This is a genomic window from Shewanella livingstonensis, from assembly GCF_003855395.1.
GTDB lineage: Bacteria > Pseudomonadota > Gammaproteobacteria > Enterobacterales > Shewanellaceae > Shewanella > Shewanella livingstonensis.
In genome coordinates this window covers 346028-461370 of the sequence record NZ_CP034015.1, presented here as the reverse complement: position 1 = coordinate 461370, position 115343 = coordinate 346028, and the positions used below count along the sequence as shown (strand labels likewise).

At 42.7% G+C, this 115343-nt stretch carries 110 protein-coding genes, 7 tRNA genes, 6 rRNA genes, 1 pseudogene and 1 riboswitch (2 of these 125 running past the window's edge); of the genes and pseudogenes, 29 read left to right on the top strand and 95 right to left on the bottom strand.

Annotated features, from left to right (window positions below; translation table 11 throughout):
• The 4 genes from argE to EGC82_RS02150 all read left to right on the top strand — a co-directional run.
• On the top strand, window positions 1-643 hold the 3' portion of the coding sequence (gene argE, locus EGC82_RS02165; protein WP_124729296.1) for an acetylornithine deacetylase. Its footprint begins 509 nt before the window's first position; the window shows 643 of its 1152 coding nt (coding positions 510-1152); the start codon falls outside the window, past its left edge; the stop codon is at window positions 641-643.
• Between the two features lie 153 nt (window positions 644-796).
• The gene (ppc, locus tag EGC82_RS02160; protein WP_124729295.1) at window positions 797-3445 is read left to right on the top strand and encodes a phosphoenolpyruvate carboxylase; all 2649 of its coding nucleotides are present in this window, start codon (window positions 797-799) and stop codon (window positions 3443-3445) included.
• A complete protein-coding gene (locus EGC82_RS02155) occupies window positions 3442-3981 on the top strand; it encodes a YceB family lipoprotein (RefSeq protein WP_124729294.1) in 540 nt (179 codons plus the stop codon). Before ppc ends, EGC82_RS02155 begins: the two co-directional genes overlap by 4 nt.
• Before the next feature lie 188 nt (window positions 3982-4169).
• Entirely contained in the window at window positions 4170-7181 is a 3012-nt protein-coding gene (locus tag EGC82_RS02150; RefSeq protein ID WP_124732536.1) for a DUF2339 domain-containing protein, read from the top strand.
• A 49-nt stretch (window positions 7182-7230) separates the two neighbouring features.
• Here EGC82_RS02150 and EGC82_RS02145 read toward each other — a convergent pair whose 3' ends face one another.
• The 10 genes from EGC82_RS02145 to EGC82_RS02100 all read right to left on the bottom strand — a co-directional run bounded on the left by EGC82_RS02145 (window position 7231) and on the right by EGC82_RS02100 (window position 18713).
• Window positions 7231-8505 carry a CinA family nicotinamide mononucleotide deamidase-related protein gene (locus EGC82_RS02145; RefSeq protein WP_124729293.1) on the bottom strand — a complete coding sequence of 425 codons (1275 nt, stop codon included), beginning with the start codon at window positions 8503-8505 and terminating at the stop codon, window positions 7231-7233.
• A gap of 363 nt (window positions 8506-8868) precedes the next feature.
• The gene (locus EGC82_RS02140; protein ID WP_124729292.1) at window positions 8869-9093 is read right to left on the bottom strand and encodes a helix-turn-helix domain-containing protein; all 225 of its coding nucleotides are present in this window, start codon (window positions 9091-9093) and stop codon (window positions 8869-8871) included.
• Window positions 9094-9283: 190 nt separating this feature from the next.
• Window positions 9284-9360 (bottom strand) — tRNA-Asp (locus EGC82_RS02135).
• Between the two features lie 94 nt (window positions 9361-9454).
• Window positions 9455-9570, bottom strand: a 5S ribosomal RNA gene (gene rrf, locus EGC82_RS02130).
• A 147-nt stretch (window positions 9571-9717) separates the two neighbouring features.
• Window positions 9718-12622 (bottom strand): 23S ribosomal RNA (locus EGC82_RS02125).
• Between the two features lie 390 nt (window positions 12623-13012).
• A 16S ribosomal RNA gene (locus tag EGC82_RS02120) occupies window positions 13013-14555 on the bottom strand.
• Together the 16S, 23S and 5S rRNA genes with 1 tRNA gene alongside form the textbook arrangement of a ribosomal RNA operon.
• Before the next feature lie 534 nt (window positions 14556-15089).
• Entirely contained in the window at window positions 15090-15629 is a 540-nt protein-coding gene (locus EGC82_RS02115; RefSeq protein WP_124732535.1) for a TlpA family protein disulfide reductase, read from the bottom strand.
• A 60-nt stretch (window positions 15630-15689) separates the two neighbouring features.
• Complete coding sequence (gene nrfF / locus EGC82_RS02110) at window positions 15690-16172, bottom strand: heme lyase NrfEFG subunit NrfF (RefSeq protein ID WP_124729291.1); 483 nt, start codon at window positions 16170-16172, stop codon at window positions 15690-15692.
• Window positions 16172-16726, bottom strand: coding sequence for a DsbE family thiol:disulfide interchange protein (locus tag EGC82_RS02105; RefSeq protein WP_011635673.1), 555 nt, complete (start codon window positions 16724-16726; stop codon window positions 16172-16174). Before EGC82_RS02105 ends, nrfF begins: the two co-directional genes overlap by 1 nt.
• 16 nt (window positions 16727-16742) lie before the next feature.
• A complete protein-coding gene (locus EGC82_RS02100; RefSeq protein ID WP_124729290.1) occupies window positions 16743-18713 on the bottom strand; it encodes a heme lyase CcmF/NrfE family subunit in 1971 nt (656 codons plus the stop codon).
• A 415-nt stretch (window positions 18714-19128) separates the two neighbouring features.
• On the opposite strand from EGC82_RS02100, the gene ccmI reads away from it, so the two are divergent.
• On the top strand, window positions 19129-20382 hold the full coding sequence (ccmI, locus tag EGC82_RS02095) for a c-type cytochrome biogenesis protein CcmI (protein WP_124732534.1): 1254 nt from the start codon (window positions 19129-19131) through the stop codon (window positions 20380-20382).
• Between the two features lie 95 nt (window positions 20383-20477).
• On the opposite strand, the gene EGC82_RS02090 is transcribed toward ccmI, so the two are convergent.
• The gene (locus tag EGC82_RS02090) at window positions 20478-20771 is read right to left on the bottom strand and encodes a c-type cytochrome (protein WP_124729289.1); all 294 of its coding nucleotides are present in this window, start codon (window positions 20769-20771) and stop codon (window positions 20478-20480) included.
• A 324-nt stretch (window positions 20772-21095) separates the two neighbouring features.
• On the opposite strand from EGC82_RS02090, the gene ccmA reads away from it, so the two are divergent.
• From ccmA to ccmE, 5 genes are read left to right on the top strand one after another with little or no spacing between them, the layout of a single operon-like run.
• Window positions 21096-21746, top strand: coding sequence for a cytochrome c biogenesis heme-transporting ATPase CcmA (gene ccmA / locus EGC82_RS02085; protein ID WP_415837604.1), 651 nt, complete (start codon window positions 21096-21098; stop codon window positions 21744-21746).
• A gap of 9 nt (window positions 21747-21755) precedes the next feature.
• Window positions 21756-22442, top strand: coding sequence for a heme exporter protein CcmB (gene ccmB / locus EGC82_RS02080; RefSeq protein WP_011635668.1), 687 nt, complete (start codon window positions 21756-21758; stop codon window positions 22440-22442).
• Entirely contained in the window at window positions 22443-23189 is a 747-nt protein-coding gene (locus tag EGC82_RS02075; protein ID WP_124729288.1) for a heme ABC transporter permease, read from the top strand.
• Entirely contained in the window at window positions 23189-23401 is a 213-nt protein-coding gene (ccmD, locus tag EGC82_RS02070; protein ID WP_124729287.1) for a heme exporter protein CcmD, read from the top strand. Before EGC82_RS02075 ends, ccmD begins: the two co-directional genes overlap by 1 nt.
• Entirely contained in the window at window positions 23385-23870 is a 486-nt protein-coding gene (ccmE, locus tag EGC82_RS02065) for a cytochrome c maturation protein CcmE (protein WP_124729286.1), read from the top strand. Before ccmD ends, ccmE begins: the two co-directional genes overlap by 17 nt.
• A gap of 1122 nt (window positions 23871-24992) precedes the next feature.
• Here ccmE and rplQ read toward each other — a convergent pair.
• The 45 genes from rplQ to EGC82_RS01840 form a co-directional block, all read right to left on the bottom strand.
• Window positions 24993-25388, bottom strand: a complete 396-nt coding sequence (gene rplQ, locus EGC82_RS02060; protein ID WP_011635664.1) for a 50S ribosomal protein L17 — start codon at window positions 25386-25388, stop codon at window positions 24993-24995.
• Between the two features lie 40 nt (window positions 25389-25428).
• The gene (locus EGC82_RS02055) at window positions 25429-26418 is read right to left on the bottom strand and encodes a DNA-directed RNA polymerase subunit alpha (RefSeq protein WP_124729285.1); all 990 of its coding nucleotides are present in this window, start codon (window positions 26416-26418) and stop codon (window positions 25429-25431) included.
• Window positions 26419-26442: 24 nt separating this feature from the next.
• Window positions 26443-27063 carry a 30S ribosomal protein S4 gene (rpsD, locus tag EGC82_RS02050; RefSeq protein WP_124729284.1) on the bottom strand — a complete coding sequence of 207 codons (621 nt, stop codon included), beginning with the start codon at window positions 27061-27063 and terminating at the stop codon, window positions 26443-26445.
• Window positions 27064-27095: 32 nt separating this feature from the next.
• Window positions 27096-27488: a 30S ribosomal protein S11 gene (gene rpsK, locus EGC82_RS02045; RefSeq protein ID WP_011635661.1), complete on the bottom strand. Its 393-nt coding sequence runs from the start codon at window positions 27486-27488 to the stop codon at window positions 27096-27098.
• A gap of 17 nt (window positions 27489-27505) precedes the next feature.
• Window positions 27506-27862, bottom strand: coding sequence for a 30S ribosomal protein S13 (rpsM, locus tag EGC82_RS02040; protein ID WP_124729283.1), 357 nt, complete (start codon window positions 27860-27862; stop codon window positions 27506-27508).
• Window positions 27863-27978: 116 nt separating this feature from the next.
• Window positions 27979-28092: a 50S ribosomal protein L36 gene (rpmJ, locus tag EGC82_RS02035; protein WP_011635659.1), complete on the bottom strand. Its 114-nt coding sequence runs from the start codon at window positions 28090-28092 to the stop codon at window positions 27979-27981.
• Window positions 28093-28115: 23 nt separating this feature from the next.
• Window positions 28116-29456 carry a preprotein translocase subunit SecY gene (secY, locus tag EGC82_RS02030; protein ID WP_124729282.1) on the bottom strand — a complete coding sequence of 447 codons (1341 nt, stop codon included), beginning with the start codon at window positions 29454-29456 and terminating at the stop codon, window positions 28116-28118.
• A 7-nt stretch (window positions 29457-29463) separates the two neighbouring features.
• A complete protein-coding gene (gene rplO / locus EGC82_RS02025) occupies window positions 29464-29898 on the bottom strand; it encodes a 50S ribosomal protein L15 (protein WP_011635657.1) in 435 nt (144 codons plus the stop codon).
• A complete protein-coding gene (rpmD, locus tag EGC82_RS02020; RefSeq protein WP_011635656.1) occupies window positions 29898-30086 on the bottom strand; it encodes a 50S ribosomal protein L30 in 189 nt (62 codons plus the stop codon). The genes rplO and rpmD overlap by 1 nt, the downstream gene beginning before the upstream one ends.
• A 6-nt stretch (window positions 30087-30092) precedes the next feature.
• Window positions 30093-30596: a 30S ribosomal protein S5 gene (gene rpsE / locus EGC82_RS02015; protein ID WP_011494651.1), complete on the bottom strand. Its 504-nt coding sequence runs from the start codon at window positions 30594-30596 to the stop codon at window positions 30093-30095.
• A 12-nt stretch (window positions 30597-30608) separates the two neighbouring features.
• Entirely contained in the window at window positions 30609-30959 is a 351-nt protein-coding gene (gene rplR / locus EGC82_RS02010; RefSeq protein WP_011635655.1) for a 50S ribosomal protein L18, read from the bottom strand.
• Between the two features lie 10 nt (window positions 30960-30969).
• Window positions 30970-31503 carry a 50S ribosomal protein L6 gene (gene rplF, locus EGC82_RS02005; protein ID WP_124729281.1) on the bottom strand — a complete coding sequence of 178 codons (534 nt, stop codon included), beginning with the start codon at window positions 31501-31503 and terminating at the stop codon, window positions 30970-30972.
• Between the two features lie 10 nt (window positions 31504-31513).
• A complete protein-coding gene (gene rpsH / locus EGC82_RS02000) occupies window positions 31514-31906 on the bottom strand; it encodes a 30S ribosomal protein S8 (RefSeq protein ID WP_124017686.1) in 393 nt (130 codons plus the stop codon).
• A gap of 24 nt (window positions 31907-31930) precedes the next feature.
• Window positions 31931-32236 (bottom strand): 30S ribosomal protein S14, encoded by a 306-nt coding sequence (gene rpsN, locus EGC82_RS01995; RefSeq protein ID WP_124729280.1) that lies wholly within the window; start codon window positions 32234-32236, stop codon window positions 31931-31933.
• Window positions 32237-32246: 10 nt separating this feature from the next.
• On the bottom strand, window positions 32247-32786 hold the full coding sequence (gene rplE / locus EGC82_RS01990) for a 50S ribosomal protein L5 (protein ID WP_011635651.1): 540 nt from the start codon (window positions 32784-32786) through the stop codon (window positions 32247-32249).
• 13 nt (window positions 32787-32799) lie between these two features.
• Window positions 32800-33114 carry a 50S ribosomal protein L24 gene (rplX, locus tag EGC82_RS01985; protein WP_124729279.1) on the bottom strand — a complete coding sequence of 105 codons (315 nt, stop codon included), beginning with the start codon at window positions 33112-33114 and terminating at the stop codon, window positions 32800-32802.
• Window positions 33115-33124: 10 nt separating this feature from the next.
• Window positions 33125-33493 carry a 50S ribosomal protein L14 gene (rplN, locus tag EGC82_RS01980; RefSeq protein WP_011635649.1) on the bottom strand — a complete coding sequence of 123 codons (369 nt, stop codon included), beginning with the start codon at window positions 33491-33493 and terminating at the stop codon, window positions 33125-33127.
• 178 nt (window positions 33494-33671) lie between these two features.
• Window positions 33672-33920, bottom strand: coding sequence for a 30S ribosomal protein S17 (gene rpsQ / locus EGC82_RS01975; RefSeq protein ID WP_124017688.1), 249 nt, complete (start codon window positions 33918-33920; stop codon window positions 33672-33674).
• The gene (gene rpmC, locus EGC82_RS01970) at window positions 33920-34111 is read right to left on the bottom strand and encodes a 50S ribosomal protein L29 (protein WP_006083592.1); all 192 of its coding nucleotides are present in this window, start codon (window positions 34109-34111) and stop codon (window positions 33920-33922) included. Before rpmC ends, rpsQ begins: the two co-directional genes overlap by 1 nt.
• On the bottom strand, window positions 34111-34521 hold the full coding sequence (gene rplP, locus EGC82_RS01965) for a 50S ribosomal protein L16 (RefSeq protein ID WP_011635646.1): 411 nt from the start codon (window positions 34519-34521) through the stop codon (window positions 34111-34113). The genes rpmC and rplP overlap by 1 nt, the downstream gene beginning before the upstream one ends.
• A gap of 11 nt (window positions 34522-34532) precedes the next feature.
• Entirely contained in the window at window positions 34533-35222 is a 690-nt protein-coding gene (gene rpsC, locus EGC82_RS01960; RefSeq protein ID WP_124013991.1) for a 30S ribosomal protein S3, read from the bottom strand.
• Window positions 35223-35234: 12 nt separating this feature from the next.
• Window positions 35235-35567, bottom strand: coding sequence for a 50S ribosomal protein L22 (rplV, locus tag EGC82_RS01955; protein ID WP_124729278.1), 333 nt, complete (start codon window positions 35565-35567; stop codon window positions 35235-35237).
• 15 nt (window positions 35568-35582) lie between these two features.
• Window positions 35583-35861: a 30S ribosomal protein S19 gene (gene rpsS, locus EGC82_RS01950; protein ID WP_006083596.1), complete on the bottom strand. Its 279-nt coding sequence runs from the start codon at window positions 35859-35861 to the stop codon at window positions 35583-35585.
• A 14-nt stretch (window positions 35862-35875) separates the two neighbouring features.
• A complete protein-coding gene (gene rplB / locus EGC82_RS01945; RefSeq protein WP_124729277.1) occupies window positions 35876-36700 on the bottom strand; it encodes a 50S ribosomal protein L2 in 825 nt (274 codons plus the stop codon).
• Between the two features lie 16 nt (window positions 36701-36716).
• Window positions 36717-37019, bottom strand: a complete 303-nt coding sequence (gene rplW, locus EGC82_RS01940) for a 50S ribosomal protein L23 (RefSeq protein WP_124729276.1) — start codon at window positions 37017-37019, stop codon at window positions 36717-36719.
• On the bottom strand, window positions 37016-37621 hold the full coding sequence (gene rplD, locus EGC82_RS01935; RefSeq protein ID WP_124729275.1) for a 50S ribosomal protein L4: 606 nt from the start codon (window positions 37619-37621) through the stop codon (window positions 37016-37018). Before rplD ends, rplW begins: the two co-directional genes overlap by 4 nt.
• Before the next feature lie 17 nt (window positions 37622-37638).
• Complete coding sequence (gene rplC / locus EGC82_RS01930; RefSeq protein ID WP_124729274.1) at window positions 37639-38277, bottom strand: 50S ribosomal protein L3; 639 nt, start codon at window positions 38275-38277, stop codon at window positions 37639-37641.
• A 27-nt stretch (window positions 38278-38304) separates the two neighbouring features.
• The gene (gene rpsJ / locus EGC82_RS01925; RefSeq protein WP_124729273.1) at window positions 38305-38616 is read right to left on the bottom strand and encodes a 30S ribosomal protein S10; all 312 of its coding nucleotides are present in this window, start codon (window positions 38614-38616) and stop codon (window positions 38305-38307) included.
• 352 nt (window positions 38617-38968) lie between these two features.
• A complete protein-coding gene (gene tuf, locus EGC82_RS01920; RefSeq protein ID WP_124729272.1) occupies window positions 38969-40153 on the bottom strand; it encodes an elongation factor Tu in 1185 nt (394 codons plus the stop codon).
• Window positions 40154-40222: 69 nt separating this feature from the next.
• Window positions 40223-42319 carry an elongation factor G gene (fusA, locus tag EGC82_RS01915; RefSeq protein WP_124729271.1) on the bottom strand — a complete coding sequence of 699 codons (2097 nt, stop codon included), beginning with the start codon at window positions 42317-42319 and terminating at the stop codon, window positions 40223-40225.
• A 79-nt stretch (window positions 42320-42398) separates the two neighbouring features.
• Window positions 42399-42869 carry a 30S ribosomal protein S7 gene (gene rpsG / locus EGC82_RS01910; RefSeq protein WP_124729270.1) on the bottom strand — a complete coding sequence of 157 codons (471 nt, stop codon included), beginning with the start codon at window positions 42867-42869 and terminating at the stop codon, window positions 42399-42401.
• 82 nt (window positions 42870-42951) lie between these two features.
• Window positions 42952-43326 (bottom strand): 30S ribosomal protein S12, encoded by a 375-nt coding sequence (gene rpsL, locus EGC82_RS01905; RefSeq protein ID WP_011635635.1) that lies wholly within the window; start codon window positions 43324-43326, stop codon window positions 42952-42954.
• A gap of 182 nt (window positions 43327-43508) precedes the next feature.
• Window positions 43509-47729, bottom strand: coding sequence for a DNA-directed RNA polymerase subunit beta' (rpoC, locus tag EGC82_RS01900; protein WP_124729269.1), 4221 nt, complete (start codon window positions 47727-47729; stop codon window positions 43509-43511).
• Between the two features lie 82 nt (window positions 47730-47811).
• A complete protein-coding gene (gene rpoB / locus EGC82_RS01895) occupies window positions 47812-51843 on the bottom strand; it encodes a DNA-directed RNA polymerase subunit beta (protein WP_124729268.1) in 4032 nt (1343 codons plus the stop codon).
• 234 nt (window positions 51844-52077) lie between these two features.
• Window positions 52078-52443, bottom strand: coding sequence for a 50S ribosomal protein L7/L12 (rplL, locus tag EGC82_RS01890; protein WP_124729267.1), 366 nt, complete (start codon window positions 52441-52443; stop codon window positions 52078-52080).
• A gap of 54 nt (window positions 52444-52497) precedes the next feature.
• Window positions 52498-52998 (bottom strand): 50S ribosomal protein L10, encoded by a 501-nt coding sequence (gene rplJ / locus EGC82_RS01885; protein ID WP_124729266.1) that lies wholly within the window; start codon window positions 52996-52998, stop codon window positions 52498-52500.
• Between the two features lie 274 nt (window positions 52999-53272).
• Window positions 53273-53974, bottom strand: a complete 702-nt coding sequence (rplA, locus tag EGC82_RS01880; RefSeq protein WP_124729265.1) for a 50S ribosomal protein L1 — start codon at window positions 53972-53974, stop codon at window positions 53273-53275.
• Between the two features lie 4 nt (window positions 53975-53978).
• Window positions 53979-54407, bottom strand: a complete 429-nt coding sequence (gene rplK / locus EGC82_RS01875) for a 50S ribosomal protein L11 (protein WP_124729264.1) — start codon at window positions 54405-54407, stop codon at window positions 53979-53981.
• A 127-nt stretch (window positions 54408-54534) separates the two neighbouring features.
• Window positions 54535-55086, bottom strand: a complete 552-nt coding sequence (gene nusG / locus EGC82_RS01870; protein ID WP_124729263.1) for a transcription termination/antitermination protein NusG — start codon at window positions 55084-55086, stop codon at window positions 54535-54537.
• Window positions 55087-55096: 10 nt separating this feature from the next.
• Complete coding sequence (secE, locus tag EGC82_RS01865) at window positions 55097-55468, bottom strand: preprotein translocase subunit SecE (RefSeq protein ID WP_124729262.1); 372 nt, start codon at window positions 55466-55468, stop codon at window positions 55097-55099.
• Between the two features lie 268 nt (window positions 55469-55736).
• Window positions 55737-56921, bottom strand: coding sequence for an elongation factor Tu (gene tuf, locus EGC82_RS01860; RefSeq protein ID WP_124729261.1), 1185 nt, complete (start codon window positions 56919-56921; stop codon window positions 55737-55739).
• Window positions 56922-57036: 115 nt separating this feature from the next.
• A tRNA-Ile gene (locus tag EGC82_RS01855) sits at window positions 57037-57112 on the bottom strand.
• Window positions 57113-57121: 9 nt separating this feature from the next.
• Window positions 57122-57195: transfer RNA gene (locus tag EGC82_RS01850), tRNA-Gly, on the bottom strand.
• 34 nt (window positions 57196-57229) lie between these two features.
• Window positions 57230-57314 (bottom strand) — tRNA-Tyr (locus EGC82_RS01845).
• Window positions 57315-57321: 7 nt separating this feature from the next.
• A tRNA-Thr gene (locus tag EGC82_RS01840) sits at window positions 57322-57397 on the bottom strand.
• A gap of 223 nt (window positions 57398-57620) precedes the next feature.
• Between EGC82_RS01840 and coaA the strand changes: the two genes are divergently transcribed.
• Window positions 57621-58571 carry a type I pantothenate kinase gene (coaA, locus tag EGC82_RS01835; protein WP_124729260.1) on the top strand — a complete coding sequence of 317 codons (951 nt, stop codon included), beginning with the start codon at window positions 57621-57623 and terminating at the stop codon, window positions 58569-58571.
• 36 nt (window positions 58572-58607) lie between these two features.
• Here coaA and birA read toward each other — a convergent pair whose 3' ends face one another.
• The gene (birA, locus tag EGC82_RS01830; RefSeq protein ID WP_124729259.1) at window positions 58608-59570 is read right to left on the bottom strand and encodes a bifunctional biotin--[acetyl-CoA-carboxylase] ligase/biotin operon repressor BirA; all 963 of its coding nucleotides are present in this window, start codon (window positions 59568-59570) and stop codon (window positions 58608-58610) included.
• Window positions 59567-60583 (bottom strand): UDP-N-acetylmuramate dehydrogenase, encoded by a 1017-nt coding sequence (murB, locus tag EGC82_RS01825; RefSeq protein WP_124729258.1) that lies wholly within the window; start codon window positions 60581-60583, stop codon window positions 59567-59569. Before murB ends, birA begins: the two co-directional genes overlap by 4 nt.
• A gap of 328 nt (window positions 60584-60911) precedes the next feature.
• Between murB and EGC82_RS01820 the strand changes: the two are divergent.
• Window positions 60912-61893: pseudogene (locus tag EGC82_RS01820) on the top strand (IS630 family transposase).
• 15 nt (window positions 61894-61908) lie between these two features.
• Window positions 61909-62880 (top strand): IS1595 family transposase, encoded by a 972-nt coding sequence (locus EGC82_RS01815; RefSeq protein WP_124729257.1) that lies wholly within the window; start codon window positions 61909-61911, stop codon window positions 62878-62880.
• A gap of 253 nt (window positions 62881-63133) precedes the next feature.
• Here the strand turns inward: EGC82_RS01815 and rrf (EGC82_RS01810) are convergent.
• The 5 genes from rrf (EGC82_RS01810) to EGC82_RS01790 all read right to left on the bottom strand — a co-directional run bounded on the left by rrf (EGC82_RS01810) (window position 63134) and on the right by EGC82_RS01790 (window position 68724).
• A 5S ribosomal RNA gene (gene rrf / locus EGC82_RS01810) occupies window positions 63134-63249 on the bottom strand.
• 147 nt (window positions 63250-63396) lie between these two features.
• Window positions 63397-66301 (bottom strand): 23S ribosomal RNA (locus EGC82_RS01805).
• A 363-nt stretch (window positions 66302-66664) separates the two neighbouring features.
• Window positions 66665-66740: transfer RNA gene (locus tag EGC82_RS01800), tRNA-Ala, on the bottom strand.
• Between the two features lie 150 nt (window positions 66741-66890).
• A tRNA-Ile gene (locus tag EGC82_RS01795) sits at window positions 66891-66967 on the bottom strand.
• Window positions 66968-67181: 214 nt separating this feature from the next.
• Window positions 67182-68724 (bottom strand): 16S ribosomal RNA (locus EGC82_RS01790).
• 683 nt (window positions 68725-69407) lie between these two features.
• On the opposite strand from EGC82_RS01790, the gene EGC82_RS01785 reads away from it, so the two are divergent.
• On the top strand, window positions 69408-69851 hold the full coding sequence (locus tag EGC82_RS01785; protein ID WP_124729256.1) for an RNA recognition motif domain-containing protein: 444 nt from the start codon (window positions 69408-69410) through the stop codon (window positions 69849-69851).
• 42 nt (window positions 69852-69893) lie between these two features.
• On the opposite strand, the gene murI is transcribed toward EGC82_RS01785, so the two are convergent.
• On the bottom strand, window positions 69894-70673 hold the full coding sequence (murI, locus tag EGC82_RS01780; RefSeq protein WP_124729255.1) for a glutamate racemase: 780 nt from the start codon (window positions 70671-70673) through the stop codon (window positions 69894-69896).
• Window positions 70674-70802: 129 nt separating this feature from the next.
• Here murI and trmA point away from each other — a divergent pair, with 129 nt between their 5' ends.
• Entirely contained in the window at window positions 70803-71900 is a 1098-nt protein-coding gene (gene trmA / locus EGC82_RS01775; protein WP_124729254.1) for a tRNA (uridine(54)-C5)-methyltransferase TrmA, read from the top strand.
• 90 nt (window positions 71901-71990) lie between these two features.
• Here trmA and fabR read toward each other — a convergent pair whose 3' ends face one another.
• On the bottom strand, window positions 71991-72608 hold the full coding sequence (gene fabR, locus EGC82_RS01770; protein ID WP_124729253.1) for an HTH-type transcriptional repressor FabR: 618 nt from the start codon (window positions 72606-72608) through the stop codon (window positions 71991-71993).
• Window positions 72609-72764: 156 nt separating this feature from the next.
• Here fabR and EGC82_RS01765 point away from each other — a divergent pair, with 156 nt between their 5' ends.
• Complete coding sequence (locus tag EGC82_RS01765) at window positions 72765-73874, top strand: acyl-CoA desaturase (protein ID WP_124729252.1); 1110 nt, start codon at window positions 72765-72767, stop codon at window positions 73872-73874.
• A gap of 293 nt (window positions 73875-74167) precedes the next feature.
• Here the strand turns inward: EGC82_RS01765 and EGC82_RS01760 are convergent, their stop codons facing one another.
• Window positions 74168-76024: an MFS transporter gene (locus EGC82_RS01760; RefSeq protein WP_124729251.1), complete on the bottom strand. Its 1857-nt coding sequence runs from the start codon at window positions 76022-76024 to the stop codon at window positions 74168-74170.
• On the bottom strand, window positions 76015-76626 hold the full coding sequence (locus EGC82_RS01755) for a TetR/AcrR family transcriptional regulator (protein ID WP_124729250.1): 612 nt from the start codon (window positions 76624-76626) through the stop codon (window positions 76015-76017). Before EGC82_RS01755 ends, EGC82_RS01760 begins: the two co-directional genes overlap by 10 nt.
• A gap of 192 nt (window positions 76627-76818) precedes the next feature.
• On the opposite strand from EGC82_RS01755, the gene selD reads away from it, so the two are divergent.
• Both selD and mnmH read left to right on the top strand, forming a co-directional pair.
• Window positions 76819-77874: a selenide, water dikinase SelD gene (gene selD, locus EGC82_RS01750; protein WP_124729249.1), complete on the top strand. Its 1056-nt coding sequence runs from the start codon at window positions 76819-76821 to the stop codon at window positions 77872-77874.
• Window positions 77874-78971, top strand: coding sequence for a tRNA 2-selenouridine(34) synthase MnmH (gene mnmH, locus EGC82_RS01745; RefSeq protein WP_124729248.1), 1098 nt, complete (start codon window positions 77874-77876; stop codon window positions 78969-78971). Before selD ends, mnmH begins: the two co-directional genes overlap by 1 nt.
• A 177-nt stretch (window positions 78972-79148) precedes the next feature.
• Here the strand turns inward: mnmH and cysQ are convergent, their stop codons facing one another.
• Window positions 79149-79958, bottom strand: coding sequence for a 3'(2'),5'-bisphosphate nucleotidase CysQ (gene cysQ, locus EGC82_RS01740; RefSeq protein ID WP_124729247.1), 810 nt, complete (start codon window positions 79956-79958; stop codon window positions 79149-79151).
• A 119-nt stretch (window positions 79959-80077) separates the two neighbouring features.
• Complete coding sequence (gene nudE, locus EGC82_RS01735; RefSeq protein ID WP_124729246.1) at window positions 80078-80665, bottom strand: ADP compounds hydrolase NudE; 588 nt, start codon at window positions 80663-80665, stop codon at window positions 80078-80080.
• 77 nt (window positions 80666-80742) lie between these two features.
• Between nudE and yrfG the strand changes: the two genes are divergently transcribed.
• Complete coding sequence (gene yrfG, locus EGC82_RS01730; RefSeq protein WP_124729245.1) at window positions 80743-81390, top strand: GMP/IMP nucleotidase; 648 nt, start codon at window positions 80743-80745, stop codon at window positions 81388-81390.
• 137 nt (window positions 81391-81527) lie between these two features.
• Here yrfG and EGC82_RS01725 read toward each other — a convergent pair whose 3' ends face one another.
• The 12 genes from EGC82_RS01725 to gspC all read right to left on the bottom strand — a co-directional run bounded on the left by EGC82_RS01725 (window position 81528) and on the right by gspC (window position 93114).
• Window positions 81528-82289, bottom strand: coding sequence for a type II secretion system protein N (locus EGC82_RS01725; protein ID WP_124729244.1), 762 nt, complete (start codon window positions 82287-82289; stop codon window positions 81528-81530).
• A 9-nt stretch (window positions 82290-82298) separates the two neighbouring features.
• On the bottom strand, window positions 82299-82775 hold the full coding sequence (locus EGC82_RS01720) for a type II secretion system protein M (protein WP_124729243.1): 477 nt from the start codon (window positions 82773-82775) through the stop codon (window positions 82299-82301).
• A 1-nt stretch (window position 82776) separates the two neighbouring features.
• Window positions 82777-83988 (bottom strand): type II secretion system protein GspL, encoded by a 1212-nt coding sequence (gene gspL / locus EGC82_RS01715; RefSeq protein WP_124729242.1) that lies wholly within the window; start codon window positions 83986-83988, stop codon window positions 82777-82779.
• Between the two features lie 50 nt (window positions 83989-84038).
• Window positions 84039-85025, bottom strand: a complete 987-nt coding sequence (gene gspK, locus EGC82_RS01710; protein WP_124729241.1) for a type II secretion system minor pseudopilin GspK — start codon at window positions 85023-85025, stop codon at window positions 84039-84041.
• Complete coding sequence (gene gspJ / locus EGC82_RS01705) at window positions 85025-85726, bottom strand: type II secretion system minor pseudopilin GspJ (protein WP_124729240.1); 702 nt, start codon at window positions 85724-85726, stop codon at window positions 85025-85027. The genes gspK and gspJ overlap by 1 nt, the downstream gene beginning before the upstream one ends.
• Window positions 85707-86057 carry a type II secretion system minor pseudopilin GspI gene (gene gspI, locus EGC82_RS01700; protein WP_124732532.1) on the bottom strand — a complete coding sequence of 117 codons (351 nt, stop codon included), beginning with the start codon at window positions 86055-86057 and terminating at the stop codon, window positions 85707-85709. The genes gspJ and gspI overlap by 20 nt, the downstream gene beginning before the upstream one ends.
• A 94-nt stretch (window positions 86058-86151) precedes the next feature.
• Window positions 86152-86724 (bottom strand): type II secretion system minor pseudopilin GspH, encoded by a 573-nt coding sequence (gspH, locus tag EGC82_RS01695; protein WP_124729239.1) that lies wholly within the window; start codon window positions 86722-86724, stop codon window positions 86152-86154.
• Window position 86725: 1 nt separating this feature from the next.
• Window positions 86726-87157 carry a type II secretion system major pseudopilin GspG gene (gspG, locus tag EGC82_RS01690; RefSeq protein ID WP_124729238.1) on the bottom strand — a complete coding sequence of 144 codons (432 nt, stop codon included), beginning with the start codon at window positions 87155-87157 and terminating at the stop codon, window positions 86726-86728.
• Between the two features lie 97 nt (window positions 87158-87254).
• Window positions 87255-88487 carry a type II secretion system inner membrane protein GspF gene (gene gspF / locus EGC82_RS01685; RefSeq protein ID WP_124729237.1) on the bottom strand — a complete coding sequence of 411 codons (1233 nt, stop codon included), beginning with the start codon at window positions 88485-88487 and terminating at the stop codon, window positions 87255-87257.
• A 3-nt stretch (window positions 88488-88490) separates the two neighbouring features.
• Complete coding sequence (gene gspE / locus EGC82_RS01680; RefSeq protein ID WP_124729236.1) at window positions 88491-90050, bottom strand: type II secretion system ATPase GspE; 1560 nt, start codon at window positions 90048-90050, stop codon at window positions 88491-88493.
• Window positions 90043-92175, bottom strand: a complete 2133-nt coding sequence (gene gspD, locus EGC82_RS01675; protein WP_124729235.1) for a type II secretion system secretin GspD — start codon at window positions 92173-92175, stop codon at window positions 90043-90045. Before gspD ends, gspE begins: the two co-directional genes overlap by 8 nt.
• Window positions 92176-92199: 24 nt before the next feature.
• Window positions 92200-93114, bottom strand: coding sequence for a type II secretion system protein GspC (gene gspC, locus EGC82_RS01670; RefSeq protein ID WP_124729234.1), 915 nt, complete (start codon window positions 93112-93114; stop codon window positions 92200-92202).
• 265 nt (window positions 93115-93379) lie between these two features.
• On the opposite strand from gspC, the gene hslR reads away from it, so the two are divergent.
• From hslR to EGC82_RS01650, 4 genes are all read left to right on the top strand, one after another.
• On the top strand, window positions 93380-93778 hold the full coding sequence (gene hslR / locus EGC82_RS01665) for a ribosome-associated heat shock protein Hsp15 (RefSeq protein WP_124729233.1): 399 nt from the start codon (window positions 93380-93382) through the stop codon (window positions 93776-93778).
• Between the two features lie 25 nt (window positions 93779-93803).
• Window positions 93804-94664, top strand: coding sequence for an Hsp33 family molecular chaperone HslO (gene hslO, locus EGC82_RS01660; RefSeq protein ID WP_124729232.1), 861 nt, complete (start codon window positions 93804-93806; stop codon window positions 94662-94664).
• 267 nt (window positions 94665-94931) lie between these two features.
• On the top strand, window positions 94932-96473 hold the full coding sequence (locus EGC82_RS01655; RefSeq protein ID WP_244212521.1) for a phosphoenolpyruvate carboxykinase: 1542 nt from the start codon (window positions 94932-94934) through the stop codon (window positions 96471-96473).
• A gap of 186 nt (window positions 96474-96659) precedes the next feature.
• On the top strand, window positions 96660-98519 hold the full coding sequence (locus EGC82_RS01650; RefSeq protein WP_124729230.1) for a M14 family metallopeptidase: 1860 nt from the start codon (window positions 96660-96662) through the stop codon (window positions 98517-98519).
• A gap of 8 nt (window positions 98520-98527) precedes the next feature.
• Here EGC82_RS01650 and EGC82_RS01645 read toward each other — a convergent pair whose 3' ends face one another.
• Window positions 98528-98842, bottom strand: coding sequence for a GIY-YIG nuclease family protein (locus EGC82_RS01645; protein WP_244212520.1), 315 nt, complete (start codon window positions 98840-98842; stop codon window positions 98528-98530).
• 134 nt (window positions 98843-98976) lie between these two features.
• Between EGC82_RS01645 and moeA the strand changes: the two genes are divergently transcribed.
• Both moeA and moeB read left to right on the top strand, forming a co-directional pair.
• Window positions 98977-100230: a molybdopterin molybdotransferase MoeA gene (gene moeA / locus EGC82_RS01640; RefSeq protein ID WP_124729228.1), complete on the top strand. Its 1254-nt coding sequence runs from the start codon at window positions 98977-98979 to the stop codon at window positions 100228-100230.
• A 7-nt stretch (window positions 100231-100237) separates the two neighbouring features.
• Window positions 100238-101008, top strand: a complete 771-nt coding sequence (gene moeB / locus EGC82_RS01635) for a molybdopterin-synthase adenylyltransferase MoeB (RefSeq protein WP_124729227.1) — start codon at window positions 100238-100240, stop codon at window positions 101006-101008.
• Between the two features lie 37 nt (window positions 101009-101045).
• Here the strand turns inward: moeB and EGC82_RS01630 are convergent, their stop codons facing one another.
• Together EGC82_RS01630 and EGC82_RS01625 are read right to left on the bottom strand one after the other, a co-directional pair.
• Window positions 101046-101240 carry a DUF2986 domain-containing protein gene (locus EGC82_RS01630; RefSeq protein ID WP_124729226.1) on the bottom strand — a complete coding sequence of 65 codons (195 nt, stop codon included), beginning with the start codon at window positions 101238-101240 and terminating at the stop codon, window positions 101046-101048.
• A 113-nt stretch (window positions 101241-101353) separates the two neighbouring features.
• Window positions 101354-101521, bottom strand: coding sequence for a YqaE/Pmp3 family membrane protein (locus EGC82_RS01625; RefSeq protein ID WP_011635586.1), 168 nt, complete (start codon window positions 101519-101521; stop codon window positions 101354-101356).
• A gap of 154 nt (window positions 101522-101675) precedes the next feature.
• Between EGC82_RS01625 and EGC82_RS01620 the strand changes: the two genes are divergently transcribed.
• Both EGC82_RS01620 and EGC82_RS01615 read left to right on the top strand, forming a co-directional pair.
• Window positions 101676-102884, top strand: coding sequence for a GGDEF domain-containing protein (locus EGC82_RS01620; protein WP_164839076.1), 1209 nt, complete (start codon window positions 101676-101678; stop codon window positions 102882-102884).
• 279 nt (window positions 102885-103163) lie between these two features.
• Complete coding sequence (locus EGC82_RS01615; protein ID WP_124729224.1) at window positions 103164-104333, top strand: GGDEF domain-containing protein; 1170 nt, start codon at window positions 103164-103166, stop codon at window positions 104331-104333.
• Window positions 104334-104394: 61 nt separating this feature from the next.
• Here the strand turns inward: EGC82_RS01615 and EGC82_RS01610 are convergent, their stop codons facing one another.
• The 11 genes from EGC82_RS01610 to moaA all read right to left on the bottom strand — a co-directional run bounded on the left by EGC82_RS01610 (window position 104395) and on the right by moaA (window position 112932).
• A complete protein-coding gene (locus tag EGC82_RS01610) occupies window positions 104395-105066 on the bottom strand; it encodes a TIGR01621 family pseudouridine synthase (protein WP_124729223.1) in 672 nt (223 codons plus the stop codon).
• Window positions 105067-105104: 38 nt separating this feature from the next.
• On the bottom strand, window positions 105105-106346 hold the full coding sequence (locus EGC82_RS01605; protein WP_124732531.1) for a sensor histidine kinase: 1242 nt from the start codon (window positions 106344-106346) through the stop codon (window positions 105105-105107).
• A 67-nt stretch (window positions 106347-106413) separates the two neighbouring features.
• Entirely contained in the window at window positions 106414-107091 is a 678-nt protein-coding gene (locus tag EGC82_RS01600; protein ID WP_041413271.1) for a response regulator transcription factor, read from the bottom strand.
• 13 nt (window positions 107092-107104) lie between these two features.
• The gene (locus EGC82_RS01595) at window positions 107105-107581 is read right to left on the bottom strand and encodes a hypothetical protein (protein WP_244212519.1); all 477 of its coding nucleotides are present in this window, start codon (window positions 107579-107581) and stop codon (window positions 107105-107107) included.
• 362 nt (window positions 107582-107943) lie between these two features.
• Window positions 107944-109056 carry an ABC transporter ATP-binding protein gene (locus EGC82_RS01590; protein WP_124729221.1) on the bottom strand — a complete coding sequence of 371 codons (1113 nt, stop codon included), beginning with the start codon at window positions 109054-109056 and terminating at the stop codon, window positions 107944-107946.
• Entirely contained in the window at window positions 109037-109717 is a 681-nt protein-coding gene (gene modB, locus EGC82_RS01585; protein WP_124729220.1) for a molybdate ABC transporter permease subunit, read from the bottom strand. The genes EGC82_RS01590 and modB overlap by 20 nt, the downstream gene beginning before the upstream one ends.
• Entirely contained in the window at window positions 109717-110568 is an 852-nt protein-coding gene (gene modA, locus EGC82_RS01580) for a molybdate ABC transporter substrate-binding protein (RefSeq protein WP_124729219.1), read from the bottom strand. The genes modB and modA overlap by 1 nt, the downstream gene beginning before the upstream one ends.
• Window positions 110569-110607: 39 nt before the next feature.
• Window positions 110608-111078, bottom strand: a complete 471-nt coding sequence (gene moaE, locus EGC82_RS01575; protein WP_124729218.1) for a molybdopterin synthase catalytic subunit MoaE — start codon at window positions 111076-111078, stop codon at window positions 110608-110610.
• Between the two features lies 1 nt (window position 111079).
• Window positions 111080-111328: a molybdopterin synthase sulfur carrier subunit gene (gene moaD, locus EGC82_RS01570; protein ID WP_124729217.1), complete on the bottom strand. Its 249-nt coding sequence runs from the start codon at window positions 111326-111328 to the stop codon at window positions 111080-111082.
• A gap of 63 nt (window positions 111329-111391) precedes the next feature.
• Window positions 111392-111868, bottom strand: a complete 477-nt coding sequence (gene moaC, locus EGC82_RS01565) for a cyclic pyranopterin monophosphate synthase MoaC (RefSeq protein ID WP_124729216.1) — start codon at window positions 111866-111868, stop codon at window positions 111392-111394.
• Window positions 111869-111951: 83 nt separating this feature from the next.
• The gene (gene moaA / locus EGC82_RS01560) at window positions 111952-112932 is read right to left on the bottom strand and encodes a GTP 3',8-cyclase MoaA (protein WP_124729215.1); all 981 of its coding nucleotides are present in this window, start codon (window positions 112930-112932) and stop codon (window positions 111952-111954) included.
• Window positions 112920-113052, bottom strand: a riboswitch (molybdenum cofactor riboswitch). (Overlaps the previous gene by 13 nt.)
• Window positions 113053-113284: 232 nt before the next feature.
• Here moaA and EGC82_RS01555 point away from each other — a divergent pair.
• A complete protein-coding gene (locus EGC82_RS01555) occupies window positions 113285-114934 on the top strand; it encodes an electron transfer flavoprotein-ubiquinone oxidoreductase (RefSeq protein ID WP_124729214.1) in 1650 nt (549 codons plus the stop codon).
• 217 nt (window positions 114935-115151) lie between these two features.
• Window positions 115152-115343 carry the start of a methyl-accepting chemotaxis protein gene (locus EGC82_RS01550; RefSeq protein ID WP_124729213.1) on the top strand. 1728 nt of this gene lie beyond the right edge of the window, so 192 of the gene's 1920 nt are visible here — the first part of the coding sequence; its start codon is at window positions 115152-115154; its stop codon lies beyond the right edge, outside the window.

Genomic DNA, 115343 nt, shown 5'->3' with positions numbered 1-115343 from the left:
CAGCTTAAAGCCTGTCTATATGCACAAGGGTCATTTAGCTCAAGGTATTCGCGTAATCGGTCGTAGTGGTCACTCTTCTGACCCAGCACGTGGATTAAATGCCATTGAAGTGATGCATAAAGTCATTAGTAAACTAATGCTACTAAAACAGCATTTAAGTGAAAACTATCGCGAAGACGCATTTACAGTCCCCTACCCAACCATGAACTTTGGCCATATTCATGGCGGTGATGCCGCAAACCGTATTTGTGGTTGCTGTGATTTGCATTTAGATATTCGTCCTTTACCAGGAATGGAGCTAGCTGATCTTGAATTAATGGTACTGAACTACTTATCTGATATTAGTAAAGAATATCCTGGCAGTATTAGTGTCAGCACTTTGTACCCTGGGGCGGAATCGTTTGCTGGAAAAGCAGATAATCCATGGACCAAATTAGTGGCTGAGTTGTCAGGCAGTCAAGCCGAAGTGGTCAACTACTCGACAGAAGCACCTTATATTAACAAGCTAGGCTGTCAAACACTGGTACTGGGCCCGGGAAGCATTAATCAAGCCCACCAGCCAGATGAATTTATTGGCTTAGAATACTTAACGCCGACGGTAGAATTAATCAAAAAGATGATTTACCACGCCTGCATCAAGTAGACACCTATAATGAATTAGATTTGACAGCAAAATGTAACATTTTTACGAAATAAAATTACAAAATACAGTGCCAGTGTATTGACCGATTTTGATACGCTGGGTATTGTGATGTAAGAGATATTGGCAAGATCGTTCTTTTTTTCGGGAGTAAGTATGACAGAGCAAACGGCAGATATGTATGCGTCACTTCGATCAAATGTGGGGCATTTAGGCCAAATATTAGGCGAAACAATGCAAAACCATTTAGGTGATGCATTTTTAGAAAAAGTAGAACAAATTCGGATTTTAGCAAAAAAATCTCGCCAGGGTGACGAAGCCTCTCGCGAGCAAATGCTGGTATTATTAACCGCTTTACCAGACGAAGAACTGGTACCTTTCGCTAAAGCCTTCAACCAATTTTTAAACTTAGCCAATATCGCAGAACAATTTCACACCATTAGTCGTAATTGCGATGAGCTAGTGTGCGTACCCGATCCTGTAGAGCAGCTACTCGGACGTATGCTTGATACTGATTTAGATAAAAAAGATGTTATTAAGTGCTTAAAAAACTTAGACATTGATTTAGTATTAACCGCGCATCCAACTGAGATTTCACGTCGCACGCTAATTCAAAAATATGCGGCTGTGGTCGATTGCCTAACTGAGCAAGAAAACAGCCAACTGACTGATCGCGAGCGAGAACAAAGCACGCTGCGTCTACGTCAGCTTATTGCGCAAATTTGGCACACCAATGAAATTCGCAACGAACGCCCAACTCCAGTTGATGAAGCGCGTTGGGGCTTGAGTACTATCGAAACTTCATTGTGGCAGGCAATTCCAGATTTTTTACGTCAACTCAATGATCAAGTTGAGCAAAAGACTGGTCAACAATTACCAATTGATGTCTCACCAGTGAGATTTTCAAGCTGGATGGGTGGAGACCGTGACGGTAATCCGTTTGTGACCTCTCTCGTAACCCAAGAAGTACTCGACCGTAATCGTCATGCTGCAGCAAGATTGTACTTAAAAGATATTATGACCTTGCTTGGCGAATTATCGATGGAGCAAGCTAATGCTGAATTGTTGACATTAACCGATAACAACAAAGAACCCTACCGCGAGGTACTACGTAAATTACGTTGCCAATTACGTAACACTATTGATTATCTTAATGCTCGCCTTGAAGGAAAAAAACCAGACATCGATACTAGCGAGCTAATTTGGCACAAATCGGATTTACTTGAACCGCTTCAACTACTCTATAAAAGCTTGACTGATTGCGGCATGAAGCTGATTGCTAATGGCCTGTTACTCGATATTTTACGTCGTTTAGCTTGTTTTGGTATTCACATGCTACGCCTAGATATTCGTCAAGATGCATCACGTCACAGCGACGTCATCGCCGAACTAACCCGTTATTTGGGAATGGGCGATTACAATCACTGGGACGAAAATGAAAAACAAGCGTTTTTACTGCGCGAGTTAACCAGTAAACGTCCACTTATCCCTGCTAACTGGAAACCAAGTGATGATGTTGCTGAAGTCGTAAGAACCTGTAATTTAGTCGCCCAGCAGCCAGTTAATGCACTGGGATCTTACGTGATCTCAATGGCCAGTAAGCCATCAGATGTTTTAACCGTATTGTTACTGCTAAAAGAAGCCGGTTGCACCAATCCAATGCGCGTAGTGCCATTATTTGAAACCCTCGCTGACTTAGAGGGTGCCGCTAACTGTATGACTTCGCTACTGAATATTGACTGGTATCGTGGTTACACTAAAGGCATGCAAGAAGTGATGATTGGTTATTCTGACTCAGCTAAAGATGCCGGTGTAATGGCAGCAGCCTGGGCACAATATCGTGCCCAAGAGCAATTAGTGGCCGTGTGTAAAAAAGCTGACGTGAAATTGATGTTGTTCCATGGTCGCGGCGGTTCTATCGGTCGTGGGGGTGGACCCGCTCATAAAGCCATTTTATCGCAACCACCAGGTTCGGTAGATGGTCGCATCCGTGTGACAGAACAAGGCGAAATGATCCGCTTTAAGTTTGGCTTACCAAAATTAGCGGTACAAAGTTTAGCGCTATATACCTCAGCGGTATTAGAAGCGACATTGTTACCACCACCGGAGCCTAAAAAATCATGGCGTGATTGCATGCAGCGTATTGCTGAAGAGTCAGTACTGCATTATCGCGGCATCGTACGTGAAGAACCTGACTTTGTTGAGTATTTTAGATCCGCTACTCCTGAAGTCGAGCTCGGTAAATTGCCATTAGGCAGTCGCCCTGCTAAACGTAAAGTTGATGGTGGTATTGAAAGCTTACGCGCTATTCCGTGGATTTTTGCTTGGTCACAAAACCGCTTAATGTTACCTGCTTGGCTTGGTGCGGGTGAAGCACTACAAGATGCGGCAGATCGCGGCGAGTTGGAATTATTGCGTGAAATGGAGGAGCAATGGCCTTTCTTTGAAACCCGTATTTCAATGCTCGAAATGGTTTACACCAAAGCAGAACCTAACTTAGCTAAATATTATGAGCAGTGTTTAGTAAAGCCAGAACTGCATCATTTGGGTGAAAAACTACGTCAACGTCTGCAACTGGGTATTGATGCCGTATTGTCACTCACTCAAACAACTGAGTTAATGGCCCATACTCCATGGAGTCGTGAGTCTGTTAAACTGCGTAACCCTTATATAGACCCACTTAACTTCTTACAAACCGAGCTATTAGCCCGTACACGTAGAGAAGTTGAACCGTCTGCCGATGTTCAGCTAGCACTTATGCTGACCATTGCCGGCGTGGCAGCAGGAATGAGAAACACTGGATGATAACCTTGGTTAAAACCCTTGGGCTTGGATTGTTATTGTTACTGACTGGCTGTGCCAGTCAGTACAGCATCACTGAGTCTGAAATAGAGCAATACCTTAATAAAGATATGCATTTTGAGGTAAAACAAGGTAACAAGTTAATTGGTGTGTCACTTAAGTTAAATGATATGCAGGTAGTATTAGGTGCCAAGCCAAATACTATGGCGGTGACAGCTGCCACGGTAATCACGGTTAACAACCCATTATTACCCATTCATGCTAAGTTAAAAACCACATTTGAAGCAGTGCCTTGGTATGACACTAATACCAAAAGCGTTTATCTACGCCAGTTAAATTTAGTCAAAGTTGAGTCTGAACCTGCTGATATTGAGCGTTACATCACCCAGGCCACACCACAACTAATGGGGTTTTTGCGTAATTATCTCGAAAATCAGCCAGTGTATACTTTAGACACTCGCGACAGTAATCAAGCATTAATGGCTAAAATGACCAAAGAAATTTTAGTGCAACAAGGCAAGCTTGTAGTGAAGTTTTAACGGTTATCATAACACTTAAAAAAAGCATCTTCGGGTGCTTTTTTATTCTCTCAAATCTCATCAATATATTCGCTTTTACCAGTTATAGAATATGTCCAAGTATCAGAAAGCAGAGCATTTCCTAATCTATCGTAACAACGTACAATAACTGGGCAATATTGGAATGCATAATAATCATGGGATAAATGATGCCGTTAATGGATGACGTAGCAAAATTAAAAGCACAACTGGCCGAACTTGCCTCACAACAAGGTGCTCAACAAGCAGATCTAAATCGACAACTCGCTCAATTTAGCCAACAGCTTGATGCATTATCGCTGCAAGTGCAGATGCAAAATAACGATCAACAATCCACTTCGTTATCTGATGATATTTCGCTTAGTAATACACATGACAGCCTAGATAATGACAACAGTGACGTAGCAAGTACCCCCCATCACTCGCCATCAGCTTGGAATGATCAGCCGAGCAACTCGCGCCATTTGCCTTCCGCACCCGCCAGACAAAGTGCACTAAGTCTGATGGTAACTCAATTAGCTGACGCTATCGGTGAGTTCAGTGCTTCTGCATTTGCTCCGTTTTCTGGATTAACCGAACAAGCAAAAGAGTTCTATAAACATTATCAAAGTAAGGGCTTAGGTCCTGTCTTTTTAATGACAGTTGCAGGCATTATTACACTGACTTTAGGCTTTGGTTATTTACTGCAGTTTTCAATTAACAACTGGTTTTCAGAGCTGGGCAAAGCATTACTCGGTTTAGGGGTAGCAAATAGTATTATTGTTGGTGGAGTGTTTATTCGGCAGAAACGCCAAGGAATGCAAGACTTTGGCTCTGGCCTCGTTGGCCTTGGGCTTATTCTCAATTATTTGTGCCTGTATTTCCTCGGACCGTACTTTAATATTATTGCTGATATTGCCTGCTTTGGTTTGTTATTAGTTAATACGATATTGGGTTATAGCTTATCGTTTAAACTCGACACCAAAGTGGTTGCGATTGTCGCCTTACTTGGCGGATCACTCGCACCGCTGATGCTACTTGATGGTGGCCAAACGCCGTTATTATATTTACCTTACTTAATGCTTATCGGTATCTGCTCTATGGTGCAAAGCCATAAGTTAGCTTGGCCGATATTAATCGAAGTCACGGCATTGCTTCATATTGCCTGTATCCAAATACTCAGCTTATTCATTCCATTACCATTTTCAATCATCGATTGGCAAACCGGCTTAGCATTGCTAACAATTAATGGTTTGTTTTATCTCTACAGCATTGCCAGTTTATTGTTTGTTATAAAATCTACATTGACGCCTAGGCTCCTAGCCGTACCTATAGCATTAATGGTATTTACCCTTTACACCTTAGCTGAGTGGAGTGTTTTTGCCGGTGAGCTATTTGCGCTTAATGCACTACTGTGCACGCTATTGTATTGGATGATTAAACGCGACAAGGATATTGGCGCACTATCTTTAGCCTTTGCGGGGAGTTTTGCAGGCTTTGCTGCACTGTTTTTACTCAGCACTGAGCTCATGGGCTTAGTATTGTTACTAGAAGGCTTGTTACTATTATGGATTGGCTGCAAACATCTGTTTAGTCCCATTCGTGCAGAAGCATACTTACTATTGATTTTAGGTGTTATCAGTAGCTTTGTTAATGTATTCGATGCCCTGACTCAATCGCATTACAATGATGAAGGTATATTGGGTTATCAAGTATTATTGAGTCTAGTCATGCTGATAACCTGTGCGATGACATATGCTGCACAGAAAGTACTTAGCAAGCATCAGGCTAACTTAATCAAATTCGATCATCTTGCAGTGCGATTTTTTCACGAATTACTCGGGGTTCTTTACTCAATAACGTTAGTGTTGATTAGTTATTTCATCTCGGATGTATATTGGCTTAATACTTTGCCGTTGGTTAGTTTATTACTCTTGTACATGAGTGCTAAGCACGGCTTACGCTTTAGTGAAATATTAGCCTGGTTATGGCAACTGCCTTTATTAGGTTTAGTCATTTTTGGCATGTTAGATGCCAATAGCCTTAGTTTTGCAGACCAAGCGATGAACGCTAAGTTAGCCCGTATTGAACTCTTTATAGGATTATTACTGGCTTATTATTGGTACAAAAAATATTATGCTGATGCCAAGCTAGTTCGCTTTGCTTACTATATTCAATTAGCGTGCTACCTCATACTACCGTTAGTATTATTGCCAAAAGTAGTCCGTAGCTATCCTGATTACATCGGGATTTACTTGTGGTTAAGTAGCATTGCGAGTGTAGGTTTAGCCTATTTTGTTAACCACAAAAGTCTTCGCTATGAAGCACAAATACTCACGGTATTAGCAACCATGATCACTGCTGCAATGTGTCTAGCAGAACTATGGCAAGGGCTTGTAGCACTCACTTTAGGTTTATTATTTATTGGATTTATTACCTTACGCTATCTACAATTACCAAAAAAATGGCAACAAGTAACGACTTTACAGTGGCATATTGGCCCATACTATATGGCCTTAGTTATTGCAGTCCTAAGCCAAACATTAACTAACTTATTCCATCCTTCGTGGGCTATTACCGCACTAATAGTCTGCGGTTATTTCTGTATTATTACTGAGCGTAGCAATCGTATAGGTCAACGTTTAAAGCATGCCTTAGCTCCGAGTTATCGCTTAGCTTATTTTGCTATTTTTACTTGCGCCATTTTACCCATCTTGTTCCACAGCGAAATACAGTTGAGTTTGAGTCTAGATAATTTTCTGATCAACATAGCAGAGCTTGGAACACTCGTTTTGTTAGGACGATATTTAATGGCTCCACGTTTGGGTATTCGAACGCATAGAAAAATGACGACTCCAATGATACTCAAATGGGCATGGCATACTTTGCTGGTGATAAGTTACTTATTATGGAGTTATCAGTTCGATGTGAGCTTTGCTGCACCTATGAGTGCGGTCTTACTCGTTGTCCACGCCAGTGTGGTGATGTTTATTAGCTTACGGCCTAAACAAGCAAGTTTAGTCAGGCTTGCTGCTCTGCTATTTGCATTAGCGTGTTTCAAGGTGATATTTATCGATATGGCGTCATTTGAATTAATTCAGAAAATCGTCGCCTTTATGTTGATTGGGATCATCTTGCTGACAGTGGCTTACTTTTATCAAAAAGCGAAAAATAATCAATTGTCTGAAGATCTTACTGACTAGCCAATAACGCTAGCTTGCTTATCACAGTGATAAGCAAGCTAGCATAAACTTACTTGGCGAACCGAGTTATTGATGGGTAATCAACTATGACAGCTTCATCAAGTAATGCACGTCGAAGCATATCGTAAGCAATAGCTGTACTCATACTGCGAACAAGCTGGCGCGAGCGTTTTGGTAATTTAACCATTTGGCTGTATACCCCCTGTTTTGTTGCCAACGCAATGGCAACGGTTCCTACCGGCTTATCATCGGTTCCACCGTCAGGGCCAGCAATACCGCTCGTCGCTAATGCAAAGTCACTGTCTAAAATAGCCCTTACGCCTTGCGCCATAGCTTCAACCGTAGGAATAGAAACCGCGCCATGATCGTCCAATATCTGTGGGTTAACTCCTAAGACTTTCACTTTAGACTCATTACTGTAAGTCACTAAACCGTGATGTAAATATGAAGAACTCCCCGCAAAGTCAATCAACTGACTGGTGATCATCCCACCAGTGCAAGACTCAGCCACACTTAAACTCAAACCAGATTGATATAAACGATGATGGATCTCAGCGGCCAATGTCGGACGATTGTCAGCAACTACCGCAGTACCAAGTAACGCTTTTACTTGACGGGTAACGTCAGGCAAATGGCGAATAGCTTTGTCACCACGAGCAAAAACCTTAATTTCTATGTGGGGCATTGATGAGCGATAACCTAACTCAATACCTTCCGGCAAAATCACCTCGGACAAGGTATCAGCCAAAGATGATTCACCATGGCCAATCGTCAACAGTTTTTCTAAGGCTGACTTTTGTTGAACACCATACTCCTGAGTAATAAAAGGAATAAACTGTTCGGTGATCATATGCTTCAATTCAAATGGCACGCCTGGAGTAAAAAATAGCCACGCGTTATTTAACTTTACTCTAAAGCCACAAGCTGTACCGACAGGGTTATCAACCATAATTGCCGAAGCCGGTAACCAGGCTTGCTTTAAATTACTCTTAGCCATAACGCGATTATTACGAGTAAACCAGTCTTCTAAATGTTCACGCCATTGAACATTCTCAACAAGCTCTTCACCCTTAGCCTTAGCCATTGCTAATGCGGACATATCGTCACTGGTCGGCCCCAAACCACCATTAACAATAATCACATCAGCATGCTTGCTACGCTCTTGGAATACAGCAATGAGATCATCCATTCTATCGCCAACGGTTACTCGATGTTGCATCTCGATACCCAACTCCATCAAGGTATTAGCAACCCAAGCAGCATTGGTATCAACTATCTGACCTGATAAAACTTCTTCACCTGTACAAATCATTTCTAACTTCATCGTAATTCCTCATCCCATCCAATTGGCACTAACTTAGGCGACCAATATGTGAATGGCAAGAAAATAGATCGATATGATAGGAAATTAGATCATAAGTAGATGAATGGATTACAACAATTCAACAGATGTAACTCAAAAATTTAAATGAAATAGATAGATAAACAGTTATTGTTTAGCAATCTCTAAGCTGTAGTAGACAAGTGTTGATAATATTGAGGGATATAATGAGCTTTTATAAATAACATCAATACCAAAAGACTAATTTTTAAAGCAACATCAAGATAAGAAATCGTGCTATTACTATTGATTTATTCCAATCCGAGACTGTAACTAGTTTTGTGTAACTGCTTATCAAAACGTACTCTATTGAGAGTTAAAGATAGGCAGATACTCATGAATAAAAAAGATATTGAAGCTTTTATGAGCATTTGTCGAGATCATGTTGGCTTTCAAACCATCAATGCCAGAATTTAAGTAGTTTTTAACCCATTCATTGACACTGCGACGACTTACCGTTAGTTGGCGAGCAACTTGAGCACGATTGTGACATTCTAAGAAGCAAGAGATAGCCAAAATGCGAATACGCATACGGGCGTCTTTTTCTGATATTGATAATTTAACGAGTTCAATAGATGTGTAATTTTTCACTGAATAGAATAATTTGAAAATGATGAGTGTATTAGATCATAATTTAATACGGATCGGTACATGGTCTTGACGCATTTGACCAAATTGCAGACACAAAAAAGCCTCGTCTAAGACGAGGCTTCTATGTAATTGGCGGAGCGGACGGGACTCGAACCCGCGACCCCCGGCGTGACAGGCCGGTATTCTAACCAACTGAACTACCGCTCCTTTAGCAAATTGCTTACGCACGATGCTAAATCTTTTTAAGTCGCTGATATGTCACTATCAGTAGACTTTCTCTTTCGTAAAAGAGAAATTAGGCGCCTGGAAATGACCTACTCTCGCATGGGGAGACCCCACACTACCATCGGCGATACTGTGTTTCACTTCTGAGTTCGGAATGGGATCAGGTGGTGCCACAGCTCTATGGTTTCCAGACAAATTTGCATATCTAACACACTAACTCTTCATTAGGCATTAAATAATAATTCGGAAAGCTGATTGCTTCTATCTTACTTTGAGTCTCTTCACACCGTTTAAGCGCTTCATTCTAACACTAAGGTCAGTAAAACCCATCTGGGTTGTATGGTTAAGCCTCACGGGTCATTAGTACAAGTTAGCTCAACGCCTCACAACGCTTACACACCTTGCCTATCAACGTAGTAGTCTCCTACGGCCCTTTAGAGAGCTTAAAGCTCTAGGGATGACTCATCTTGGGGCTCGCTTCCCGCTTAGATGCTTTCAGCGGTTATCGATTCCGAACGTAGCTACCGGGCAATGCCATTGGCATGACAACCCGAACACCAGCGGTTCGTCCACTCCGGTCCTCTCGTACTAGGAGCAGCTCCCCTCAATCATCCAACGCCCACGGCAGATAGGGACCGAACTGTCTCACGACGTTCTGAACCCAGCTCGCGTACCACTTTAAATGGCGAACAGCCATACCCTTGGGACCGACTTCAGCCCCAGGATGTGATGAGCCGACATCGAGGTGCCAAACACCGCCGTCGATATGAACTCTTGGGCGGTATCAGCCTGTTATCCCCGGAGTACCTTTTATCCGTTGAGCGATGGCCCTTCCATTCAGAACCACCGGATCACTATGACCTACTTTCGTACCTGCTCGACGTGTATGTCTCGCAGTTAAGCTGGCTTATGCCATTGCACTAACCGTACGATGTCCGACCGTACTTAGCCAACCTTCGTGCTCCTCCGTTACTCTTTGGGAGGAGACCGCCCCAGTCAAACTACCCACCAGGCACTGTCCTCAACCCCGATAAGGGGCCAGAGTTAGAACATCAAAACTACAAGGGTGGTATTTCAAGATTGACTCCACTCAGACTAGCGTCCAAGCTTCAAAGTCTCCCACCTATCCTACACATGTAGGTTCAATGTTCAGTGCCAAGCTATAGTAAAGGTTCACGGGGTCTTTCCGTCTAGCCGCGGGTATACGGCATCTTCACCGCAATTTCAACTTCACTGAGTCTCGGCTGGAGACAGCGTGGCCATCATTACGCCATTCGTGCAGGTCGGAACTTACCCGACAAGGAATTTCGCTACCTTAGGACCGTTATAGTTACGGCCGCCGTTTACCGGGGCTTCGATCATGAGCTTCTCCGAAGATAACCCAATCAATTAACCTTCCGGCACCGGGCAGGCGTCACACCGTATACGTCATCTTGCGATTTTGCACAGTGCTGTGTTTTTGATAAACAGTTGCAGCCACCTGGTATCTGCGACTGCCGTCAGCTTAGGGAGCAAGTCCCATCACCAACAGCAGCGTACCTTCTCCCGAAGTTACGGTACCATTTTGCCTAGTTCCTTCAGCCGAGTTCTCTCAAGCGCCTTGGTATTCTCTACCCGACCACCTGTGTCGGTTTGGGGTACGATTCCTACTAACCTGAAGCTTAGAAGATTTTCCTGGAAGCATGGCATCAACTACTTCATCACCTTAGTGACTCGTCATCAGCTCTCAGCCTGTACATTAAAGTACGATTTCCCGGATTTGCCTAAGAAATCAACCTACCACCTTAAACGCGGACTACCAACGCCGCGCTAGCCTAGCCTTCTCCGTCTCTCCATCGCAGTTAGCAGAAGTACAGAAATATTAATCTGTTTCCCATCGACTACGCCTTTCGGCCTCGCCTTAGGAGTCGACTCACCCTGCCCCGATTAACGTTGGACAGGAACCCTTGGTCTTTCGGCGAGGGAGTTTTTCACTCCCTTTATCGTTACTCATGTCAGCATTCGCACTTCTGATACCTCCAGCGTGGGTTACCCCTTCACCTTCAACGGCTTACAGAACGCTCCTCTACCGCGCACTTCTAATGAAATGCACCCGTAGCTTCGGTGACTAGCTTAGCCCCGTTAAATCTTCCGCGCAGGCCGACTCGACTAGTGAGCTATTACGCTTTCTTTAAATGATGGCTGCTTCTAAGCCAACATCCTAGCTGTCTAAGCCTTCCCACATCGTTTCCCACTTAGCTAGTACTTTGGGACCTTAGCTGACGGTCTGGGTTGTTTCCCTTTTGACAACGGACGTTAGCACCCGCTGTCTGTCTCCCGAGTAGTACTCATTGGTATTCGGAGTTTGCAAAGGGTTGGTAAGTCGGGATGACCCCCTAGCCTTAACAGTGCTCTACCCCCAATGGTATTCGCTCGAGGCGCTACCTAAATAGCTTTCGAGGAGAACCAGATATCTCCGAGTTTGATTGGCCTTTCACCCCCAGCCACAAGTCATCCGCTCATTTTTCAACATAAGTCGGTTCGGTCCTCCAGTTGATGTTACTCAACCTTCAACCTGCCCATGGCTAGATCACTCGGTTTCGGGTCTACACCTTGCAACTAAACGCGCAGTTAACACTCGGTTTCCCTACGGCTCCGCTATTCGCTTAACCTCGCTACAAAATGTAAGTCGCTGACCCATTATACAAAAGGTACGCAGTCACGGTCTCAAGAACCGCTCCCACTGCTTGTACGTATACGGTTTCAGGTTCTATTTCACTCCCCTCACAGGGGTTCTTTTCGCCTTTCCCTCACGGTACTGGTTCACTATCGGTCAGTCAGGAGTATTTAGCCTTGGAGGATGGTCCCCCCATATTCAAACAGGATGTCACGTGTCCCGCCTTACTCGTTTTCATCTATGGTTAGTTTTCATGTACGGGGCTATCACCCTGTGCCGCTGTGCTTTCCAACACATTCCACTAACACCCCATAGACTTAAGGGCTAATCCCCGTTCGCTCGCCGCTACTAGGGGAATCTCGGTTGATTTCTTTTCCTCCGGGTACTTAGATGTTTCAGTTCCCCGGGTTTGCCTCATAACGCTATGTATTCACGTTATGATGACCACTTATGTGGCCGGGTTTCCCCATTCGGATATCGTTAGCTCAAATGCTTATTACTAGCTCGCCAACGCTTTTCGCAAGTTATTACGTCCTTCATCGCCTCTGACTGCCAAGGCATCCACCGTATACGCTTGGTCACTTAACCATACAACCCAAATGAGTTTCACACTCTTGAATTAACAAGAGAAGAACTCTGGGTCATATCATGACCAGCTGGTTTTTACTTGTCTCACTCCCGACCAGGAAGTGGACTCGCCTTAGTCTTTTAGAATATTCAAGACACTTAAACAGTGTATTGAGAACTCAAGTGTTAATGCTTTCGCATTAACGTTTTTCGCACTAACATAATCACACAAACGACAACGAATCATCATCCATGCGCCTTTAGTTAGTACTATCAGCTTTCCAAATTGTTAAAGAACAATGCTAACCGGCTCGCGGCGCATTTCACTCTACTTCCGAAGAAGTTAACAAGTAATCTGTGTGAACACTCACATGCATCGCTGCACTTTAGGTATTGAGTTAGTCGTATAGGTAAGGAGGTGATCCAGCCCCAGGTTCCCCTAGGGCTACCTTGTTACGACTTCACCCCAGTCATGAACCACAAAGTGGTGAGCGTTCTCCCGAAGGTTAAACTACCCACTTCTTTTGCAGCCCACTCCCATGGTGTGACGGGCGGTGTGTACAAGGCCCGGGAACGTATTCACCGTGGCATTCTGATCCACGATTACTAGCGATTCCGACTTCACGGAGTCGAGTTGCAGACTCCGATCCGGACTACGACGTACTTTGTGAGATTAGCTCCACCTCGCGGCTTTGCAACCCTCTGTATACGCCATTGTAGCACGTGTGTAGCCCTACTCGTAAGGGCCATGATGACTTGACGTCGTCCCCACCTTCCTCCGGTTTATCACCGGCAGTCTCCCTAGAGTTCCCACCATTACGTGCTGGCAAATAAGGATAGGGGTTGCGCTCGTTGCGGGACTTAACCCAACATTTCACAACACGAGCTGACGACAGCCATGCAGCACCTGTCTCACAGTTCCCGAAGGCACAAGTCCATCTCTGGTCTCTTCTGTGGATGTCAAGAGTAGGTAAGGTTCTTCGCGTTGCATCGAATTAAACCACATGCTCCACCGCTTGTGCGGGCCCCCGTCAATTCATTTGAGTTTTAACCTTGCGGCCGTACTCCCCAGGCGGTCTACTTAATGCGTTAGCTTGGGAGCCCAGTGACTAAGTCACCAAACTCCGAGTAGACATCGTTTACGGCGTGGACTACCAGGGTATCTAATCCTGTTTGCTCCCCACGCTTTCGTGCATGAGCGTCAGTCTTTGTCCAGGGGGCCGCCTTCGCCACCGGTATTCCTCCAGATATCTACGCATTTCACCGCTACACCTGGAATTCTACCCCCCTCTACAAGACTCTAGTTCGCCAGTTCCAAATGCAATTCCCAGGTTGAGCCCGGGGATTTCACATCTGGCTTAACAAACCGCCTGCGCACGCTTTACGCCCAGTAATTCCGATTAACGCTCGGACCCTCCGTATTACCGCGGCTGCTGGCACGGAGTTAGCCGGTCCTTCTTCTGTAGGTAACGTCACAGCAATGTGCTATTAACACATCACCTTTCCTCCCTACTGAAAGTGCTTTACAACCCGAAGGCCTTCTTCACACACGCGGCATGGCTGCATCAGGGTTTCCCCCATTGTGCAATATTCCCCACTGCTGCCTCCCGTAGGAGTCTGGGCCGTGTCTCAGTCCCAGTGTGGCTGATCATCCTCTCAGAACAGCTAGGGATCGTCGCCTTGGTGAGCCATTACCTCACCAACTAGCTAATCCCACCTAGGTTCATCCAATCGCGGAAGGCCCGAAGGTCCCCTCCTTTCCCCCGTAGGGCGTATGCGGTATTAGCAGTCGTTTCCAACTGTTATCCCCCTCGACTGGGCAGATCCCTAGGCATTACTCACCCGTCCGCCGCTCGTCACCTCAGAAGCAAGCTCCCTTGTGTTACCGCTCGACTTGCATGTGTTAGGCCTGCCGCCAGCGTTCAATCTGAGCCATGATCAAACTCTTCAATTAAAGTTCTTTTGACACATCCCCTTAAGAATGTATCGGCTCAATGAATTCTGATTTTGTTTTCTAAATCCCGAAGAACCTAGATAACGTTTGTACATATTACTATGAACACTCATCGTTGCATTGAGTTTAAATTTTTTGATTGCCAACATTCCGAAGAACAGAAGACAATTTCGAATAACTCAATACCTGTGAATGTCCACACAGATTTCTTGTTTAGATTGTTAAAGAACGTGATGTCGATTTTTCAGACATCGCCATAAGACGCTAGGTCGTTGGCTTGGGGTGCGTATTCTACGCTTTCCCGTGTCGGCGTCAAGTGTTTTTTCAAACTTTCTTTTCGCCTTGAATTCAGTGTTATTAACCACTTAACTCAACCCAACTCGGTGACCGCTTTCGCTGTCTGCCGTGTCAGTGGATGCGCATTATAGGCAACACAAGATTTTGTGCAACCCCTTTTTAAAGATAAAAGGATCGCTTGGCGATCTTTTCACCAAAAGCGATCCATTTTCGTATTTTAAGTTATATTCTGACTGTTTATTGTGCTTTTTTAGTGTTCTGACGAAACTGTTCAAGAAAAGTAATCACATTTTTATCATCCCAATCAACATATGAACGTACATAGGCCACCAGCTCACCTTGTTCATTTAAGATAAAAGTAGCGGGAATCGTATCAAGTGGGAAAACATCACGGAGTTGTTGTTGTGGATCAAAATACGAATTAAATGTAGCTAACCCAAGAGATTCTAAAAATGGCTGCACAATTGTCACTGCTTCGGCATCAATAGAAATCGGTAATAGTGCAAAATGTTCTGCATCTAAAGTTTGATGTAATCGATTGAGTGCTGGAAGTTCTCTAACACACGGAGGACACCAAGTTGCCCAAAGGTTAATGACAACCACTTTTCCTTTATATTGTTCAAAGTTAACCGGCTCACCAATAAGATCAGTAAAATCAACTAAGGCTATAGGGAATGGTTGCGGCAGTATGTTTATTCGCTCAAGTGTTGAATCAGCGGTTTGCTCAGCCGCAGCTTGCATGCCTGGGTATGCATTTACCACACTTGCAATACCCATAAGAAAGAAGCTCGTGAAGATAAATGCAAACCACTGTTTCAAAGTTAATACTCCAGTCTGTTATTTAGATGTCTTATTACGATTTAATAACACATCTAATTCAGCTTGCTGCTCTGCCGACAAGGTAGTGGACTCAGATGCTTGGATCCGTTGCTTTCGTACAAAGATAAAACCAATAAGAAGACCCAAAATAAGTAGCCCAAATGGACCAAGCCATAAGAGATATGTTTTCGAGTCTAACTTAGGATTGTACAAAACAAAGTCGCCATAACGGCTGGTCATAAATTCAATAATATCTGAGTCTGACTTACCGCTATCGACCATCGTATACACTTCAAGACGTAAATCTTGCGCAACAGGAGAATTTGAATCAACTAAATTTTGATTCTGACATTGCGGACAACGCAATTGATGCGCTAGTGCCAATGCTCTTTGCTGATTCTCTACCGATTGAAACTCATAAGTATCGACAGGTGTCGCCATTACAGTCAAAGTAAACAGCAAGCTCGTGCAAGCCAACATTATTTTAAATATGAATTTCATTATGATGCTCCATCAACTTTAGCTTCAGCTTGCAATTGCTGGATCATCGGATACAAGGTTTGTGTCCATACCGTTTGGTCTATAGGACCAGCATAGCGATAACGGATAATACCGTTATGATCAACGATGAAGGTTTCTGGTGCACCGTAAACCCCAAGATCAAGGCCCAAACGACCATCTTTATCAAAGATGTTAACTGTGTATGGATCGCCTTGAGTGGTTAGCTCTTTTACAGCTAATGCTCTCTCATCACGATAATTGATACCATATATGGGTAACAAGTTTCGCTTAGATAGCATCATCAAATAAGGATGTTCATATTTACATGCTGGACACCAAGTTGCCCAAAAGTTCAACATTGACACTTTTGCAGGGAGATCTTTTTCAGTCAAGACCTCACTAGGCACTTCTAAGCGCTCAAGTTGGAAAGCCGGAACTGGCTTTCCTTCTAATGCTGAATCGAGCACTTTAGGATTCAAAAATAATCCTTTATATAAAAACACGCCCATACCTAAAAATATGACCAGAGGTATAAACAGCACAAACTTCTTCATAATGTCTCCGAGTTAATTAAGCTGTCGCTAATTTTTCTTTTACTGCATCTTCTGTAACAACCTGCTTTACACGATAGCGCTTATCAGATGCTGCAAGGAAGCCACCAATCATCATAAAGATTGATCCAAACCATAACCAACGAACAAAAGGTTTATAATTAAGACGCACAGCAAACTCAGTTAAACTTATCGGGTCACCCATAGTCACATATAAGTCGCGGAATAATCCCCAGTCAATACCTGCTTCGGTCATATCCATCGTACGCACATTGTACTGACGGCGGTCAGGTTTCAATAAAGTGATAAATTCATCATCTTTATAAATCTCGATCTGGCCTTGTTGCGCAGTATAGTTAGGGCCAACAACATTTTTAGTTTCTAAATACTTAAATGTATAACCCGCCAACTCTTGGCTTATACCAGGTCCCATGCGAACGCTTTTTTCAATCGAGTAATTTGAGACAATGGTTGCCCCCATTACCGACACAGCAATACCGAAGTGAGCAAATAACATTCCGAGCTGACTACGCCCCATTCTATTAAGACTGATGCCACCTTCTTTACTGCTAACCATATTATAAGCAGCGCGTAGGGTTGATAGCATAATCCACGTTGTCGCAGCGACACCGCACATTACCCAAGCATTAAACTGGCCACCAGCAACAAATGGAGCCGCAACGCCAACAACTAAGGCAATAATAGCTGGGATGAGTAATTGCCTTTTAATTTCACCGGCTTTAGATTTCTTCCAGCGAATAATAGGGCCAATTCCCATAAAGCCAAATAGCACTAACACGATGGGCACGAATACGGCGTTAAAATATGGAGGACCAACAGAAATCTTGCCCATACCTAATGCATCAATTAATAAAGGATAAAGTGTACCCAGTAAAACAGTTCCTGCAGCTACTGTGAGTAACACATTACAAATAAGTAGCATAGTTTCTTTCGATTTAAGCTCAAATCGAGCTGGACTGCTCATTTCGCTGGCGCGGAATGCAAATAAGGTTAATGAGCCACCGATAGCAATACCTAATAGCAACAAGATAAACAAACCACGGCTTGGATCGGCTGCAAATGAATGCACTGACGTTAACACGCCAGAACGCACAATAAAGGTACCGAGTAAACTTAACGAGAAAGCAAAAATAGACAGTAATACGGTCCAATTGCGAAATGCACCACGTTTTTCAGTCACGATTAATGAGTGTACTAATGCAGTACCCACTAACCATGGCATGAATGACGCATTTTCAACTGGATCCCAGAACCACCAGCCGCCCCAGCCTAATTCGTAATATGCCCACCAAGAACCTAATGAAATACCACCGGTTAAAAATATCCAAGCAGCTAATGTCCATGGTCGACTCCAGCGAGCCCATGCGGAGTCGAGTCTGCCACTCATAAGGGCGGCAATAGCAAAAGCAAAACAGACCGAGAAACCAACATAACCCAAATACAGCATTGGCGGGTGGAAGATTAAACCAACATCCTGCAGCATTGGGTTTAAATCTCGCCCTTCTAGAGGAATAGGGAATATCCGTTCAAATGGGCTAGAGGTTAGGATCATAAATAAACTGAAACCAACAACAATCATCGCTAAAACAGATAACACCCTTGCAGTAAAGACTTCTTCTAAGCCTTTGCTAAATAGTGCCACTGAGGCTGTCCATACAGACAACGCGAATACCCAGAATAGTAATGAACCTTCATGGCCACCCCATACTGCCGCAATTTTAAAAAATATTGGTAGTTGAGAATTGGAATGATGGGCGACATAAGCCACAGAAAAATCATCAACAGCAAAGCTGTACCCTAGCGCAATAACTGACAGACTGATGAAAAAAAACATTCCGTATGTCAGTGGCCAAGCGTAGCGAACGAGATACTGATCTTTACATGCGGAACCATATAACGGCACGCTAGCTAGCAGCAGGGCAAAAGCCAAACCGAGAATTAGCGAGAAATGTCCAAGTTCTGGAATCATGGGTATTCCTTAGTCTAAAAAATGAGCGGATCTGAAACAAACAAATCACGGCAGTACTAATTAATGCGGTGAAACTAATATACGCACATTAGCTTAAACGAATTTTAACGCATTTTAGAACTTGCGATGGCTTCTGTCTGCCATTTTCGTACAAATTTGGGTCACTAGTCTCATTATGAGCATCTATTCAATCAAAACGAAAACTAGAACAACCAGTCTGACATGATTACCTTAACAAAGTTTCGCTATGAGTTAGATGAACAATTCAATCTGTGAACCAGTACGCAACTCTCAGGATTTGGATTCATATCTTCCTTATATTACTATTCAATTAATAATCTTTACGTATAATCAAGATCCCAAGCACTGCGGTAAAGCCGCTTTCTCTGTTAACCTAAAAGTGAATATTGAAACAATGACCACATTTTGGATATTTATTGCGCTTGTCGTACTCATCGGCCTAATCATGATTTGGGTTCCACATTTTCGCCAACAAAAACTGCTGCAAGCAGAAGAGTCTGGTGTTCGTAGACAAACTAACCTTGAACTTTTTGCTGAACGTTTATCTATTCTTGAAAAAGAATTACATGATGAACTGTTAGATAAAGTCGAATTTGAAGCATTAAAGAAAGAACTAGAGATCAATCTACTTCAAGACATGAGCCAAAAAGGTGACGATTCTCTTGATGTAGAAATCAAATCAAAAACTGTGTTGTGGCCTACGTTTATGACCATTTGCTTATTAGGTGTTTCAGGTTACTTATACCAACACCTCGGTGCTTACAAAGAATTAGCTAATCCTCCACAAGCGAGTAATCCACATCAAGGTATGGATCCGGCGCAAATTATGTCGCAACGGGTACAGATGATGGAAGCTAAAGTGCAAGCACAACCAGACGATAGCCAAGGTTGGTTTAGCCTTGGACATGCTTATATATCTGCCAACCAATACGATAAAGCCATAGGCGCATTTGATAAGGTCATGGAGCTTGTCGGTACGCAAGCTGAACTCCTTGGACCTAAGGCGACAGCGCTATACTATAAAGCTAATCAACAGATGTCGCCGGCTATTCAAGCTGTTATTGATCAATCTTTAGCCTTAGACCCACAAGACCCCTCAACTCTACTTCTTGTTGGTATGGATGCATTCTTTACCGCTGACTACAAAAAAGCAATCAATGCTTGGCAGATGATCTTAGACAGCGATCGTGATGATGTTGACAGAACAGCACTAATGAACGCAATTGAGTCTGCAAATATGCGCCTTAATGAAGGATCTGATTCAATACAAAATGGATCAACTGAAAAATCAGCCGTTACTAACAGTGCTAAAACAGTCGCTATTGAAGTTTCTATTGCCCCAGAACTGGCTGACAAAGTAGCAGATACCGATACAGTATTTATTTTCGCACGTTCAACCCAAGGATCTAAAGTACCGCTAGCAGCGACTAAAATCAGTGCCAGTAGTTTACCTGTCACCATCACACTTGATGACAGTACTTCTATGGGGGGTGATGTAAAACTAAGTTCTGTCGGAGAAGTAGAAATCATTGCGGTACTGTCAAAAAATGGCAGTGTTAAACCACAAACAGGTGACTTAAAGGGTACCATTAAAGCCATCAAAGTGGGTGAGAATGCCGCATTAACCCTAGATACTTTAGTGCAATAACAAGCGGTGACATGAGTAGTGTTATAACTTAACATCACTCATATTAACCCATAAAAAAACCGGCTATTAAGCCGGTTTTTTGGTCTAGTTGAAAACTACTTAGACATAAACTGAATTGCGTTTTTGTAATCTTCATCAGTACAGTCAGTACACATACCACCTGGTGGCATTGCGTTTAAACCTGACTTAACCGAACCCACTAAGGTATCTAAACCTTTCGCTAGGCGTGGTTCCCAAGCAGCTGCATCATGGACTTTAGGCGCTCCGGCCACGCCCATGCTGTGACATACTTGACACGCTTTATTGTAAATAGCTTCACCTTCTTGAGCAAATACATTTGCAGACAAAGTTAAGGCAGCTACTGCAGTCATTGCTAACAATTTTTTCATATTCATCGTTCCTAATTGCAAATATACAAAGCTTAACGCTGCCCTTTGATTTAGAAGGCAGACTCATTTTTAGCAGTACTAGATTACTACAAATAGCAAAAAAACTCATCTTTTTGTGATAACAATCTCAGCTTAGGCCCTAAATCAAGACAAACTGTGTAGTTCAGGTAATATATTAGCAATCATTAAAAAAGTTCAAACTATATGTCCTTTTTTGGAACCATATCAAATTGCTAGCACTTAATCAGTGACAAAGCTAAACCGGTAAAAGTGTTTGTGTTAATATCTTTTTGAATTCATCCTCACGCAAAATAAGAGGGATAAGTGACCATAACAAACCAATCACAAGTACTATTAAGTGCCAACGAATTAACCTGTATTCGCGAAGAGCGCATTTTATTTGATGAGCTGAGTTTTAATATTAATGCAGGTGACATTGTCCAAATTGAAGGCCCTAATGGTGCAGGCAAAACCAGTTTATTACGAATCATCGCCGGTTTGTCACGTCCTTATGCGGGTGAAGTTGAATATAGTGGTGAAAACATCAATCGCTGTAGAGACGAGTTTAACCACGATCTCTTGTACCTTGGGCACCTAGCCGGTGTAAAGAGTGAGCTCACCGCAGAGGAGAATCTTAACTTCAATTTAAGAATTAGTGGCTATGATGATTTCGATACGACAGCCATTTTATCGAAAGTCAATTTAACTGGTTTTGAAGAAGCGCTTGCTGGTCATTTATCTGCAGGGCAACATCGACGAACGGCATTAGCAAGGTTACAACACAGCAATTGTAAGATATGGATCCTTGATGAGCCTTTTACCGCAATTGATAAAAAAGGTGTAGAAGAGCTAGAGCAGCTTTTTATTCAACATGCAGGATCGGGTGGGTGTGTAATATTAACCACACATCAGGATATGAGCATTATTAATGATGCCATGTTGCGAAAAATTACTCTCGACTATCGCTTTGTATAAGGTATTTGAATGAAACGAGGAATCAGTTACACCACCGCATTCATGACGCTTTTGCAACGCGATTTAAGAATTGCTATTCGCCATCGCGGTGATATTTTTAACCCGCTGTTATTCTTTATTTTAGTAGTCACTCTTTTTCCGCTAGGAATCGGACCGGAGCCTCAAGTTCTTACTAGAGTAGCACCAGGTATCATATGGGTAGCAGCCTTACTTGCTTCGATGTTGTCATTAGAGCGATTATTTAAAGCTGATTACAACGATGGTAGCTTAGAACAAATGTTACTGAGCCCGCAACCATTAGCATTAATGGTGTTAGCAAAAGTACTTGCGCATTGGATATTAACCGGTGTGCCATTAATTTTAGTTGCACCATTACTCGCAGTACTGTTGCATTTAGAAGACAATAGTTATGGAGCACTAATGTCGACATTAGCATTAGGTACACCAATATTGTCATTACTGGGTGCCATAGGTGTTGCGTTGACCGTTGGACTTCGAAAAGGAGGAGTGCTACTAAGCTTACTCATTCTTCCTTTATATATACCTGTGCTTATTTTTGCCACGAGTGCGATAGATGCTGCAGGACTTAATATGGCTTATGATGGTCAACTTGCAATACTTGCCGCAATGTTGGTCGGTTCTTTAATCTTGGCACCTTTCGCTATTGGCGCCTCTTTACGTGTGAGTACAAACTAAATGTGGAAATGGCTACATTCTTATGCTGACCCTGAACGGGCATATAAATTGTCTGGTACCTTGTTGCCATGGTTTAGTGTTCTGGCAATATTACTCGTCGGTACTGGCAGTATTTGGGGGTTATTATTTGCCCCGACAGATTACCAACAAGGTGATAGCTACCGTATCATCTTTATCCATGTACCTGCGGCATCAATGTCTATGGCTGCTTATATGGGCATGGCAATTGCCTCGTTCATAGGATTAGTATGGCAAATAAAATCTGCAGATTGGGCTGCGGCTGCCATAGCGCCAATCGGAGCTGTGATTACCTTTATTGCTTTATTAACTGGTGCGGCATGGGGTAAACCGATGTGGGGTACTTGGTGGGTATGGGATGCACGTTTAACCTCTGAACTAGTATTACTATTTCTATATCTTGGTGTCATCTCTCTTTATGCATCATTTGAAGATAAAGTCCTCGCAGCTAGGGCATCAGGTATTCTTGCTATTGTAGGCGTTATTAATATTCCAATTATTAAGTACTCAGTAGATTGGTGGAGCAGCCTACATCAACCATCAACTATTAGAATCACTGAAAAATCGACAATGTCGACGGATATGTTATACCCGCTATTAATCAATATTTTTGGATTTGGTATGATGATCGGTGCGATTACGTTAATCCGATACAGAACCGAAATTCTTGCTCGAAATGGCATGCGTCCTTGGGTAAGAGACTTAGCAACCACAGAGGAGGCAAAGTAATGCAATTTGATTCATTCAAAGATTTTTTAGATATGGGCGGGTATGCATTTTATGTTTGGCTGTCTTATGGTGTGACGTTCGGCTGTCTGGCTACACTGATCACTCTTAGTATCAAACAAAAACGTAAGGTTCTAATTGAAATTGCTAAAAAGATAACGCGTGAACAACGCCTTAAAGAAACAAGAGGTAATAACCGTGAATCCAAGACGTAAAAAGAGATTAACACTCGCCGTGGCATTAATTGCGGGCGTTGCAGCTGTTGCTTCGCTTCTACTGTACGCACTAAATTCAAATTTGAATTTATTCTATACACCATATGAAATTACTCATGGTAAAAACGATACAGGTGTTATGCCGGAAGTAGGACAAAGGATCAGGGTTGGTGGTATGGTCACTATAGGATCCATGAAACGCGATCCAGAGAGCTTACACGTAGAATTTGCAGTGCACGATTCAGCCGGAGGAACTGTGTTTGTAACATATGACGACTTATTACCGGACTTATTTAGAGAAGGCCAAGGGATCGTAGCCCAAGGTGTATTAGTCGAGTCTGGGAAGCTAGAAGCAACTGAAGTTCTCGCTAAACATGATGAAAATTACATGCCACCGGAAGTTGCTGAGGCTATGGGACAAAAGCATGAGAAGCCAACTTATAGCGAGCAGGCTCTTGAAGGAAAATAGATACTTAATATCTTTTATCTAATAATAAAGCCTCTTCGGAGGCTTTATTATATTCAACAATAAAAATTAAAACGACCAAACATTTCAGCACACTAATAACAGAGTCATAAACATACCCAAACACGATAGTGTGACTCTACAATACCATCCCTGCCTTAACGCAATCCAGCCTTAAAGATTACCAAGCCTACTAAATTTAATTCAGTTTTGAAGGATTGACAGCTAGTTGAGCGAGGTAATGACAAGAATATTTTACTCTATTTTCAGTATCAAAACTGTACCATCAATATATAGCTCTATATGAGGGACCTCTATTGCCACTCGGTAATAAACCAAGTTCCGCACTAGTAAGTGACTTGATGATGATTACTATACCAATGTAGATCGAAGCAATATCTATCCCTATGACTTAGTCATTGTATTTTGATGTTAAAGAGATCCTCGCATTGAAGCTAATATCAACAGGATTAAAGGAGTACAAATAAGGATCGTTTTAGAAAAGAATGTTTTAGACTCTACTTGAGTTAGTAAGAATTTTTATTTCTCATAACGGCAGCTAAACAGCTTGAGTTGATATTTTTTATTATGTGATATAAATGTAAACGACAGCCTAAACATAGCTGAATGTCTGGCCAGTGAATCATCCAACCAAATGGAGACGATTAAATTATTCTATGTTAATAGGGAGTATAGTTATATGTTCAACAGATTATTGGATCGTTTAGCAATCATAATAATTTTCACGCCATTTAAGTCTAAGTGAGCATTGAGCAATCTTTAACAATTAATTGATAGTACGCTAATGAATAGTTAAAGGATGGCTGGAACACGTTGTGGCACCCAACAGAAACAATAGTTAGCATGTAATGTGCATTAAGACGTTTTGTTTTGATGTTGATATCTAACGACCTCGAAGGTGCGAAGTTTTTCAGAGAATTGAATGACCGAAAGGAAAATGCCTATTAAATTTAATACATACTGGCATTATGTCACTAGAAAAGGCTACAGATTAAGGACTTAAACAACGAAAGTGACTCTCTAATTAGAGTAATACTTAATTAAATAAAATTAAAAAAGATAAAAAAAACCGAGCAGATGCTCGGTTTTTCGGTGAGTAACTAATTACTCAGCAGCTTCTACTTCAACAGCTTCAGCAGCTTCAGGACGACCTACTAACTCGATGTAAGCCATTGGGGCTTTATCACCGGTACGTAGACCGCACTTAAGAATACGAGTGTAACCACCAGGACGTTCCTGGAAGCGTGGACCCAATTCAGTAAATAACTTACCTACAACTTCAGCGTCGCGGGTACGAGCGAAAGCTAAACGGCGATTTGCAACGCTGTCAACTTTAGCAAGTGTTATTAGAGGTTCAACAACGCGACGCAGTTCTTTCGCTTTAGCAACAGTTGTCTTGATTATCTCATGACGAACTATTGAACAAGCCATGTTACGAAACATAGCTTGACGATGACTGCTGTTGCGGTTTAGTTGACGACCACTCTTACGATGGCGCATGACCTAATCCTTATAACCTAAATCTGTACTAAACTGAGACTTATAGGTCATCTACTAAACTAGCCGGTGGCCAGTTTTCTAGACGCATACCTAACGACAGTCCGCGAGACGCTAAAACATCCTTAATTTCAGTAAGAGATTTCTTACCTAAGTTAGGGGTTTTAAGCAACTCAACTTCAGTGCGTTGTACCAGATCTCCGATGTAATGAATCGCTTCGGCTTTTAAACAGTTAGCCGAACGTACAGTTAGCTCTAAATCGTCGACAGGACGCAGCAAAATCGGATCGAACTCCGGTTTCTCTTCTACAACAGCCTGCTCAGTCACATCACGTAATTCAACAAACGCATCTAGCTGTTCTGCTAAAATTGTTGCTGAACGACGAATGGCTTCCTCAGGATCGATAGTACCGTTTGTGGTCATATCTATCACAAGTTTGTCTAAGTCAGTACGTTGTTCTACACGAGCAGCTTCGACATTATAAGCAATGCGAGCTACAGGCGAGAATGAAGCATCAACCAACAAGCGACCGATTGGGCGATCATCGTCTTCAGTCTGTGCACGAGCCGAAGCAGGCACATAACCACGACCACGCTCAACACGGATACGCATGCTGATGTCATTGTTACCAGTCAAGTGACAGATAACATGATCAGGATTCACGATGGTAACATCACCATCATGCGTGATATCTGCTGCTGTAACAGGGCCTGTGCCGGACTTGCTTAATGTAAGCAAAGCCTCGTCTTTACCCTCGATGGTCACTGCTAATCCTTTAAGGTTAAGCAATATCTCAAGGATATCTTCTTGTACGCCTTCCTTACTGCTGTATTCATGCAGTACGCCGTCAATTTCGACTTCAGTAACTGCACAGCCAGGCATAGACGACAATAGGATTCGACGCAACGCGTTACCTAAGGTATGGCCAAAACCACGTTCTAGTGGCTCTAGTGTAACTTTGGCGCGAGTTGAATTAACCTGCTCAATATCAACGAGACGCGGTTTAAGAAATTCTGTAACAGAACCCTGCATTGTGTCCTCTCTTGTTTGTTAGCCTTACTTAGAGTAAAGCTCGACGATCAGCTGTTCGTTAATATCCGCAGACAAATCGCTACGTTCTGGAACGCGCTTGAAAGCACCTTCCATTTTCGCATTGTCGACTTCAACCCATGTAGGCTTTTCGCGTTGAGAAGCCACTTCTAAAGCCGCTTTAATACGAGCTTGAGTGCGTGACTTTTCACGGATGCTTACAACATCACTCGCAGACACTTTGAATGACGGAATGTTAACAACACGACCGTTAACCATAACAGATTTATGGCTTACTAGCTGACGTGATTCTGCACGAGTAGAACCGAAACCCATACGATAAACGACGTTATCTAGACGGACTTCTAAAAGTTGCAATAGGTTTTCACCAGTATTACCTTTTAGACGTGCAGCTTCTTTGTAGTAGTTACGGAACTGCTTTTCTAGCACACCATAAATACGACGAACTTTTTGTTTCTCGCGAAGCTGAATACCGTACTCAGACAAACGTGGCTTACGTGCGCCATGTTGTCCTGGTGCAGTTTCTAGCTTACACTTCGATTCGATTGCTCTCACACCGCTTTTTAAGAAAAGGTCTGTACCTTCTCTGCGGCTGAGCTTGAGCTTAGGACCCAAGTATCTTGCCATGATCTTTCTCCAACTATCCTATAAACGTAGTGTTATACACGACGCTTTTTAGGTGGACGACAGCCATTATGAGGGATAGGTGTCACATCGGTAATGTTGGTTATTTTATAACCAACAGCGTTCAGCGCACGAATGGCTGATTCACGACCTGGACCAGGACCCTTCACGAAAACTTCAAGGTTTTTAACACCGTAGTCTTGAGCAGCAATACCTGCACGCTCAGCAGCAACCTGTGCAGCGAATGGTGTTGATTTACGTGAACCACGGAAACCAGAACCACCTGAGGTAGCCCATGACAACGCATTACCTTGACGATCTGTAATGGTGACAATTGTGTTGTTGAAAGACGCGTGGATATGAGCCATGCCATCTGCAACCTGTTTACGTACGCGCTTACGCGGAGAACGTGACGGAACTTTAGCCATTTTGGTTTACCTTCCCGTTACTTTCTTATTGGCTTACGTGGACCTTTACGCGTACGCGCATTGGTCTTAGTACGTTGCCCACGAAGGGGCAGGCTACGACGATGGCGGAGACCACGATAACAACCAAGATCCATAAGACGCTTGATGTTCATTGAAATCTCACGACGCAAGTCACCTTCTACGGTGTATTTGGCGACTTCTTCGCGTAGGATATCTATTTGAGCTTCGCTCAATTCCTTGATCTTAGCAGTTTCAGCGATAGCTGTAGACGCGCAGATTGCTCTTGCACGTGTACGGCCAATGCCGAAGATAGCAGTCAACGCAATGACTGTATGCTTTTGATCAGGAATGTTAATGCCAGCGATACGGGCCACTATGCACTCCTTAAAGTTAAAGGCTATCTGCGAAAAGCCCGAAAGGATACTCGACAGACAACAAATTTGCAAACAATATTTTGGTCAGCCCATTATTGAGCTGACCAAACTTCTTTCTAGCCTTGACGCTGTTTGTGCTTAGGTTCAATACAAATAACACGAACAACACCACTACGCTTGACGATCTTGCAATTACGGCAGATCTTCTTAACGGAAGCTCGAACTTTCATTTCATCACTCCGTAAAACAAATCTTATTTACCAAAACGATCTAAGTTCGCTTTGTTAACAAGATTAGCTTTCTTCATCACAGACTCATACTGATGAGACATCATATGGGTCTGAACCTGAGCCATGAAGTCCATGATCACGACTACTATAATTAGTAGTGAAGTACCGCCAAAATAGAACTGTACTTTCCACGCGATTAACATGAACTCCGGAATTAAGCAGATAAAGGTAATATATAACGCACCCGCTAAGGTTAAACGTGTCATCACTTTATCTATGTAACGCGAAGTCTGTTCTCCGGGACGGATCCCAGGAATGAATGCACCACTCTTTTTCAAATTATCAGCTGTTTCGCGTGGATTAAAAACCAACGCAGTATAGAAGAAACAGAAAAAGATAATTGCTGTCGCATACAATAATGAATACAGCGGTTGTCCTGGTGACACAGCTAAAGCAAAATCGCTTAACCATGACATAGACTCATTTTGACCAAACCACTGAGCCAGTGTGCCTGGAAACAAAATAATACTGGATGCAAAAATTGGTGGAATCACACCTGCCATATTAATTTTTAATGGTAAATGTGTGCTTTGCGCTGCAAAAACCTTTCGGCCCTGCTGGCGCTTAGCGTAGTTAACGACGATACGACGTTGACCACGTTCCACAAATACCACTAAATAAGTTACAGCAAATACAATAACAGCGAGCAACAGTAGTACTAATACATTCATGTCACCTTGACGCGCCTGCTCGGCTGTAGAGCCGATGGCCGATGGTAGACCAGCAACAATACCTGCGAAAATCAATATCGAGATACCGTTACCTATACCACGCTCGGTAATTTGCTCACCTAGCCACATAAGGAACATCGTTCCTGTAACCAAACTCACAACTGCTACAAAATAAAAACCTAACCCAGGATTGGCAACTAAGCCAGGCATGAGATTTGGTAACCCTGTAGCAATACCAACAGATTGCAACGTACCCAACACAAGTGTGCCATATCGAGTGTATTGACTGATTTTCTTGCGACCTGACTCACCTTCTTTTTTCAATTCAGCGAGTGCGGGATGCACAACAGTCAACAACTGCATTATGATCGATGCCGAAATATACGGCATGATACCTAATGCGAAGATAGAAGCACGCTCTAAAGCACCACCCGAGAACATGTTAAACATGCCAAGGATGGTATCTTTTTGCTGAGCGAAGAGCTCTGCCAATACAGCTGCGTCAATACCAGGAATTGGCACGAACGAACCGGCTCTAAAGACGATAATCGCACCAATCACGAACAGAAGACGAGTTTTCAGTTCAGATAAACCGCCTTTCGCGCTTTTTAAATCAAGTCCTGGTTTTGCCATCGACGTATTATTCCTCGATCTTGCCACCGGCAGCTTCAATAGCTGCACGAGCACCTTTGGTTACCTTAAGACCTTTTACAGTCACTGGGCGGTCAATGGTACCTGAAAGAACGATTTTCGCAAACTGGATGTTGCGAGTAATAACGTTCGCATCTTTCAGTGCATTCAAATCGACAACATCACCGTTAACTTTTGCTAGTTCGAGTAAACGAACTTCAGCTGTTACCAAAGCGCGACGCGAAGTAAAGCCAAACTTAGGTAAACGAATCTTAAGTGGCATTTGACCACCTTCGAAACCGACGCGAACACCGCCGCCTGAACGAGACTTCTGACCTTTATGGCCACGTCCCGCTGTTTTACCTAAACCTGAACCGATACCACGGCCTACACGCTTAGGAGCAGATTTAGAACCTGCTGCTGGAGATAGAGTATTTAGACGCATTATCCTAATTCCTCCACCGAAACCATGTAGTACACCTTGTTAATCATACCGCGAACTGAAGGAGTATCTTCAACTTCGACAGTGTGATTAATACGGCGTAGGCCTAAACCGGTTAAGGTTGCACGGTGTTTTGGTAAACGACCGATGCTGCTTTTAGTCTGTGTGACTTTTAAAGTTTTAGTAGCCATGGTGCATTACCCCCGAATTTCATCAACATTCAGGCCACGTTTTGCTGCGATTTGAGCTGGTGACTTCATGTGCACCAACGCATCGACAGTTGCGCGAACGATGTTGATCGGGTTAGTAGAACCGTATGCTTTTGACAGAACGTTATGAACGCCTGCTACTTCCAATACGGCACGCATTGCGCCTCCGGCAATAATACCGGTACCCTGTGATGCTGGTTGCATATAAACTTTAGAACCAGTATGGCGACCTTTAACTGGGTGATGCAAAGTACCTGCATTCAACTCCACGGTTACCATATTTCGACGGGCTTTTTCCATTGCTTTTTGAATAGCAGCTGGAACTTCACGCGCTTTACCATAGCCATAGCCGATCTTACCATTACCATCACCCACAACTGTTAGTGCAGTGAAGCTAAAGATACGACCGCCTTTAACTACTTTAGAAACACGATTAACTGCAATCAATTTCTCTTGCAGATCGTCTTTTTGCTGAGCTTCTAATTTAGCCATTTTTATAACCCCTTAGAACTTCAGGCCAGCTTCACGAGCGGCATCTGCTAGTGCAGCTACACGACCATGATACTTGAAACCAGAACGGTCGAACGCAACTGTTGCTACGCCCTTCTCGATCGCACGCTCAGCAACAATTTTACCTACTGCTTTAGCCGCATCAACGTTACCGGTACTCTTTAGTAGCTCTTTAACCGCTTTTTCCACGGTTGAAGCAACTGCCAACACCTGAGCTTCAGGATTGATCACCTGAGCATAAATGTGACGCGGTGTACGATGTACAACCAGACGATTCACGCCCAGCTCTTGGATCTTCTTACGTGCACGTAACGCGCGACGTAAGCGAGATGTTTTCTTATCCATATCGCGTTACCTACTTCTTCTTAGCCTCTTTACGGCGTACTACTTCGTCATCATAGCGAACACCCTTGCCTTTGTAAGGCTCTGGTGGACGATATCCGCGAATTTCAGCAGCAACCTGGCCAACAACTTGTTTATCAACGCCCGAAAGCACGATTTCAGTTTGGCTAGGACACTCTGCAGTAACGCCTGCGGGCAGTTTGTGTACTAATGGATGTGAAAAACCTAAAGTTAAATCTAAGTCACTACCTGCAATCTTTGCTCGGTAACCTACACCAACTAGTTTAAGTTTTTTCACAAAACCTTGAGATACACCAACAACCATATTGTTTACTAGTGCACGTGCAGTACCAGCCTGTGCCCAAGCGTTAGAAACGCCTTCAACAGGAAGGAACTTTACTTGTGCATCTTCGATAACAACATTTACCGCATTGTTGATTACTCGAGTCAGACTTCCTTTACTGCCTTTAACAGTTAAGGTCTGTTCGTTTAAAGTCACCTCTACGTCAGCAGGAACAGTGACTGGTGCTTTTGCAACACGAGACATTTCTAGCTCCTTACGCTACGTAGCAGATAACCTCGCCACCCGTGCCATTTTGGCGGGCGGCGCGATCAGTCATCAAGCCTTTAGAAGTGGACACAATTGCGATACCCAGACCGCCCATCACCTTTGGTAGCTCGTCTTTACCTTTGTAAATACGAAGACCAGGGCGACTTACACGCTGGATAGTCTCAACGACTGGTTTGCCTTGAAAATACTTTAACGTAATTTCTAATTCAGGCTTAGCTTCATCTGCTACGGCGTATTCAGTAATGAAACCTTCATCTTTAAGTAATTTCGCAATTGCTACTTTTAACTTAGCTGAAGGCATCTTAACAGATACGTGGTTAGCAGCTTGGCCGTTACGAATACGGGTTAACATATCCGCAATAGGATCTTGCATGCTCATATTAGCTTACTCCGTGACAAGTACTTACCAGCTGGCCTTACGCAGACCAGGAACTTCACCACGCATGGTTGCTTCACGTAATTTAATACGGCTTAAACCGAATTTACGTAGAAAACCATGTGGGCGACCAGTTTGATTACAGCGGTTGCGTTGACGCGCAGCGCTAGAATCACGTGGTAGAGCTTGTAACTTAAGTACGGCATCCCAACGTTCTTCTTCAGAAGTTGCAGGGCTGCTGATAATAGCCTTAAGTGCTAAACGCTTTTCAGCATATTTAGCTACGAGCTGCGCACGTTTTGCTTCACGTGCTTTCATAGATGTTTTTGCCATTATGCTACCCTTATTTCTTGAATGGGAAGTTAAAAGCGTCTAACAAAGCACGACCTTCTTCATCATTCTTCGCAGTAGTAGTGATAACAATATCCATACCACGAATTTTATCGATTTTATCATAATCGATTTCTGGGAAGATGATCTGCTCACGCACGCCCATTGCGTAATTACCACGGCCGTCAAACGCTTTTGCGCTTAAGCCTCGGAAATCACGAATACGTGGTATTGCAATGTCAACTAAACGCTCTAAAAATTCCCACATACGCTCTCCGCGTAGGGTAACTTTACAGCCTATAGGGTAGCCTTCACGGATTTTAAAACCAGCAACTGATTTACGAGCAACAGTTACAATTGGTTTCTGGCCAGCGATTGCAGTCATGTCACGGAGCGCATGCTCCATAACTTTCTTATCTGCAACAGCTTCGCCCACACCCATGTTTAGGGTGATTTTTTCAATCCGAGGGACTTGCATGACACTGCTGTAGCCGAACTTTTTAGCTAGTTCAGCAACTACAGTCTCTTGATATTTATCATGCAGTTTCGCCATCGTTTACTCCAAATTACTTAACGAGTTCGCTGTTCGATTTAAAGAAACGGACTTTTTTTCCGTCTTCAAATCGGAAACCAACACGATCTGCCTTGCCTGTGGCTTGGTTAAAGATCGCAACGTTTGATGTTTGAATCGGTGCTTCTTTCTCGATAACACCACCAGTCACGCCCAATTGAGGGTTTGGTTTCTGGTGCTTTTTAACAAGATTGAGGCCTTCAACAATTAACTTACCAGTAGGTAGAACTTGAGAAACCTTACCGCGGCTACCCTTGTCTTTACCTGCTAATATAATTACTTCGTCTTCACGACGGATTTTAGCTGCCATTTGAAGCTCCTTACAGTACTTCTGGTGCCAGCGAGACAATCTTCATGAATTTATCATTACGCAATTCACGTGTCACTGGGCCAAAGATACGAGTACCAATCGGTGCAAGGTTTGCGTTAAGCAATACCGCTGCATTCCGATCGAAGCGAATGACAGAACCGTCTGGACGACGTACGCCTTTCTTAGTACGGACTACCACCGCGTTATATACATCACCTTTCTTCGCTTTAGCGCGGGGAATGGCTTCTTTTACAGAAACTTTGATGATGTCGCCGATACCGGCATAACGACGATGAGAGCCACCCAAGACCTTAATACACTGAACTCTGCGTGCGCCGCTGTTACATGCGACGTCTAGAGTCGATTGCATTTGGATCATTTCAAGTGCTCCGCTATCGTTACTACACAATCCCACTATGGGAGTATATTTTTGAACCAAATTTAAGTAATAATTTACACAAATTTGGCGCGCAAGTATAACACACATTTTTGGAATGCATAGCAAAAAATACAAACGGCCCCAAATGCTGGGGCCGTTTACGTTAACCTAATCGAAATTAGGCTTTTGTTACTACTTCAGCTAGTGTCCAAGACTTAGTCTTAGATAGAGGACGACACTGGCTAATAGCCACGAAATCCCCTTCATTACACTGATTAGTTTCGTCATGTGCATGGATCTTAGTTGTACGCTTAATGTACTTCCCATAAATAGGATGTTTCACTTGGCGCTCAATAGCAACAGTAATAGACTTGTCCATTTTGTTGCTAATTACTTTACCTTGCAAAGTACGGATTTTATCAGACATTACGCACCTGCCTTAGAAGTAATAATGGTCTTAACACGTGCAATGTTACGACGCACTAGTTTCAACTGATTCGTTTGAGTCAACTGACCAGTAGCGTGTTGCATACGCAGGTTAAACTGCTCACGCAGCAGACCAAGTAATTCAGCGTTAAGTTCTTCAACGCTCTTTTCTCTTAGTTCGCTCGCTTTCATTACATCACCGTCTTAGTTACGAAGGTAGTCTTCAGAGGTAGCTTAGCAGATGCTAAAGCGAAGGCTTCACGAGCCAACGATTCAGGAACACCATCCATCTCGTAAAGAACCTTACCAGGTTGAATCTGACATACCCAGTATTCAACGTTACCTTTACCTTTACCCATACGCACTTCAAGAGGCTTAGAGGTAATTGGCTTGTCAGGGAAAACTCGAATCCAAATTTGTCCTTGACGTTTAACGTGACGTGTCATGGCACGACGTGCAGATTCAATTTGACGAGCAGTTAAACGACCACGGCCGACTGCTTTCAAACCGAAAGTACCAAAGCTAACTTCAGTACCGTTCGCTAGACCACGGTTGCGGCCTTTGAACATCTTGCGAAACTTCATACGTTTAGGTTGCAGCATAAAAGTTTCTCCTATTTACCACGAGGCTTACGCTTAGGTTGCTGCTTTGGCTCTTCAATCGCTGGAATTAAGCCGTCTAGAACTTCGCCTTTGAAGATCCAAACTTTAATACCAATCACACCGTATTGAGTGTGACTTTCAGCGGTTGAGTAGTCGATATCAGCACGTAGAGTATGCAAAGGTACGCGACCTTCACGATACCATTCTGCACGCGCGATTTCAGCGCCGCCTAAACGGCCACTCACTTGAACTTTGATACCTTGAGCACCAATGCGCATTGCGTTTTGTACTGCGCGCTTCATAGCACGACGGAACATAACACGACGCTCTAACTGCTGAGCAATAGAGTCAGCAACGAGCTTAGCGTCTAATTCAGGCTTACGAATCTCAGCGATGTTGATTTGAGCAGTAGTGCCTGTGATTTTAGACACATATGCACGTAATACTTCAACGTCTTCACCTTTCTTACCAATCACAATACCTGGACGGGCAGTGTGAATAGTAACGCGGATGCTTTTCGCTGGGCGTTCAATTACAATCTTAGATACTGATGCGGCTTTTAACTTTTCAGTTAAATATTGACGCACTTCCCAGTCGCTGTTCAGATTATTTGCATAGTCTGACTTATCTGCGTACCAGGTAGAGATCCAAGGCTTAGTGATACCCAGACGGATACCATTAGGATGTACTTTCTGTCCCATTGCTCTCTTCTCCTAGCGATCTGATACAACCACAGTAATGTGGCTGGTACGCTTCATGATACGATCAGCGCGGCCTTTAGCACGTGGCATGATACGCTTCATTGTTGGGCCTTCATCTACGAAGACGGCTCCAACTTTAAGCTCATCAATGTCAGCACCTTCGTTGTGTTCGGCGTTTGCGATAGCTGAGTCAAGTACTTTTTTAACTAGTACGGCGGCTTTCTTGGGGCTGAATGTCAAAATTTCGAGTGCCTTTGAAACAGACAATCCACGAATTTGATCAGCAACTAGACGGGCCTTCTGCGCAGACGTACGAGCAAAACGATGTTTAGCTAAAACTTCCATCTTATTCCTCCCGTATTAACGCTTCTTCGCTTTCTTATCTGCAGCATGGCCGCGATAAGTGCGAGTTGGTGAAAATTCACCAAGCTTGTGACCGATCATTTCGTCAGTTACGAACACAGGTACGTGCTGACGACCATTATGGACAGCGATGGTCAACCCAATCATATTAGGGATGATCATTGAGCGACGAGACCAAGTTTTAATTGGCTTTTTATCTCCCGCTTCCATCGCTTTCTCTACCTTCTTCAGCAAGTGCAGGTCAATGAAGGGACCTTTCTTGAGAGAACGTGGCATGGCGAATCCTCTTACTATTTATTACGACGACGTACGATGTACTTATCAGTGCGCTTGTTGCTACGAGTTTTATAACCCTTAGTCGGCACACCCCATGGACTCACTGGATGACGTCCACCAGAAGTACGGCCTTCACCACCACCATGTGGATGGTCTACTGGGTTCATTGCAACACCGCGAACTGTAGGGCGTATGCCTCTCCAGCGCTTAGCACCTGCTTTACCTAACTGGCGTAGCATGTGTTCGGCATTACCAACTTCACCAAATGTCGCGCGGCAATCTACAGGAACTTTACGCATTTCGCCAGAGCGAAGACGTAGAGTTGCATAAGCACCATCACGAGCAACAACTTGTACATAAGCACCAGCTGAACGTGCGATCTGAGCGCCTTTACCAGGCTTCATCTCAACAGCGTGTACAACACTACCTACTGGAATGTTGCGTAACGGCATAGCGTTACCAGTCTTGATGTCTGCATCCAAACCAGATTTGATTGGGTCGCCAGCTTTCATGCCTTTTGCAGCAAGAATATAACGACGTTCACCATCTGCATAAAGTACTAACGCGATGTGCGCTGTACGGTTTGGATCGTATTCAAGACGTTCAACTTTCGCAGGGATACCATCTTTGTTGCGTTTAAAGTCAACAATACGATAGTGCTGCTTATGTCCACCACCTACGTGGCGTACAGTGATACGGCCAGTATTGTTACGGCCACCACTTTTAGTTTTTTTCGCCAACAGGCCAGCAAAAGGTTTACCCTTATGCAGGTCCGTATTCACCACTTTAACTACGTGGCGACGACCTGGAGAGGTTGGCTTACACTTAATAACTGCCATGATAATTCTCCTTTGCTTATTCAGCGCCGCCGACGAAATCAATGTCAGCACCAGCAGCTAAAGTAACATAAGCTTTTTTCCAATCGCTACGACGACCTACACGGCCACCGGTACGTTTGGTTTTGCCTTTGTTAACTAAAGTGCGAACCGAATCAACTTCAACTTCAAATAGCTTCGCTACTGCAGCTTTAATCTCTGCTTTAGTTGCATCGATTGCTACGCGGAAAACTACAGTGTTGTTTTTCTCAGCAACCACAGTACTCTTTTCAGAGATGTGAGGAGCTAGAATAACTTTTAGCAAACGTTCTTCGCGGATCATGCTAGCATCTCCTCGATTTGCTTCACTGCATCAGCAGTAACAAGAACAGTGTTGAATGCAATTAGACTAACTGGGTCTAAACCCGCTACGTCACGCACATCAACCTTGTATAAGTTGCGAGCTGCTAAGAATAAATTCTCATCAACTTCTGCAGTAACAATAAGAACATCTTCTAAGTTCATTGCTTTCAATTTAGCTTTCAGCTCTTTAGTTTTAGGAGCATCAACACCAAACGATTCAACAACGACTAGACGTTCTTGACGTACCAATTCAGACAGAATGCTCTTAAGAGCACCACGGTACATTTTCTTGTTAACTTTTTGGCTGTGATCTTGAGTTTTAGCAGCGAATGTTACGCCACCTCCACGCCAGATCGGGCCTTTAACACTACCGGCACGAGCGCGGCCAGTGCCTTTCTGGCGCCAAGGCTTTTTGCCTGAGCCAGTTACTTCCGCGCGCGTCTTTTGGGCACGAGTGCCTTGACGTGCGTTTGCAGCGTAAGCTACAACTACCTGATGAACCAATGCCTCGTTAAAGTCACGGCCGAAGGTAGTTTCGGAAACTTCAAGAGCGCTCTGCGCGTCTTTCAATACCAATTCCATTACTATCTCCTCAGACCTTAAGCTTTAACTGCTGGCTTGATAATCAAGTCACCATTGGTAGCGCCTGGAACTGCGCCGCGCACTAATAACAAGTTACGCTCTGCATCAACACGTACAACGTGTAGATTTTGAGTTGTTACTTGTTCAGCACCCATATGGCCTGACATTTTCTTGCCTTTGAATACACGACCAGGCGTTTGGTTCTGACCGATAGAACCATTCGAACGGTGTGCCAAAGAGTTACCGTGAGTCATATCTTGGGTACGGAAGTTCCAACGCTTAACACCGCCTTGAAATCCTTTACCTTTTGATTGACCGGTAACGTCTACTTTCACAGTTTCTGCGAAAATATCAACATTAAGCTCAGCACCAACTTCAATGCCTTCGCCTTCACCATCTGCTAAACGCATTTCCCACAAACCACGACCGGCTTCGATGCCGCCCTTGGCAAAGTGACCTGCTTCTGCTTTAGTGATGCGATTGGCTTTTTTGGTACCAGTAGTCACTTGAAGTGCACGGTAACCGTCAGTTTCTAAAGTTTTCACTTGAGTAACTCGGTTGCCAGCTATTTCAATTACTGTTACTGGGATTGAAACACCATCTTCAGTGAAGATGCGAGTCATACCCACTTTACGACCGATAAGACCGATAGCCATCTCTCAAACCTCTTCTAAGGATCTCAATTAACCTAAGCTAATCTGAACGTCGACACCAGCCGCAAGATCTAAACGCATTAATGCGTCTACTGTCTTTTCTGTTGGCTCTACGATGTCAACTAAACGCTTGTGGGTACGAATTTCGTACTGATCACGTGCATCTTTATTAACGTGCGGAGAGATCAAAATGGTAAAACGCTCTTTGCGAGTTGGTAGTGGAATAGGACCACGTACCTGCGCGCCTGTGCGCTTAGCAGTTTCAACGATTTCCGCTGTAGACTGATCAATCAAACGATGATCGAAGCCTTTCAGACGGATACGGATTCTTTGGTTCTGCATTGACCAGAGCTCCTAAAATGGACATATAAAAAATCACCCTCTAGCATTTTCCTTTTAGGAACGCAGAGCGAGATGATTTAACCGTTCGACTCCCAATCGGAGTCGCTATGTAAATGAGTAACCAAACTGGCTAAACATTTTAATTTACGCTGACTAGTCAGCGAGTGAGCAATTATACAGATCTTCTTTCTAAGATCAAGCCCATTGTGTAAATAGTCTTCTAAAAGTCTTCTTACAATCAACTGCCGCGCATTCTACACATTTTATGTGTTAATGCTACTAATGATTGTTAATTTTTGGAAATAAAAAAGGAAGCCGAAGCTTCCTTTTTCAGTGTTCACTAAACTCGCTATTACGCGATAATTTTAGCCACAACACCTGCACCAACTGTACGGCCACCTTCACGGATAGCAAAACGTAAACCGTCGTCCATCGCGATTGGGTAAATCAAAGTAACAACCATCTTGATGTTATCACCAGGCATAACCATTTCTACGCCTTCTGGTAACTCAATTGTGCCTGTTACGTCTGTGGTACGGAAGAAGAACTGTGGGCGGTAACCTTTGAAGAATGGAGTATGACGTCCGCCTTCTTCTTTTGATAACACATACACTTCTGATTCGAATGTTGTGTGTGGGTTAATTGAACCAGGCTTAGCTAGTACTTGACCACGTTCAACGTCATCACGCTTAGTTCCGCGTAATAACACACCACAGTTTTCGCCAGCACGACCTTCGTCAAGTAGCTTGCGGAACATTTCTACACCAGTACACGTTGTTTTAGTTGTTGGACGAACACCAACAATTTCAACTTCGTCTGATATGCGAACGATACCACGTTCAACACGACCTGTTACCACTGTACCACGACCTGAAATCGAGAAAACGTCTTCGATTGGTAGTAGGAATGGCTTGTCGATGTCACGAGCTGGTTCTGGAATATAAGTATCTAGGGCTTCTGCAAGCTCAAGAATTTTAGCTTCCCACTCTGGCTGGCCTTCTAGTGCCTTAAGAGCTGAACCTTGAATTACTGGTAAATCATCACCTGGGAAGTCGTATTCTGAAAGAAGCTCACGCACTTCCATTTCTACTAATTCTAGTAATTCTTCGTCATCTACCATGTCACACTTGTTCATGAATACGATGATGAAAGGTACGCCTACTTGACGTGAAAGCAAAATGTGCTCACGAGTCTGTGGCATTGGGCCATCTGTAGCAGCAACTACTAAGATTGCGCCGTCCATTTGTGCAGCACCGGTAATCATGTTTTTAACATAATCCGCGTGACCTGGACAATCTACGTGTGCGTAGTGACGGATTGGTGTGTCATATTCGATGTGAGAAGTATTAATTGTAATACCGCGCTCACGCTCTTCTGGAGCGTTATCGATTTGTGCGAAGTTTTTAACTTCACCACCATAAGTTTTAGACAAAACGGCAGAAATTGCTGCTGTTAAAGTTGTTTTACCATGGTCAACGTGACCGATGGTGCCCACGTTTACGTGAGGCTTAATACGTTCAAATTTAGCTTTTGCCACGATATATTCCTTTCTTTTCAGAAGTGCTCGATTAATTCGAGCAATATAACATTGATGCCGTAACCAATATTAGTTACGAGATTCTATAATCGCTTTTGCAATGTTTTGCGGTGCATCAGCGTACTTCAAAAACTCCATAGAGTATGAAGCACGACCCTGAGATGCAGAGCGCAAATCAGTCGCATAACCAAACATTTCAGATAAAGGTACTACTGCGTGGACAAGTTTAACACCTGCGATGCCATCATCCATACCTTCGATTATGCCACGACGGCGGTTTAAATCACCTACAACGTCGCCCATATAATTTTCAGGTGTAGTCACTTCTACTTTCATACAAGGTTCGAGCAACACCGGAGTCGCTTCTAGCGCCCCCTGTTTAAAGCCCATAGAACCAGCAATTTTGAATGCCATTTCGTTTGAGTCCACATCATGATATGAACCATCAAACAAAGTAACTTTCACGTCAAGTACAGGATAGCCGGCTAATACGCCATTCTTCATCTGTTCTTGAATACCTTTGTCAACAGCAGGTATAAATTCTCGAGGAACTACACCACCTACTATTTCGTTGACAAATTCGTAACCGGCACCCTCTTCGAGTGGCTCAATTCTTAGCCAAACATGGCCAAATTGACCACGTCCGCCAGATTGACGTACGAACTTTCCTTCCACTTCAACTTTAGAACGAATTGTTTCTCGATAGGCAACCTGCGGTTTACCTACGTTACACTCTACACCGAACTCGCGACGCATACGGTCAACGATAATGTCTAAGTGCAATTCGCCCATACCAGATATCAGTGTTTGCGCCGATTCGTCATCAGTCTCAACTTTGAATGATGGATCTTCCGCTGCTAATTTTTGCAACGCAATCCCCATTTTATCTTGGTCAGCTTTTGAACGAGGCTCAACGGCAATGGTAATTACAGGTTCAGGGAACTCCATGCGCTCAAGAATCACTCTGTGATCGTTATCGCAAAGAGTATCACCGGTTGTTACATCTTTAAGACCGATAGCTGCCGCTATATCACCAGCACGCACTTCTTTCAGTTCTGTTCGATCGTTTGCGTGCATTTGCACAATACGACCGACTCGTTCACGCTTCTGCTTAACAGAGTTGTAAACACCAGAACCCGATTCAAGCACGCCTGAGTACACGCGAATAAAGGTCAGTGTTCCAACAAATGGATCAGTCGCAATTTTAAATGCTAACGCCGCAAAAGGGGCATTATCATCCGGTGGGCGTTTTACTTCTTTTTCGCTGTCATCAATGCCTGTAATTGCAGGAACATCATTAGGTGCGGGTAAGAAGTCAACTACCGCATCGAGTACCGCTTGCACACCTTTGTTCTTAAATGCAGAACCACAGGTAGCTAAAACGATCTCATTATTAATTGTGCGCTGGCGCAAAGCTGTTTTAATCTCTTGTTCTGATAACTCACCTTCTTCAAGGTATTTATTCATCAGTTCATCGGAGGCTTCAGCTGCTGCTTCCACGAGATACTCATGCATTTCGGCAGCTTTTGCTGCTAAATTTGCAGGAATGTCTTCATAAGTAAAAGTCATACCCTGATCTGTTTCAGACCAGTTAATAGCTTTCATCTTAATTAAATCGATAACACCCTTGAAGTTCTCTTCTGCTCCAATATTCAATTGAATAGGAACACAAGTCGCACCAAGACGGTTACGGATTTGTTTTATAACTCGATCAAAATCTGCACCTGCACGGTCCATCTTGTTAACAAATACAATACGTGGAACGTGGTATTTATCAGCTTGACGCCATACGGTTTCAGATTGTGGTTCAACGCCTGATGATCCGCAGAATACAACTACTGCACCATCAAGTACGCGCAATGAACGCTCGACTTCAATTGTGAAGTCTACGTGACCTGGGGTATCGATGATATTAATTCGGTGTTGGGCAAATTGAGCATCCATACCGCGCCAAAAGGTTGTTACTGCAGCAGAAGTGATAGTAATACCACGCTCTTGCTCCTGTACCATCCAATCTGTCGTGGCAGCGCCGTCATGCACCTCACCGATTTTATGAGACATACCGGTATAGAACAGAACACGTTCTGTTGTGGTAGTTTTACCTGCATCCACATGAGCAACAATACCGATATTACGATAATGCTCAATTGGGGTTATACGAGCCACTATTTATACCCTCTCAACTAAAACTTTTGGTTTTAGCAATATCAACAATATGGAGCGGGCCGAAGCCCGCTCCATCATATTACCAACGGTAATGGGCGAAGGCTTTGTTAGCTTCAGCCATGCGATGCACGTCTTCACGCTTCTTAACCGCAGTACCTTTGTTGTCAGACGCATCTAGCATTTCACCTGCTAGACGTAGAGCCATAGATTTTTCACCACGTTTGCGAGCAGCTTCAACTAACCAGCGCATCGCTAGTGCGTTACGACGCACAGGACGAACTTCACATGGTACTTGATAAGTAGAACCACCAACACGACGAGATTTAACTTCGACTGATGGGCGAACGTTATCAAGAGCTGCTTCAAGGATACTTAAATGATTCTCGCTTTTCTTTTCAGCGACAACATCTAGTGCCTTGTAGATAATTTTTTCTGCAGTCGACTTTTTGCCGTCTTGCATAATGACGTTGATGAACTTAGCCAACAACTCACTGTGAAACTTTGGATCTGGTAGGATTTTACGTTGTCCTACAACGCGACGTCTTGGCATATCAATTCTCCGTATGCTTCAGGTATTTCCAAAACTGGAATGTTAAATAATACTAGCTTGGCCTTACTTCTAACGGGATACGTTAAGACTTAGGACGCTTAGCACCGTATTTAGAACGGCCTTGGCGACGTGAAGTCACGCCTGCACAATCTAATGCGCCACGAACAGTGTGGTAACGCACACCAGGTAAGTCTTTAACACGACCACCACGGATTAGAATTACACTATGCTCTTGCAAGTTATGGCCTTCACCACCGATGTACGAAGTAACTTCGAAACCGTTAGTTAGACGCACACGAGCTACTTTACGTAGTGCAGAGTTTGGTTTTTTAGGTGTTGTTGTGTACACACGAGTACAAACACCACGTTTTTGTGGGCACGCATTCAACGCAGGCACATTAGTCTTTTCGACTTTTGGCGTGCGTGGCTTACGTACCAACTGGTTAACAGTTGCCATGTATAGCTCCGACAGTTGATTTAAACTCAACAATTAGGTGTGAAAAATCTATATCCCACAATGGTGGGACGCGGAATTTTAGAAAGGTAATCGCTATCTGTCAAGAAATAGCCAACTTTTCATGCAAATTCCAACAAAAAAGGCGCCATTGGCGCCTTTTTTAACAAAAAATTAACTTAATCTTAGCTGCCAGCTAAATTTAAGAGATCTGCTAGGTTCTGTTCAGCTTCACTTGCAGTGACAGTTTTAGCTTCCACTTTGCCACGAGAACTTGCTGCTTTAGCACGTTCTTCGTTACGAGTTTTGTGATAAGCATAACCTGTTCCCGCTGGGATCAAACGACCTACGATTACGTTTTCTTTCAAACCACGCAATGGATCGCTCTTACCACCAACGGCCGCTTCAGTTAACACTCGAGTGGTTTCCTGGAACGAGGCTGCAGAGATGAATGATTCGGTCGCCAAAGAAGCTTTGGTAATACCCAGTAATTCACGCTCAAACGTGGCAGGAGCTTTACCTTGAGCAACTAGCTCACGGTTAGCAATCTTCACGCGTGATACTTCTGCTTGTTCACCTGCAAGGAAATCACTATCGCCTGCTGAGCTAATTAAACACTTACGTAGCATTTGTCGAATAATAACTTCGATATGCTTGTCGTTGATCTTAACGCCCTGTAGACGGTAAACATCCTGTACTTCGTTCACAATATAGTTTGCTACGTTGTGTATACCACGAAGACGTAAGATGTCATGTGCCGCTTCTGGACCGTCAGCAATAACTTCACCACGTTCGACTTTTTCACCTTCGAACACGTTTAGGTTACGCCACTTAGGAATCATTTCTTCGTAGTGCTCACTGCCATCGGCTGGAGTAATCACTAGACGACGCTTGCCCTTTGTCTCTTTACCGAAGGAAATCGTACCAGAGATTTCTGCAAGAATTGCAGGCTCTTTTGGTTTACGAGCTTCGAATAAGTCAGCAACACGTGGCAAACCACCGGTGATATCACGAGTTTTAGACGATTCTTGTGGAATACGTGCTAATGGATCACCAACGTTGATTTTCGCGTTATCGTCTTTAGAGACAATAGCGTTACCCGGTAAGAAGTATTGAGCTGGTACTTCTGTACCAGGGATCATTAAGTCATTACCATCGGCGTCGACTAAGCGAATAGCTGGACGTAATTCTTTACCTGCTGACGTACGTGCACCTACATCGAGTACAACGACAGAAGATAAACCAGTTAACTCATCAGTTTGACGAGTCATAGTAACGCCATCGATCATATCAACGAATTTTACGCTACCGGAAACTTCAGAAATAATTGGGTGAGTATGTGGATCCCAGTTAGCGATGATTTCGCCTGCTGCAACTTCACTCTCTTCCAGTTTTTCTAATACGGTACCATAAGGCACTTTATAACGTTCTTTCTCACGACCTAACTCATCGATAATGGCAAGTTCTGATGAACGAGATACGATAACAAGCTTACCGTCAATGTTAGAAACATGCTTAGCATTGTGTAGCTTCAGAGAACCCGCGTTCTTAACTTGAACGTTGTTTTCTGCAGAAGCTCGAGATGCCGCACCACCAATGTGGAACGTACGCATGGTTAACTGAGTACCAGGTTCACCAATAGACTGCGCAGCAACAACACCAATCGCTTCACCGTGGTTAATAATATGACCACGAGCCAAGTCACGTCCGTAACACGCTGCACACACACCAAAGTCTGTGTCACAAGTAATGACTGAACGTACAATAACTTCATCGATACTGTGTTCTTCTAACGTATTACACCAAGCTTCATCAAGAAGTGTGTTGCGTGGAGCAAGCACTTCTTCTGTACCTGGCTTCATTACGTCAAGAGCAACCACACGTCCTAGAACACGTTCACGTAATGGTTCAACAACATCTCCACCTTCAATAAGCGGTTTCATTGTTAGACCATGTTCAACACCACAGTCATCTTCGATAACCACTAAGTCTTGTGCAACGTCTACTAAACGACGAGTTAGATAACCCGAGTTAGCTGTCTTCAATGCTGTATCGGCAAGACCTTTACGCGCACCGTGAGTAGAAATAAAGTACTGTAGTACGTTTAGACCTTCACGGAAGTTAGCTGTAATTGGGGTTTCGATGATTGAGCCATCAGGCTTAGCCATCAAACCACGCATACCTGCTAATTGACGGATCTGTGCAGCACTACCACGAGCGCCCGAGTCAGCCATCATATAGATACTGTTAAACGAAGCTTGTTGCTCAGGTACACCATCACGGTTAATCACTGTCTCAGTTGACAGGTTTTCCATCATCGCTTTAGATACTTTTTCGTTCGCGCTTGCCCAGATATCGATGACTTTGTTGTAACGCTCACCGGCAGTAACAAGACCTGACTGGAACTGCTCTTGAATTTCAAGCACTTCAGCTTCAGCATCAGCTACTAAGGTGTACTTCTCGTCTGGAATAACCATGTCATCGATACCAACAGAGGCACCAGAAATGGTTGCAAAACGGAAACCGGTATACATCAATTGGTCAGCAAAGATAACGGTATCTTTAAGACCTAGTTGACGATAACAAGTGTTCAACAACTTAGAGATTTGCTTCTTACCCATGTTTTGGTTAACCAAATCATATGATAAGCCTTCAGGCAAAATTAATGATAAAAGAGCACGACCAACTGTAGTATCAATGATACGAGTTGCTTTAGTTCTTTCGCCATCTTCTGCGATGTGTGTTTCGGTAATGCGCACTTTAACGCGAGCATGTAGTTCTGCAACACCTGTGGCGTAAGCTTTTTCTACTTCCGACACGTCAGCAAATGCCATACCTTCACCGCGACCGTTAATACATTCTCGGCTGGTGTAGTACAAACCTAATACAACGTCCTGAGACGGCGTAATTACTGGCTCACCGTTGGCAGGTGACAAAATGTTGTTGGTTGACATCATTAGCGCACGAGCTTCTAACTGAGCTTCAAGCGTTAATGGAACGTGAACCGCCATTTGGTCACCGTCGAAGTCGGCGTTGTATGCCGCACAAACTAACGGATGTAATTGAATTGCTTTACCTTCAATCAGAACAGGTTCAAATGCTTGAATACCTAGTCTGTGAAGTGTTGGTGCACGGTTAAGCATCACTGGATGTTCACGAATTACTTCGTCTAACACATCCCATACTTCAGCCTGTTCGCGTTCAACCATTTTCTTAGCAGCTTTAATCGTAGTCGCTAAACCACGGGCTTCTAGCTTGCCGTAAATAAATGGCTTGAATAGCTCAAGCGCCATCTTCTTAGGAAGACCACACTGATGCAGACGTAAAGTAGGACCTACGGTAATTACCGAACGACCTGAATAGTCAACACGCTTACCAAGTAAGTTCTGACGGAAACGACCTTGCTTACCCTTGATCATATCAGCAAGAGATTTAAGCGGACGCTTGTTAGAACCAGTAATAGCACGACCGCGACGACCGTTATCTAATAGCGCATCAACTGACTCTTGTAACATACGTTTTTCGTTACGTACGATAATGTCAGGCGCAGCTAAATCTAACAGACGCTTTAAGCGGTTGTTACGGTTGATCACACGACGGTATAGATCATTAAGATCAGATGTCGCGAAACGACCACCATCTAACGGCACCAATGGACGTAGATCAGGTGGAAGAACCGGTAATACTTTTAAGATCATCCACTCTGGCTTGTTACCAGATGTGAAGAATGCTTCCATCAGCTTAAGGCGTTTAGTGACCTTCTTGCGACGGGTTTCAGAGTTAATTGAAGGCAACTCTTCGCGCATTTGCTCGATCTGTTCAGCTAAGTTGATAGCTCGTAGCAATTCAAGAACCGCTTCAGCACCCATTTTAGCTTCAAACTCGTCACCGTATTCTTCTAACGCATCAAGATACGTTTCTTCGGTTAGCATTTGGCCGCGCTCAAGCGTGGTCATGCCAGGCTCGATCACAACAAATGATTCGAAATACAGTACGCGTTCTATGTCACGTAACGTCATGTCTAGCATTAAGCCAATACGTGACGGAAGTGATTTTAAGAACCAAATGTGGGCAACTGGGCTAGCCAGATCAATGTGACCCATACGCTCACGGCGCACTTTAGTCTGGGTAACTTCTACGCCACACTTTTCACAAATAACACCACGGTGCTTCAAACGTTTGTATTTACCACACAAACATTCGTAATCTTTAACTGGACCAAAGATACGCGCACAGAACAAACCTTCACGTTCAGGCTTGAATGTACGGTAGTTAATGGTTTCTGGCTTCTTTACTTCACCAAAAGACCAAGAACGGATTAGGTCTGGCGAGGCCAAACCAATTTTAATACCGTTAAATTCTTCAGTCTTACTTTGCTGCTTAAGAAACTTTAATAAGTCTTTCACGTTTCTCTCCTGAAGGAGTTAAACCAGGTGCTTTGCTGATGCAAAGCACCCTTGGTTACCAAACATTGCTTAAGTGCGATGCTTACTCTTGGTCCAACTCGATATTAATACCAAGTGAACGAATTTCCTTCAACAATACGTTGAAGGATTCAGGCATGCCAGGTTGCATCTGATGGTTACCGTCGACGATGCTTTTATACATCTGAGTACGACCGTTAACATCATCTGACTTAACTGTTAGCATTTCTTGTAGAGTATAAGCAGCACCGTATGCTTCAAGTGCCCACACTTCCATCTCACCGAAACGCTGACCACCGAATTGAGCTTTACCGCCCAATGGTTGTTGAGTCACTAAGCTGTACGAACCCGTAGAACGAGCGTGCATCTTGTCATCAACTAAGTGGTTCAATTTAAGCATATACATGTAACCAACGGTTACTTTACGCTCAAATTCGTTACCGGTACGGCCGTCACATAATGTCAACTGGCCAGACTCAGGTAAGCCTGCAAGAGCAAGCATTTGCTTGATCTCTTTCTCTTTAGCACCGTCGAATGCTGGTGTCGCAATTGGAATACCACCTTTAAGGTTGGTCGCCAAACGCACCACTTCATCATCAGTGAACGAATCGATATCAACGCGCTGAAGCACGTCATCACCTAATTCATAAACTTGCTTGATGTAATCACGAAGCACAGCAATTTCACGCTGCTCTTCAAGCATTGCGGTAATCTTATTACCAATACCTTTCGCAGCGGCGCCCATGTGGACTTCAAGTACCTGACCGATGTTCATACGCGATGGTACGCCCAATGGGTTAAGTACGATGTCTACAGGGTTACCTTCATGATCGTATGGCATATCTTCAACTGGACAAATCTTCGAGATAACACCTTTGTTACCATGACGACCCGCCATCTTATCACCAGGCTGAATAGTACGTTTAACTGCAAGGTAAACCTTAACAATCTTCAGTACGCCAGGAGCTAAGTCATCACCTTGGGTGATCTTACGACGCTTAATTTCAAACTTTTTATCAAAGTCAGCTTTTAGCTCTTCGTGCTGTTCAGCTAACTGCTCTAATTCAGTTTGTTTAGTTTCATCGTCGATAACTTGAATCAATACGTCTTTACGTGGGATCTCAGCTAACTTAGCTTCAGAGTAACCTACAGACAGTAACAAGTTACGTGCACGGCCCAATACGCCTTCTTCAAGGATCTTGAACTCTTCACCTAAGTCTTTACGAGCTTGGCGAACATGCATGTCTTCAATTTCAAGCGCACGTTTGTCTTTATCAACGCCGTCACGGGTGAACACCTGTACGTCGATGATGGTGCCTTTCACTGAGTTAGGAACACGTAATGAACTGTCCTTAACATCAGACGCTTTTTCACCAAAAATTGCTCGGAGTAGCTTCTCTTCTGGGGTTAGCTGTGTTTCACCTTTTGGTGTCACTTTACCCACAAGAATGTCGCCACCCTTCACTTCTGCACCAATATAAACGATACCTGATTCATCTAATTTAGATAAAGCAGACTCACCTACGTTTGGAATGTCAGCCGTGATTTCTTCGCTACCCAATTTAGTATCACGAGCAATACACGAAAGCTCTTGAATATGGATAGTAGTAAATCGATCTTCTTGCGCAACGCGCTCAGAAATTAAGATCGAATCTTCGAAGTTATAACCGTTCCAAGGCATGAACGCGATACGCATGTTCTGACCAAGAGCCAAATCACCTAAATCGGTAGATGGACCATCAGCCAATACATCACCACGAACCACTGGTTCACCAACAGAACAGCAAGGACGTTGGTTAATACAAGTGTTTTGGTTTGAACGGGTATATTTAGTTAAGTTATAAATGTCGATACCGGCTTCGCCTGCGCGTAACTCATCTTCATTTACTTTAACAACGATACGGCTAGCATCAACATAGTCAACCACACCACCACGTTTAGCGACAACAACTACACCAGAGTCAACAGCAAGAGTACGTTCAATACCCGTTCCGACTAATGGCTTATCAGCGCGTAGTGTAGGAACCGCTTGACGTTGCATGTTTGCACCCATCAATGCGCGGTTAGCATCATCGTGTTCTAAGAACGGAATTAATGATGCCGCAACAGAAATAATCTGCTGTGGTGATACATCCATGTACTGAACGTCTGCTGCACGCATAAAGGTTGATTCACCTTTGTGACGACAAGCAATTTGCTCTTCAGCCATACGACCATTTGCATCAACTTCGATGTTCGCCTGAGCGATCACATAACGGCCTTCTTCGATTGCTGATAAGTATTCAACTTCATCAGTAATCACACCATCAACCACTTTGCGATAAGGTGTTTCTAGGAAACCATACGAGTTAGTGCGTGCAAAACTTGCTAACGAGTTGATTAGACCAATGTTTGGACCTTCTGGAGTCTCAATTGGACATAAACGACCGTAGTGAGTTGGATGTACGTCACGAACTTCAAAACCTGCACGCTCACGAGTCAAACCACCAGGGCCAAGCGCAGAAATACGACGCTTATGCGTTACTTCTGATAGCGGGTTGTTTTGATCCATAAACTGTGACAACTGTGAAGAACCAAAGAATTCTTTCACTGCAGCAGAAATTGGCTTCGCGTTAATCAAGTCTTGTGGCATCAGCTCGTTTAAATCGCCTAAAGATAGACGCTCACGAACAGCACGCTCAACACGGACTAAACCAACACGGAACTGGTTTTCAGCCATTTCACCGACACTACGAATACGACGGTTACCTAAATGGTCAATATCATCGACCTCATCGTCACCGTTACGGATTTCAATGATTTTCTTCATCACTGCTACGATGTCATCTTTTGACAACACACCAGTTCCTTCATCTTCAGCAATCTCAAGACGACGGTTGAACTTCATACGACCTACTTTAGATAAGTCATAACGTTCTTCACTGAAGAATAGGTTTTGGAATAAACCTTCAGCAGCATCTTTAGTTGGTGGCTCACCAGGACGCATCATACGATAGATTTCAACTAACGCTTCTAAGCGGTTAGTCGTTGAATCAATACGTAATGTGTCAGCAATATAAGCACCATGATCAAGATCATTAATAAATAAAGTATCAATTCTCTTAATACCAGCAAGTGATAACTTAGCTAAATCTTCTAAGGTAATCTCACTGTTTGCGGTGACTAATACTTCACCAGTATCTTCATCTATATAGTCTTGTGCAGCATACTTACCAACAATATAATCTACTGGTACTTCTAGCTCAGTAGTGTTGGTTTTTTCAAGTTGCTTAATGTGACGCGCTGTAATGCGACGACCCGCTTCAACTAATAAAGAGCCTTCGGCATCTTTAATGTCGTAACCGGCAGTCTCACCACGTAAACGGTCAGGCACAAGTGACATGACTAATGAGTCTTTCTTAATATTAAACTCAATACGCTCGAAGAATAAATCGAGGATATCTTGAGTTGAATATTCAAGCGCTCGTAAAATGATAGTAGCCGGTAATTTACGACGACGGTCAATACGAACGAATAGAGCATCTTTAGGATCAAATTCAAAATCAAGCCATGAACCACGGTAAGGAATAATACGTGCGTTATACAGCACCTTACCAGAAGAGTGGGTTTTACCACGGTCATGATCAAAGAATACACCTGGAGAACGGTGTAACTGAGACACGATTACACGCTCAGTACCGTTAATAACGAACGTTCCGTTATCAGTCATCAATGGGATATCACCCATATAGACTTCTTGCTCTTTAATATCTTTAACAGTGCCAGCAGCAGCTTCACGGTCAAACAACACCATGCGCAATTTAACGCGAAGTGGAGCCGAATAAGTAACACCGCGGATCTGACATTCTTTCACATCAAAAACTGGCTCACCTAGTTTGTAACTGACATATTGCAGCTCAGAATAACCAGAAAAGCTCTTGATAGGAAAAACGCTACGGAATGCAGCTTCAAAGCCACGCTCACCCGTAGGGTCTTGATCGGTGAACTTCTTAAAAGAGTCTAACTGGATAGACAATAAATAAGGGATGTCCAAAACTTTTGGACGCTTACCAAAGTCTTTGCGAATACGCTTCTTTTCAGAATAGGAGTAAACCATGGGTTTCCTCTGCTTACGAGATGTGACCAAGACTGAAATAATATAATTAAATCAGCACGTTTGCCCATCACCGTTGATGGCAAGAACCTAACCAGTAATCTCTGCTAGGGACTGCTAAAACTGGCGACAAACGGTGAAAAAAAATCGCCTGCGCATAGAGCGCAAAAAAGGCCGACGGTTAAAAAACCGCCAGCCTTCACCCAATTACTTGGGTGATGCAAGCTATACTATAGCTTACTTAACTTCAACAGAAGCACCAGCAGCTTCTAGAGTTTCTTTAAGAGTTGCTGCTTCTTCTTTAGAAACCGCTTCTTTAACAGCGATTGGCGAAGACTCAGACATAGTCTTAGCTTCTTTTAGGCCTAAACCTGTAGCGCTACGAAGAGCTTTAATAACTGCTACTTTGTTTTCGCCATGTGAAGTAAGGATAACGTCGAATTCTGTTTGCTCTTCAGCAGCAACAGCAGCATCGCCACCAGAAACTACTGCAGCAGCAGCAGAAACGCCGAATTTCTCTTCCATTGCTTCGATTAGTTCAACAACTTCCATTACAGACATTGCTGCGAAAGCTTCTAAGATTTGGTCTTTAGTGATAGACATTAGAAATATTTCCTATTGTTCTGAATTCAATTTTATTAAGCTGCCTGCTTAAAATTAAGCGGCGTCTTGTTTTTGATCGCGAAGGGCGGCCAATGTACGAACGAATTTGCCAGCAGATGCTTCTTTCATAGTCATCATCAACTGAGCTAGTGCTTCGTTGTAAGTTGGTAGTTTCGCTAAACGATCAATATCAGCTGCAGGGATAAACATCCCTTCGAAAGCTGCACCTTTAACTTCAAATTTTGCTTGTCCCTTAGCGAAGTCTTTTAAAAGACGCGCTGCTGCACCTGGGTGCTCTAGAGAAAAAGCTATCAAAGTTGGGCCAGTGAACGTTTCTGCTAGGCACTCAAAAGCTGTACCTTCAACTGCACGACGAGCAAGTGTGTTACGTACTACACGTACAAACACACCATTTTCGCGAGCAGCTTTACGCAGACCGGTCATAGCACCTACAGTCACGCCGCGTGAATCGGCAACAACTGCAGAAAGTGCACCTTTGGCAGCTTCGTTGACTTCAGCAACAATTGCCTTTTTGTCTTCGAGTCTTAATGCCATTGGCTTTACTCCTGGATTCTACCTAGGGAATTCCCTAGTATTTACCAAATTAAACACGTATGTGCTTAATTACTTACGGTGCAGATTTCCAGTAAAAAAAATTTAGCTGGGGCCTGACACCGTCTACGCTGGAAATTAAGTTAATCTTACAATTAACACCTGCGGTCTTGGACGGAAACCGACTCAATTATGCAAAAACGATAACGTTATTGTATAAAAGCGGCTTCAACCCACAAAGTGCGCACATTATAGACTAATATGCGCGCTTTGTATATTACTTCGCTTCTTCCAGAGAACCCTGGTCGATAGCAACACCTGCACCCATAGTGGTAGAGATGCTAATCTTTTTCACGTAAATGCCTTTAGCAACTGCAGGCTTAGCCTTTTTCAGTGCTGACACTAACGATTCTAAGTTTTCTTTCAACTGTTCAGTAGTAAATGTAACTTTACCGATAGTTGTATGGATAATACCATTTTTGTCGTTTCTATAACGAACTTGACCGGCTTTGGCATTCTTAACTGCTTCAGCAACGTTTGGCGTTACTGTTCCAGTTTTAGGGTTAGGCATTAAACCGCGTGGGCCTAAAATTTGACCTAACATACCAACAACGCGCATTGCATCTGGAGATGCGATAACAACGTCAAAGTTCATTTCGCCAGCTTTAACTTGTGCCGCTAAATCTTCCATACCCACAAGTTCTGCGCCAGCAGCTTTAGCCGCTTCAGCGTTAGCACCTTGAGTGAATACAGCAACACGAACGTCACGACCAGTACCATGTGGAAGTACAGTAGCACCACGCACGTTTTGATCTGATTTACGAGGATCGATACCTAGGTTAACAGCAACGTCAACACTTTCTACGAATTTAGCAGTCGCTAATTCTTTTAAAAGTGTTACAGCTTCGCTAATGTCATACTGTTTTGTTACATCAACTTTTTCGCGAATAACGCGTCCGCGCTTAGTTAGCTTTGCCATTATATTAATCCTCTACTACCAAACCCATTGAACGTGCAGTACCTTCAATTGAGCGAATCATCGCTTCAATATCAGCACCAGTCATATCAGCGGCTTTAGATTCAGCAATTTCCTGAACAGCGCTACGCTTGATAGTTCCTACTTTTTGAGTATTAGGACGACCAGAACCTGATTTCAGACCTGCTGCTTTAAGCAGTAGGAAAGATGCAGGTGGAGTCTTAGTTTCAAAAGTGAAAGAACGGTCACTATATACAGTGATAACAACAGGAATCGGCATACCTTTCTCGAACTTTTCAGTACGAGCGTTGAATGCTTTACAGAATTCCATGATGTTCACACCTTTTTGACCTAAAGCAGGACCAACTGGTGGAGACGGGTTTGCAGCACCGGCTGCTACTTGTAGCTTAATATAAGCTTCAATTTTCTTTGCCATGTCGACATTTCCTCAATATGGGTTCAAACGCATCTTGGCGACATGCCAATACGCTCCCCTGAAACAACGGGTGCGGATTATATAAAAAACCGCGCCCGCAAACAATATTTATTTGTAGTTAATTTAATCAGCTTTTTTCAACCTGATGAAAATCTAACTCTACTGGTGTTGAACGGCCGAAAATCATCACAGAAACCTTAATGCGGTTCTTTTCGTAATCGACTTCTTCGATTGTTCCGTTAAAGTCTGCAAATGGACCGTCACAAACACGAACCACTTCACCAGGCTCATACATAATACGATGAGTTGGAGATTCAACAGTATCCTGAAGTCGTTGTAAAATAGCGTCAGCTTCTTTGTCTGAAATAGGTGCTGGACGATCTGATGTACCACCAATAAAGCCCATTACACGAGGAATACTTTTGACTAGGTGCCAGCTATCATCATTCATTTCCATCTGGACCAGTACGTAACCAGGAAAAAACTTACGTTCGCTTTTACGACGTTGTCCTGCACGCATTTCCACAACTTCTTCAGTTGGAACTAATATCTCGCCGAAGAATTCTTCCATATTGTGCATTTTGATATGTTCAAGCAGTGTTTTAAGCACACGGCCTTCATAGCCAGAAAAGGCTTGGATCACATACCATCTTTTTTTTGCTTCTGTAACTTCAGTCATTTTCAGATGCCTATACGCCAGTAATTAAATTGACTACTCGTAATAATACCGCATCAAATCCCCAAAGGATTAATGCCATTACTGCAGTAGCTGCAAGTACAATAAAGGTTGTGTTTAGCGCCTCTTGGCGAGTTGGCCAAACGACTTTACGCACTTCAATATGGGCTTCTCTAGCAAAAGATTGTGCCTGCTTACCCTTGCTTGTCTGCAGCGCAATGATACCTGCAATAGCGAAGGCAATTATTACCCCAGCAACACGAGCTACAACATTAACATCTGCATAAAATTGATTGCCTATAACAGCAGTAGCAATTAGCAATGCAGCTACGCCCCACTTAACGATATCCAAAGAGTTACTCTGGTTTTCAGTATTTGTTGTCATCGGTTAATTCCGTTACTCACTACGACCTGGGCTTAGCTTGGTAAACAACATATTTACCAAATCCGCATTTCCGAACTTTCCCAGAAAATGCATAAGCACAGGGTCAAAAATCGGCCATAGATTGTATTCTTATTCAGCTTTGTTCGCAACAATACAGGTAAAGTAAGCGTAACAAATCAATCAAAAAATCAATTTTTAGTACAAACTTCACCTGAAAAACAAAAAAGGAAGCCGAAGCTTCCTTTTTCAGTGTTCACTAAACTCGCTATTACGCGATAATTTTAGCCACAACACCTGCACCAACTGTACGGCCACCTTCACGGATAGCAAAACGTAAACCGTCGTCCATCGCGATTGGGTAAATCAAAGTAACAACCATCTTGATGTTATCACCAGGCATAACCATTTCTACGCCTTCTGGTAACTCAATTGTGCCTGTTACGTCTGTGGTACGGAAGAAGAACTGTGGGCGGTAACCTTTGAAGAATGGAGTATGACGTCCGCCTTCTTCTTTTGATAACACATACACTTCTGATTCGAATGTTGTGTGTGGGTTAATTGAACCAGGCTTAGCTAGTACTTGACCACGTTCAACGTCATCACGCTTAGTTCCGCGTAATAACACACCACAGTTTTCGCCAGCACGACCTTCGTCAAGTAGCTTGCGGAACATTTCTACACCAGTACACGTTGTTTTAGTTGTTGGACGAACACCAACAATTTCAACTTCGTCTGATATGCGAACGATACCACGTTCAACACGACCTGTTACCACTGTACCACGACCTGAAATCGAGAAAACGTCTTCGATTGGTAGTAGGAATGGCTTGTCGATGTCACGAGCTGGTTCTGGAATATAAGTATCTAGGGCTTCTGCAAGCTCAAGAATTTTAGCTTCCCACTCTGGCTGGCCTTCTAGTGCCTTAAGAGCTGAACCTTGAATTACTGGTAAATCATCACCTGGGAAGTCGTATTCTGAAAGAAGCTCACGCACTTCCATTTCTACTAATTCTAGTAATTCTTCGTCATCTACCATGTCACACTTGTTCATGAATACGATGATGAAAGGTACGCCTACTTGACGTGAAAGCAAAATGTGCTCACGAGTCTGTGGCATTGGGCCATCTGTAGCAGCAACTACTAAGATTGCGCCGTCCATCTGTGCAGCACCGGTAATCATGTTTTTAACATAATCCGCGTGACCTGGACAATCTACGTGTGCGTAGTGACGGATTGGTGTGTCATATTCGATGTGAGAAGTATTAATTGTAATACCGCGCTCACGCTCTTCTGGAGCGTTATCGATTTGTGCGAAGTTTTTAACTTCACCACCATAAGTTTTAGACAAAACGGCAGAAATTGCTGCTGTTAAAGTTGTTTTACCATGGTCAACGTGACCGATGGTGCCCACGTTTACATGGGGCTTGTTACGTTCAAATTTAGCTTTTGCCATGGTATTGCCTCAGTCCAATTATCTTGGTGATGAAAACACATATAGTAAAAATCCGATGCATAAGAATGACATCGAATCGATTATTTAGGGTTAGGAAGTTTATTCATGAACAAGCTGGTGTTGGTAAGCAGATTCGCACTGCCGACCTCACCCTTATTCAGGGTGCGCTCTACCAACGGAGCCATATCAGCGAACAAATTTGGAGCGGATGGCGGGAATCGAACCCGCGTTATCAGCTTGGAAGGCTGGAGTAATACCATTATACGACATCCGCGCAACCTATTTAGGCTACCTAACTACCTAGAAAATGGTGGAGGGAGAAGGATTCGAACCTTCGAAGGCTGAGCCGTCAGATTTACAGTCTGATCCCTTTGGCCACTCGGGAACCCCTCCAGAAAAATGGTGCCGGCACCAAGAGTCGAACTCGGGACCTACTGATTACAAGTCAGTTGCTCTACCAACTGAGCTATGCCGGCGCATCATTTCGGGTTCGGATATTAGGTAAATGTGCACCGGAGTGCAAGAGTAAAATGATAAAAAACCAAAAAAAAGTTTCAAATGACGCTTTTTTAGACTCGTTTTAACTGAAAAGTGTAATTTGTAGGCAAATGTAATTAATGATGAACACAAATGAAGACCAAACTATTGTCGCCATTTATTCGATAGTGTAATGTGCCTGACCAACCTAGAGGAATGGTTATGAACCCAATTAACTCAATACAAGATGCACTCTACTTTGCTTTTCAGCGCGAGCATTGGGCTGAATTACGCAAATCTGTGCCACTCACATTGAGTCAGGCTGAATTAGAAAACCTGCGTGGTATGAATGAGAAGCTGTCTTTAGATGAAGTCACTGACATTTACCTTCCTCTCAGTCGTTTGCTGAATTTATTTGTCGGCTCTAAACAACAGCGCGGGCTTGTCCTTGATAAGTTTCTCGAGCAAAAGGCATCTCCAGGACCTTATATTATTAGCATTGCTGGAAGCGTTGCCGTAGGTAAGAGTACTACAGCACGTATATTACAAACATTACTACAACGTTGGCCTGAACATCCTAAAGTTGATTTGGTCACCACTGATGGCTTTTTATATCCATTAGCGGACCTCAAGCGCAAAGGGTTGCTGCAACGTAAAGGCTTTCCTGAAAGTTATGATATGAAAATGTTGGTCGAGTTCATTGCGGCCGTCAAAGCTGGCAATAAAGAGATTCTTGCACCACTGTATTCGCATGTGACTTACGATAGATGTCACGATGAACATCAAGCTATTCGACAGCCTGATATTTTAATTCTGGAAGGATTAAATGTTCTGCAGACAGGTTTAGATACACCAATAGACACAAGAAGGCCATTTGTATCAGACTTTGTCGACTTCTCTATTTATGTTGATGCTGATGAGTCTTTATTGAAAGAGTGGTATAAGCAGCGCTTCTTACAATTTAGGAAGGGCGCATTTAGTGATCCAAACTCATTTTTCCATCATTACTCCACTCTCACAGATGATGAGGCTAACGTGATTGCAGCGAACATTTGGGACACGATTAACGGACCAAATTTATCATTAAATATTCAACCAACACGTGAACGCGCTCATCTAATTTTACAAAAAGGGCCAAAGCACTTAATGGACCGAGTTTTACTTAGAAAATAATAACATATGAGCCTATAACTAGGCTCATGCATACCTCTACGTTACTGCCCTAAGACTAATTTCACCACCAAGGTAATGTTTAATACCTTGTTCAGTTTCAAGCAATAAAGCCCCTTGTTCATCAATCCCCCGGCAAACTCCATTCACTAGATTTGGTGCCATTAGCAGAGAGACTTCACGATTAACAAATATATCAAACTCATTCCAACGATCTAAAAAAGCCGCTAACCCCTGCTGTTCGAATAACTGTAAATCCGCTTTAAGGGTTTTATGCAGTTGAATCAATAACTCGGTTTTATCGGGCATAATGATCTGACTAGATAAATCACTCCATGGCTGGTCAATAAGCTCACCTTGCTCTACAGACATACTCATATTAATACCAAAACCAATAACAAGTTTAGTTTTTTGTACTGATGAATGGGATATTTCTACTAAAATTCCAGCTAATTTCTTATGATCGAGATAAATATCATTAGGCCATTTTAATCCTAATCCTTCAACACCAAAATCAGATAAGACCTTAACAATAGAGCAGCCAATGACTAAACTTAAGCCACTTGCATGACTAATATCATTGTTTAAACACCAAAACATTGAAGCATAAATATGGTGTCCATAAGGTGATAGCCACTGTCGGCCCCTTCTACCTCGGCCTGCCGATTGGTATTCAGCGACGCAAATATCACCAGATTTTAATTCAGACGCATGTCCAAGCATAAAAGCATTAGTGCTGGTCGTTTCATCAAAATAAAAACAGCGACTATCAACATTATTAACAAGATGTGATTCATTCACTAAGGATACTGGAGTCGCTAATTTATAACCTCTTCCCTTTACGCTATATATTTCGATTCCATAATCTTTTAATGCATCAATATGTTGATTTATGGCTGCACGAGTAAGCGATAAAGACTGCGCAATAACCTCACCTGAAACAAAATACTCATGATGCAAACAGGCTAAAATTTGACGTTTACGAGACCAATGTTCATTCATTTTATATCTATCTCCCCAACTGAACCCATGACCCTAGGTTCGGGTTGTAGTATGACCCCAAACTTGTCGAAAACCATCTCAATGATGTATAGCGCTAATTGACACACTTGTTTACCTGTTGCGTTGCCTAAGTTGACTAACACCAAAGCTTGTTCTTGATGAACGGCTGCATCACCTATATGGAAGCCTTTTAAACCGACATAATCGATTAACCAACCTGCAGCAAGTTTATATTGACCATCAACTTGTTGATAAGCGACCAGATCAGTAAAACGAAGTTTGAGTTGATTATAGGCCTTAGTTGACACTAGCGGATTTTTGAAAAAACTACCGACATTGCCTAATACCTTAGGATCTGGCAATTTTGATTGGCGTGTGTGGCAGACGCAATCAAATATCTGCTTGGCTGTGACTGTCGATGGGTCAAAGTGTTGCAAAGGTCCATAATCTATTACAGGCACCCAATGCTTAGCCAATTTCAGTGTAACCTCGGTAATTACGGCTAAATTATTGAGTTGTTTTTTAAAAATAGACTCACGATATCCAAAATCACATTGTTGGTTGTTAAAACGAACCAAGTGTCCTGTATCAAGTTGCAAAAACTCTATCTCGTAACAGAATCGATTAAATTCAACACCATAGGCACCAATGTTTTGAATCGGTGCCGCACCTACAGTTCCAGGGATCAGGGCCATATTTTCTAAGCCATCAATCTGTTTTTGCAAACAGGACTCAACTAGGTTATGCCAATTTTCGCCAGCTTGAATGGTTATATATTGATAATCATCATCTGCAGTAAACTGTATCCCTTTTGTAGAGACTTTTACGACAGTGCCATCATAATCTTCAGTAAAAACCAAATTACTGCCGCCGCCAAGTACTAACATAGGTAACTCTTGTTTATACAAGTTATTACAAATATCAATGAGTTCAGCTTTGCTCGTCACTTCAACAAGTGAATTGCAATTCTGCTGAAGAGCAAAGGTATTAAACGCTACCAAAGATATAGACATAGAAAATCAACTTTATAAAGAATGCGGTTATTGTAACAGGGAAGATAACTTTAAATTAGTTTGTTTCTATTTAAAAAAGTAGGTTATTTAAGGTGAATTTGATTTAATAGAACAAATAAAAGTATTCTCATAAGTTGCAAAACAAATCAGTTCTGGTCGATCTACGATCTATAGATATTAGTTTGTTAAATATACGAAATAACCAATAATACCAATCCGTATTAAATTATGATCTAATACATTCATCATTTTCAAATTATTCTATTCTGTGAAAAATTACACATCTATTGAACTCGTTAAATTATCAACGTCAGAAAAAGACGCCCGTATGCGTATTCGCATTTTGGCAGTCTCTTGCTTCTTAGAATGTCACAATCGCGCTCAAGTTGCTCGCAAACTAACGGCTAGTCGTCGCAGTGTCAATGAATGGGTTAAAAACTACTTAAATTCTCGCATTGATGGTTTGAAAGCCAACATGATCTCGACAAATGCACATAAACTCGGTGAACAGCAAAAGCAGGTTCTCTATCAATATATCGACGAATTAAGCCGCTCCGAACTAGGTGGACGATTAACGAGTATAGACACTCAATCCTATATAGAACAGCAGCTTGGCATCCATTATCATCTAAACCATGTGTATGAAATATTGAAAACATTGGATTACAAGTCGCTCTAAGCACCCAAAACAATCCTTAGAAGCTCATGCAGATTTTAAAAAAATCATTTCTAAAACGATCGCAACGATCCCTGTTTATATCCCTTTAGACACTGTCGATATTTGGTCTCAAGATGAAGCTCGATTTGGCCAGCAAAATACAACGACCAAACTGTGGGCGCTAAAAGGCTCTAGATCCAGAGCTATAAAGCAGCAACAAGTTGAATATGCTTATCTATTTGGGGCAGTCTGCCCAGCAACGGGGGCAACAGAAGCTTTGGTCACTCCCTTTGTTAATAGGGCGGCTATGTGGCAACACTTGAAGCAAATTTCAAAAGCAAACCATTCGGATAGATATGCTCTTGTTATCATAGATGGCGCGGGCTTGCATACGGATGATATAGCTAAAGATTTTAGTCATTTATTGGTCCTCAAATTACCACCCTATTCTCCAGAGCTAAATCCAATAGAACAGGTATGGCAATGGCTAAGGCATCACTGTTTAGCAAATAGGTGTTTTGATGGTTATAACGATATCGTTGAGCAGTGTTGCAGTGCTTGGAATACGTTTATTCAGTACAAGGACAGGGTGAAAAGTTTTGGCGCTGTTGTAGGTAAATGTTGTCTATACTTAATGAGTGAAGCTAACTGATTGAGGGTAAAGGAAATGAAAGCAAAATTATTTGTGAGTAAACTTAACCAGATAACAAAAGCACTTATCTTTATGACTCCAGCTCAGAGAGAGGTAGTTCACCAGTCAATTCAAGCATTAGATACCGAAATCCCTATAGATGAGCTGTTCCAACCACTTTTTGATTCAAAATCGCAGTGTCCACACTGCGATTCAAGCCAGTTCAAAAAGTGGGGGAAAGCAGGTGGAGTACAACGATATCGCTGCAATAGCTGCTGTAAAACGTTTAACAACAAGACTAATACCCCGCTAGCTAGGCTGCATAAGAGCTGCATTTGGGTCGAGTATGCCCACTGTATGGCGTTGCGGTTAACGCTGAGGCAGGCGGCTAGAGTCTGTGGTATTAATCTTAAAACAGCCTTTTTATGGCGACATCGATTTCTTCAGGCTCAGGCAGGGAAAAATGATGACAAACTATCGGGCATTATCGAGGTTGATGAATTCTTTCTTGCCTATTCTGAAAAAGGTAATAAAACACTCGGTTCAGGTCAAAAAGCCAGAAAGCGCGGTGGTGATATTGATAAACGTACTAAAGAAGGCCAAGTTGCGGTGCTTCTTTCCATTGACCGCAGTAAACACATGATAGCGCCAATTTTATCTGCTGATACGTCTTCAGAAATATCCATTAATCTTACTGAAAACATTGAAGAAAATTCAGTGCTTTGCAGCGATGGTGCATGGGCATATGTGAAGATAGCCAAACTAAAGCACTGTGACCATAAGCGATTGATAAATGGGAAAATCAGAGTGATGGATAATATTTATCACATTCAGACTGTCAATGGTGCAATAGCGAATTTTAAAGCCTGGGTAAACGGAAGTATGAAGGGAGTAGCTACAAAATATTTATCGAATTATCTCGCTTGGTTTAAGGAAAGCAGCGCAAAGCTAAATAAACGGCAAATACTGTTGTCCGCTTACGGTAGACAACAGTATTATGGAACATAGCCAAAGTTTTGTACAAGAGACTGGGCTAATACGGGCAAAGTCTAATGCGGATTGGTATAAAAATACATATTTCGAGTTGAACCTATGCAGAACGACCAATTTCTATAAAAGTTGCCCTATATAGCTGAAGTAGAATAACGCAATCTCTAGCAGGACACAGACCACCTTAGCAGCGAAACAGTTAAATTACAGATATAAAAAAGCCCGCTATATAATAGCGGGCTGTTTTACGACTCTTGCAAGTCAATTAGGCGCCTGGAAATGACCTACTCTCGCATGGGGAGACCCCACACTACCATCGGCGATACTGTGTTTCACTTCTGAGTTCGGAATGGGATCAGGTGGTGCCACAGCTCTATGGTTTCCAGACAAATTTGCATATCTAACACACTAACTCTTCATTAGGCATTAAATAATAATTCGGAAAGCTGATTGCTTCTATCTTACTTTGAGTCTCTTCACACCGTTTAAGCGCTTCATTCTAACACTAAGGTCAGTAAAACCCATCTGGGTTGTATGGTTAAGCCTCACGGGTCATTAGTACAAGTTAGCTCAACGCCTCACAACGCTTACACACCTTGCCTATCAACGTAGTAGTCTCCTACGGCCCTTTAGAGAGCTTAAAGCTCTAGGGATGACTCATCTTGGGGCTCGCTTCCCGCTTAGATGCTTTCAGCGGTTATCGATTCCGAACGTAGCTACCGGGCAATGCCATTGGCATGACAACCCGAACACCAGCGGTTCGTCCACTCCGGTCCTCTCGTACTAGGAGCAGCTCCCCTCAATCATCCAACGCCCACGGCAGATAGGGACCGAACTGTCTCACGACGTTCTGAACCCAGCTCGCGTACCACTTTAAATGGCGAACAGCCATACCCTTGGGACCGACTTCAGCCCCAGGATGTGATGAGCCGACATCGAGGTGCCAAACACCGCCGTCGATATGAACTCTTGGGCGGTATCAGCCTGTTATCCCCGGAGTACCTTTTATCCGTTGAGCGATGGCCCTTCCATTCAGAACCACCGGATCACTATGACCTACTTTCGTACCTGCTCGACGTGTATGTCTCGCAGTTAAGCTGGCTTATGCCATTGCACTAACCGTACGATGTCCGACCGTACTTAGCCAACCTTCGTGCTCCTCCGTTACTCTTTGGGAGGAGACCGCCCCAGTCAAACTACCCACCAGGCACTGTCCTCAACCCCGATAAGGGGCCAGAGTTAGAACATCAAAACTACAAGGGTGGTATTTCAAGATTGACTCCACTCAGACTAGCGTCCAAGCTTCAAAGTCTCCCACCTATCCTACACATGTAGGTTCAATGTTCAGTGCCAAGCTATAGTAAAGGTTCACGGGGTCTTTCCGTCTAGCCGCGGGTATACGGCATCTTCACCGCAATTTCAACTTCACTGAGTCTCGGCTGGAGACAGCGTGGCCATCATTACGCCATTCGTGCAGGTCGGAACTTACCCGACAAGGAATTTCGCTACCTTAGGACCGTTATAGTTACGGCCGCCGTTTACCGGGGCTTCGATCATGAGCTTCTCCGAAGATAACCCAATCAATTAACCTTCCGGCACCGGGCAGGCGTCACACCGTATACGTCATCTTGCGATTTTGCACAGTGCTGTGTTTTTGATAAACAGTTGCAGCCACCTGGTATCTGCGACTGCCGTCAGCTTAGGGAGCAAGTCCCATCACCAACAGCAGCGTACCTTCTCCCGAAGTTACGGTACCATTTTGCCTAGTTCCTTCAGCCGAGTTCTCTCAAGCGCCTTGGTATTCTCTACCCGACCACCTGTGTCGGTTTGGGGTACGATTCCTACTAACCTGAAGCTTAGAAGATTTTCCTGGAAGCATGGCATCAACTACTTCATCACCTTAGTGACTCGTCATCAGCTCTCAGCCTGTACATTAAAGTACGATTTCCCGGATTTGCCTAAGAAATCAACCTACCACCTTAAACGCGGACTACCAACGCCGCGCTAGCCTAGCCTTCTCCGTCTCTCCATCGCAGTTAGCAGAAGTACAGAAATATTAATCTGTTTCCCATCGACTACGCCTTTCGGCCTCGCCTTAGGAGTCGACTCACCCTGCCCCGATTAACGTTGGACAGGAACCCTTGGTCTTTCGGCGAGGGAGTTTTTCACTCCCTTTATCGTTACTCATGTCAGCATTCGCACTTCTGATACCTCCAGCGTGGGTTACCCCTTCACCTTCAACGGCTTACAGAACGCTCCTCTACCGCGCACTTCTAATGAAATGCACCCGTAGCTTCGGTGACTAGCTTAGCCCCGTTAAATCTTCCGCGCAGGCCGACTCGACTAGTGAGCTATTACGCTTTCTTTAAATGATGGCTGCTTCTAAGCCAACATCCTAGCTGTCTAAGCCTTCCCACATCGTTTCCCACTTAGCTAGTACTTTGGGACCTTAGCTGACGGTCTGGGTTGTTTCCCTTTTGACAACGGACGTTAGCACCCGCTGTCTGTCTCCCGAGTAGTACTCATTGGTATTCGGAGTTTGCAAAGGGTTGGTAAGTCGGGATGACCCCCTAGCCTTAACAGTGCTCTACCCCCAATGGTATTCGCTCGAGGCGCTACCTAAATAGCTTTCGAGGAGAACCAGATATCTCCGAGTTTGATTGGCCTTTCACCCCCAGCCACAAGTCATCCGCTCATTTTTCAACATAAGTCGGTTCGGTCCTCCAGTTGATGTTACTCAACCTTCAACCTGCCCATGGCTAGATCACTCGGTTTCGGGTCTACACCTTGCAACTAAACGCGCAGTTAACACTCGGTTTCCCTACGGCTCCGCTATTCGCTTAACCTCGCTACAAAATGTAAGTCGCTGACCCATTATACAAAAGGTACGCAGTCACGGTCTCAAGAACCGCTCCCACTGCTTGTACGTATACGGTTTCAGGTTCTATTTCACTCCCCTCACAGGGGTTCTTTTCGCCTTTCCCTCACGGTACTGGTTCACTATCGGTCAGTCAGGAGTATTTAGCCTTGGAGGATGGTCCCCCCATATTCAAACAGGATGTCACGTGTCCCGCCTTACTCGTTTTCATCTATGGTTAGTTTTCATGTACGGGGCTATCACCCTGTGCCGCTGTGCTTTCCAACACATTCCACTAACACCCCATAGACTTAAGGGCTAATCCCCGTTCGCTCGCCGCTACTAGGGGAATCTCGGTTGATTTCTTTTCCTCCGGGTACTTAGATGTTTCAGTTCCCCGGGTTTGCCTCATAACGCTATGTATTCACGTTATGATGACCACTTATGTGGCCGGGTTTCCCCATTCGGATATCGTTAGCTCAAATGCTTATTACTAGCTCGCCAACGCTTTTCGCAAGTTATTACGTCCTTCATCGCCTCTGACTGCCAAGGCATCCACCGTATACGCTTGGTCACTTAACCATACAACCCAAATGAGTTTCACACCCTTGAATTAACAAGAGAAGAGCTCTGGGTCATATCATGACCAGCTGGTTTTTACTTGTCTCACTCCCGACCAGGAAGTGGACTCGCCTTAGTCTTTTAGAATATTCAAGACACTTAAACAGTGTATTGAGAACTCAAGTGTTAATGCTTTCGCATTAACGTTTTTCGCACTAACGTAATCACACAAACGACAACGGATCATCATCTATGCGCCTTTAGTTAGTACTATCAGCTTTCCAAATTGTTAAAGAGCGGGCTAAAAAAAGCCAAAGATAAAATTTCGTTTATCTTTGGCATCTCTGACCAATGCATATACTTATCTATCAAGATAAGTGTAAATGGTGGAGCTATGCGGGATCGAACCGCAGACCTCCTGCGTGCAAGGCAGGCGCTCTCCCAGCTGAGCTATAGCCCCATTTACATGCAGTTGAGATAAATATCAAGTATCCAATCATAAGATTGGCGAAGCCAAATCGAATTTTAGCAAGTTAATTCAATGCGACGTTTCCTCTCTTATTACAAGAGTCTAAACGAGTATTTAATTAACGCAGATAAAATGAAGATTTGGTGGGTCAGAGTGGACTTGAACCACCGACCTCACCCTTATCAGGGGTGCGCTCTAACCAGCTGAGCTACAGACCCATTCTTTTTGGTCTTTTAACTGTTATCAGCGTTGCTTTTGTCGCTCGGTCGTCATGTAGTGAACTACACATCCTTCCTCTCTTCTCAAGCGCCTTGATTAACAATCAAAATCCTCAAAAATACCTTTCGATATCTTTCTCTTTCTTCTATCAAGTAATCTGTGTGAACACTCACATGCATCGCTGCACTTTAGGTATTGAGTTAGTCGTATAGGTAAGGAGGTGATCCAGCCCCAGGTTCCCCTAGGGCTACCTTGTTACGACTTCACCCCAGTCATGAACCACAAAGTGGTGAGCGTTCTCCCGAAGGTTAAACTACCCACTTCTTTTGCAGCCCACTCCCATGGTGTGACGGGCGGTGTGTACAAGGCCCGGGAACGTATTCACCGTGGCATTCTGATCCACGATTACTAGCGATTCCGACTTCACGGAGTCGAGTTGCAGACTCCGATCCGGACTACGACGTACTTTGTGAGATTAGCTCCACCTCGCGGCTTTGCAACCCTCTGTATACGCCATTGTAGCACGTGTGTAGCCCTACTCGTAAGGGCCATGATGACTTGACGTCGTCCCCACCTTCCTCCGGTTTATCACCGGCAGTCTCCCTAGAGTTCCCACCATTACGTGCTGGCAAATAAGGATAGGGGTTGCGCTCGTTGCGGGACTTAACCCAACATTTCACAACACGAGCTGACGACAGCCATGCAGCACCTGTCTCACAGTTCCCGAAGGCACAAGTCCATCTCTGGTCTCTTCTGTGGATGTCAAGAGTAGGTAAGGTTCTTCGCGTTGCATCGAATTAAACCACATGCTCCACCGCTTGTGCGGGCCCCCGTCAATTCATTTGAGTTTTAACCTTGCGGCCGTACTCCCCAGGCGGTCTACTTAATGCGTTAGCTTGGGAGCCCAGTGACTAAGTCACCAAACTCCGAGTAGACATCGTTTACGGCGTGGACTACCAGGGTATCTAATCCTGTTTGCTCCCCACGCTTTCGTGCATGAGCGTCAGTCTTTGTCCAGGGGGCCGCCTTCGCCACCGGTATTCCTCCAGATATCTACGCATTTCACCGCTACACCTGGAATTCTACCCCCCTCTACAAGACTCTAGTTCGCCAGTTCCAAATGCAATTCCCAGGTTGAGCCCGGGGATTTCACATCTGGCTTAACAAACCGCCTGCGCACGCTTTACGCCCAGTAATTCCGATTAACGCTCGGACCCTCCGTATTACCGCGGCTGCTGGCACGGAGTTAGCCGGTCCTTCTTCTGTAGGTAACGTCACAGCAATGTGCTATTAACACATCACCTTTCCTCCCTACTGAAAGTGCTTTACAACCCGAAGGCCTTCTTCACACACGCGGCATGGCTGCATCAGGGTTTCCCCCATTGTGCAATATTCCCCACTGCTGCCTCCCGTAGGAGTCTGGGCCGTGTCTCAGTCCCAGTGTGGCTGATCATCCTCTCAGAACAGCTAGGGATCGTCGCCTTGGTGAGCCATTACCTCACCAACTAGCTAATCCCACCTAGGTTCATCCAATCGCGGAAGGCCCGAAGGTCCCCTCCTTTCCCCCGTAGGGCGTATGCGGTATTAGCAGTCGTTTCCAACTGTTATCCCCCTCGACTGGGCAGATCCCTAGGCATTACTCACCCGTCCGCCGCTCGTCACCTCAGAAGCAAGCTCCCTTGTGTTACCGCTCGACTTGCATGTGTTAGGCCTGCCGCCAGCGTTCAATCTGAGCCATGATCAAACTCTTCAATTAAAGTTCTTTTGACACATCCCCTTAAGAATGTATCGGCTCAATGAATTCTGATTTTGTTTTCTAAATCCCGAAGAACCTAGATAACGTTTGTACATATTACTATGAACACTCATCGTTGCATTGAGTTTAAATTTTTTGATTGCCAACATTCCTAAGAACAGAAGACAATTTCGAATAACTCAATACCTGTGAATGTCCACACAGATTACTTGATAAATTGTTAAAGAGCGTGATGTCGATTTTTCAGACATCGCCATAAGACGCTAGGTCGTTGGCTTGGGGTGCGTATTCTACGCATTCCCTTTGTGGCGTCAAGTGTTTTTTCAAACTTCTTTTTGCCGGTTATCAACACCACTAAGTGGTCGGTGATAACCCTAACCGGTTTTCGCTTTCGCTGTATGCCGTGTCAGTGGATGCGCATTATAGGCAGCTTAAGATTTAGTGCAAGCGCTTTTATTGATGAAATGTTTTGAACGCTGAACTTTTATGCAGATCGATTCTTTTTTAGCTTTTTCGGCTAAAGAACCACCTTTAGGTAAATAGTAATATGCTCTTATTTGATATAAAAGTTACTTTTGAGCTCAATTTTTCAACAGTAGTCTGGTTTATCTGGTAATTTTTAATTAGTATGTAATAGTATTTAACAGTTAGTTATCATTTTTATATTCATTAGAGATTATTTTATGCAGAAATCATTCATGATTGTTTTGATTGCGGCGCTTCTTGGCGCTTTTGTTTTTTTTCAGTTTAGCGGTATGTCATCTTCGGTAGCGTTTATTGCCGGTGTAATCGTTGCAACGTTAATTTTTACCTTTATACCATTTAGTAGTTCAAGCTCTTCTGATGAACCGTATGTGGGTCCAACTATGACACTATATGTTGGTAACTTGCCTTACCGTGTTCATGAGGGAGAAGTAAAGGCATTGTTTGGCGAGTACGGACCAGTTAACTCAGTACGTTTAGTGCGAGATCGTAAAACAGGACGTCGTAAAGGATTTGGGTTTGTTGAGATGTCTGAAGCGGGTGCACAGAAAGCTATGTCGAAATTAAACGACTACAGCTTTCAGGAGCGTACGTTAAAGGTAAGAGAAGCTAAATCACAAGAATCTGATTCAGAAAATAGCTAATAGCTGTTGAACTAGATTGTTAGCACTACTTAAATAGTGTAGTTAGTCGGTTATGGTTACCAGCGAAAAATCACTAAAACCATAATCGACTAATGTTGCTTTAAGCCCTTCATTAATATCTTTGGTATAACACGCTTGTAATTGTTTATTACCATTGCTTTCTTTACTCAGTAAGAACCTCACCCGCTTTGCTACCGCTTCCCCTGAATCTAATAGTGTTACCCCGCCACCAAGATAATGACTAATTTCTGTGGCTATCATTGGGAAATGGGTACACCCCAGAACAAGTACATCAATATTAGATGCCGCTATAGGCGCCAAGATTTCGTTGAGCTTGTCCATATCAATCTGTTGTTGCGCGACATACTGCTCAGCGAGTAATACTAGCTCTGACGTCCCAAATAATTCAACTTTGCAATCTCCAGCAAATTGATTGATTAACGCTTGGGTATAATCTCGCTTAACAGTGCCTGGCGTAGCCAATAAGCCAATGTGTTTTTTGATTGATAGCATCGCAGCAGGTTTAATGGCAGGCACCACGCCCACTATGGGAACTGTCAATTGTTGGCGTAATAGTGGCAATACCAAAGTGCTGGCCGTATTACAGGCAACCACCACAATACTAGCGTTAAGACGTCGAGCATGATGAGTAATCAATGCAACGCATCCTACTATTAACTCTTGTTCAGACAAGTTGCCATAAGGTAAGCGTGCATTGTCAAATAAATAGCAATAGTTATGCTGTGGTAACTGTTTTCTAATTTCATTCATGACCGACAATCCGCCGATACCAGAATCAAAGACTAAAATAGGTCCAGACAATATGGGCTCCAAATATGAATATGCACAGTGCTAGTCGTCATAACATTTTATACTTAAGTGCGTAATACTAGACATCAGCGTCATTTAGTATAATATTTGCGCCCTTTTTTACAGTCTTAGGTGGACGATATGAATTTAGCTGCAATGGATCCTAAAAACTACGATGCGCAATTACAACACAAGCGCATCAAGCTAGAACAGACCTTTGCCGACTTCAATCCACCAGCGCTTGAAGTCTTTGCTTCTGAGCCTATGCATTATCGCATGCGTGCTGAGTTTAGAATGTGGCATGAAGGTGATGACTTATATTACTACATGTTTGACAAAGCACTGAATGCAAAAGTGCGTTGCGACCAGTATTTGCCAGCGGGTGTGATCATTAATCAAATGATGGCAGCACTTATTGCAAAGTTAACACCTAATCCTGCGCTACGTTATAGATTGTTTCAAATTGATTTTTTGTCGACGTTAAGCGGCGAAATCTTAGTATCTTTGCTGTATCACCGCCAGCTTGATGATGAGTGGCGTGAACAAGCTACTCAATTAAAAGCAAAGCTATCGGCTCAATTCAATGTCAATATTATTGGCCGTGCGCGTAAGCAGAAAATCGACTTAGATAAGGATTTTGTTGTTGAGACCTTAGCTGTTAATGAACAGATATTGCATTACAAGCAAATAGAAAATAGCTTTACCCAGCCAAATGCGAAAGTCTCTGTAAAAATGTTGGAATGGGCTATTGATGCGACTAAAGACAGCCAAGGTGATTTACTTGAGTTGTATTGTGGCAATGGTAATTTTACCATTGCATTAGCACAGAACTTTAATCGCGTATTAGCAACAGAGTTAGCTAAACCTTCGGTTGACGCTGCCCAATACAATATTGATATCAATAATGTCACTAATGTCCAAATTATTCGGATGTCAGCAGAAGATTTTAGTGATGCGATGGCGAAAAAGCGTCAGTTTAGACGCCTAGAGGGTATAGATTTAGACAGTTACAATTGCAATACTATCTTTGTTGACCCACCACGTGCAGGTATTGACCCTGAAACATTAAAGCTTATTCAAGGTTATGAGCGGATTTTGTATATCTCTTGTAACCCTGAGACACTCAACGATAACTTGTTGACCCTAAGTCAAACTCACAAAATCACTCGTTTCGCACTATTTGACCAATTCCCCTATACCGACCATATGGAGTCGGGAGTATTATTAGAGCGTAAGTAAAGCAGATTAACTAAACAAACAGGGCGCTAAATATTAGCGCCCTGTTTGTTTACAGTGTATTAAAGCGTAATAAACTTATATTGTAATAGTTCATGCTCGATTATCCATTTTATGCTGTAGTGCTTCTGCACCAGTAGCAACCATGCGCAGCTGTAATACTAATTGGTCGGCCAAGGCTTTACGCTCGCTACGTTTTGAATCCAACGCTGATGCGCCTGCATTAAAGACCAAAATAACCAAAGACTCAGCTTGAGCGCGCGCAAGCAAAGGTGTGCGATTAGCCTGTGCTTCAGTGTAATGGGCAAGCTCAGAGATAAAGTGTTCAATTTCACGTTCAACTGCAGCTCTAAATGCAGCAGAGGTACCTGAACGTTCATGTAATAATATTCGAAAAACGTTTGGATTTGACTCTAATACTTCCATAAATGTGTCAACAGAAATACGGATCACGCTGCCACCAGCTTCTGCACGCTGACGACCTTTACGCATCATTTGACGTAAAGTTAGTCCGCCTTCATCGACCATAGTCAAACCAAGCTCGTTCATATCTTTAAAATGACGATAGAATGATGTGGGGGCAATACCAGCTTCACGCGCAACTTCACGTAAGCTTAGGCTGGAAAAACTCCGCTCTGCACTAAGTTGATTAAATGCTGCATCTACTAATGCACGGCGGGTTTTTTCCTTTTGTTGTGCTCTTACACCCATTTACTAATCCATTCAGTCAATATTAATTCACAGATAATACCGTTTTTAAAACAGAAACACAGCCCTGTTAAGCTTGACCATGACTAGTGCCCTAAGTTAAATTAGCGTACAATTGTACGCTCAACTTATTTAACCCTATTATTGGAACCCTATTAAATGAAAAAACCTCCAATCATTTGGCTTAATACCCTGTTATTTGCCATTACTTTTATCGGCGCCGCAGTATTAATCCCTTGGCGTGGTTTTACCCATGGCTTTGATGGCATTGAATGGATTGCATTTGTTGTTTTCGCTTACGCAAGTGGTCTATCAATTACTGCGGGTTACCACAGATTATGGTCACATAAAGCTTATAAAGCTCACCCATCGATGCGTTTTTTATACGCATTAGGCGGAGCATTAGCGCTACAGAACAGCGCACTACATTGGTGTAGTGATCATCGTATTCATCATAAACATGTTGATAATAATGATAAAGATCCGTACTCAGCCAAAATGGGATTTTGGTATAGCCACATAGGTTGGATGCTGCGCGAGTATCAAGCCAGTCGTTACAGTGACTATAATAACGTACGCGATTTACAAAATGACCGTATCGTTATGTGGCAACACAAACACTACCTAGCCTTAGTCATTTTAATGAACATTGGTTTGCCAGCATTTATAGGCTGGTTAAATGGCGATATTCTATCAATGGTACTCATGGCGGGTTTATTACGCCTAGTCGTAGTGCATCACTGCACCTTCTTTATAAACTCTTTAGCTCATATCTGGGGTAAACAACCGTACACAGATAAAAATACCGCTAAAGATAATGCCTTCTTAGCACTGCTTACATATGGTGAGGGTTATCACAACTTCCATCACATTTTCGAAAATGATTATCGTAATGGCATCAAGTGGTGGGACTATGATCCAACCAAATGGTTAATTAAACTAATGAGTTGGTTTGGCTTAGCGACTGATTTGCGTAAAGTGCCACAGGAACGTATTGAAAGTGCACGTTTGCAAATGCAACTTTTACAAGCACAAAACCAAGTGGCCCACTTACCTAATTGCGATGAAATAATAGAAAAGTTTCAAGCAGAATATGAGCTAATGAAGCTGCATTTAGTTGAATATTATCAGGCTAAAAAGAGTTTATTAGAAGCCAAACGTAAGCAACTGACTGATCACAACCTGAAACAACAAGTTCAATTTTTACGTAATCAATTTCTTGAGCAACAACGTAATTGGAAAAGCTTAACCGCCGCTTATACGTCGTAATACGTAAACATCACAAAAAAGGTCGCGTTAATACGTGGCCTTTTTTGTTTCTAAACTATCGTAATCAGTATGTCTAGCCTTAGTTAACCTGAAATCGGAATTATAAACGGTTATCGAACAACTCTTTACTCCGCGAATATCGTTACACTAACTTGTAATGGGTTGGCTATTAACGCGACTACTTAATAGTAGAATTCGCCTTGTGCGCCTTGTTAGTAACAAATCACAAGCTTGATATGAAGTAGCTTCAATATTCTGATTTTGGAATAATTATCTCATATCTTAACTCTAGCTTAGTTAAACTGTTGTATTACATGCTGTTGTAGCACTTTACAGTGAGTTGTACTGCCATCGACTGAAGGCCCAATACTCACCGACACTTTAGACCAAAAGCGCTTGGGCAAAGTAGTAAGCGCATGCCCACCTTTATGGCTAAAGTAAGATCCCCACAACCCAGTTAACGCTAACGGTATTACAGTAACGGGATCACGTTGTAATATTTTATCTATACCAGGTCTAAACTCACCAATCTCGCCATCTGGAGTCAACTTTCCTTCGGGGAAAATACACACCAGCTCATCATTAGCCAATGCTTGGTGTATTTGTTCAAATGCATTGAGGTAGGTAGTTTCACACTTTTTAGGTGAACAAATAGGGATTACACCTGCATGTCTAAACACATACTTTAATAATGGCATCTCACTAATCGACTTATCCATCACAAATCGGATTGGCCTTGTCGACGCCCCCATAATAACCAATGCATCGACATAACTAACATGATTACTGACAATAATTCCAGCGCCCTGCAATGGAATATGTTCACGCCCTGTAACTGTAACCCGGTACATTACATGGCTTAATAGGTAACTGATGAAGCGTTGGGTGAATTCAGGCACTTGCGAATATACATATAGCAGCACAGCAAGGTTAAGTGCACCAATGAGCATAAACAACTCAGGAATACTCCAATCGAAAACGCTTAATAGCACCATAGATAAAATTGCAGACCCCACCATAAAGAATGCATTGATTATATTATTTGCCGCAATGGCTTGAGCACATTCTTGTTTCTCTGCACGAGTTTGTATAAATGCGTATAAGGGAACAATAAATAATCCTCCACTTAAACCGACCAGAAATAAATCAATCATCAGTCGATAATGTTGAGCATTATTAATAAAAGCCTCAAAACTGTACACAAAACCCAACTCAACAGATGCTGTCGGAATTGCGCTAATCATATCAAAACTAAATACACTTAAACCTAATACTCCAAAAGGTAATACCCCTAGCTCTACGTGACCAAAAGAGAAGCGCTCACACACAAATGAACCAACAGCAATACCAATAGAAAATAGAGCTAACAACAGTGACACAACGGTTACATCTGCATGCAAATGTAATTTAGCGAAATTAGGAAACTGGGTCAGATAAGTGGCACCTAAAAACCAAAACCAGCTAATCGCTAAAATAGCCATCCAAATTGAGGTGGTTTCACGTGCTTTAGTAATACAGCGCCACGTACCAGAAAAAAAAGAGAATTTATTTGGGTTAAGAACGCCCTGCGCAGGCAACGAGGGTATAGCACGGCTAGCAAGATAACCTGCAACTGCGAGTACGGTTACCGTTATAGCAGCCCAGATAAGACCATTCTCATTTGAAACTACGAGGCCTGCACTTAGAGTTCCGATAAGAATAGATAAGAATGTGCCCATTTCAACTAACGCATTACCTTTAACTAACTCTTGTTCACTGAGAGCTTGTGGTAGTAATGAGTATTTTACTGGGCCAAAGTAAGCCGACTGACTGCCCGTTAAAAACAATAGGACTAACATCACTAAGTAACTTTGAGTCGCTATCGCAATTGCTGCGGTGGACATGATAATCAACTCTACTAGTTTGAGTCTTTGTATTAACTTTGCTTTATCCATATTATCGGCCACGATACCTGCGTGAGCTGAAAATAAAAAGAACGGTAAAATAAATACCCCTGCGGCTAAATTCACAAATAAATTAACATCAATAGGTAGCGAATTTAATTGACTATAAGTTACCAATAACAACAATACATTCTTATAAAAATTATCATTTAATGCACCTAAACATAAGGTTGCAAAGTAGGGTAAAAATCGTTTGCTTAACAACATGTAAATTCCTTTTTAATACTCATTCCTGCGATATAACTCTGTACGTGACTGATGAGCATATCCTGTAAACACGATTGCTCCTCAAATAATTTACCGTCTAGGGCTAAACATGTTAACCCATGAATAGCGCCCCATAATACTCTACTCATCATTTCAATGTGTTGTTTATTTGCCGCTGAAAAATATTGAACAAGTTGAGATTCAACTAGTATAAACAATGACTTAATTAAAGTTAGATGCGCAACAGGTAAAGGCTGATCATCCGGCATACTTAACTCAAACACTAAGCGGAAACAGCGTCGATGTTGCTGGGCAAACTCACTATAAAGTATCGCCATCTGCTCAATATTCAACAATGGATCATCATGCATTTTTAATGATAACTTGAAGGCTAGCTGCGCTAATGTCTGCTCTGACACGGCTAACAACAGGTAGTGATAACTACCAAATATATTAATCAATGTGCTTGGTACGTAGCCAATGTGACTGGCTACCTTCCTTAAACTCAACGTTTCAATGTTGTCATGCTGCAAATGCATGACTACAGCGTCAATAGCCATTTGCTTTATTTGCTCATGAGTATGTTCTTTGCGTCTTGCCAACGTGATTACCTAGCATTAGTTATCCTGATTACGGGGTAAGTTAACAGCAATAAAAATAAAAAACAATGTTCACAATAATGTTTTAATCGATTTTAAATGATCGACTAAGTTTGATAAACGGCTAAAACACAAGATATTCTGCCCAATAGTGATTATAATTGCTGCTCAATACGCCATCAAAGATCAACTCATATGTCTGAGCAAGCAATTAAACTTACCGAATATAGTCATGGCGCAGGCTGCGGCTGTAAGATTTCTCCTAAAGTGTTAAGTACCATTCTTGCATCACAACTCCCTGTCTTTACTGATCCTAATTTATTAGTTGGTAATCAAACTCGTGACGATGCTGCCGTCTATAAACTTAACGAACAAACTGGCATTATCAGCACCACAGACTTCTTTATGCCTATTGTAGATGACCCATTTACCTTTGGCAGAATTGCAGCCACTAATGCCATTAGCGACATATACGCTATGGGTGGTACTCCTATAATGGCGATTGCTATTTTAGGTTGGCCAATTAATATACTACCTGCCGAAGTTGCCCAACAAGTTGTTGATGGTGGACGTCAAGCCTGCGCTGATGCTGGCATTATGCTCGCGGGCGGTCACAGTATTGATTCTCCTGAGCCTATTTTTGGTTTAGCCGTAACAGGGCAAATTCCACTTGAGCGAGTAAAGCAAAACAATACAGCCAAAGCCGGCGACCGTTTGTACCTCACTAAACCTATTGGTATTGGTATTCTTACTACCGCACAAAAACAGAAAAAACTACGTGATGAAGACAGTCAAATTGCACCTGATGCGATGTGTCAGCTCAACAAAATAGGGATTGATATCGCTAAAATTGTTGGTGTTAATGCATTAACTGATGTAACTGGATTTGGGCTTGCCGGCCACTTGATAGAAGTCTGCCAGGGCGCCCAACTTAAAGCTAACTTAGTATTATCTAAAGTTCCTTTATTGGATAAAGTCAGTGATTATCTTGCATTTGGTTGTATTCCAGGCGGAACCCATCGTAACTTTGACAGTTATAGTGAATATTTACCGCCATTAACTGATGACCAGAAAGCGATTATCTGCGATCCACAAACCAGTGGCGGATTATTAGTCGCTGTAAGTGAAGATGCTGAACATGAACTTAAAGTCTTATTAGAAACCAATGGCATTGAAGCGATTTGTATCGGTATGCTCAATACCTATAAACCTCATTCTGACGGCCACAATATCCTTGTGGAATTGAGCTAATGAGCGAAGTTATTCCCAGCTCTGAATATGGCAGACTATTATTAGAAAATCGTCCATTAATCGACGTAAGGGCCCCTATTGAGTTTGCAAAAGGAGCATTTAGTCACTCGATTAATTTACCATTGATGCAAGATGGCGAGCGCGAAAAAGTAGGAACATGCTATAAAAAACAAGGCCAAGATGCTGCGATAGCATTAGGCCATGAGTTGGTAAAAGGCAAAGTTAAACAGCAGCGTATAGATGCTTGGCATGCTCAATTATCTCAACATCCAGACAGTTATTTATATTGTTTCCGTGGCGGTTTACGATCAAAATTATCGCAACAATGGATTAAAGAATCTGGCTTAAATATCCCCTATATTGAAGGGGGCTATAAAGCCATGCGCACTTTTTTAATAAATACTATCGAACAAGCACCCAGTCACTCTAAAGTACTTATTTTAAGTGGGATAACTGGCAGTGGCAAAACCGAAGTAATTAATCAACGAGATGAGTCAGTCGATCTTGAAGGTATTGCTAATCATCGAGGTTCAAGCTTTGGTAAAAATATCGATCCACAGCCCAGTCAAATTAACTTTGAAAATAACTTAGCCGTGAGATTACTAAAGCACCAACAACAGCAACATAGACATTTACTGTTAGAAGATGAAAGTATTCTTATTGGTCGCTCTGCTCTGCCACACAGCTTCTATCACGCCATGCAACAAGCTGATATTATCCTCCTCGATGAACCATTAGACGCACGTTTGCCGCGTTTACTGTATGACTATGTAGAGGGTAAACTCGCAGATTATGAGTCTCTTTTAGGTGAAGAAGATGGTTTCGATGCATTTAAAGCTTACTTGACTCAAAGTTTACAAGGGATCCGTAAGCGTTTAGGCGGTAAACAGCATCAAGAATTACAAGACTTAGTTGACAGCGCACTTCGTGTGCAACAAAACCAAAATGACACCAGTAAACATCTGGACTGGATAAGCATGCTACTCGATATATATTATGATCCAATGTATCTGTATCAACTTGAAAAGAAACAAGACAGAGTTGTTTTTCAAGGTAATAGGCAAGCCATACACCAATGGTTAGATAGTCATAAATAGTAAGTGATATAAACAAAATGCCCTCACTTGAGGGCATTTTTGTATCTCGCAATCTTCGAACAAAACAACACATAGCCGTCTAACAAACTTTGGGATCTATTCACTGATAAGTTAACCTGTGCTCGAAAAACCAACACAGGAAAAAAGTCATTTAATTACTGGTTTAATACAAATAAATTAACTAGTTAGCAATATATCCCACGGAAGATTAGCACTACCTACTACAATGAAATTTGGGTTTTCGAGTGTTTCACGCTCATTGTAGGTCATTGGCTGTAAATTAATATCAATCAGTGCACCGCCAGCTTCTTCAATGATGATCTGCGCTGCGCCAGTATCCCACTCACCAGTAGGTCCTAAACGGACATAGCAATCTGCACGACCCTCTGCAACTAAACAACTTTTTAAAGCTGCACCGCCCATCACTACTAGCTCACAATGATTGGGTTTATTAAGCAGTTTTAATACCGATTGTGGATCTTGACGACGACTGACCGCTAAACGTAAATTCTCAGGTTCATCACCGGTTAATTGTTTACTGGTAATACGTGTTTCATTCTTACCATCACGTTTATAAGCGCCTAACCCCGCTATGGCGTAATAACACACTTTTGTCATCGGCACATAAACCACTCCCATGATCGGGCGGTTGTGTTCAACTAATGCAATAATGACAGAAAAATCACCACTACCAGCAATAAACTCGCCAGTGCCATCTAATGGGTCGACGAGCCAATAACGCTTCCATGTTTCACGCACACTTAATGGAATATCTGCCGCTTCCTCGCTTAAAATAGGAATATCAGGTGTTAACTCAGCTAACTGTCGACAAATAATATCGTGGGCGGCTAAATCGGCAGACGTCACTGGGGTATTATCTGACTTCATTTCGCGTTTAAAGTTACCTTTAAGATAAATGTCGCGAATGGTTTGCCCAGCTTCAGTTGCAATGTCTATGACTTGCTCGATTACATCTTCTGGCTTCATTATTGCTCCAATTGCTGGATTCGATAAGGATGACCTGATAAGGACATCAATAAATAAGGCTATCGCCTACTCTATGTTGCTGTTCCATAGCTTACTTAATACGTTTAGTAAAAAACGAGCTACTTTACGTTGTCTACTTCACTGCTAAGGCTATGCGTCGAAGAACTGAGATATTGCTGAGTTAAAAAAAGCGCACTCACACTACGAGACTCTGAAAAATCGACATTGTCGAGTAATGACTGCCAATCAGATAATGGCCAAGGGATCACATCAATTGGTTCAGGTTCATCACCTTCTAAACGACTAGGATACAGTTTTTCCGCGACAAAAATATGCATCTTGCTGGAAAAATAACCTGGTGCAAGAGATAACTCTTTTAAATAGGTCAATTGATAACTGCCAAAACCTATCTCTTCTTGCAGCTCTCGATTAGCGGCTTCAATTGCCGTTTCACCAGGATCAATCAATCCTTTGGGAAAGCCTAGCTCATAATTATCGGTGCCTGCTGCATATTCGCTAGCGAGTAATAAATTACCTTGATGAATAGGTACAATCATAACTGCACCTCTACTACCGCCTTTCATTCTTTCATATTGACGCTCTACGCCATTAGAAAACTTAAGGTGTACCTGCTCAATTTGAAACAGTCGGCTTTTGGCTACGACCTCAGTATGCAGGATTTCCGGCTTTGTATGCCGCTGTGTCATTGAAGCCTCATGTGACGAATTAATATAGACAGGGTACAATCTTACTATTATAGGTATATTCTACAACCGGAATTTACATGTTTCCTTGGTATAAGATAGACACTGTCCTGCTCGATATGGATGGCACCTTGCTAGATCTACACTTTGATAACCATTTTTGGTTACATCTGGTGCCTGAGCAATTAAGCTTCCAACGTAAAATAAGCTTGGATGATGCCAATGCATTAGTCAAACAAGCTTACTATAGTGTGGTTGGCACCTTAGATTGGTATTGCCTTGATTATTGGCAAGGCTATTTAAATCTCGATATTTTAGCATTACACCATGCCTCGGCAGATAGAATTAACATACGCCAAGACAGTATGCCCTTTTTACAAGCATTAGCCGGGGCAAGTAAACGACGCATTTTGTTTACTAATGCTCACCCACAAAGCTTAGCGCTTAAGCTCACTCACACAAATTTAGCCGATGGCTTAGATGCGTTATTGTCGAGTCATGAAAGTGGCTACCCTAAAGAACATCCACAATTTTGGCAGTATGCCTTTGAAAAATTTGATCTGAATCCTGCTAGATGCTTATTTATTGATGATAGCGAAGTCATTTTAGCCGCGTCTAAGCAAGCGGGCGTAGGCTATCAATTAGGTGTGAGTAACCCCGACAGTAAAAAGCCGCACACGGTATTTAAACAGTTTCCCGCGGTGAGTAACTTATTACACGCGCTTTAACGAGTACCAATGCCTGATCATCATAAAAAAGCGCGTTGATAGCAATATCAACGCGCCTTTTACTTGTTTATGCATGTTTGAGAGCTTCAGGTTGATTAGGTATATATTTGATGTACCTAAATGTAAGCTTAAGTCTGCTACAACCCTGGCACCACACCTTGATAGTTGATAGGGTAATATCCTTGACTGTCTTGTCGACCTAAAAAGGATAACGAGTCGCGTAAATCTTTAGGTTGGGCATCGGTTGGTTTAATTTTAGCACTGACTTTAACCAGGTTTGACTCACCTAAAATAGCGGTTCCCGTTAAGCCTAATACGTTTTGGGTTTCATCCGTGGCAATTTGTAATTGACCATCAAGACAACTTAGCCCTAATGCAATGTTACCTAAAGGGTAAACACCATACTGATTTTTAACATTGGTATTATTTAAAAATAATTTACCGTTTAATTGCTCACACCATGGCTTGCCTTGCTCTAACACTTCGACCATTAAACTTACATCACCATCAATTTGGGTTTTAAAAGGTAAACGGGCTCCCGCTAATAAAAAACTATCGGGTAAATCAAGGCGAATATTTTTCGCACTCAATCCAGATAATGACCAACTAATGTTACCTTTGCCACTTACCGGCGTAGCGCGATTACCAATATTAAAATCAATATCCGCTTTACCAAGCAATAAACCCCACGGACTTAGTTGCCAACTGACTTGCTCTATTTGGCGCTGATCGATGGTGATTAAAGATGCTTTTCCTTGCCAAAGCGTACCCTCAGCACCACTGATGGCAACATTATTAGGTAACGGGGCAATGCTGACTAACCAGTTTGCTGGCAGGTAAACTAATAAAAACACTAGATAAATAATGACGCCGATGACTATCTTTGAAAATAAGCTCACAAAAAATCCTTACTGAGAAAGCTGAATACGTCTTACTTTTACAAAGCCAGCAACATCTGATTCGGTTAGATCTACGCTGTCTAACGTTAAGCCCTTTTGTTCTACTAAGTCATGTAAGTAACCCAGTAACGCATCAAATGGCACATCATCCATCCATAGCTGAATTTTATCGCCTTGCGGCTGCATACGGGTGATCTCTAATTTATATTGGCCAGCTGTTTGGTTAACAATAGAACTTAAACTTCCGCGAACTTTAGCTTGTGCGCCCGCTTGTTTCAAACCGGCTATTTTATTAGCAGTTTGTTTTACATAATTTAATGTTTGCTGCGCCGCGTTGTTATCGCGCTCAGCAGTTTCTTGCGCATTAGAAATCGGCGTCCAAATACCCCAATACACAATGCCAATCACTAAAACAGCCGCACAAAAAGCAACCAGTTGTTGCTCTCTAATGGCTAAACTTTGCCACCAACTACGCATATTTTCCATGTTATTTAATCCTTAACGTCAGCGTACTGGTAACGCTTTCTTCGCTACTGTTCATGGCTCCACCTTCTAAGAGGTAGTCTTTAGTAACAAGCTCTTTAAACTTTTCTATTTGGTCGTAGGTTTTTGCTGTCACTTGCATACGTAATTCATTACGATTAGCTTCGTAACGCAAGGTATTCGGTTTTAATTCAGGCACCTTGCTAAATGCAGGCTTTAAACCATCTAGCATTTCAAAAAATACTGCACCACCACCTTGCCCTTGCATGCTGCGCAATTCACTGCCCATTTGTGAGCGCATATTAACAATACGATTCACTCCGGGTACTGACTGTTTAAACAGCACTTCACTTTGTGCCTGTATCTCTGCGGTATGATTATTAAGTTGATGAATCGCTAAACCTTTATTCGCCAATGCTAGAACAATCGCAATCAACACCACAATTGCGGTATTTTTCCAGGTTAATAACTGTTTGCTGTACTCACTTTTCGGTTTATAAATCCCGCTTAATAAGTTAATTGGCGCGTTTAAGATCCCCTTAGCCAATATCATCATAGGTAAATCTAACGGCTTAGCTTCAACTTGCACACCAGTGAACTTAATATCATCACTGTAGCCAGCCACTAAAAGAGGTCCTGAGTCGTTGTGATTTAGCATCGCTTGAGATAATAACTGCGGCAATGCAAAGTCAGACCATGCTTTAGGTACACTAACGCCGCTACCTTCAGAGGTTCTAATTAAATACTCACTGCCAACACTCATAGCTGCCCAACCACATTGCTCTAACGGCAATGCTAAACAGTCGGGCACGATACGTTTCACTTTCAAACCTGCATGATGAAGCCATTCAAGCCAAGTTTGCATTTGCTCATGCGCCACAGCAGCCACATTGAGTTGCTCACCTTCACGCGGCCCAACCACAAAATGCATATTATCGACATTGGTCGCTAATGATTCTTCAAGCATATAGGGCAATGCCTTTAATGCTTGGCGTTGACCTTTTTCGGGTAACATAATTTGTGTCAATGTCATATTGGCCGCAGGCACAAGGACATCAACAGGACGATTACCCGCACGCTCGGCTAAAGTGCTAAGACTTGCGGCATCAGATAACTCGCCAGATGCGATAATTTCTTGCTCTTGTTCAGACCATACTAGCCACGAACATGGGTGTTCTGATGTTTTTCCTAACCGGATAAATAGCCGTTCAGACACTGTTATTCTCCACCGATCTCAATACGCATTGTTACGCAATGAATTTGTTATTATTGTTGGCCACCGTACTGCCGGGTGAGCACATCTAAATCTTTACCATTGCGCTTAAGTACGCTTTCCATTCTAAATATTGCATTATCAACTTTAGCGCCAGCTTTTAATAAAAAATACTGACTATCAACCACAAAACTCGACTTTACATTCGCTTCGGATTTGATGCCACTGAGTGACGAACTTTCCCAAAACTCTTCAATTTTTTCATATCCATCCGCTGGGCGATTATTGATAATATTTTCAGCTTCACTCACTGAAATCTGATTTTCAAGCATCCCAGCAAGTAAGGCTGCTTGCTCAACTTTAAGGGTATTTACATTCAATAGCTGACTATCTTCACCCGGTATTGCACACACATAAGGAGCAATGTTCAGATAAACATTTTGGCTAAACCCCAATACCGCGCGCAACTCACTACGATGCTGCATTAAGGTATTAGCGGCACGATATGGTACATTTCGCGACTCATATTCGGCATCTTCAGCACCATATGGGCCGGATAACGTATCTTCGTCGATATAATCTTTAAGAGTTGACGTTAATTGCTCTGCACCAAACTCATCGACACCTAAACTAATTAATAACGATTGGAACTGCCTTGCGGCGACGGTCATCTTTGGTTGACCATTATCGGTCTCTTTTGATGCTTGCCCAACAGCATTAATATTAAAACACGCGCGCATATCTTGTATTTCACCGACGATCTCACCATCTTCTGCCGGAAATGCTACATTGGCTAATGCCCAGTATTGCTGTAGATGTACCGTACCTTCTGAATCTTCAAAGTCTTGCTTGAGCACTTTTATCGCCAACTCTTCAGCAGAAAGTGCATACCAATAAGCCTGATCATATTGGGCTAAGTTAAGTGTGCGGCGCATAGAAAGCTGATTACGACTGCTTATGTTGGTGGCAATAATCACCACCATAGCCACAATCAACATTACTACGATTAATGCTACCCCGTGTTGCTTTTGGCCGCCCATTATGAGGACTTCCCATCATCAGTTTTGGTTTCAGTGTCTTCTTTACTACCTGCACCATTGCTATCGTTTTTATCTGATTTAGTTGCTGGAGCACCTTTAGGCAGTAAAAAACGACGTTGGATTTTACCTAAACCTTCTAATTCTATTTCCATCGCAATCCCTTTTGGCATCACGGTTCCATCAACTTGCTTCTGCCATTTATCATCCATATAAAACGAATACTCAATTGATAGCACATGGTCAATAACCACACTTTTTAATGGCTCAGCACCTGATACAGGTTCAGGATAAGGATAATACCAACGCTCAAGGCGGCCATTTTGAACCACATAGGCTACCGACTGTAAACTGCCTCTGGGTAGCATGCCATCGGGGTTTAACCAACCTAAACGGTAAAATACCAGTGCTTGGGTTTCTGAGTCGAGAATATTGTCACCAGCTTGGAAAAATCGATTATTACGTTCGCCCTCAAATGATCGCGGAGTACGCGCTACCATTTGGCCTAAATCACGTTCTAACGCACCAAAACCTTGCTGTAATGATTTAAGTCGAGTGGCAAACTCTTTGGTGACTTCATCATTTTTCATTACCGTCGATAATACCGAGTTAGCCGCAATACCCAACATAGCAAAAATCGCAATCGCGATAAGCATTTCGAGTAAGGTAAAACCGCTAGAATGCTTAGGCTTTGTTATGCACATAACTGCTTACCTGAGCAACAACACGTTTAAATTTATCATCGTCACTGACGCTAATACGGATCATTCTAAATTTATCATCGGTGGTTTTAATCACTTCTTGGCGCCAATGCCATTCGCGCCCAGCAAGTTCTGCCTGGCCTGTTTTTTGGCCAATATCAGGAAAAGTACCAGGTAAACGCACGTCAACCATTTGATTACTGGCCACCCATTGAGCTAACGTTCGCTCTTCTAAAATAGGCATATTCGCCATTTGTTCACCCAAACTTTTGGTGACCGATACTGCTGCAATTGAAAATACTGCTAAAGCAACAATAACCTCAAGCAATGTCATGCCGCGGTTTTTAGTACCTACACGGTTACCGCATAATGTCTTATTGGACGAATGGTTAACACTTAAATGCTGTGAGCGTCGATATGATATGAGTTTATTCATCTACACGCCCTAATGTTAAGCGGCCTAACGCGTCACCCACAACCAGTACATTGACTGACTGACGGTCATCATTGACCGTATTAAAACCCAACTCAAAGGGAGTCATCTCTCCACTGGGAAACAATAATATTTGCGGTTCAGGATGTTTCTTTTTTTCTTCTTCACTTTCTTCGTCGATAAAAGGCTCATCGAACCAAGACTCATTTTGCTCGTCTTCTTGAACTAATGGCATGCCATCGATCACAATATCGAGGGTAATACCGGCCTCCATTTTTTTAGCCGATAATAGTCGATCTTGATCAACAGGCATCCATTTACCTTCTTTATAAAACACAAACTGATATTGATCTTCATCAATCACAATGCCAATAAACTGGCCGCTTAAAACACTTTCATCAAGCACCATTTCGGTAGCTGACATAAAACGTTGCGCCTGTTTTTTGAGCATTTGTTCCGGCCCAGCAACACTAATGGACATGGTTACAGCAGAGGCAACCAAACCCATTAGCAATGCCACAATTAACACCTCTAATAAAGTGAAACCGGCTTGTCGATGATAAAACATCTTATTGAAAATCTTGTAAATTCCAGCTTCCGATATCATCTTCAGAACCTGGTTGTCCGTCTGGGCCAGCACTGAAAATATCAATTTTCCCGTTCTCACCAGGGCTTAATAGTAAATAGTCACTGCGCCATGGATCTTGTGGTAAACGCTTAACATATCCACCTTCTCGGAAATTACGCGGCTCTGGCGACGAGTTAGGCTTTTGCACCAACGCATCAAGTCCTTGCTCAGTAGTTGGATAAATACTGTTATCTAACTTGTACATATCCAATGCATTTTCTAGCGCTACAATATCTGATACTGCCTTTTGTTGGTCGGCTTTGTCTTTGTTACCCATTAAATTGGGCACAACCATTGACGCTAAAATACCTAGAATAACAATCACCACCATTACTTCGAGTAAGGTGAAACCACGTTGTTTATTATGTTGCATTGATTACTTCCTCTAAAAATTGTCTATATATTCATGCGTACAATCGGTTTTAATCTTGGATTAGGTTTGCTAAAACCAAGATAGACACAGCGTTACTCTAGCCACTAATCAAGTTATTTAACTCTAAAATAGGCTGTAAAATGGCCATCACAATAAATAATACAACCGATGCCATACTCACGACGAGCATGGGCTCAAATACCCCTAAAGCAATGTTAACGTTAGACTCAAACTCTCGGTCTTGGTTATCAGCAGCACGTTCTAGCATATTTTCTAGTTGACCACTTTTTTCCCCTGATGCAATCATGTACAACATCATTGCAGGGAACAACTTAGTATTAGTCAACGCTGTACCCAAACTAGTTCCTTCACGAACTCTTGCTGTGGCATCATCAACTGCGGCACGTACTTTTACATTCTGTAGCACTTCGCTGGCAATACGCATTCCATCAAGTAGTGGTACTGAACTGGCTGACAAAATACTTAATGTACGCGCAAAACGGGCGGTATTTAGCCCTTTACTCACTTTACCGATAACAGGCATTTGTAACAGCGCAGTATCATATTTCATCCGTATTCGCGGATTGGTCAGCATGCGCTGAAACATAATCATACAGCCAAAAATAAGCAGTACGACCAACACGCCCCAATGTTGTACAAAGTCAGAAGCCAGAATGAGAAATTGAGTGGTGCCGGGTAATTCTTGGCCCATATGTTCAAACTGTCCAACAACCTTTGGCACCACAGCAGCCAGTAACACGGCTATTACGCCAATGGCGACTACCGTTAATACAATAGGATAAATCATCGCTTGTGTTAGCTTTGATTTGAGCTGTTGTCGGCGTTCGGTGTAATCAGCTAAGCGGTTAAGCACTACTTCTAAATGACCTGACTTTTCACCGGAAGCCACCATCGCACGGTATAGATCATCAAATACATGCGGAAATTCGGCCATTGAGTCGGCTAAACTATAACCCTCAACCACTCGAGAACGCACCGCCATAATCATGCTACCTAAGCGATCTTTTTCAGACTGCTGCCCTACTGCCTTTAGCGCTTCTTCAATTGGTAAACCCGCAGCCACCAGTGTTGCTATTTGACGAGTGATAAGGGCGAGCTCTGCAACAGATATACGTTTTTTAAACAAATTAGCGAGATTAAATCCACCACGCTGCGAACGAGCTTCTTTCTCATTAACGGGCAAAAGTTCCAATGGCATAAGACGCTGCTCACGCAGCTGACTTCTTGCATGGCGTGCTGTATCGGCTTCAATCACACCTTTTTGTTGCTTGCCTTTACTATCAAGGGCTTTGTATTCAAACGCCGCCATTGATTACTCCTCGCGTGTTACGCGCAATACTTCTTCTAATGTCGTTACCCCGGAGAGTACTTTGCTCATGCCGTCGTGGCGGATACTTGGAATTGATTTTCGTACATATTTTTCAATGGCTAACTCCCCCCTACCACTATGGATAAGTTCACGAACGCTATCATCAACAATCAGCAATTCGTGGATACCGGTTCGACCACGATAACCATTTTGACCACAGGCTTTACAACCTTTGGCGCGATAAATAATCCGGGTATCGTTAGCGGTAATACCCAGTAACTCACGCTCACGCTCATCAGGCTCATGAGCTTCTTTACACTGTGGACATAATGTACGAATGAGACGTTGAGCGAGCACCCCGAGTAAACTTGAAGAGACTAAAAAGGGTTCTACCCCCATATCTTGCAGACGGGTAATAGCCCCTGATGCCGTATTGGTGTGTAAAGTTGAAATGACTAGGTGACCAGTTAATGACGCTTGTACTGAAATTTGTGCGGTTTCTAAATCGCGGATTTCACCAATCATCACTACATCGGGATCTTGACGTAATATTGCGCGTAAACCACGCGCAAAGGTCATGTCAACTTTAGTATTAACCTGAGTTTGACCAACACCTTCTAACTCATACTCAATGGGATCTTCAACCGTTAAAATATTAGTATCTTTAGAGTTGATTTCAGTTAAACCCGCATACAAGGTGGTACTTTTACCAGAGCCGGTAGGCCCAGTCACCAGAATAATCCCATGGGGTTTACGGATTAAATCATCAAATTTTTCACGAATACTTGGTGTCATACCCAGTTGCTGTAAGTCTAAGTTACCGGTATTTTTGTCTAGCAAACGCATTACTACGCGTTCGCCATGACTTGATGGCATCGTCGATACCCGTACATCAACAGCGCGGCCTGCAATACGTAACGAAATACGCCCATCTTGTGGCAGGCGTTTTTCTGCGATATCTAAACGAGCCATGACTTTAATACGAGACACTAACAAAGATGATAATTTACGATTTGGCTTTAATACTTCTTTCAACACACCATCAATACGGAAACGAACAATTAATTGTTTCTCATAGGTTTCGATGTGTATATCTGAAGCTTCTTCTTTAATGGCTTCCGACAATAGCGCATTAATTAATTTAATAATCGGCGCGTCATCATCACCTTCAAGTAAATCTTCGGTTTGTGGTAACTCTTCAGCCAAAGTAAACAAGTCCATCTCGTTACCAATATCTTCCATAAGCTGCTGTGCTTCTGAAGAGTTTGCTTGATACGCTTGAGTCAATTTAGCCTCAAACTTAGCCACTTCTAGCTTAACTAAAGGTAACTCTGCACCAGCATAGCGCCGCACTTCTAGCATGGCGCTGAGTGGCGTTTTATCGGTATAGAAGAGACAAAGCTGTTCATTCTCTTTCGCTAACACTAATTGAAAGCGGTGTGAAAAGGCGAACGGCAAACGCTCTTTGCTGTTGGAGTGAAAAACCCCATCACCTTCGACAACGTCCATGGCAACGTCACTAGATACTTGGGCTAATGGCTCAGTTATCACGCTATCAGTCATTGTGTTGAGCCTTGTCCTTTTGCATGCTTTCATCGATGGTGCGCAAAGCTGGATCTGAATCACGCATATCAGTACTCAGCCCTTTGCCGCTTTTATAGCGATCAAGCATATCGTTAACGTCTTCAGGTATGTAAGCGTCTTGATCCCATTCTTCTAATACGGGTACTTGAGTATTTGGCATTAAGTTAATACCACGCGCTTGCTGTTCAAGCTGCAATGCTCTGAAGTAATTATATTTACGACCAGCTATCCCTTCCATTGTCATACCGTCACGGATAATGGTGGGCTTAATAAAAATCATTAAATTCTTTTTCGTTTTCTTACTAGAAGAAGACTTGAATAAATGACCTATAAAAGGAATATCGCCAAGAATTGGGACTTTTTGCACACTTTCTTGTACTTCTTCGTTAATTAATCCACCCAGCACTACAATTTGGCCAGAATCTGCCATAACTGTAGTGGTTAAACGACGAGTAGAGAAACTGATGTCTACGCCAGTATTACCATTCACACCCGAGACTTCTTGTTCGATAGTTAACTTAACCGACGAACCTTCGTTAATTTGCGGCACCACTTTAAGCTTAACCCCCACTTCCTTACGTTCTACCGTTTGGAAAGGATTATCATTGTTAGAGCTTGAGGTTGAACCAGTAATAATCGGCACTTCATCACCGACAATAAACGACGCTTCTTGGTTATCGAGCGTGGTAATAGACGGTGTTGCCAATACGTTGGAATTGGTATCACTTGAAACCGCTTGGATTAACGCGGCAAAGTTACCTGTGGTCACGCCCCACGCCATACCATTTACTTTACCCAATGCTTGGGCGATCAAGGTAAAGTCACCATCTGATGTTGGGTTGGTAGTGGTTGTTGGGTTACCATTACCATCAATGGTTGTTATACTAGTACCGTCTGTTTCACGAGCAGACCAGACTCCAGCACCGACTTCACCAATGGTTGGGCCAATATTGTTAAACTGAGTTAACCCACCTGCTTCGCTACCCCATTGCACGCCAAAACCAACGTTGTCGCCTTCGGCTATTTCAACAATAATAGCTTCAACGAGCACTTGCGCACGACGAATATCCAGCTGATTAATCACGCTTTCAATTGTCCTTAACTGATCTGGTTCAGCACTAATCACCAACGAGTTAGTGTCGTTGTGAGCCATAATATTAATATCATTACGACGTTTAGTTGAGCCCCCCTGCTGAGTGCTAGCGCCTTCTTTATTATCTTGTAAGTTTTGCGCAAAACCGGTTAACACTTCAACTAAGTCTTCTGCTTTGGCATATCGTAAATAACGCACTTTAGTATTGCCGGTACTCGCTTGTTCGGCATCGAGACGTTTAATTAACTCGATAACACGTTGGCGGCTTTTTTCGTCACCACTGACAATAACCGCATTCATGCGTTCATCAGCAACCACTTTAGGTGCTTGACCAGGCAATTGTGATTGGTTCGCACTAGAGCGATATAAAGTATCGATGATACGGACAATTTCACCTGCAGAGGCATAGTCTAATGCCACAACTTGCACGTCGGTATCGCCTTGTTTATCCACACGGCGAACAATCTCTACCAGCTTGTTTACTACTGCTGCTCGGCCAGAAATCATTAACACATTCGATTGGTCATAGTTAACAACATTACCGCCACCAGCATTATCATTTAACTGACGCAGTAACGGTGCAAGCTGCTTAGCTTCAGAATTGTATAAAGGAACAATACGGGTGACCATTTCATCACCAACACCTGGAGCATTGTCATCAGCAACACGAATAGACGCCATTTTGGCATCTTTATCTTTAATGACTTTAATAACGTGGTTTTCCATTTCAACCACGGCATAACCATACACTTGGAGTACGTTAAGGAAGAATTGGTAATATTGATCATCATTGAGTAAATCGTAGCTACGGACATTAATTTTGCCGCGTACTGTAGGATCTACAATAATGGTTTTATTGAGGTTTTTACCGACAATATTAATAAACTCTTGAATGTCTGTGCCTTTAAAGTTGGCGGCATATTGTTCCGACCAAGCACTTGGTGCTGCTATCATTGCAGCGCCCATAAGCATTCCAGCAATAATGTTATGTCGGATCCCTTTATTATTCATTCTACTCAATCCTCTAACGCCAATTTATTCTGGCAAACTAAACATGATTTCGACCAACTGTCCTTCACGCTCAACCATGACAGCCATTTCGGTGAGCTCAGGCAGTTGTGCCATCACTTCTAATGCCTGACCCATATCGGTCAGATCAAATCCATTTATTGATTTGGCTAAATCGTTAGCCTGAAAACCCGCTTGCTTAAACAACGCCACATCTTTACCGGGATTTAAACGGTAACCCGCTAACTCATCACCATTACGTACCGGTGAAATAGCCAAAAAGTCAGTAATTTTACTTGGGTCTGCTAATAGCTCGTCTCGAGAATTAGACAAATCTTCAGAAAAACGTTGATTATCGCGCCGATCAACTCGAGTTACCTGTTGATCGACCTTGGCCTGTTGTAGCTGTGAGTTTGCTGCACCTTGCGTGGTGTATTGAAGACCGTCCAGCATTAAGGTTTCATAACGACCACTATTACTAATAATAATTCGGTCTGCATAAACCTCTTTTAAAGAAGCTGAAGTTCCTTTGATTTTATCGCCTAAACCATAGGTTTCTTGTTGCCCACTAGACTCAATAACAGCTAAACCTTGAGCTTCCTCTGTTGATGCAACAACCCCTGTCAATTGAATAGACAAGTTTGTTTTAGGTGCATCAGTGATTTGCTCTACGACTTCAACTTTAGGTTTATTGCTATTATTGTCTAAGCGACCAAACAGGAATAGATTACGCACACCGGCAAGCTCGATACGCTTTGCAGTGCCCGCTGAGATGGGGGATGGTTGCCAGACTGCAGATTGCGATGATACCGGCATCAACTTCCATGTAATCTGCGCTGTTAATAACAACACAATGACCAATCCTAGCCAAAATACAATCATACTCAATAACTTATGTGGTATTTTTGCGGCATTGGTGATCAGTTTATCTAATAAATCCATATTTTATTGGACCCTCTATACGTCTTGGTACAGGTCTCTGTTCTAATTGTTAATAAAATGCTTTAAATACATATGCAGCCGACATGCTAACCCACACAGGATAAAGCAACAACCCCACAGCATATCGATTGGCGAATCTCCATCAAATATGCTAACTTTGCGCCCATAAAAAGAGCCATAATATTGCCCGGTTTTATAATAATACATACATTGTATGGCAGTTAGGTTACTCCGTCTGTGAAATCATCCCGGTTTTGGAGGTCAATTGACTCAAACTCAGCCCGAAAGAAGCTTTATTCGGCTCGACAAATGGTTATGGGCGGCACGATTTTATAAAACCCGCGCTATCGCAAAAGACATGATCAATGGCGGTAAAGTACATTACAACGGCCAAAGGACTAAATCCAGTAAGAATGCTGAAGTGGGTGCAAAAATCCGCCTTCGCCAAGGTAATGATGATAGAGAGATAATTGTCCTCCAATTATCGGGTCATAGACAAAGCGCCAGTGTAGCGCAAACCCTATACGAAGAAACACCTGAGAGCATTAGCAAACGGATTATAAACGCTGAAGCCCGACGGCTAAATATTTTGAACAATCCGGCTCCAGATCATAAACCGGATAAAAAACAACGACGACAGATTATGCGCTTCAAAGATTACTAGGCGCCCAAAGAGTAAGAGAATATAGATGAACAATGATATTTTACATCGCTACATTTTTGATAATGTCGATGTGCGAGGCGAGATAGTCCAACTAGAAAGTAGTTACCAAGAAGTGCTTTCGGCACATACCTATCCTGTGGCATTACAGTGTCTAATCGGTGAGTTAATGGCTGCAACATCATTACTCACAGCAACCATTAAGTTTAGTGGTGACATTAGCGTGCAGTTGCAAGGTGATGGCCCAGTTTCTTTGGCGGTAATCAATGGTAATAATAAGCAAGTATTACGCGGTGTAGCACGTTGGAAGGGTGACATTGCTGCAGATGCGAGCTTGCAACAAATGCTTGGTAAAGGCTACATGGTGATCACCTTAACACCTGATGAAGGTGAACGTTATCAAGGTATTGTATCACTAGAACATGCCGATCTAGCGGCCTGTTTAGAAGAATACTTTAACCAATCAGAGCAGTTACCAACTCAAATTCAATTATTTGCTAACGGTAAACAAGCTGCAGGTATGTTAGTTCAAGTGTTGCCATCAAAGTCTGATAAAAATGATGACTTTGAACATATCTCTGCATTGACTGGTACCATTAAAGCAGAAGAGTTATTCACGCTTGATGCAGAACAAGTATTACACCGCTTGTATCATCAAGAAGAAGTGCGCTTATTTGACCCTGTTGATGTAACGTTTAAATGTAGCTGTTCTCGTGATCGCAGTGGCGCAGCAATCAAAACGTTATCGCAAACTGAAGTTGAGGTCATTTTGGCTGAAGATGGAAAAATCGAGATGGATTGTGAATACTGCACCGCTAAGTACTCTTTTGATGCAATTGATATTGCGGCGTTATATTCCGGTAGTCATAGCAGCCAAGCAAAACAGTAATCAATAACGTTTAAAATTACGTGATTCATTACAAAAAAGCGCATTAAGCGCTTTTTTTTCGTCTAAAACATGTAAAAACTATTTAAAAGTTAACTTACTTTCAAAAAAATTACCAAACTGTTGGTTACCAATGCATTAACTTGCGTTACAATCCCTCACATTAGTTTATGGCCATCGAGCAAACATAATATCAAGCTGAGTTTTAATACCGAACCCCAATAGCTATTCACGACGAAACACGGCCTAAAAGACATGGAGATCAATACTATGGCGGATGTATCTAACCGCGTTCACCTTAACCCTACGACAGCACAGCTGGTAGAAATCGCACTTTTTCGTGGAGAAGGTCAACTGACCGCGAACGGGGCCTTAGCGGTCAAGACAGGGGAAAGAACGGGGCGTTCACCTAATGACCGATTTATCGTCAAAGAGGTAAACACTGAAGCCGATATTGAATGGGGCAAAGTAAACCGTCCGTTTGATGCTGGCAAATTTGATGCGTTATGGGGCCGGGTAGAAGCCTACCTTGCAGACAAAGAGTTGTTTACATCAGCACTAGAAGTTGGCGCTGATGATGAACATTATATTCCTGTACGTGTAACCACTGAGTTCGCGTGGCATCAACTGTTTGCACGTAATTTATTTATCGCTCCAGAAATCTTTAATCGTGGTAACAAAGACATCTGGCAAATTATCAATGCACCAGGGTTCGTATGTGAACCTGAACGTGATGGCACAAACTCTGAAGCCGCCGTTATTGTTAACTTTGCCGAGCGAAAAGTACTGCTTGCAGGGTTGAAATATGCAGGTGAAATGAAGAAGTCGATGTTCTCGGTACAAAACTTCCTATTACCCGCTAAAGGTGTGTTACCCATGCATTGCTCGGCTAACGTCGGCCACGATGGTGATACCACATTATTCTTCGGCCTATCGGGTACCGGTAAAACCACGCTTTCTGCTGATCCAAAACGTTTCCTGATCGGTGATGATGAACACGGCTGGGCACCTGGTGGCGTATTTAATATCGAAGGCGGTTGCTATGCAAAATGCATCGATCTTAGCCAAAAAAATGAACCTGTAATTTGGGATGCGATCCGTTTCGGTACCGTACTTGAAAACGTGGTACTTGATGAACAACAAGTACCTGATTATAAAGATACTAGCCTGTCAGAAAATGGCCGTGCCGCTTATCCTTTAGAGCACATTGCTCAACGTAAAGAAGATAACCGTGGTGCAGAACCTCATGCTGTGGTTTTCTTAACTTGTGATGTATCAGGCGTATTACCGCCAGTGTCGATATTAAGCAAAGAACAAGCTGCATATCATTTTTTATCGGGTTACACCGCGAAAGTAGGCTCTACTGAAATAGGTTCTACGTCTGCAATTCAATCGACCTTCTCCACTTGTTTTGGTGCACCATTTTTCCCACGTCCAGCTGGAGTGTATGCTGAACTACTAATGAAACGTATTGAATCGTTTGGCAGCCAAGTTTACCTTGTTAACACTGGCTGGACCGGTGGTCCACATGGTGTAGGTAAACGTTTTGATATCCCAACAACTCGCGCCATTGTTGATGCTATTGTTAGCGGTGAGCTAAAAGATGTTGCCACCGAGCATATCGATAAACTGAATTTAAATGTCCCTGTTCGTGTATCGGGCGTTGACACTGGCTTGTTAAATCCTGTTAACACATGGGCAGATAAAGCTGAGTATGCAAAATATGCACAGCAGCTAGCACAAGAGTTCAGTGATAACTTTGCAAAATACAAAGTGTCTGAAGCGATTAAAAATGCTGGCCCTAACGCATAACTAACCTATCAATAATTCGCAATTAACATAATGCGATGTCATCCCTAAAATCCCAGCTTCGGTTGGGATTTTTTATCTGCACAAATCCAGTTAATTTATAAGAGTAAAAGCCACTGAAACTGTTGATAGGCAGTGTTATGATGCCATGACTGTATTTCGACACCATCACCATTCAAAGGGATATTCATGCGCCGCTTTTTGCTTGCTAGTTTAATGGTTAGTCCGTTACTTATCTGCTCCACTTTCACTTATGCTAACAATGCTTTGCCTGCTACCCCTCAGGTACCAGCAGAGCAAATAACGCATCTCGAAAACGACAGCATACTGCCACCCATTCACCCTTGGTCAGGCGCCAGTGAAACGTTACTGTTAAGTGCAGATCAGCCATGGGCAACCCCTTTTGAACAACAAGACTATGTTTCCAGCCCAAACTATCACGACACTATGGAATGGTTAGACAAACTCGTCGACAGTAGCGACGTATTACAAAAAGTCAGCATTGGTAAAAGCCCCCAAGGACGAGATATATGGATGATTGTTGCGTCACAAGACGGGGTGTCAACGGCACAAGCATTAAGTGATAACGGTAAGGCAACCGTATTAGTGCAAGCAGGTATTCATTCAGGTGAAATTGACGGTAAAGATGCAGGCATGATGCTACTACGTGATATCAGCCATCGTAACAAGCGCGATCTGCTTGAAAACGTTAATTTACTGTTTATTCCTATTTTTAGTGTTGATGCTCACGAACGTAGCAGCAAATTCAATCGCGTTAATCAGCGCGGGCCGGTTAATATGGGCTGGCGCACAACGGCTAACAACCTTAATTTAAATCGAGATTATGCTAAAGCTGATGCATTGGAAATGCAGCACCTCATTCGAGCGATTAATATTTGGCAACCAGATTTATACATTGATATCCATGTCACCGACGGTATTGACTACCAATACGATGTCACCTTTGGCTACAACGTTGCACAAGGCTATAGCCCAAGTATTTTTACATGGTTAGATTCTATTTACCGCCCTAGCGTGGAAAAGGCATTAACCAAACAAGGTCATATCCCCGGTCCGTTAGTGTTTGCTAACGATAATACCGACATGAATAAAGGTGTATCACTTTGGAACCCTAGCCCACGATTTTCCAATGGCTACGGCGATGCACGTCATTTACCGACTATTTTAATTGAAAACCACAGCCTTAAACCTTACAAGCAACGCGTACTTGGCACTTATGTAATGCTGGAACAAACCCTTAAGACAGTAGCTAAAAATAGCACTAAGCTAAAAACTGCTATCAATGAAGATAAATACCGTAACCCAAGTAAGTTAACCCTGAGTTGGCAAAATCAAACCTTAGCACAAGGTCGAGACTTCAAAGGTATTAATTACCGTATCGAGCAAAGCCTGATCAGTGGTGACAAAGTGGTACGTTGGACCGGTGAACCTAAGTTATATAAAAACTTACCCATTGTGGCTAACACACAAGCTGTTATTACAGTGACACGTCCGGTAGCTTATTATATTCCGCCTCAGTGGGCTGACGTTATTGAGCGTTTATCTTTACACGGCATTAGAATGACACGACTGAATAAACCAACATCAATCACCGCCCAGCAATATCAATTCAGCGAGCCGACATTCTCAAGTACTGATTACGAAGGCCATCAAACAGTAACGGCAACGACCACTCATCACAAAATCAATACTCAGCTTCCGGCTGGTACAGTGCGTATTCCAACCGACCAGCCTTTGGGCGACTTAGCCATGCTGCTCCTTGAGCCTCAGGCAGAGGATTCATTATTTTACTGGGGCTTTTTTAATCCTATTTTTACTCGCACTGAATACATTGAGGACTATGCCGTCGAACCTTTGGCCGCAAAAATGTTAAGCAATAATCCCGCCCTACAAACAGAATTTGATTTAGCGCTACAGAACAGCGATTTTGCCCAAGACAGTGAGGCAAGATTACGTTGGTTTTATGAGCGTAGCCCATATTATGATAACGAATACATGAAGTATCCTGTATTAAGAGCTTCTAAGTAGTCATATCGTCACTCTGCAAGTGCACTAGTGTTTGTCGAGTGGCGGCTTAACTCACACTGTTCAATCAGTAATAATTTTTGCTGACGCGAATATTTTTTGATGACAATTTCACGTTTTGAAGCCTCACTTCGGTCGCTCAACGGCTCTTGGTAAACCAAAGTTAACGGCCCTTTACCTTTTAAGTATTTAGCCGCTTTTGCTCCGCTAGCTTGATGCTCAGCAAAGCGACGTGAAACATCCGTAGTAATACCAGTGTATAAATGTGAATTTGCACAGCGAATAATGTACAAATACCATCCAGCATTGGCGTTATTTTTCGGCATAAAATATAAAACCTTAAGTGTGATCATAAAACGCTTGTGCCATCATGGCATACTAAGCACCATTAAAAAGCAAACACCCATATTTAGCCAAGATACTACAAATGGTATTTTAGCGTTTCATTAAGGAAGTTCTGATGTCTAGTAATCAAGACCCTTGCGCTCAACCAGCATTGCTTCATCCCGATCAAGCAATTGAGCAACTTTTAGCTCAAGTTGAAGCAACCCAAGATACCGAAATGGTAACATTAACCCAAGCTATCGACAGAGTGCTTGCCGAAGATCTGGCCTCGAGTATTGATTTACCTCCGTTTGATAACTCGGCAATGGACGGTTATGCATTTCGTTTCGCTGATTTAGCTGCATCACAAGAGCAAACTACATTAACCCTAATAGGTAGCTCTTTTGCAGGCCACCCATTCGACGGTCAAGTGACTCCTAATAGCTGTATCCGCATTATGACAGGAGCCCCCGTACCGGTTGGTTTTGATAGCGTGCAAATGCAAGAAAAAGCCCAAGCAGATCTAGACCAAATTACCATTGAACATCCACATCGCTTAGGCGCTAATGTACGCTGTCGCGGAGAAGAGCTGCTTGCAGGTACAAAAGTATTACACCGTGGGATGATTATCCGTGCGGCAGAAATGGGTGTACTTGCCACCATAGGTATTAGCCAAATAAGAGTGACCCGTAAATTAAAGGTGGCTTTCTTTTCTACTGGCGATGAATTACGCCCAGTGGGAAGTGAATTGGCTCCAGGACAAATTTATGATTCTAACCGCTATTCAATCCAAGGCTTACTGAGTAAAAGTAATGTTGAATGGATTGACTTAGGCGTAATCGCCGACAATAAAGAAGCCATTCGAGGTGCGTTTAAAGAAGCGGCAAGCAAAGCGGATATGGTATTAACATCTGGTGGCGTCTCAGTCGGTGACGCTGACTTTACCAAGCAAATTTTGTCTGAAGAAGGCCAAATCACCTTTTGGAAACTGGCCATAAAACCAGGAAAACCGTTTGCCTTTGGTAAAATAGATAATGCCATTTTTTGTGGGTTACCCGGTAACCCAGTCTCTTCGATGGTGACTTTTTATAAGCTAGTGCTGCCCATTTTGAAAAAAATGCAGGGACTCAATCCGGTAACGCCTTTATTTTGCCAAGCAAAGCTACTCACTGATATACGTAAGCACCCAGGCAGAGTCGAATACCAACGCGGTATCCTCAGCCGTAATGAAGCTGGCGAGCTTGAAGTAGCCATTACCGGTGGTCAAGGCTCTGGCATGCTCACATCAATGAGCTTGGCTAATTGCTTTGTGATATTAGACCAATTTCAAAGCGACACGCCTAAAGGCGCCCAAGTTACGGTAGAGCCGTTTAATAACGTATTGTGTTAGGAATAGTATGGACTCACTTGATCAAGAAATACTGACCGACACTGAAATGCTCCGTTATAGCCGGCAGATTTCGATTAAAGCTATCGATATTGATGGCCAGGAAAGGCTTAAGCTTGCCAAGGTATTAATTATTGGCGCTGGCGGTTTAGGCTGTGCAGCAAGCCAGTATCTTGCTGTGGCTGGAGTGGGTGAAATCACTTTAGTTGATTTTGATACTGTGGAACTGTCTAATTTACAGCGTCAAGTATTGCATCATGATGTCAATATCGGTCAGCCAAAAGTGGAGTCTGCCAAACAGGCACTAATACAGCTAAACCCACTAATTACTGTTAATGCCATTTATGCTTTATTGGATGACAATGAAATTAACGCACAGGTAAGCCAGCACAGCTTAATTCTTGACTGCACCGACAACATGGCTGTACGAGAGCAACTTAATAAGAGTTGTTTTGAGCACAAAATACCCCTGGTGTCCGCTGCTGCAATTAGAATGGAAGGTACAGTAACCGTATTTGACTACCAACAAGACAGCCCTTGCTATCAATGTTTTAGTGCTTTATTTGGTGAGCAGCAATTAACGTGTGTAGAAGCGGGCATTCTTGCGCCTGTGGTCGGTATGATAGGTTGTATTCAAGCAACGGAAGCCATAAAAGTCATCACAGGTATCGGTCAAGCGTTAACCGGAAAGCTGTTAATGATTGATGCAATGACCATGGAATTTAGGCAAATACGCTTGCCTAAACAGCCACAGTGTAAAATCTGCAGTGTCCATCCATAAGTGACGCTATATCGCTTATGCCATCATGATTCTGATGTTACTGTGTAGCATCAGAATCACTTAATACATTGTCAGCTATATCGACTGTTGGCACTGAGGTTGATTGTGCTTGAGCAAGCTTGTCACGATCTGCTTTGGCAATATACGGAGATTTATTAGCAGCATGGAGCTTTGCGTTGGCTTTTTTTGATTTAGCTTTAAGGGTTTGGTTAATTTTCTTTTTACGATTCATATTGGTCACTTGATAACATTGCTACCAGGTAATTATAATCTCAAAGTGATTAAAACCCTATCGATTCCAACTTATCAGTGACTCTGTGCATCAATCAAATAGGATATTAACCATTATTCTTGCAACACTACCCACAAAGCATGAACTAGCCCTGGTACAAAAAAGAATATACATAATAGGATATTAATTAATAGGTCCTTACCCATACCTTTTTTGAGCAATACCGCCACGGGTGGGAGTAAGATTGCAATAATCACTAGTAATAATTTATTAGAATCCATTTTAGTTACCTTATTTAAGTTGATTAATTTAGCTATAGTTATTATAAAAAGAGTATACGATACAATTTGTTAACTAGAATAAATACACTATTGATGTGATTTTATGCTGTTATCGCATCATCGAACCGTCTATTTCTCGATACTAGTGAGGCATATGGAACATAGCCAGAGCATTGTTTTTGTACAATTTTTCAGCTTGATCGCAGTAAGCTGCGCCGTAGCTTGGACATTGCTTGCCACTCTATTACGCATAGCACCTAAAGCCAGTTGGTGTTTTGCTACAGCTAACACTTTCACTTTTATCGGTATTTTACTTTACACTCAACGCACTGAAGCAATTAGCTATTTATACTGGTTTGTTGCAGACATGACAATACTCTCAGGGTTTGCTCTGGTACGGTGGGGCTGCCAACATTTATTTAAACAGCCTTTATCCTACCGCTTTGATCTAATATTACTGGCAGCTACAGCATTATTAATGCTGTTAGTTCCGGCCTCGGTGACCTATGCCGTCTATTTAGTGATTATAATGAGTATTACAGCAGCAATCTTTATCACCCTAAGTGGTATTGATAATTTTCTGGCGGTAAAAAAACACTTACCGATTTATTATGCTGCATTGCTAAACGTTCCCTTTTTTACCATAGGGTTATTGTTTATTATCCGCGCTGTCATTTTGTTATTTTCCCCCGACCAACTTGACCACATTTCCGCAGGAGACAAACTTAATTCACTTTTGGTTTTATGGAGCTATATCATACTGTTACTGTTTACTAATCTAGTTTTATTTGGTAATGCATTGACTCGATTAGTCTACAAAGCGGCTCGATTAGCCAACAAAGATCAATTAACGGGCTTATGGAATAGGCACGCGTTATTAAACAAGCTTGAGGAGGTTGATGCTCTATGGCTAAGAAATGGTTTAGCTTACAGCTTAATGGTACTCGACTTAGATCACTTCAAGCGCATCAATGATTCTTACGGCCATTTAGCGGGCGATATGGTACTCAAGAATACTGCTGATATATTACAGCTATCATTACGAAAAATTGATTTTATCTGCCGCTATGGAGGCGAAGAGTTTCTAATTATTTTACCATTAACGGATAAAAATGAAGCTCAAATCGTCGCTGAAAAAGTGCAACAGAGAATTAATGACAACACCATTCTATGGCAGAAAAAATCTATCAACACGACTCTCAGTATTGGTTATGCTACCTGTAAAAGTCACCTCAGTATTGAACAACTATTACAGTTAGCTGACGATGCGATGTATCTTGCTAAAAGCAAAGGTCGTAATACAATTTGCTCCATGGACTCAATGGAAGATTCAACTGACACCAGCGAAAAGTCGCAACAATAATAATCCCAAGCGACCAATCCACAGAGGGCAGTAAGCGCTTGTATGGATAATGTTTTGGTCAACTCTCTAGCCAACTTAACTTGTCATAAACTAGCTGCTAAAGCTGTCATGAAGCCTTTGCGAACCTGATTAACAGAAAAACTCTACCCGGTGAGCCTTACTTGTTAACCCAAGCGAAGATTAAATAACAAAAACGTTTAGCTATTTGTTGTCGCTGGAGAATATTTACACTACTCTCAATGGCTTAATTCATCACCAAATACCTTTATATGCACCTTTATGATGGAACATGAATCGACACAAACATTAATGCAAGTCTTGTGTCTACTCGCAGCCACTGCCACGCTCTCCTGGTGGATTATGGCTTACCCAATGCGAGTTGCACCTAAAGCGAGTATTCGCTTTTCGTTAGCCAATTTTTGCGTGCTTATTGGTATGTTGCTTTACACACAACGTACAGATCAATCCAGTTACCTATATTGGTTAGCTGCTGATATTATAATCTTACTCGGATTCAGTATTCTTCGTTGGGGATCTCAGCGTCTCTATCGATTACCCAGTAGCAAAACATTCGACTTAACAGTGGTCATTATTGCGGCAATTCTTATGCTATTTGTGTCACCACAGCGAACAGAAGCTGTTTATTTAGTGTCTATTTTATCCTTGGCAGCATCGGTATTATTTTTTGGACTCGCTCGTGATCATTTACACGCATTTCGAGATACCTTTACTGCATTTGCAGTCTATTGGTTAGTTATCCCAATAGCATTAATAGGCGGTTTATTCCTACTAAGAACCATGATGTTGCTAGTTTTTCCAGAAAAAATAACAGTCTTTGCCACCTTAAATACAGCAGATGCGAAACCAACACTATGGGTATATATCATACTAATCTTACTGGTTAATATTTTAATTATCGGCAACTCTATCAACAAACTGGTGACCAAAATACTTACCCTAGCTAACCGTGATGCTCTCACTGGGATCTGGAATCGACATTCGCTGGACAAACAATTACAACGCATTCACAGCGGTTGGAAAATATCTGACACGCCTTATTGCATACTATTAATTGATTTAGACCACTTTAAAAAGATTAATGATAACTGGGGCCATGCGATGGGCGATATTGTGTTAGAAAAGGCAGCTAATGCGATTAATAATGTCATCCGCAATGAAGATTTTTTCTGCCGTTATGGCGGTGAGGAGTTTTTGATGCTATTACCTAATTGCACATTAGCACAAGCGCATAAAATGGCTTTACGATGTCAGCAAGAACTTGCTGAACTCATTATTGATACTGGCGATGAAAAGCTCACCATAACGGCAAGCATTGGTTGCGCTATTGTTACCCCCAAAACACCAAGTAAACATATTTTAGCCCAAGCCGACAAAGCTATGTATGACGCTAAAAAAGCCGGCCGAAACTGTATTGCTACCGCAGTTTAGTTAAGCTCTGCTTAGGAGAATAAATATACACAGTCATTTTGCTAATAGGTGCAGACTAACATTAACTCGGCCACGGTAAATCATTAGGTAATTGCCATTGATTACTCATAAACTCTCGGCATTGGGGCAACACAAACTGCTCACCAAATGAAGGCGGCTGTTGAAAAACATAAGCTTGATTAAGATAGCTAAAATGCAAACTATAGGCATGTAAATAGCACCTATCACTAAGCTCATTGCCATAAAGTTTATCGCCTAAAATAGGCACCCCAATACTGGCTAAGGCCACTCGTAATTGATGGGTTTTGCCACTGAGGGGTTTAAGCAAATACACCCGCATACCTTGAGCAACGTTCTGACTAAAAAACTGTGTCACCGCTGGGTTGTCTGTCGTTCGCAGTAATTTATACATACTGCGGCGTGACTTAGCCATATCGCCAACAATCCAACCTTGTTTTTTCTTAGGCTTACCGCACGCTATCGCTAAATAATACTTCTGTACTTTATGCTCAGTAAACATCTGCGTAAACACGTTGGCCGCTTGAGGAGACTTAGCCACAATTAATAAACCTGAAGTCGGCGTATCGAGACGATGAACAGGGTAAAGCTTACAACCTAAATCAGCCTCTGCCTGAGCAATAACCCCAGCGGTGCCGTCTTGGCTATGAAAATGCACATTAGCAGATTTGCTGATCACAATAAAATCGGGGTGGTCACTGAGCAGTTGATACATAGATTATCCAACGAGGATTAAACGGCGGACTCACAGCGTTACTTAAAGTGAATACTCACCAATAAACCCGGATTATTATCGTGTAATGAAATAGTCGCTTTGTGACGCGACAAAATAGCCTTTACCATCGACAAACCTAATCCTGTGCCTTTGTAATGGCGGCTAGGATCTAAGCGGACTAAACTATCAAATACCCGCTCTTTATCTTCATCAATAATACCCGGTCCATTATCGCTAATTTGAATATGTTTACCGTGTTGAATAATGCTGATTGTGGCACCGTCGGGAGAATACTTTATCGCGTTATCAACTAAGTTAAATAACGCCTGGAACAGCAAATACTTATCGCCATTAACCTCAATATCACCTTCTAGACTGATTTTCAGTGCTTGGTCTCGACTTTCGGCAATGACCTCAGCCATTTCGAATAAATCTTGGCAGATTTGCTGTAAATTCACCGGCTGTAAATCAAGCATTTGCTGGCCTTCTTCAATACGAGTTAACGATAACATCGCATCAAATGTTCCCAGGCAGTGATCTAACTCTTCGAGTAGCTCAGCAGTAGCATCGGCAAGTTCAGAGGTCGGTTTTTGCGACAATAGCTCAATACCAATGCGCAAATGCGATAACGGTGTGCGTAAATCATGGGCAATATTATCTGTTACACCGCGAACAGCACGTAAGTTTTGCTCTAGAGTATCGAGTACCAAATTAAATTGGCGCGCAAGCATATCAAATTCATCTTGGCTTTCGCTTACTGGCAGACGAGTTTCATAATGTCCTGCCTCAATTTGTTCGCTTAAACGGTTATATTCGACCAGTCGTCTTAGAATAGCTTTAGAGAAAATATACCCTAACGCTAGCGTGAGTCCCAAGGTAAATGCCACCGCCCAAAATGCAGCGTTAATAAATTTCTCTATTAAGGTTGCCAGTTGATCGGTTCGGGTCGCTATAAGTACAGGACCATAACGGGTAATGACGAGGCCGCCAGTCAGAATATGTAACTTATCTGGGCCGCCAGTAAAAATAGGGAAATCTTTGGTTTCAGGCAATTGCGGCATGTTTTCGGGCAAAAATGTTAGTGCGCCGACCATATCAACACTATTGCGCCAGGCAATCAGGGCAGTTTTAGGATCAGCGGCACGAATTTGAGCTGCAAAACTACGACGATTAACGGTTAACGCTAACTGTTGGTAACGCTGCATTTCTGCAGCAAGATGTTTATCTACTTGATTTTGTTGCTCAATTACTAACTGTCTATAGAGACTAAGCACCAACATAACAATTAGGATTGTCACTAATGTCGAGAAGATCAGCGTGATCCGCCACGCACTGCTTTGGTAAGGCTTAATGCCTTTTGCAAAGGCGATATCCAGCCCCTCTTACGGTTTCAATTAACTCACCATGTCCAAGCTCTTCAAACTTACGACGTAACTTAGCAATATGCACATCTATCACGTTAGTACGCGGATCAAAATGGTAGTCCCATACTGCTTCAAACAGTAATGTACGGCTAATCACTTGATTAGGATGTTCCATTAAATATTTAAGTAATTGAAATTCTTTTGGTTGTAGCATTAACTCGCTATCATCAAGGGTGACTTTACGGGTTAATAATTCCATTTTTAAACTACCCACTTCTATCTCAGTGGCAGCAGGTTCAACGACATTACGCTGAGCAAGCTTTTCCGCTCGGACTAATAATTCAGCAAAGGCAAAGGGCTTAGTCATATAGTCGTCACCACCGGCACGCAAACCTTTTACGCGCTCATCAACATGGCTTAAGGCTGATAAAATAAGTACTGGAGTCTTATTGCCACTAGTACGCAGAGCCGATAATAATGTTAAGCCATCTAACTTAGGTAGCATGCGATCGAGGATCAGTAAATCATATTGGTTATGTTTGGCTAACGTAAGACCTTCTTGGCCATCTGTTGCACTATCAACTTGATATTTCTGAGCAGTAAATCCGTCGGCTACATACTTTAATGTAGTAGCATCATCTTCAACCAATAAAATACGCATAGTCATAGAGTCTTTAATCCCATTTGAGCAGAGGTAGTGGACGTAGGGTTTCAATATCGAAAGCAATGGTATTTCTACTATCTTGATTGAGTAATTTTAATTCGAGATAACTAATTGATAAATCGTGGTCCAATTCTGCTTGTGTTAAGTATCCTTGCTGATTTTCAATCGCGAGAGTCACTAATTCTGAAAACTTCATGTGCTTAGCTTGGAGCATTTTTGCTGCATTAACTTGGCCAATATCATCACTGGCATAAGCAGACGATTTTTCAGTTAGTAATATACCGTCTAAAGCTCGATATTCGTACTTATTGATTCGGTGAGTTTCTACGTTAACCATAGAAATTTTATACACCAGCAAGCCTTCTTCAACATCAACATCGAAGTCACAAATGGTGCCTTCATCTTGTTGCTCTAATTGTTCCATGACCGAAATGGGCTTTAAAAAGTCACCATTGATCAATAAAGAGTGCATAGATGGAGTGGCCATCACGGCACAAGGAAGAAAGCATATTGCTAGCAGCAACCGAACCATCACGAGCCTCTATATAATTGAAAATTCTATTACCCGACTACTCTACCTAAGAGCAGCCAAAGTCCCAAGAAATCTAAGATTAATAATTGATCATAAATACCATTTCCAATTTCGCTGAACCGCCGATTCACGATATAAATTCAGCCTAAAGGACTCGTCAATCAATAAAAACAGGCTCAAAAGATAAGGTATTGAGATCAAATGTGTTATTAATGTCGCTAACAAGCCACATTGCCTCACTAAATCGTCAGTCTATTGCACAGTAATAGACTCTGTAAGGTGGCTAAAGAGGTGTTTAAGACAATTTTCTATCTACGTTAAGGGTTGGTGGTTAAAATATGAATTTGATCTGATTTGAGCGCTATGGTGGTTTGTACTCCAGCAGCTAACGATAACTTATGCACTAAATGAGTCGGCACATCAGCATTAATGGTCGAGCCAATACCAACGACAGAGGCTATCACTCGTGATGACTCCCCCATCACCAGTACAGATTCAATTAATACCTCTAATTTATTTAAGCTTTTACACAGACGACCACTGCTTATGGCATTAAAGCGAATACCTTGATTGGGAATAACCCAGCGAATAGCTTGGCCAACACTCAACGTGGGGGCGCTGTCGCTGACAATCAGTTCATCACCCAGAGTAAACTGGGTCATGTTACGCTCAATATCTTGCGCTACCACTTTACCGTCAAAAATATTCCTCAAACCCATCTGCCTAGCAACCGCTTCGTCATTAGGATGAGATAATACCTCAAAGGGTTTACCTTGTTGCAGCATTGTACCTTGGCTAATCAATATCATCTCATCGGCCAATAATAACGCCTCATGAATATCGTGCGTGACCATCACCACCGGAATAGATAGCTGTTGTTTTAGCCGAGCTAACTCGATGTATAAGCGTTCACGAGTTTCTTTATCGACAGCAGAAAAGGGTTCATCAAGTAGCAAAATAGCAGGCTCTCGAGCCAATGCTCGAGCAAGCGCGACTCGTTGACGTTGTCCGCCAGACAATTGAGCGGGTAAGCGATCAGGTAAACCATGTAAGTTGACGCGCTCCAACCAATCTAACGCGCGCTGCTTTCTCAGGTTTTTTGGCACATGATCAAGTCCAGAAATGACATTGTCTAACACCGACAAATGCGGAAATAAACCAAAATGTTGCGGCATATAACCGATATGTCGTTGTTGTGGCGTTAATGAAATAGACTGTTTAGCGTCAAACCACAGCATGTCGCCACAGTGAATTTGCCCCTGCTCAGGTAAAGTCAGGCCGGCAATCATCCTCAACAAGGTAGTTTTACCGCCACCAGAAGGACCCACTACCGCTAAAACTTCACCTGCTCGGCAACTAAAATGTGCTTCAAGTGGAATTGGAGATGTTTGTGAAATATCACATATAAGATCAGCGCTGTGAGGCACCATGATGCCCTCCTAAACGCCTAGACATGCTCGTGGTTAGTGCTAATGCACTCACTGCAAACAATAATAATACCAAAGACATCATTCCTGCTGAATCAAAATCGAATGCCTGCACACTATCATAAATCGCTATCGAAATTGTTTTGGTTTCGCCAGCAATGTTACCGCCTAACATTAACACCACACCAAACTCGCCAAGTACATGGGAAAAGCACAATACGACCGCCGTTAATACACCAGGCCATATCATCGGTAATTCTATGCGAAAAAAGATCCGTAATCGACTCATGCCACAACAAGCTGCAGCGTCACGAATATCTATCGGAATGGTTTCAAAAGCACGCTGAATAGGTTGAACGGCAAAGGGAATGTTAACAATGATAGAAGCAATGACTAGGCCTGAAAAATGAAACACTAATTGTTGACCGGTTAACTGCTCAACCCATTGGCCAATCATGCTCTGATTACCTAATCCTACCAGCAAATAATAGCCTATCACCGTTGGTGGTAATACTAGCGGCACCATGATCAAAGCTTCAATCCACGACTTACCCTTAAACTGCCGAAATGCTAACCATCGCCCAACCAAAATAGCCAATGGAATTAGCAGTACTACGGTAAAACAACTCAGCTTTACCGACAGCCATAGAGCTTGCCAATCCATTAATTAGCCTGCTTAACGACAGATTTAGGTAAGTTAAATCCAAATTGAGTTAATACTTGCTGTGCATCAGCAGATTGCATGTACTGATAAAATCGCTCGGCAGTTTCAGATGCATTGGGCATTAATGCCATACGTTGATAAAGCGGTTGAAATAATGCATCCGGGATCACGACATAGTTACCACGCTTAGCAAACTCAGGCGTTAGCACTAAAGATAACGGTACAATACCGCCTTGAGTGGAGCCGCTAATGGTAAATTGAGTCGCTTGGGCAGCATTTTCACCTAAAATCAACGTTGCCTGTAGCGCATCCCATAGGCCTTTTGCTTGCAGTACTTCACGCGCACTCACGCCATAAGGAGCATGATCGGGATTGGCTATCGCAAAACGAGATAATTTCCCATCATCGATTAATTGCGCTAGGCCGACTAAATCAGCGTCTAAAATTAACGGCGAGTCTTTCGGTGCCGCAAGCGCAAGTCGACCAATGGCATAAATAACACCCTCTCCTTGGGTAAATCCCGCTTGATGCAGTTTATCGATATAACCTTCATCAGCACTGAGCATCATTTCAAACGGAGCGCCATGCTGAATTTGGGTCACAAAATTACCCGAAGAACCATAACTTATCCGCAGAGCTAAACCCGTTTGCTGCTGAAAACGTATCGCTATCTCATCTACCGCAAATTTAATGTTAGCAGCCGCAGCAATGGCCGGAGCATCACTCGCGACACTTGCAGAACTAAACCCTACTGAACTAACAATGGCAAAGAATAATGCGATAGCACCAGCACGGAATCGAGGCCTAAATGAGTCTGCTAGCTGAGTAATGTTGGCATAAATGAAAGACATTGAGGGTTTATCCTTGCTATGTACGAGCCATATAGACGATTACTTTTTCCACATTTGGGCGGCTTGTTGATCGCTGTCACGTGCTTCAACCCACTTAGCGCCAGTATCGCCGGCTTCAAGCTTCCAAAAAGGTGCTTTTGTTTTTAAAAAATCGATTAAAAACTCACATGCTGCAAAAGCCGCTTTCCGATGGGCACTGGTCACACCAATAAACACAATTTGCTCACCAAGTAATAAGGTACCAACGCGATGAATAATAGTCACTTTGTTTAATGGCCAACGTTCACAAGCCTGTTGGCTTATCTGCATTAATACCGACTCAGTCATCCCAGGATAGTGTTCTAGCGTTAAATCGGTCACCGCACTTCCGTCATTAAAGTCACGTACTTTACCGACAAAGTTGACCACGGCGCCGTCCTGATTATCACAGGCCAGTAATGCATATTCATCAGCAACACTAAAATCTTCAGTGTGAACACGAACCACAATGCTATTGCTCTGCTGTTTCATATTATCCACCTGTAACCGGAGGAAAAAAGGCGACTTCATCACCGTCATTTACAGGCGAATCCCACTGGCTCATAGTTTGATTAATCGCCACTAGCAGTTTGTCTGATGCCAACACTCTAGCCCACTTGTCATCGGTGGCAGCAAGTGCTGCACGTAATGCTTCTGCAGTGTCAATATTATCGGCTATATGTTCAATATTAGCGGTACCGAGTAACTCACGGATTTGCGCAAAAAATAACACTTGGATCATAGTGGTCTCTCAATGCATTTATGGGTAAAACATATTAGATGTGCGTTGTTTATAATGGTCAGTTTAGGCTTGAAAATGGCCTGATTTACCACCACGTTTTTCAAGTAAACGTACTTGAGAAATAATCATGTCTTTTTGCACTGCTTTACACATGTCGTAAATGGTTAGCGCAGCGACCGATGCAGCCGTTAACGCTTCCATTTCAACACCGGTTTTACCAGATAACTTACACAAACTGGTTATACGCACGCGATTGTGGTCAGGCTGGGCTTCAAGCTCAACCTCTACCTTGGTCAGCATTAGGGGATGGCATAACGGAATTAAATCAGCGGTTTTTTTGGCCGCTTGAATGCCAGCAATACGTGCGGTAGCAAACACATCACCTTTGTGATGGCTGCCATTCATGATCATGGCTAAGGTTTCTGGCGCCATGTCGATAAAGGCTTCTGCTCGCGCTTCACGCTCGGTGACCGCTTTTTCAGTAACATCAACCATATGGGCATTGCCATCGGCGTTAATGTGGGTAAAACGATTGCTCATGCTGTTCTGCCTTATCAAATTCAATGTCTATCGACTGTGCGCCACAATAATGTGAGCATCAGTCGGTTTAACTCAATAACCGCTTAGCCACCAATAGAAGCAAGGTGTTGAGTCACACCGGTAATACCTTGGTGTAGATAATGGGTTTCTTTTTTCTGCGCTAATTGGCCGTGCAAACGAGTGATTAACTCATCTCGCTGCGAAGCATCTTGCAATAAATCACGCAAATCAACGCCATTTTCAGTAAACAAACATAAATGTAATTTACCTTTAGCAGAAACACGTAAACGATTGCAGCTGGCACAGAAGTTTTTAGCATAAGGCATAATAAGCCCTATACGGCCTTGATAATCACTGTGACTGAAGTTTTGCGCCGGACCATCATCAACACTTGGCAAGTCATATAACCAGCCTTGTTGCTCGAGTTGTTTTTTAATATCAACCCCAGCTAAATGATGCTCGTTAAAATAATCGTGGCCCAAACCTGTTTCCATTAACTCAATAAAGCGCAAATCGATAGGGGTATGTTTAATCCACTGTAAAAAACGTGGTAAATCTTTATCGTTTAAGCCTTTAAGTAATACGGCGTTGACTTTTACTCGCTCAAAACCCGCTTCAAGTGCCGCATCAATACCACGCATCACTTGGTCGAATTTATTTTCGCCAGTAATTTGATAAAACATTTTAGGATCTAGGCTATCAACAGACACATTAATACGGCGCAGACCAGCCTCATACCACTCTTTAGCATGCTGCTGTAAACGATAACCATTGGTGGTCATAGCAACAGTATTAATATTAGCGTTAGCCGCAACAATGCGCACAATATCGGTAAAGTCTTTGCGTAAAGTGGGCTCGCCACCGGTGATACGAACTTTTTGAGTACCAACCTCACCAAAGCCTGCAACGAGATTTTCAATCTCATTAAGGGTTAAAAAGGTAGGTTTACCATCCGGTTTATAGCCATCGGGCAAACAATAAGTACATTTGAAATTACAAACGTCAGTGACTGACATCCGCAAATAGTGAAATCTTCGACCAAAGCTGTCTTGTAATTGGGACATGTTAACCTTTCCAAGTGTGGGAGGTGAGTGCATTTCTTTACTCACCCCGGTGGCAAAATTACCACGGCTAACTACCCATATCATTGACGTAGGGCAAAAAGCTCGGAGAACCGTCAGATCCAATTATAGGCCTATTTGCCGTTTTACAAATACCCCTTTAGGTGAATATCTTAGTTAAAAACACTATATCGTTAACTATTTGTGACTCGACTCACGCTGACAAGATTGTGTTTGCTACTGTGACAAAAGTGAATTTTGCGGTAAGGTGAGTAAAAGGATAAACGATCGTTTACTTATCGTTATAGAAAAACAATAAACCCGCGATGAACGGGAAACTTTGAAAGGTGACAACATGGAACGCGAGTCAATGGAGTTCGACGTAGTAATTGTCGGTGCAGGCCCTGCAGGTTTAGCAACCGCTTGTCGTTTAATGCAAATATCTAAAGATGCCGATAAAGAAATCACTGTTTGTGTGGTTGAAAAAGGCTCTGAGGTTGGCGCACATATTTTGTCGGGTGCAGTATTTGAACCCGATGTACTGGATGAACTATTTAATGATTGGCGTGACTCAGATATCCCGCTAAAGACCAAAGTCACTCATGACGAAATCTACTTGTTTAATTCAGATACAAAATCTCGCTTAATGCCAAACAGCTTAGTGCCAAAAACCATGCACAATGAGGGTAATTACATTATTAGTGTCGGTAATTTAGCCCGTTGGTTGGCCAATAGAGCTGAAGCTCTAGGGGTCGAGATTTTCCCCGGATTTGCCGCCAGTGAATTACTGTTTAATGACGATAATAGCGTTAAAGGTATTTTAATCGGTGACATGGGTGTTGGCGAAAATGGTCAACATAAAGACAGCTATATGCCGGGTATGGAGTTACATGCCAAGTACACTGTTTTCTCCGAAGGCTGTCGGGGGCATTTAGGTAAGCAACTGATTCAAAAATACCATTTAGACAATGGCAAAACGCCGCAGCACTATGGCTTAGGCTTTAAAGAAATTTGGAAAATCCCTGCTGAGCAACATCAACAGGGTAAAGTGGTTCATACTGGCGGCTGGCCATTAGTAGATGGTTCATCTGGTGGCGGATTTTTATACCACATGGAAGACAATCAAGTTGCCGTAGGGTTAATTATCGATTTAAATTATAAAAATCCTCACCTCAGTCCATTTGATGAATTTCAACGTTATAAAACTCACCCCGTTATTGCACAAACACTAACCGGGGGCGAACGCTTATCCTATGGTGCTCGCGCCCTTGCCAAAGGCGGCCTAAATTCATTACCTAAAATGAGTTTCCCTGGTGGATTAATTATTGGCTGTAATGCTGGCACGCTTAATTTTGCTAAAATTAAGGGCACCCATACTGCGATTAAGAGCGGTATCATCGCAGCCAAAACCTTAGGTGAAGGCTTAATTGCTGGACTTGAGGGCGGTAAAGATCTTGATTGCTTCCAACAACGCTTTGAAGAAAGCTGGCTACATGAAGAGCTTTATAGCTCTCGTAACTTTGGTCCTGCAATGCATAAGTTTGGCACCTTACTCGGTGGCGCCTATAACTATATTGACCAAAATTGGTTTGGCGGCAAGTTTCCGGTAACCTTTAGAGATAATACGCCAGATTACGCCACTATGGGGCTTGCGAGTGATTACAATAAAATTGATTACCCTAAACCTGATGGGAAATTAAGTTTTGATAAGTTATCGTCTGTATATTTGTCAAATACTTATCACGAAGAAGATCAATTGTGTCACTTACACCTAAAAGACCAAAGTATCCCTATTTCGGTTAACTTAGTTAAATTTGATGAACCCGCACAACGATACTGCCCAGCAGGTGTTTATGAAGTTGTTGAAGACGCTGGTGACAAAAAATTTGTGATTAATGGTCAAAATTGTATTCATTGTAAGACCTGTGACATTAAAGACCCAAGCCAGAATATCACTTGGGTCACACCAGAAGGCGGCGGCGGGCCAAACTACCCAAATATGTAAATTAACCAATAGTTAAAATATTGGCACAGTCAAAAAAACGCACTTAAATATAGGTGCGTTTTTTTTGTTTTATCGACTATCATTAGTCACACAAAATCAGAACAACCTACGCAAAAAGGCTATTTTGTCTACTTAATTAACGTAACAGCAAAATAACTATCAATTTATTGTCATTGTGTCCGATATATCATAAAGATACTCCAAGAGGCTGTTGTAGATGAATACATTTAATACCCTTACCATTAAGCAAAAAATCTTGCTCACCGTGACCTTCGCGGTACTGCTGTCAACAATGTTAGTCGGGCTGCTAAGTCAACGAAGTGCCAAGCAAATCGTTGAACAGCGAATGCTAAATTCGGAAATGCCAAGCTTACTCATGCAAATCCGTAATGAAGTTGACCTTGAAATT

Coding starts and splice junctions, on each gene's coding strand:
- ppc (WP_124729295.1), top strand. CDS start 797: ATGACAGAGCAAACGGCAGATATGTATGCGTCACTTCGATCAAATGTG.
- EGC82_RS02155 (WP_124729294.1), top strand. CDS start 3,442: ATGATAACCTTGGTTAAAACCCTTGGGCTTGGATTGTTATTGTTACTG.
- EGC82_RS02150 (WP_124732536.1), top strand. CDS start 4,170: ATGCCGTTAATGGATGACGTAGCAAAATTAAAAGCACAACTGGCCGAA.
- EGC82_RS02145 (WP_124729293.1), bottom strand. CDS start 8,505: ATGAAGTTAGAAATGATTTGTACAGGTGAAGAAGTTTTATCAGGTCAG.
- EGC82_RS02140 (WP_124729292.1), bottom strand. CDS start 9,093: ATGCGTATTCGCATTTTGGCTATCTCTTGCTTCTTAGAATGTCACAAT.
- EGC82_RS02115 (WP_124732535.1), bottom strand. CDS start 15,629: ATGGGTATTGCAAGTGTGGTAAATGCATACCCAGGCATGCAAGCTGCG.
- nrfF (WP_124729291.1), bottom strand. CDS start 16,172: ATGAAATTCATATTTAAAATAATGTTGGCTTGCACGAGCTTGCTGTTT.
- EGC82_RS02105 (WP_011635673.1), bottom strand. CDS start 16,726: ATGAAGAAGTTTGTGCTGTTTATACCTCTGGTCATATTTTTAGGTATG.
- EGC82_RS02100 (WP_124729290.1), bottom strand. CDS start 18,713: ATGATTCCAGAACTTGGACATTTCTCGCTAATTCTCGGTTTGGCTTTT.
- ccmI (WP_124732534.1), top strand. CDS start 19,129: ATGACCACATTTTGGATATTTATTGCGCTTGTCGTACTCATCGGCCTA.
- EGC82_RS02090 (WP_124729289.1), bottom strand. CDS start 20,771: ATGAAAAAATTGTTAGCAATGACTGCAGTAGCTGCCTTAACTTTGTCT.
- ccmB (WP_011635668.1), top strand. CDS start 21,756: ATGAAACGAGGAATCAGTTACACCACCGCATTCATGACGCTTTTGCAA.
- EGC82_RS02075 (WP_124729288.1), top strand. CDS start 22,443: ATGTGGAAATGGCTACATTCTTATGCTGACCCTGAACGGGCATATAAA.
- ccmD (WP_124729287.1), top strand. CDS start 23,189: ATGCAATTTGATTCATTCAAAGATTTTTTAGATATGGGCGGGTATGCA.
- rplQ (WP_011635664.1), bottom strand. CDS start 25,388: ATGCGCCATCGTAAGAGTGGTCGTCAACTAAACCGCAACAGCAGTCAT.
- EGC82_RS02055 (WP_124729285.1), bottom strand. CDS start 26,418: ATGCAGGGTTCTGTTACAGAATTTCTTAAACCGCGTCTCGTTGATATT.
- rpsD (WP_124729284.1), bottom strand. CDS start 27,063: ATGGCAAGATACTTGGGTCCTAAGCTCAAGCTCAGCCGCAGAGAAGGT.
- rpsK (WP_011635661.1), bottom strand. CDS start 27,488: ATGGCTAAAGTTCCGTCACGTTCTCCGCGTAAGCGCGTACGTAAACAG.
- rpmJ (WP_011635659.1), bottom strand. CDS start 28,092: ATGAAAGTTCGAGCTTCCGTTAAGAAGATCTGCCGTAATTGCAAGATC.
- secY (WP_124729282.1), bottom strand. CDS start 29,456: ATGGCAAAACCAGGACTTGATTTAAAAAGCGCGAAAGGCGGTTTATCT.
- rplO (WP_011635657.1), bottom strand. CDS start 29,898: ATGCGTCTAAATACTCTATCTCCAGCAGCAGGTTCTAAATCTGCTCCT.
- rpmD (WP_011635656.1), bottom strand. CDS start 30,086: ATGGCTACTAAAACTTTAAAAGTCACACAGACTAAAAGCAGCATCGGT.
- rpsE (WP_011494651.1), bottom strand. CDS start 30,596: ATGGCTAAATTAGAAGCTCAGCAAAAAGACGATCTGCAAGAGAAATTG.
- rplR (WP_011635655.1), bottom strand. CDS start 30,959: ATGGATAAGAAAACATCTCGCTTACGTCGCGCGTTACGTGCACGTAAG.
- rplF (WP_124729281.1), bottom strand. CDS start 31,503: ATGTCTCGTGTTGCAAAAGCACCAGTCACTGTTCCTGCTGACGTAGAG.
- rpsH (WP_124017686.1), bottom strand. CDS start 31,906: ATGAGCATGCAAGATCCTATTGCGGATATGTTAACCCGTATTCGTAAC.
- rpsN (WP_124729280.1), bottom strand. CDS start 32,236: ATGGCAAAAACATCTATGAAAGCACGTGAAGCAAAACGTGCGCAGCTC.
- rplE (WP_011635651.1), bottom strand. CDS start 32,786: ATGGCGAAACTGCATGATAAATATCAAGAGACTGTAGTTGCTGAACTA.
- rplX (WP_124729279.1), bottom strand. CDS start 33,114: ATGGCAGCTAAAATCCGTCGTGAAGACGAAGTAATTATATTAGCAGGT.
- rplN (WP_011635649.1), bottom strand. CDS start 33,493: ATGATCCAAATGCAATCGACTCTAGACGTCGCATGTAACAGCGGCGCA.
- rpsQ (WP_124017688.1), bottom strand. CDS start 33,920: ATGTCTGATAAAATCCGTACTTTGCAAGGTAAAGTAATTAGCAACAAA.
- rpmC (WP_006083592.1), bottom strand. CDS start 34,111: ATGAAAGCGAGCGAACTAAGAGAAAAGAGCGTTGAAGAACTTAACGCT.
- rplP (WP_011635646.1), bottom strand. CDS start 34,521: ATGCTGCAACCTAAACGTATGAAGTTTCGCAAGATGTTCAAAGGCCGC.
- rpsC (WP_124013991.1), bottom strand. CDS start 35,222: ATGGGACAGAAAGTACATCCTAATGGTATCCGTCTGGGTATCACTAAG.
- rplV (WP_124729278.1), bottom strand. CDS start 35,567: ATGGAAGTTTTAGCTAAACATCGTTTTGCTCGTACGTCTGCGCAGAAG.
- rpsS (WP_006083596.1), bottom strand. CDS start 35,861: ATGCCACGTTCTCTCAAGAAAGGTCCCTTCATTGACCTGCACTTGCTG.
- rplB (WP_124729277.1), bottom strand. CDS start 36,700: ATGGCAGTTATTAAGTGTAAGCCAACCTCTCCAGGTCGTCGCCACGTA.
- rplW (WP_124729276.1), bottom strand. CDS start 37,019: ATGATCCGCGAAGAACGTTTGCTAAAAGTTATTCTAGCTCCTCACATC.
- rplD (WP_124729275.1), bottom strand. CDS start 37,621: ATGGAATTGGTATTGAAAGACGCGCAGAGCGCTCTTGAAGTTTCCGAA.
- rplC (WP_124729274.1), bottom strand. CDS start 38,277: ATGGCTATCGGTCTTATCGGTCGTAAAGTGGGTATGACTCGCATCTTC.
- rpsJ (WP_124729273.1), bottom strand. CDS start 38,616: ATGCAGAACCAAAGAATCCGTATCCGTCTGAAAGGCTTCGATCATCGT.
- rpsG (WP_124729270.1), bottom strand. CDS start 42,869: ATGCCAAGACGTCGCGTTGTAGGACAACGTAAAATCCTACCAGATCCA.
- rpsL (WP_011635635.1), bottom strand. CDS start 43,326: ATGGCAACTGTTAACCAGTTGGTACGTAAGCCACGCACGCCAAAAGTC.
- rpoB (WP_124729268.1), bottom strand. CDS start 51,843: ATGGTTTACTCCTATTCTGAAAAGAAGCGTATTCGCAAAGACTTTGGT.
- rplL (WP_124729267.1), bottom strand. CDS start 52,443: ATGTCTATCACTAAAGACCAAATCTTAGAAGCTTTCGCAGCAATGTCT.
- rplJ (WP_124729266.1), bottom strand. CDS start 52,998: ATGGCATTAAGACTCGAAGACAAAAAGGCAATTGTTGCTGAAGTCAAC.
- rplA (WP_124729265.1), bottom strand. CDS start 53,974: ATGGCAAAGCTAACTAAGCGCGGACGCGTTATTCGCGAAAAAGTTGAT.
- rplK (WP_124729264.1), bottom strand. CDS start 54,407: ATGGCAAAGAAAATTGAAGCTTATATTAAGCTACAAGTAGCAGCCGGT.
- nusG (WP_124729263.1), bottom strand. CDS start 55,086: ATGACTGAAGTTACAGAAGCAAAAAAAAGATGGTATGTGATCCAAGCC.
- secE (WP_124729262.1), bottom strand. CDS start 55,468: ATGACAACAAATACTGAAAACCAGAGTAACTCTTTGGATATCGTTAAG.
- tuf (WP_124729261.1), bottom strand. CDS start 56,921: ATGGCAAAAGCTAAATTTGAACGTAACAAGCCCCATGTAAACGTGGGC.
- coaA (WP_124729260.1), top strand. CDS start 57,621: ATGAACCCAATTAACTCAATACAAGATGCACTCTACTTTGCTTTTCAG.
- birA (WP_124729259.1), bottom strand. CDS start 59,570: ATGAATGAACATTGGTCTCGTAAACGTCAAATTTTAGCCTGTTTGCAT.
- murB (WP_124729258.1), bottom strand. CDS start 60,583: ATGTCTATATCTTTGGTAGCGTTTAATACCTTTGCTCTTCAGCAGAAT.
- EGC82_RS01815 (WP_124729257.1), top strand. CDS start 61,909: ATGAAAGCAAAATTATTTGTGAGTAAACTTAACCAGATAACAAAAGCA.
- EGC82_RS01785 (WP_124729256.1), top strand. CDS start 69,408: ATGCAGAAATCATTCATGATTGTTTTGATTGCGGCGCTTCTTGGCGCT.
- trmA (WP_124729254.1), top strand. CDS start 70,803: ATGAATTTAGCTGCAATGGATCCTAAAAACTACGATGCGCAATTACAA.
- fabR (WP_124729253.1), bottom strand. CDS start 72,608: ATGGGTGTAAGAGCACAACAAAAGGAAAAAACCCGCCGTGCATTAGTA.
- EGC82_RS01765 (WP_124729252.1), top strand. CDS start 72,765: ATGAAAAAACCTCCAATCATTTGGCTTAATACCCTGTTATTTGCCATT.
- EGC82_RS01760 (WP_124729251.1), bottom strand. CDS start 76,024: ATGTTGTTAAGCAAACGATTTTTACCCTACTTTGCAACCTTATGTTTA.
- selD (WP_124729249.1), top strand. CDS start 76,819: ATGTCTGAGCAAGCAATTAAACTTACCGAATATAGTCATGGCGCAGGC.
- mnmH (WP_124729248.1), top strand. CDS start 77,874: ATGAGCGAAGTTATTCCCAGCTCTGAATATGGCAGACTATTATTAGAA.
- cysQ (WP_124729247.1), bottom strand. CDS start 79,958: ATGAAGCCAGAAGATGTAATCGAGCAAGTCATAGACATTGCAACTGAA.
- nudE (WP_124729246.1), bottom strand. CDS start 80,665: ATGACACAGCGGCATACAAAGCCGGAAATCCTGCATACTGAGGTCGTA.
- yrfG (WP_124729245.1), top strand. CDS start 80,743: ATGTTTCCTTGGTATAAGATAGACACTGTCCTGCTCGATATGGATGGC.
- EGC82_RS01720 (WP_124729243.1), bottom strand. CDS start 82,775: ATGGAAAATATGCGTAGTTGGTGGCAAAGTTTAGCCATTAGAGAGCAA.
- gspK (WP_124729241.1), bottom strand. CDS start 85,025: ATGGGCGGCCAAAAGCAACACGGGGTAGCATTAATCGTAGTAATGTTG.
- gspJ (WP_124729240.1), bottom strand. CDS start 85,726: ATGTGCATAACAAAGCCTAAGCATTCTAGCGGTTTTACCTTACTCGAA.
- gspI (WP_124732532.1), bottom strand. CDS start 86,057: ATGACATTGCTTGAGGTTATTGTTGCTTTAGCAGTATTTTCAATTGCA.
- gspH (WP_124729239.1), bottom strand. CDS start 86,724: ATGTTTTATCATCGACAAGCCGGTTTCACTTTATTAGAGGTGTTAATT.
- gspG (WP_124729238.1), bottom strand. CDS start 87,157: ATGCAACATAATAAACAACGTGGTTTCACCTTACTCGAAGTAATGGTG.
- gspF (WP_124729237.1), bottom strand. CDS start 88,487: ATGGCGGCGTTTGAATACAAAGCCCTTGATAGTAAAGGCAAGCAACAA.
- gspE (WP_124729236.1), bottom strand. CDS start 90,050: ATGACTGATAGCGTGATAACTGAGCCATTAGCCCAAGTATCTAGTGAC.
- gspD (WP_124729235.1), bottom strand. CDS start 92,175: ATGAATAATAAAGGGATCCGACATAACATTATTGCTGGAATGCTTATG.
- gspC (WP_124729234.1), bottom strand. CDS start 93,114: ATGGATTTATTAGATAAACTGATCACCAATGCCGCAAAAATACCACAT.
- hslO (WP_124729232.1), top strand. CDS start 93,804: ATGAACAATGATATTTTACATCGCTACATTTTTGATAATGTCGATGTG.
- EGC82_RS01655 (WP_244212521.1), top strand. CDS start 94,932: ATGGCGGATGTATCTAACCGCGTTCACCTTAACCCTACGACAGCACAG.
- EGC82_RS01650 (WP_124729230.1), top strand. CDS start 96,660: ATGCGCCGCTTTTTGCTTGCTAGTTTAATGGTTAGTCCGTTACTTATC.
- EGC82_RS01645 (WP_244212520.1), bottom strand. CDS start 98,842: ATGCCGAAAAATAACGCCAATGCTGGATGGTATTTGTACATTATTCGC.
- moeA (WP_124729228.1), top strand. CDS start 98,977: ATGTCTAGTAATCAAGACCCTTGCGCTCAACCAGCATTGCTTCATCCC.
- moeB (WP_124729227.1), top strand. CDS start 100,238: ATGGACTCACTTGATCAAGAAATACTGACCGACACTGAAATGCTCCGT.
- EGC82_RS01630 (WP_124729226.1), bottom strand. CDS start 101,240: ATGAATCGTAAAAAGAAAATTAACCAAACCCTTAAAGCTAAATCAAAA.
- EGC82_RS01625 (WP_011635586.1), bottom strand. CDS start 101,521: ATGGATTCTAATAAATTATTACTAGTGATTATTGCAATCTTACTCCCA.
- EGC82_RS01620 (WP_164839076.1), top strand. CDS start 101,676: ATGGAACATAGCCAGAGCATTGTTTTTGTACAATTTTTCAGCTTGATC.
- EGC82_RS01615 (WP_124729224.1), top strand. CDS start 103,164: ATGATGGAACATGAATCGACACAAACATTAATGCAAGTCTTGTGTCTA.
- EGC82_RS01610 (WP_124729223.1), bottom strand. CDS start 105,066: ATGTATCAACTGCTCAGTGACCACCCCGATTTTATTGTGATCAGCAAA.
- EGC82_RS01605 (WP_124732531.1), bottom strand. CDS start 106,346: ATGTTGGTGCTTAGTCTCTATAGACAGTTAGTAATTGAGCAACAAAAT.
- EGC82_RS01600 (WP_041413271.1), bottom strand. CDS start 107,091: ATGCGTATTTTATTGGTTGAAGATGATGCTACTACATTAAAGTATGTA.
- EGC82_RS01595 (WP_244212519.1), bottom strand. CDS start 107,581: ATGGCCACTCCATCTATGCACTCTTTATTGATCAATGGTGACTTTTTA.
- EGC82_RS01590 (WP_124729221.1), bottom strand. CDS start 109,056: ATGGTGCCTCACAGCGCTGATCTTATATGTGATATTTCACAAACATCT.
- modB (WP_124729220.1), bottom strand. CDS start 109,717: ATGGATTGGCAAGCTCTATGGCTGTCGGTAAAGCTGAGTTGTTTTACC.
- modA (WP_124729219.1), bottom strand. CDS start 110,568: ATGTCTTTCATTTATGCCAACATTACTCAGCTAGCAGACTCATTTAGG.
- moaE (WP_124729218.1), bottom strand. CDS start 111,078: ATGAAACAGCAGAGCAATAGCATTGTGGTTCGTGTTCACACTGAAGAT.
- moaD (WP_124729217.1), bottom strand. CDS start 111,328: ATGATCCAAGTGTTATTTTTTGCGCAAATCCGTGAGTTACTCGGTACC.
- moaC (WP_124729216.1), bottom strand. CDS start 111,868: ATGAGCAATCGTTTTACCCACATTAACGCCGATGGCAATGCCCATATG.
- moaA (WP_124729215.1), bottom strand. CDS start 112,932: ATGTCCCAATTACAAGACAGCTTTGGTCGAAGATTTCACTATTTGCGG.
- EGC82_RS01555 (WP_124729214.1), top strand. CDS start 113,285: ATGGAACGCGAGTCAATGGAGTTCGACGTAGTAATTGTCGGTGCAGGC.